Origin of the sequence: Flavobacterium sp., assembly GCF_040379285.1 — a bacterium.
Taxonomy (GTDB): domain Bacteria; phylum Bacteroidota; class Bacteroidia; order Flavobacteriales; family Flavobacteriaceae; genus Flavobacterium.
The window spans coordinates 1-114,404 of record NZ_JBEILJ010000001.1 but is presented as its reverse complement, the minus strand read 5'-3'; the positions used below and the strand labels follow the sequence as shown (position 1 = coordinate 114,404).

The window sequence follows — 114,404 nt, the reverse complement described above, 5'->3', positions numbered from 1 at the left end:
AAGTCCAATAAGCAAGAAGAAAATAGCCATCAAACCGTCGTTGATCCAATATTCTACAGTTTTTCCACCCAAGGCAGTATGCCACCAATGCAAGTAGGATTCCGACCATTGGGAATTGGCCAAGAATAGGGAGAGTATCGTGCAAAAAACAAGAACTAATCCGCCTGCTTTTTCACTTTCAAAAAAGGAAGTAAACAATCGAGTTACTTTCATGATACAAGTTGTTGAAGGGCAATTTCAAAGGCAGTAGCACTAATGTTTTGTTTATCGGATTTGCGATCATGTAAGCGTTCGATAGCTTTTTTGATGGTTTCGGAGGTGTCGAAGAAAATAGCTTCATCGGTCATTTGGACTTTTTTCTCCATAAAATAGGCAAACACGCGCGCCATACCACAGTTAGATATGAAATCAGGAATCAAACTCACCTTTTGATCGGTACATTCCATAATGGGACCGAAGAAAATCTCCTTGTCAGCAAAAGGCACATTGGCTCCACAAGTGATGACTTCCAATCCGCTCTCGATCATAGCATCGACTTGGCTTTGCGTGACGAGACGAGATGCGGCGCAAGGAGCAAAAATTTCGGCTCCCATGTTCCATATTTTTTCATTGATTTCGGTAAAAGGAATCATGTTTTCGGCCACCAATTTATTGCCGTCTTTGTTGAGGAACAAACGTTTGATTTCGTCATAGGTAAATCCGTTTTCATTCATAACGCCACCCTCACGGTCAAGGATTCCGACGACACGAACTCCCATTTCAGCAAGGTAAAATGCAGCGGACGAACCCACGTTGCCAAATCCTTGCACAATTGCTTTTTTACCTTGATAATCCCCACCATAGGTGTTGTAATAATGGCGAACGGCCTCGGCGACTCCGTATCCTGTAATCATATCGGCTACGGTGTATTTTCGCAAAACATCGGGGGAAAATTTAGGGTTTTCTATCACCTTAATCACGCCTTGACGCAATTGACCAATACGGTTGATTTTGTCAGCATCGGTGGGTTTGAAATGCCCGTTAAACACCCCTTCTTGCGGATGCCATACGCCACATTCTTCGGTCATGGGAATTACTTCGTGGATTTCATCGACGTTTAGGTCGCCCCCCGTGCCGTAATAACTTTTCAATAGTGGCGATACTGCTTTGTACCAACGTTTCAAAACGTCTTTTTTACGCGGGTCGTTGGGGTCAAAGTTGATCCCTGATTTTGCGCCTCCAATGGCAGGACCGGATACGGTAAATTTCACTTCCATGGTTTTGGCCAATGAAAGCACTTCGTTCATATCAAGCCCTTTACGCATTCGTGTTCCACCTCCGGCAGCACCGCCACGAAGGGAATTGATTACCGTCCAACCTTCCGCATCGGTTTCGCTATCTTTCCAGTTGAATACAATTTCGGGTTGTTTATTTTCAAATTTTTTCAGTAAATCTTTCATCGTAGTTTATTTGTGCCGCAAAAGTACGGATTCCTTTATAATTCATCCTTTCCAAGGGTATACTTTTCCACTGCAATGGTCTTCGAGGGCACCAGTAACACTCGAAAGCACATTGATTTCCTCCCGCAAGCGCAGTACGCCCAACAACCCAAAAATCAAGGCTTCTTTAAATTCTAAGGTTGTGTTATCGGGCACGATGAGGGTCATTTCGGGGAGGTAGGCTTGCATTCGTTGAAGTAAAAAATGATTGTAAGCGCCTCCGCCAGTGATGAGTAAACGTCCTTGGGCAATGGGTAATGCCTGGGCGGTTTGGTAGGCAATATGTTCGGTAAAGGTGCGAAGCGCGTCAATGGGCGAGGGGTTGTAACGGTGCATCAGGGGTAAGACTTTTTCGCGCACAAATTCAACCCCCAACGATTTAGGAAAGGGTTGTGTGTAGTATTCCAAGCCATTTAAAGCCTTCAATAGCTCAGGCAAAAGTGTTCCCTCGGCCGCACGTTCTCCCCCGGCATCATAGGCTATTCCAAGTTGTGCGGCATAGTGATTGAGAACGGTATTGACGGGCGAAATATCGAAGGCAATGCGGCGTTGATGGTGTTCAAAGGAGACGTTGGAGAACCCCCCGAGATTGAGGCAATAAGTGTACTCTGAAAACAGCATTCGGTCGCCGATAGGAACCAAAGGAGCGCCTTGTCCACCGCGTTCTACATCCTGCACGCGAAAATCGCACACTACCGTTTGTTGGCAATACGACGCAATTTCAGGAAGGTTGCCGATTTGTAAAGTATATCCGTTTTGCGGTTGGTGAAGAATCGTATGTCCATGAGAGCATACCGCATCAAGGGCTTGAAGGTCATGGGTTTGAATAAAAGTCGCAATCACTTCGCCGAGATAGGCAGTATACTCCTGATTAAGTTGTTGAAGTTCGGGTGGGGCATAGTGGAGGGCATCCTGCAAACGACGGTGCCAACTATTGGAATAAGGCAAGGTGGCAGAAACGCCGAACGCATAGGTCCAACGCCCGTTTTCGAACGTAAAAAAAACTTCAGCCAAGTCAATGCCGTCGAGGGATGTGCCCGACATGACGCCGAGAATATGATAGGTGTGTTTAGACATTTTTTAAAATTACGAAATCGTTTGAAGTTTCGCGTTTTATATTATACATTTGGAAACCAAAATTAAAATTTACGACTAACAAACACGAATTTATATGGATTTTAATCTTACCGAAGAGCATTTGATGATTCAGCAGGCGGCGCGTGATTTTGCTCAAAACGAATTATTGCACGGCGTGATTGAACGCGATGAACACTCCAAGTTCCCTTCCGAGCAGGTCAAAATGATGGCTGATTTGGGTTTTATGGGCATGATGGTTGACCCCAAATACGGGGGCGCTGGATTGGATAGTGTATCGTATGTGTTGGCGATGACGGAGATTGCCAAAGTCGATGCTTCAGCGGCGGTAATTATGTCGGTGAATAACTCGTTGGTCTGTGCGGGTATGGAGAAATACTGTAGCGAAGAACAAAAAATGAAATATTTGGTGCCTTTAGCCAAAGGTGAAAAGATCGGTGCTTTCTGTTTGTCGGAGCCTGAAGCAGGTTCGGATGCCACTTCGCAAAAAACGACGGCGAAAGACATGGGGGATTATTATTTGTTGAATGGAACCAAAAACTGGATTACCAACGGTTCAACCGCTTCAACCTATTTGGTTATGGCGCAAACTGATCCTGAAAAAGGACACAAAGGAATCAATGCATTAATTGTAGAAAAAGGGTGGGAAGGATTTGAAATTGGGCCCAAAGAAAAAAAGATGGGTATTCGCGGTTCGGATACGCATTCTTTAATGTTTACCGATGTTAAAGTGCCGAAAGAAAACCGTATAGGTGAAGATGGTTTTGGATTTTCTTTTGCCATGAATGTTTTGAATGGAGGCCGGATTGGTATCGCTTCGCAAGCTCTAGGTATTGCGTATGGTGCTTATGAATTGGCGTTGAAATATGCCCAAGAGCGCAAAGCTTTCGGGAAAGAAATTTTTAAACACCAAGCAATTGCTTTCAAATTGGCCGATATGTATTTGAAAACGACAGCGGCTAAATTGTTGGTGATGAAAGCAGCGGTGGAGAAAGATGAAGGAAAAGATATTGCCCACAGTGGTGCGATGGCCAAATTGTATGCTTCCGAAGTTGCGTTGGAGGTAGCCAATGAGGCAGTTCAGATTCACGGAGGGAACGGATATGTGGCTGAGTATCATGTAGAGCGTATGATGCGTGATGCGAAGATTACGCAGATTTATGAAGGAACTTCTGAGATTCAGCGTATTGTAATTTCCAGAGGACTTATTGCTTAATGTATAGATGAATAGTGAAGAAACCTCCCTTAGTGGAGGTTTTTTTGTGTGTTGAAATCCCTAACTTTGCTCCAAGGACCATGAGCTGCGGATGCGCAAAAAATAGAGTGACCAATTAGACCTAAAACCTATGAATATTATCGTTACTGGAACATCCCGAGGAATCGGTTTGCAATTAGCACTACAATGTGCAGAAGCGGGGCATCAAGTGTTGGCCTTATCGCGAAAAATCCCTCAGGAATTGATGCAACACCCCAATATTACTTGCTTCTCCCTTGATTTAATGGTAGAGGACGATTTGCAACAGGTCCGGAATTTTCTCACCCATAGTTGGAAGCAGGTAGATCGACTTGTACACAATGCGGGGAGTTTGGTCAACAAGCCCTTTGAACAATTGCGTATGGAAGATTTTGACCGGGTTTACAAGGTGAATGTCTTCGGAATAGCGATGCTCACGCAGGTTTGTCTGCCCTTCATGCCAGAGGGAAGTCATGTGGTCAGTGTGAGTTCGATGGGCGGTGTACAAGGCAGTATGAAATTCCCCGGATTGGCCGCTTACAGTTCGAGCAAAGGCGCTGTCATTACCTTATCGGAACTGCTTGCTGAGGAATACAAAGAGCGCGGTATTGCATTTAATGTTTTGGCCTTAGGAGCTGTTCAAACCGAAATGTTGGAAGAAGCATTCCCTGGGTACCAAGCCCCTGTATCTGCGGCCGAAATGGCCGATTATATCTATAATTTCACCTTAAAAGGGAATGCTTTTCATAATGGAAAAATTATTCAGGTTTCATCTTCTACTCCATGATTGAATTATGAATTATGAATTATGAATTATAACTAGTACATACATTTATTAAATATCAAATTTTTAAAAGCCATGAAGAAAAGTATAATAATAGAAAAAAGCTTTCAGTTAGCCCTGAAAGGGGTTCAATTTTATCAACAAGTATTGCTTACCAATAGAGATTTTGTAACGGAACGACAGTTTTTGAAGTCGGTTACTTCTGTTGGGGCTAATGTGCGAGAAGCCCATAATGCACAGTCGAAATTAGATTTTATTCATAAACTACATATTGCTCAAAAAGAATGTGCAGAAACGCAATATTGGTTAGAATTAATGGTAGCTACTCAACGGATATCTGAAGTTCAATTTGATTCATTAAATAAGGATTGTGAGGAAGTTTTTCGGATATTGCGAAGCATTATTTTAACAACGAGACGAAATTTGAAACTCATCTCTTAATTCATAACTTATAATTTTTCCTTTGGAAGTCCTCGCCAAATACCTCCCTGAGCATGCTGTAATGCCTTGTTTTGAGTTGATCAAAACCCATAGTGTGCATTTGAAGATTGTCCATGAGCGTCAAACGAGGCATGGTGATTATCGGAAAGCGGTCAATGGGAAGCACGAAATTACGGTGAATGCCAATTTGAATAAGTACCGTTTTTTGATCACCTTGGTTCACGAGATTGCGCATTTGGTGGCTTTTGAGCAATACGGCAGGCACATAAAACCTCATGGTGTCGAGTGGAAAATGACGTTTCAGCGGTTGATGGTACCGTTTATACGACCCGAGATTTTTCCACACTCAGTGTTGCCTTTGATAGCCCAACATTTTCGAAATCCCACGGCTTCCAGTGATACCGATGCGCGTTTGGCTTTTGCGTTAAAACAGTTTGACGAGCGTAAATCGGATATCTATTTTATCCACGAAGTGCCTAATGGTGCTTGCTTTCGCCTTAAAAACGGTCGGATTTTTCAAAAGCAAGGGTTACGGGTGAAACGGTATATTTGTTTGGAATTGGCTACGGGAAAATTGTTTTTGTTTAATGCCAATGCTGAGGTAGAATTAGTGCCAGGAGGATAAATCCTTCTATTATTTTATCTTTTTTTAATCATATTTATGCGTATCCTATGGGGATTAAATATATTTGTATCGACGGTTCGATAAGAACTGTAGACCAATTTTAGCTACATGAATTCCAATTATTACGCGATTATAATGGCAGGCGGGGTAGGTTCTCGTTTTTGGCCTGTGAGTACAACTGATTTTCCGAAGCAATTTCACGATATGTTGGGTTCAGGGGAAACCTTGATTCAAAAAACGTTCAGTCGTTTGTCGAAGAGTATTCCCGTAGAGAACATTCTGATATTGACCAATGCACGTTACAATGCCCTTGTTTTAGAACAACTACCAGAGGTAGCACCCCAGCAAATTCTATTAGAGCCCGCCATGCGCAATACAGCGCCATGTATTTTGTATGCTTCATTTAAAATCAAAAAACAAAATCCTGATGCAGTATTCGTGGTTGCGCCCAGCGATCATTGGATAGAGGATGAACAAGCGTTTACACAAAATTTACAGCAGTGTTTTGATTTTTGTGCAAAAGAAAATGCACTAATGACTTTGGGAATTCAACCCACTTTCCCCAATACGGGTTTTGGATATATTGAATACAATCAAAAAGAGACTGCCGCAGTGAAGTCAGTGGTTCAATTTCGCGAAAAACCCGATTATGAAACGGCCAAACAATTTTTGGAGCAGGGTAATTACTTGTGGAACGGTGGAATTTTTATTTGGAATGTACAAGCGATAACTGAAGCTTTTCAGCATTTTCAACCTGCCATGTATGCCTTGTTTTCAGCGGGAATGGAAGCGTACAATACCCCCAATGAATCCGATTTTATAACGGAACATTATGCGCATGCAGAAAACATTTCCATTGATTATGCCATTTTAGAACATGCCCGAAACGTCTACGTATTGCCCGCCACTTTTGACTGGAACGATTTAGGAACCTGGGGTTCGCTTCATGAAAAATTAGATAAAGATGCTCAAGATAATGCGGTGGTGAATGCAACTGTAATTTTGGAAAACGCCTCCAACAATATTATTCGCGCCGAAGGGAAAAAGCTTATTGTCATTGATGGTTTGGATGATTTTATCATTGTTGACCATCACGATGTTTTGTTGATTTATCCCAAAGGGAAGGAACAAGAAATCAAACGAATTACAGCCAAGGCTAGCGAGATTTAATTTTTTTCTTTCCTTTTAAAATCCGTTTGTTTTCTCAATTAGATTTTATTACCTTTATAAGGTTATTCTTATACTTTTAAAGTAAATAGAATTTACCTAAATTTTTATATATATGCGCAATAAGTTATTTTTTTATTTCAGCCTACTCATTCTAATGCTTTTTTCAAAGCTTGCTCAAGCGCAATTGAATGATTTTTCATTATCGGTTGTGGTTCAAAATGAAACGTGTACTGGTAATGGTACTTTACAATTTGAATTGGCCAATACAACTCCCAATGCAACTGTAATCTTTTCGGTATATGCCTTGCCTAACACTACCCAGCCTGTGGTTACTACGTCTCAATTATCAGTCACGGGACTTACTGCTGGAACGTATCAAGTGGTAGCTTTGCAAACCTTGGGGAATGCCAGCAACAGTAAGCAAGCAATGGTTACGATTACTGATGAACGTACTGTCTTGTCATATCAAATTTCGGGGCAACAAGTGAACTGTTTCAATGCTGATGTGACGATTGATGTTACGGTTGGGCAACCCATTACTTATGAAATTATTTCGGGTCCGGTGACCTATCCCCCGCAGACTTCCAATCAGTTTTTTAATTTACCGCCGGGGACCTATTTGTTTCGGGTGAATGACAATTGCAATGATGCTATTGTACGAACGTATACCGTTTTTTATGAGAATCCTCCCAATGTAGTGGTAGGAAGTTTGGTGTTGGATTGTGTATTAAACTCTTGTACTACGGGGGCGGCTACGCTAACACTTCTGACTGATGATCCCACGATTCCATTACGCTATCCATTGGAGTTGGTATTTACGGCACAGGCAACCGATCAAAATTCGTTATCCTGGACGCAAACGGTTTCTTCGGGAGGCCCTCTTTCGGTAGCTGTCCCTGTACAAATGCCTTTGTTTAATACAAACAACAGTACATATACAGTAGTGATTACCGATGCTTGTGGGATTGTCCGTTCCTTTGGACCGATCAACTATATTTCGCAGCCTATTATTTCGGTATCTAGTTTTAAAGACAATTGTTTCCGCGTTTTACAGGTCAATCCTTGTTTATTTCTTCCGCCGTATACCTTAAATTTTACCCAAGCCCCCCAAGGATTTAATGCGTCTCAGTTGAGTTCCATATATCCTGGGCCTTACAATGATACAACGGTTTCATTTGCAGCTACAACCACAAGTCCCATACCTAATGGCAATTATACGGTCGTATTAACAGACAGCTGTGACCGAACGTTAACGTATTCTTTTACGGTGAGCGACCCCCCGATGAATTACAATTTAGGGTATCAGCCTTCTTTGTGTTCTTGGGTGTTGTCATTGCCAGTTAGTGGTGATCCAGTAGTGTCGATTATCTTTACAGAGGCCCCCCCTGAATATTCTCAACAGCTTCCATTGGATGCTTCAGGCGTTATTGTCGGCGGAGTTTTTGAGGATGAATTACCTCCGGGCGATTATGAAATTACGGTGGTTGATAGTTGTGGCATAATGTCTCAAATTACATTGTCGGTGGATGCACCTCCGGTGGAAGTTCAAATAGTTCCAGCAAATCCCAACGGTTGTGAGAGTAATTTGGGTTCAATAGGAATTGCTATTCGTTTTTCTCAGTTTCAATCCATTATCATGACTAGTGCTCCGGCTAATTTTTCATTGGCATTGCCTTATGATTGCAGTAGTTTCATAGTGGCGAGTGGTATATATGCCTTAGTTCCAAATTTACCAGTAGGTACTTATACCTTTACAATTACTGATGTGTGTGGTCGTATTTATGTGCGAACCACCACAATTGTCCCCGTTTTGAATATCTTGTCTTTGGTAAAACAAGAATTAACGGGTTGTGGTTTCGGGATGAGTTCTATTGCATTGCGCTCTTTGAATGGCGATTTGTTGACTGCTCAAATAATCTCAGCTCCTTCAAGTTTCCCACATGCTTTGCCGTTTAATGTAACAGCCCAAATTGTCAATGGCCGTCTTTACTTAAATGGATTACCTGCGGGAACATATACGATTGTTACCGAAGATGTATGTGGTATTCAACTTACCGAAGAATATAATGTGGTTGGGTATCAGATTGTACAACGTGATATTTCATTAATACCCCGTTGCGGATCTTTTGATGTACGCTTGTTTTTTACAGACAATAATTTATCTAATCACGTCTTTTATTTGCAAAAATGGAATCCTTCATTAGAGCAGTGGACGCATCCAGGGACGGGTGTTCCTCAAGTAAGTGGAGCCATCCCAAATCCACTTAATGGGATTCCCCTTTTTCAAGGAATGAATTTAAATTTTGCCTATACAGGCCAATTCCGTGTGGTGGAAGTATATTATTATTTTAATAATGGGAATTCAAATCTTATAACCTGCGTAACCACATTGAAGGAAGATTCTTTTTTTGGTGATTTGAAAATCATTAATGCTTACAACGTTCCTTGTGTCGATACTCCTCGTGTGGTAATTGTTGCGCAAGGTGCAGCACCGCTTTACTATTCGATTACATCGTTTAACGGACAGCCATTTACTTTGGTGAATGGAAGTTCCAATATTTTTACAGGGTTGCCCCCTGGGGTTTACAATTTTAGAGTGCAAGACGAATGCGGGAATATTGTGAATCGATTGGTTAATCTCGGATCATTAAATCCGCCCGCCATTACAGCTAACAATTTGTGCGAAGGGCAATTTGGGCAACTAGCAGTCGATGACAATGCACTATTTACGTACCAATGGTGGAATGCCAACAATCCAAATCAGATTTTAAGCACCAGTGCAGTACTCCCCTTTAATCCATTTTTTAATGCGGTACATGCGGGAACCTATTTTGTGCGCATCACTTACGCTTTTGCCGGAATAGGGTGTCCCGATCAAGTATTGCAATACGTAATTCCGCCCACGCCGCTCCCTTTTGCAGGGGATGATGGGGTAGTAGCTTTGTGTTCGCCAACCGTAACACTCGATTTATTTACCGTCTTGTCTGGAAATTACCAACCGTATGGAATTTGGATAGACATCACTGGTAGCGGTGGACTCAATGGATCGGTTTGGTCAACGCAAGGATTGCCTTTTGGTTCGTATACTTTTGAATATCGGGTAGATGGATTGTGTAATACTTTTGATACCGCAACGGTTGTTGTACAATTCTTCGAACCCCTACCGGAACTCAATATTACTGCTGACCTTGCCTTGTGTGCGGGAAGTCAGTTGGAACTCTCAGCTCCAAACATCCCAGGGGCTTCTTACTTTTGGGTTGGGCCCAATGGATTTACCTCAACGAGTGCCAATCCGCCCCCATTTCCAGCTTCTCCCAATGCGGCAGGAACCTACGAGTTGACGGTACAACGCAATACGTGTGTAGCGACAGCGACGAAAACAGTTGAGGTCACTCCTTTGCCTGAGTTTGCTATAGTGTCTAATTGTATGAATGGGTCTGTACACCTTGAAGTTGTTCCGCAATCGCCTTCCAATTTGGATAATGCTTCCTTAGCTTGGACGGGGCCTGGCGGATTTCAAGCGAATACTTCAATGGTTGATTTAACGGGACAACCCGCGGGAACGTACACGGCAGCGGTGACGTTAAATGGCCTTTGTACCACTTCCGTTTCTTTTGAAATGCTCAATACATTTTGTGCATTTCCTAATGTAATTACACCCAACGATGATGGTGACAACGACAGTTTTAATTTAACAGGATTGGATGTCAATCGCTTTGAAGTATATAACCGTTGGGGACGGTGTGTGTTTGCAGAGCGAAATTACCTCAACAGTTGGCGTGGGCAAAATGAAAACGGCGGACTCTTGCCAGATGGGGTGTATTACTATTTGGTGTTTTTACGCAATGGAACAGAGAAACAAGGGTGGGTGTTGCTTACCTCGGGTCGTTAACTATCGTCGCGGTTTTGTGCTTTGCGAATTTTTTTAAACAAATTGGAAGAGTAAACAAAATCGGTTACCGCTTCGTTATCGGTTTTGAAAATTTCTTTTTTGGAGCCTTCCCAAGCTAAAATTCCTTCTTTGAGGAAGACAATTTTTTCTCCAATTTCCATTACCGAATTCATGTCATGGGTATTTATTACCGTAGTGATATTGTATTCAACGGTAATTTCATGAATCAAGTTGTCAATGACGATAGAGGTTTTTGGATCAAGTCCCGAATTGGGTTCGTCACAAAACAAATAGCGTGGATTATTCACAATGGCTCGGGCGATAGCCACCCGCTTTTGCATTCCCCCCGATAACTCTGAAGGTTTTTTATGGTGGGCGTTGACTAAATTCACCCGGTCGATTACAAAATCAACCCGTTCTTTAATTTCCGCAGGCGTTTTACTGGTAAACATTTTCAGCGGAAAAGCCACGTTTCCTTCTACGGTCATGCTGTCAAATAATGCGCTTCCTTGAAAAACCATCCCAATTTCGGTGCGCAGCGCCCGACGTTCATCGGCATCCATGTTGGAAAGAATACGTCCGTCAAAAGAAATAATGCCGTGATCGGGTTGATGAATGCCTAACAAGGACTTCAACAGCACTGTTTTCCCCGAGCCACTCTGTCCAATGATCAGGTTGGTTTTACCCGTTTCAAATGTAGTGGTAATCCCCTTCAACACTTTGGCACTTCCGAATGATTTCTCGATGTCTTTAACTTCAATCATGCCAAAAGTAATTGGGTTAGGATATAGTTGGTCAAAATGATCACGACGGAGGTCCACACAAAGGAAACCGTACTTGCTTTTCCTACTTCTAGGGCGCCTCCTTTCATGAAGTAGCCGTGAAAGGAAGGTATGGTAGCCAATAGGAAGGCAAACACAAAGGTTTTGATAAAGGCGTAGGTAATGTGAAACGGAATGAAATCGGTTTGAATCCCTTGAATAAATTGTGCGCTACTGGTAAATCCACCGTAAACGCCACCCATCCAGCCGCCTAAAACCCCTAAAAACATAGCGATTCCAATAACAAAAGGATAAAGTAGTAGTGCCATTATTTTTGGGAAAACCAAATAGTTTAGCGAATTCACACCCATTACCTCTAAGGCATCAATCTGTTCGGTAACCCGCATGGTTCCGATACTCGAGGTGATAAACGAACCCATTTTACCTGCCATAATGATGGAAATAAAAGTAGGGGCAAATTCGAGAATCACCGATTGACGGGTTGCAAATCCGATAAGAAATTTTGGAATCAACGGATTGGTTAGGTTCAATGCCGTTTGGATGGAGACAACACCACCCACGAAAAACGAAATAAAACAGACAATCCCTAGAGAGTCGATAATCAAATCATCGATTTCTTTAAACAACAAACCGCGCATGACCGACCATTTTGTAGGTTTTGAAAATACTTCCTTGATCATCAAGAAATATTGTCCAATTTGTGTGAGGTAGCGGAGCATCCGTTGTATTTATGATTGTCACAAAAGTACGCTTATTTTTTTGAAAGACCAAGATAGCGCGGGTGCTGGATTTTGATGTCTTTGGTAGAGAAACAGGCTCAACGAGAAACACATTTGCTCGTAATGTTATTGTGTCAAAATACAATTGTAGACAGCATTTCTATTTTTCAACGCCAAAGACCTTGCAGTTTTGATCGCATTTTTTGCCAACGATAGCGTCGTATGAAGCGGGCTTGTTCGGGGGTAACCAACATTGGCTTTTGTGTTTTTTGTGCTTTCCAGTAGCCGCGAAGATAATCCCAAAACAACAATGGCTTTTGTTTGCGTTGGGCAAGTTTTAAAGCCGCAATCGCAGTGATCCAAAATCCATAGCCTAAGGTATAAAATGCTTCTCCTTGTTTGAAACGTGCGGCTTGGTTATAACTGGCTCCCGTGGGTTTTAAGTGTTTTACATGCAAACGGTTGTCAGTGATAATTTTCCAACCGTAAAAGTGGCACAACAATTCGTCAACCGTATCCCAACCCATTTGCGGGCGTAGGCCACCGATCGCCTGAAAGGCTTCTTTGCGGTAGGCTTTCAGGGCACCACGGATATGGTCCTTGTCGGTTAAATTTTCCAGTACCCATTTCCCATTTTTTTCGATATAACAAAATCCACCGACCATTCCAACATTCGAATCGGCTTCAAAATGGGTGTTTAGTGTGGCGATATAATCGGGAGGAAAAATTAAATCGGCGTCAAATTTAGCAATCACATCATACGGAAGGGTCAGTGCTTTTTCCCCTACCTGAAACGCTTGAATGACCTTACTTCCAGGGAGGTGAATGGCTTCCGAGGATTTATGGATCAATTGAATTTGCGAATGCCTGGCGGCTAACGATTCAACAATAGCAGCCGTGTTATCGGTGGAGCCGTCATTGACCACGATAATTTGTTCGGGGAGCTTTGTCTGGGCCATGAGAGACGCCAACGTTTGTCCGATAAACGTTTCTTCATTGTAGGTAGGAATAACGACCGCAAACCGCAACATAACTGGAGATTAAGACGTTTTTCGTTCGGCGTAAACCAAATAATACCGAGGCGTAAACCAACGGAAGAATGGACGAATTCCGATTTTTTTCACTGGATGGGTAAACTTTACGCGGTCGATTATGGTGAATCCCGCTTTTTCAAGCAACCAGTCCAATTGCCAATCTTCAAACTCATGGTAATGCCGATCCCAAAGGTCGGTTTTGCTGCGATAGGCAGGTGAAAACCAAAGGCGTAACGGAATGGAGAAAAGGACTTTGTCGGCTTTTACCTGTTGCAACACCGTAAACGGATTGAGTAAGTGTTCAAAAATTTCAAACGCAGTAAATACGGAATAATTCGCCTGTTGCAAGGCCGATTGATCGATATCAATATCTTCCCCGGTGGTGTTTAGAACGGTATACCCATTTTCCTCCATGATTTTGGAAAACGGATTAGGAACACCCAAATCAAAAACGGTTTCCGTAGTTGTGATGTGTTTTTTTAAAAATTCCAGGGTGATTCGGAATCGTTTGGAGGGATAGGTTTTCTCGTACATACCAAAGGGCTTCTCGCAATAGGACGAAGCGGGACAAAATTATAAATAAATTTGGTAGTAATTGCTCATCCAAATACACATTAAAACCTACCGTTTACGAATTTAAATTAGGGATTCATGTATTAATCGTATTTCATGTGGACTAAAATAAAGACCTTTACAAAAAATAAACCATGCAGCTTTTCACAAAATACCGTTTGGAAATCACTTTGTTGGTGTTGTATGCCTCACTATTTGTCGCAGGATATTGTTTGTGGTGGACCTAAGTCAGCTGATTTTCGTAATTGTTGGGTTACATTTGGTAAATGATCGCATTGATATTCATGCCTGCACCCACAGAAGCAAAAATCACTACATCACCGGGATGCAATTCTTGATTTTCAATCTGCCCCTTTACTAACAAGTCATATAATGTGGGTACGGTCGCCACGCTACTATTCCCCAATTTGTTAATACTCATAGGCATGACACCTTCAGGGGGTGATTGTTTGTAAAGTTTGAAAAAGCGATGAATGATCGCTTCGTCCATTTTTTCATTGGCTTGATGGATTAAAACTTTTTTGACTTGCGAGATATCCACGCCACTTTTTTCTAAACAAGCCGCCATTGCTTTGGGTACATTGCTCAAGGCAAATTCATAAATCTTACGACCGTACATTTTGATATAGCGTACATCGGGATCATGGTCTTTGTTAAAGGAATTGCCAAAATATAAATAATACGCTTCATCATGGGCGAATGTAGCCGACTCATGGGCTAATATTCCACCTGGCGCATCAGTAGCTTCAATGATAGTAGCGCCTGCCCCATCGGAATAAATCATCGAATCCCGATCGTGAATATCGACTACACGGGATAAAGTTTCTGCACCAATCACCAAGCATTTTTTAGCCATACCGGCTTTGATAAAGGCATAGGCTTGAATAACGCCTTCCACCCAACCGGGGCAACCAAAGAGAATATCGTAGGCCACACATTTCGGATTCTTGATTTTTAAATCATATTTCACACGTGTAGCCAAACTGGGTAGAATATCGCTTTGTATTGCGCCTTTTTTAACGTTGCCAAAATTGTGCGCAAAAATGATGTAATCTAGGGTTTCAGGATCGATACCCGCATCGTCAATAGCCCGTTGGGCCGCAATAGTTGCAATGTCAGAGGTCAACAAATCATTGGAAGCATACCGCCGTTCTTGGATACCCGTTATTTCCAAAAATTTCGCGGCAACGACCTCGTTTGAGTAAGGAAAAGGCGTTCCATCTTCGTTGAGAAATTGGTGGCGGGCGAAATCCAAGTTGGTGACTGTTTCAGTAGGAATATAACATCCAGACCCCGTAATTTTTATTGCCATGAGCTTCAATTTTCGAACCCGAAAGTACGAAATGAAACGGAGTTCTACCCCATGATGTTACCCTTTCTTTATAAAATTATTAAATTAAAATTTTTTATACCCCTTATTAACATTTTACCTAAAATCAAGCAGTTAAATTTAACATAGACGCATTTTTTTTGTCAAAAATTGAAAAAATGGAAAGAATTTTACGCCTATTTTTTATCCTTTTTCTAGGAATCGTAAGCGGTTGGTCACAAAATGATGAATGTGCCAACGCGATCGAACTTACACCTGCCAACACCTGTAATGCGGTTTCAGGTTCGTTTAACGGTGCTACCCGTACCACACCGCAACCTACTTGCGCCACCACCGCTTCACAAGATGTATGGTACCGTTTTACCGCTACACAAGCGACGATGAGTATTACAGTTGTCCCAGCAGGCGTACTCAATGTGGCTTTTTGAAGTATTGGAGGCCAATTGCACCGGAACCTCTGTGGTTTGTATTGGACAGTTTGGAGGAGGCTCCACGGAATCTTACTTTGGAAACATTTTTACCATAGGGACTAACTATTTTGTGCGTGTATTGAATGCGAGTAGTGGGACTTCTACCGCTGGATTTACCATTTGTGTACAAGAGTTTGCACCCTCCGCTAACGACGAATGCGCCAATGCAGTAACGCTAACCCCTACTTTAACCTGTAATGCCACTTCGGGAACGTTCAGCGGATCAAGTCGTAGCACAACGGCTCCGACATGTGCCAGCTCAGCCTCCCAAGATGTGTGGTATTCGTTTGTAGCTCCATTATCGACAATGACAGTTCAATTGACAGGTGGTAATGGTGTGAATCACGGGTTCCAAGTGTATGAAGCCTCTTGCTCCGGTACGGTAATCAACTGTATGAGTCAAGCAGGAACAAGTGCTACTGAGATTGTGAACCTAACCAATTTGACGGTAGGTACAACTTATTTGATTCGCGTGTTTAATGTCAACGCCACGCTAACCACAGCGGCTAATTTTGTGGTTTGTGTGTACAATAATGCCTTGAATGTTGCTGAAGTCGCTCTTGCAGATTTGCGTTTGTATCCCAATCCGGTGCAAACCGAGTTGACATGGACCACTCCAGTAGATTTCAACTCCGTATACAATTGTCAATGCATTAGGGCAAACGGTACGACAAGGGGTATTAACGGCGGCCTCGCTTGATGTGTTCAATTTACCCCAAGGTACGTATTGGATTCGTTTAAGCGACGATACGCAATCGGTGGTGCGTCCTTTTGTGAAAAAGTAAACCGTAAAGTATAGTTATAAAAAAAGAGGGTGGCTGTTTAGGCTACCCTCTTTTTTGTTTGATTTTGATTTGCATTATCGTCGATAGATTGTGCGCCATATTCTTCATGCGTTCACAATTGAATCCTTCAAAATTTTCATTAATCGCCGCTTCAAAATGGTTCAACCAAATGTCAAAATGTTCCTTGGTCAAGGCCGAAAGGGTATCAACCTCCATGTGAATTTGGGTAAGATTGTTGAAATAACCCCCTGTGCCAAGTAAGGCTTGCGACCAAAAGCGTACTAGTATTTGTAAATGTTCTTCTAGTTTTTCATGTACGGGAATCACTTCGGTGAAAATATAACTGATTCGCGCGTCGGCAAATAATTTTTTATAAGAGGCATCTACAATTACATAAATATCCTCTTGGGTTTGTAAGTCGGTCACGGGAATTTAGTTTTAAGTAGACAAATATAGCAATCCTTAGGATTAGGTTGTTGCTCCTTTTTTTCGAAACCAAAAGGCCAGTTGGACTAGAGCTATGAGGGCGGGGACTTCAACCAAAGGTCCGATGACACCCGCAAAAGCTTCTCCACTGTGTAATCCAAATACGCCAATGGCAACCGCAATCGCCAATTCAAAATTGTTGCCCGTTGCCGTGAAAGCCACCGCTGTCGATTGGGCATAGTTGGCACCAAAGTAGCGGCCTATGATAAAACTGAGCACAAACATGATGGCAAAATACAGCACCAATGGTACCGCAATACGCACAACATCCCATGGAATTTCAAGAATGAGTTGCCCTTTTAAACTAAACATCAATACAATTGTTGCCAACAAAGCAATTAAAGTAAAGGGTGATATCAACGGAACAAAGCGTTCTTGAAACCAAGTTTCCCCTTTTTGATGGATCAAAAAATAGCGTGAGGTTATACCAAGTAAAAATGGAATTCCCAAATAAATACCGACACTTTCAGCGATGACACCTATGGATAAATCTACTTCAATCCCGGGTAATCCAAAATAGGGAGGCAAAACGCCCAAAAAGAGGTAGGCATAGACGCTGTAAAAAAGAACTTGAAAAATACTGTTCAAGGCAATGAGTCCGGCGCCGTATTCACGGTCTCCTTCGGCCAAATCATTCCAAACAACCACCATGGCGATACATCGCGCTAAGCCAATTAATATCAAGCCATTACGGTATTCTGGATAATCCGGAAGCAACAGCAACGCCAAAGCAAACATTAGGACAGGGCCAACAATCCAATTCAGAATTAAGGAAGCCGAAAGTACTTTGGTATTTCTAAAAACGGGTCTCATTTTACTGTAATTTACTTTAGCCAATGGAGGATACATCATGAGAATCAATCCAATAGCCAAAGGAATATTTTTTGTGCCATGGGATAAGTTTTGAATGTCTTCACTCACGGAGGGGTAAAAATGACCCAAACTCACCCCTAAAGCCATGGCTACAAAAATCCAAAGGGTTAGGTAACGGTCTAAAAAGGATAGTCGTTTTCTGTTGACAACTGGGGTACAATCTTGGGCACTCATTTTATAGGGGTTTGAATTTGACGCATCACATACATCATTTCAGTGGCAATTTGTCGGCAACGCTCGGCATACACTGCTGCTTGTTCTGGCGTTCCGTCGGCGTGTTTCGGATCGATATAACGAAGTGGAAAACGGGCTTTCGCTCCAAGAACAATAGGACAGCCTTCGTCGGCACTCGAACAAGTCATCAAAGCGATAAATCCAGATTGGGGATTGAATGGGTGCTCGTACCGTTTTGAAAATCCAATAATGGGGATGGTGTTTGGACCTGTGCGGAGGGCGTAAATCGGATTCTCTCCTTTCGCTAAGGTCTGGCAATGAAATCCTGCGGCTTGGAGTGTTTCGAGGATAGCAGGATAAAGCGCAGTAGCCTCGGTCCCGCCTGAATATGCTGTGAGCGGAATACCGAAATAATCAGCTGCGGCTTGTGCCCAAACCTGTGTGAGGTGGCTGCGCCGTGAATTGTGGGTACAAATGCAATTCAATACAAGAGAACGTCCTGCTGCCCATTCCTCGCGTCCTAAAGCGATTATAGGTTCAAGCAATGACAACCGCTCTGGGGTGAGACGCTCAAAATCACTCGCTTCGAGGTAGTGGCGTAAGTCGGGAAAAAGTTCGTTTTTCATCTGTCAAAAAATTAACAACAACCTCCTCCAGGAGTGCAAGAAGTCGTTACCGAAGTTTCTTTTTTTTGAGGCATCTGATTTTCTGGAATTCCGCAATGGTCTTTGGCTAAACAATCGGTGAATTTGGGTTCGAAGCGAAAAATACCCACTTCAAAGGTCAAACCATACCGACTAATGGTTGTTTCTTGGTATTCGACTTCAACCTCCAAATCTTCTTCTTGGTATAATAGTTCGGCTTTTTTCAAAATGCCCAATAGTTTCGTTGGAGTCAGTCGGTGATTCACATCTTCAGCGACCCAAACTTGCATGCTGATTGTTTTTTCGGTGCGAAAAGTGCCACCACAATCGATAAAGCGTTTGATAGTAAGGCCCGCTTCGGTTATGTGAAAATGCTCCGGTACCCGTTGTCCATTAGGCAATTGAAATTGGATGTTGGTTACTGATTGTAAATGATTTTGTAATACAGATAGTTTCATACGAATTACATGTTAAATTAACAACATTGTTTTTTGTCGTGTAGACGTGTGGCAAATTGATTGAAGTAGGATTGTAATTGTGCGATCCCTTTTTCATCAATACAATAGCAAATGGCGGTACCTTCAACCTTACCTTTGATGAGACCGGCGTTTTTCAATTCTTTCAAATGTTGGGAAATCGTCGGTTGGGACAAGGGTAATTCGTTGACTATGTCTCCACAAATACAAGAATTAACTTCACATAAATACTCCATAATGGCTATTCGTGCTGGATGTGCTAAAGCTTTTAGTTGAAGTGCTGTAGCATTTTGTGCCTCGGTGAAATGTTCGGTTTTGGTAACGCCCATTGTTTTTATATATAATTATATTGCAATATTACGATAAAAAGAAATATCTCAACTATTTTCTTACTTTTATTTTTTAAAATAAGTATGGTACACGATTCTATTATCGCTTATAATCAATAACAAGAGGCAGATTACTCGATAATTTGTGAGCAACTCAGTGCGATTATTCAATCTAAATTGTCGGAAGCTGAGTCAAAACTATGGCATGCGCATCCCGTTTGGTTTTTGGACGGCAATCCAATTGTAGGGTATAGTCAACAGAAAAGCGGTATTCGTTTGATGTTCTGGAGTGGGCAAGATTTTGAAGAACCCGTCTTGAACATTTGTGGAGAAAAATTTAAAGAGGCTTCGATTTTTTATACAGATGTTTCACAAATCGATACCGTTGCACTCGAGCGTTGGTTGCAAAAGGCTCAAGTCATTCAATGGGATTATAAAAATTTGGTGAAGCGAAAGGGAGTATTGGTACGTTTAAAATAAGGTAAATACAATGAATATTCTTCTTAACCAACGTTATTTAAAGCGTTCGTTATACCTCGGAATAGGGTATATCGCTCTCGGTTTTACTTCATTTTTTACAGAAGGGAGTTCCTACCTTGCGGGCTTATCAGGTATAGGTGTGCTTTATGTCGGGCAGTATTTTTATTCCAAAAACAAGATTTTGGTCAAACTCCACTCCGAATCCATCGAATACTTCGGTTTTTTTCATAAAAAGATCATTCCTGTAAATGAAATTCTATCGCTAAAGTATTTTGCAGGGGATTATACCATCAAAGCAAAGCATACCACCCTAGTGATTGATACGAATATAATCGACAAAACGGCCCAACTGGAAATGAAAGCCTATTTTGATGCCTTGCAATCGAGAATAAAACCATAAAAAAACCGCTCGTAAAAAGCGGTTTTTTATTCTAAAGTCTAAAGACTAACGTCTAATCTTACATATACGCCTCAATCGGTGCACATGAACAAACCAAATTACGGTCGCCATACGCATCATCTACACGACGAACGCTAGGCCAGAATTTGTTGTCATGCAAATACTCCAAGGGGAATGCTGCCGCTTCTCGCGTATACGGGAAGTTCCAGTCGTTGGCTGTTAACATAGCTAAAGTGTGTGGAGCATTTTTCAAAACATTGTTCGGTTCCTCAGCAGAAGCGGCTTCAATCTCTTTGCGAATGGCAATCATGGCATCACAAAAACGATCCAATTCGGCCAAATCTTCCGATTCGGTAGGCTCTACCATTAACGTTCCAGCAACAGGGAAGGAAACAGTAGGTGCATGGAAACCATAATCCATCAAACGTTTGGCGATATCAGTTACTTCAATGCCTTTTTGTTTGAACTCACGACAATCCAAAATCATCTCGTGAGCGGCACGTCCACATTCACCTGAATACAATACAGGGTAGTGGCTTTCCAAACGGGCCTTCATATAATTAGCATTCAAAATGGCATATTTTGTCGCATTGGTCAATCCTTCCGATCCCATCATCATGATGTAGCCATACGAGATTAAACACACCAAAGCCGATCCGAAAGGTGCCGCTGAAATAGCGGTAATCGCTTGATCACCACCGGTTGGGATAATTGGATTCGTAGGTAAAAAGGGAACCAATTTTTCATTCACACAAATAGGACCCACACCAGGACCACCACCGCCGTGAGGAATAGAGAAGGTTTTGTGTAAGTTCAAGTGGCACACATCCGCTCCAATGGTCGCTGGATTGGTTAAACCTACTTGGGCATTCATGTTGGCGCCATCCATATAGACCAAACCGCCATTTTCATGAATAATATTGGTAATTTCGATAATCGAACTCTCAAACACACCATGTGTAGAAGGATACGTCACCATCAAAGCCGACAAACGGTCTTTGTTTTCGATGGCACGAGCACGCAAATCTTCTACGTCGATATTTCCTTCGGGAGTGGTTTTGGTCACAATGATCTCCATTCCGGCCATCGCCGCAGAAGCGGGATTCGTTCCGTGCGCAGAAGACGGAATCAAACACACTGTACGGTGATGGTCGCCACGCGATAAATGGTAGGCGCGAATGGCCATCAATCCAGCGTATTCTCCTTGTGCTCCTGAATTGGGTTGTAACGTTGTTCCCGCAAAACCGGTAACTACATTCAATTGATGTTCCAGTTTTTTCAACATGATTTGATATCCTTCCGCTTGGTCGAGCGGTGCAAAGGGGTGGATGCTGTTCCATTGGGCTTGCGATAACGGAAGCATTTCAGCTGCCGCATTCAGTTTCATGGTACACGAACCCAAGGAAATCATCGAGTGGTTTAAGGATAAATCTTTGCGCTCTAATTTTTTAATATAGCGCATCAACTGACTTTCCGAGTGGTAGCTGTTGAATACCTCGTGTTGCAAGAACGTTGATTGGCGTTCGAAGGAGGTAGGAATTTGGGTTTGTGCGCTAAGTTCGGTTATCGTCACTGGAGATTTTCCAAGTGCTGTAGCAAAAACCTGGACGATTTGGTTCAAATGCGCCACGGATGTCGTTTCATTGAGTGCAATCGAAATAGTTTCACCGTCAATATAATAGAAGTTGATTTCGTGTTGTTCTGCGATTGGGCGAACTTTAGCGGCATCCGCTTTCACCACGATAGTGTCAAAGAAGGCGGTGTTGGTTTGATACACACCAAGCTGGTTTAAGGCATCGGTAAGGGTAACGGCACTCGCGTGAACTTTATGCGCAATGTATTGAAGGCCTTTAGGACCGTGAAATACGGCATACATCCCTGCCATAACCGCCAACAATACTTGAGCGGTACAAATATTGGAAGTCGCTTTTTCACGTTTAATATGTTGCTCACGCGTTTGCAAAGCCATCCGCAAAGCACGGTTGCCATTGACGTCAATGGTTACCCCAATAATACGTCCTGGCATCGAGCGTTTGTATTCTTCTTTGGTGGCAAAAAAACCAGCATGCGGTCCGCCATATCCCATAGGAATACCAAAACGCTGGGTAGTTCCCACCACAACATCAGCACCCCATTCTCCGGGAGGCGTAAGTGCAGCAAGTGACAAGATATCGGCTGCAACGGCAACTTTAATGTCCAAAGCTTTGGCTTGCGCTACAAAAGCCGTGTAGTCGTTGATTTGGCCGTATTTCCCAGGATATTGTAAAATAGCCCCAAAATACTCCGCGTCAAGTGTTGCGGTTTCGTGATTTCCTACGACCAATTCAATGCCAATAGGGGTTGAACGGGTTTGTAAAACCGATAAGGTTTGGGGAAGGATATCTTCGGAAACAAAGAATTTGTGCGCATTATTTTTCTTCTGATCGCGGGTACGCACATCAAACAAGAGCGCCATAGCTTCGGCAGCTGCTGTCCCTTCATCGAGCAGCGAAGCATTGGCGATTTCCATTCCCGAAAGTTCGATAACCATGGTTTGGAAATTCAAGATAGCCTCCAAACGACCTTGTGCAATCTCCGCTTGGTAAGGCGTATAAGCCGTATACCATCCTGGATTTTCAAAAATATTACGTTGAATTACCGCAGGGATCACGGTGGGGTGGTATCCCAATCCGATATACGATTGAAATACTTTATTTTTTTTACCTAAAGCCGTAATATGGTTCAAATACTCATGTTCGGAAAGCGCAGGTTCCAACGCTAACGGTTGCTTTAATCGAATTTCATCCGGTAAAGTTTCGTAAATCAGTTGGTCCATGTCGGCTACACCGATGGTTTGGTACATAAGGTTCAAGTCGGATTCACGTGGTCCAATGTGCCGGGATGCAAATAAATCTGTTCTCATTGCGTAGTGTGATAAAGCGTCAGTTTGTTGTATGTTGTGTGTTGTTTTTTCGATTTTAAAAATCGCTAACAAAAGTACTTATTATACCTTTATGTTAATAGCGCACAGTTGCTAATATTTTTAGAATTTTTCAACCAAAAGAGGGGTTATTAACAAGATACTTTACTTTTGAAATATGGTTTTATGGAGAACAATTATCACCTTATACTTGAACGCTTCTTTGCATGTTGCGCTCGCCGTGGGCTGTTTAACTCTATTAACATACAAGCAACTAAATCTGCCAATGGACCAAAAGTATATTGGATTAATGGTTCTTGGGACTCTTGTAGTTTATAATATATTGAAGTATATAAAAATTTGGTGTTTTCAAATTCCAAAGCTCTTATTGCATCGGTTTATTTTTGCCATAACTCTAATGGCGAGCCTCTTTTTTCTCTTGGTTTTTTTCATGTTACCAACCGAGATTTAAGAAAGCCTAGTCGTTGGTTTTGGTTTTGTAGTACTTTACCCATGGCTCCGAAAATGGGGATGGCTTAAACTATTTTGGGTTAGTGGAACCATAACCTATTTTACCGTATTGGTTCCTTCGATTTATGATGAGCAACCCATGAATTTCATGGTTTTGGAAAGCATTTCTCGCTTTGTGATTGTAAGCGCCTTAATGCTGCCGTTTGAAATCTACGATAGCGCTCTTGATCCGGCCGAATTGCGTACGTTACCGCAACGTATTGGAATACCTTGGACCAAGCGATTTGGGTATTTTTTGGGGGTAGTATTTGTGGTACTCGTTTTTCAAAATCATGACCTTCACAAGCCATGGGCGGCCATCAGTATAGCGGTGCTTACCGTAGGGGCCATTTACAAAACCCAACCCCACCAATCGAAAACGTTTACGGCCTTTTGGGTAGAAGCGCTTCCGATGGTATGGGCAGGATTGGTGTATGGGTTTGGAGGGTTAGATTAGGAAATAAGGCTTGGAAAAGTTTTAATACTGTGAACAAAAATCAGCTTTTGACTGAAGCAAACAAAATAACGAGTTGTTACAATTTCAAGTTAGTTCATGGTTATAATTTATATTCATTAACGGTAATCTGTGTTGGACTTGCCGCTTTTCTTTTCCCTCGAAAGAAGAGATATAAGTTGATAAAAAGCATGATTCCTAGATATATCGCAAAGCCTCCAATTTTTTTGCTAAGGACTTCAATAAGACCTTGGGTATCGAAAATTTCAGTATCAATGCGTAAGATGAGCAGTGCGTAGCCCAGATTTAATAAGTAGAATCCTGTTTCAAACAAAGTATTCGTAGCCTGCGCAATTTCTTCTCGATTTTTGAAGATATCCATCATGTATATCAAACTGTTTTTGAATAATGTTCGAGACACATAATAGGTTAGGAACAATGCAATAGGTAAGTACAAAGTGTACGCGATTAAGATGTGTGAAGTTTCCATAATGTGTAAAATTTAAACGGTTGTTTTTTTAAAATAAAGGGTAATTGTGATAAGATTGAGGTAATGTAACACAGTCAAAATACAGAGAATCGTCGCTGTTTTTAAAGCTATATTTTCAATGAGTTGTGTTGGATTTAAAATGGTTTCCCACTCAGAAATAGTTAGCGTAGCATAACCAATATTGACCAGATAATATCCTGTAAGTAAAATAATATTGGTCTGTAAACAAAGGGTTTCGTGATTTGGATACAAATGATTCACAAACACAATTCCGTTGCGGTACAACTGGTGACCTACGCGCAGAATGATCCATACCGTAAGGAAGAGGTAAATGAGATACCCAAGAATATTGAGGTTCATGAGTGGGTAAATTTTCGTTTGTACCAATGGATTAAAGTTTTCGGTTGATCGCTAATTAGATAGGTGAGATAACAATGATAACTTGCTATACATAAGGGTAGGAATAAAAAGATAAAACGGTTAGGATAGTAAAATTTGACAATTCCAATGTAGGCGATTACCGCTAACCAATAATAAAACAGGTTTGCAATCATTTCGTGTTTGTAAAATAAGGCATAACACAAATACACAAATCCCAAAGCCAATTGATACAATCCCAAAATGGAATAACTCATGATGGCTTCATCGCCAGTAAACAGTCCTAAAATCATAGTTATTAGCGTCAATGCGGCATTGCAGTAGTGCAAAAATCGTTTCATAATATTATAATTTTTAAAGTTTCAGAAAAAAATGAAACATATTGATAAAAAAATTACTTCATAAATTTCATTAGTAATTGGGTAAGCCAATTGTCTTTGTATTCGGTGATTTTTTCCAAGACATTGTCGGCTTTGAGTACAAAATCGTACAATTTGGTGGTTTGATCTATGAAGTGTTTTTCTTCCGATGAAGTTCCGCCTTCAATAGAGGAAACTTCTTTTAATACCTTTAAAGCGGGTTTGATTTCGCGTCGGCTGCGTTCCCGTGATATTTTGACAGCCAATTCGTCTAAGTCTTTTTCTGCAGTAAAAAACTCCCGACGTTCCCCGGGTTTGAGCTCTTTGTACACAATCCCCCAATCCATTAATGCCCTTAAATTCATGCTAGCATTGCCGCGGGAAATTTGTAATTCATCCATGATCTCCTCCATCGAAATCGCTTCGGGGGCCACCATCAATAGGGCGTGAATTTGTGCCATCGTTTTATTAATGCCCCACTGACTCCCTAAGGCGCCCCAGGTTTGGATAAATTTCGATTTGGCATCACGGTATTCCATGGTAGAAGAATCATTTTGTTAGGTCAAAGATACTATTAATTTCTAAACTTTCAAAAAAAATTGAAAGATATTTTGTAGGTATAAAAAAAGAACCGCTTTCACGACTCTTTTCTTTCTAGTAACACACAGATTCTTACTTTATTGTTTGCTAACTTTCAACGCATAGGAGGCTGTTTCAGTATAGAGTGTAATATAGAATATTCCTGTGGGTTGTGCCGATAAATCGATGGGTATGGACTCGCCAGCGGCTAGAGGAGAAAGCGAAGTTTGATATACTTTTTGCCCGAGACTGTTGTATACGTGGATCATGCGCGTATCCAACGCAAGACTTGTGTGCAGGTAAAAAATACCCGAGCTGGGGTTGGGACTCACGCGAAGCAGACTCGAGGATTCAAATGCGCTTGTATCTAAACCACAATTGGCAGGAAACGCTATCGTTGAGGTGGGAACGTTGCACCCAAATAAATAATTCTGCAAAGCGGGTAATTCAAAATCATCGACACAAATCGTAGTGAGATTCGGGAAGTTATTCCAACAGAAGGACGTCATTTCAATACTAGTATAATTAAGGGAAGACCCATTTTTAAGGTTCAAATAGGTTAAGTTGGGACTGTTCCCAATTGAAAGGCCTTCAAGTAAGGGACAGTTTTCAAGATTTATTGTATTCAAAGGAGTGTTAGATAAATTAATCCCTTTAAGATTACTATAGTATCCAATGTTTAATGAATTTATCGAATTTCCTTGTAAATTCAATGTTTCGAATTGTTGTGGTAAATTAAAAGTAGTAATCAAATGGTCACCTAATAAAAGAGACTTTAAATTAGGAAAACAATTGAGTCCTGTTAAATCAGTGTATTTTGGCCCAAAGAAGTAATTCAAGTTCATTCCTCCCACTAAGGCAGCCTCTGCCATCGAAATCTCACCATCGCCATTGGCATCAACGGGTATATAACTTGAAAAAGTTAAATTGAAACAGGTTGATAAATCGGTAAGCAATCTATTTTTTAAGTTGAGGTCGTTAAAACAAATAATGGGGGAGCAATCGCAGCTAGGGGTAGCGGTACTGGCCACTTGAGGCGCTGTCTTGGTCGCTTCGGGTTGGGATAAGCGGGGGCTGGGCGCCACCACCCGAACATTGACTTGGGTGGTGCGGCAAATACTCGGAAAGGTCAAGTCACATACCGTGTAAGTTAGGGTGTAATTGCCCAAGGGTATTCCATTAAATCCTCCGGAAGCAAGTAAATTCCCATTACTATTATCAATGCTAAAAAACGGGCTCGAAGAGGTGCTGGTGAGGGTGATAGAGCTCATCGCTAAAGGCACCGTTGGTGGCGGGTTGCTGTTACAAAACGGCCCGTTGGTGATACGGCGGTCGTTGTTGAGTACATTGTAAACTGTTCCGGCAGGGCTAGTAAGCTGCCCAGCGGTAGTAAAGGTAATGGGGTTGGTGGAGGTGCCGTCGGATGCCAGGAAAAACGTTTCGCTTGTTTCCTGAGGACTCTTATCTTCTCTATTTTGAGCCTCCAAAGAGGTACACACCGTCATGAGTAAAAGCGCTAACCAATACCGCTGACGAAAGGAGCATTGCATTATAATGTAAATCAGGCGCATAAAAGTAAAATTTTGATTTCCACAAATATACAAAGCGTTTACTCAGAAAATGAAACAAAAAAGTTAAAGCAGTCATACTTTAAAAAAAAAAGAGCCGCTTTCACGACTCTAAACTCTAAAAACTCTAAACTCATAACTCATAATTCTAAATTCATAACTACAATAGCCCAGCGCGTTTTAAGAGTGCTTCCGGTTTAGGCTCTTGCCCGCGGAACTTTTTATACAATTCCATCGGTAAGGCTGTTCCGCCTTTTGAGAGTATGTTTTCTTTAAATTGGGTTCCTACTTCTTTATTGAAAATTCCTTTTTCTTGGAAGTAAGCAAAGGCATCGGCATCCAAAACTTCGGCCCATTTGTAACTGTAATACCCCGACGAATAACCGCCTTGGAAAATGTGCGAAAAGGCCGGACTCACACAATTGGCTGCAACATCTGGGTATAAAGCAGTGTCACGTGTCGCCGCCACTTCAAAGGCTTTTACATCGTCAATAGTAGGAACTTGTGCATGATACGCCATATCCAGTAATCCAAAACTCAATTGGCGCACCGTAGCCATACCTTCCAAGAAACTCGCACTTTCTTTGATTTTATCCACATAGGGCTGCGGAATCACTTCACCCGTTTCATAATGATGAGCAAATAACGCCAACGCCTCGGGTTCGTAACACCAGTTTTCCATCACCTGACTCGGTAATTCGACAAAATCCCAATACACAGAAGTGCCCGATAAACTCGGGTAAGTGGTATTCGCCAACATGCCATGAAGCGCGTGTCCAAATTCATGGAACAACGTGGTCACTTCGTTAAACGTCAATAACGACGGTTTAGAGGGGGTAGGCGGCGTAAAGTTGCACACAATTGATACATGTGGACGATCATTGACTCCGTTTTGAATGTATTGCGGTTTGAACGAGGTCATCCAAGCCCCGGGACGTTTGCCCGCACGGGGAAAGAAATCGGCATAAAATAATGCCACAAATTCATTCGCTTCTCCACGTACTTCATAGGTTTGCACATCGGGATGGTATTTGTCAACCGTATCGATTTCATGAAAAGTGAGTCCAAACAACTTCTCCGCCACCGTAAAAGCACCTTGCAAAACCTTCTCCAATGGGAAGTAAGGTTTTAAGAGTTCGTCGTCCAAATCAAACAATTCTTGTTTTAACTTTTCCGAATAATAAGCACCGTCCCATTTTTCCAAATGATCCAATCCGTCTTTTTCTTTCGCGAAAGACGATAACTGCACAAATTCACGTTGGGCAGCCGGTTTGGCTTTGGCTAATAAATCATATAAAAACGTCTTTACCGTTTCGGGATGTTGTGCCATGCGCTCTTCCAAAACAAAATGCGCATGGGAATCGTAACCCAACAATTGGGCACGTTCATGGCGCAGTGCCACAATTTTTTTTAGAATTTCGGTATTGTTATGGGCATTGTCTTGAAAGGCTTTTTTCCCAAAGGCAAGGGCCAACTCTTTTCGCAACTCACGGTTGTCTGCGTAGGTAATCAACGGCATATAACTCGGGAAGTCCAATGTAAATACCCAACCTTCGAGTCCTTTGGATTGTGCTAAAGCGGCAGCCGCTTCTTGGGCACCTTCGGGTAAACCTGCCAAATCTTCAGCATTGGTAATGTGCTTGAAATAGCTGTTCGTTTCGGCCAATACATTTTCGCCAAAAGTTAATTTGAGTTTGGCCAAATCGGTGTCGATTTCACGCAAGCGGTTCTTTTTCTCTTCACTTAACAAAGCACCGTTCCGACTGAATCCTTTGTATTTCTTTTCCAACAACATCAATTGTTCTGGTGAAAGAGATAAAGTCTCACGTTGGTCATAGACTGTTTTTACCCGTTGGAATAAGGTTTCGTTTAAAGCAATGTCATTGCCAAAGGCCGTCAATTTTGGGGAGACTTCCTGTGCAATCTGTTGCATGGTGTCGTTGGTTTCGGCCGAATTCAAATTAAAGAAAATCGACGATAGACGGTCCAAAGCTTGCCCCGAAAACTCCAAAGCTTCAATAGTGTTTTCAAAAGTAGGTGCCTCGGGATTATTGATTATGGCATCGACTTCAGCGCGGGCTTGAGCAATCGTTCGGTCAAAAGCAGGCACATAATCGTCGAGTTGTATTTGACGAAAAGGAGCTGCGGTATAGGGTGTGTTGAATTTTTCGGTAAACATTTTTTACTAAAAATTAAGGCGTCCGAAAGGAATCCCTAACGGAGCAATAGCGTTATGATTTTGTAATTTTGATTTTGAGAATAATGGTATGGCTTAGCCTTTTAGTGTCTCTGCGGCTTTCAAAACCACTTCCTTCAATTCGTTTTTGTAATCAACAATTTTCTGAAGGATTTCCGGATGTTGACTGCCTAAAATTTGTGCGGCCAATATTCCGGCGTTTTTAGCACCATTCAAAGCTACCGTTGCCACAGGAACGCCACCCGGCATTTGTAAAATAGAAAGTACCGAATCCCACCCATCAATGGAGTTGCTGGATTTAACGGGAACGCCAATAACGGGCAGCGGACTCATAGACGCCACCATTCCGGGTAAGTGGGCTGCGCCACCGGCACCTGCTATGATGACAGTAATGCCGCGGAGGTGGGCGTTCGAACTAAAATCCACTAATTTTTCAGGTGTGCGATGTGCCGAAACAATATCAACTTCGGTCGAAATCCCGAAGGATTGTAGAATATCTATGGCTTCTTGCATAACAGGCAAGTCGCTTTTACTTCCCATGACGATGGCTACTTTCATGTTGTGATAAATTGTAAATTGTATTTGTTGTATGATCGGATACGAAGGTACAATTTATTAGTAATTGATAAAAGTTTGATGCCGCTAATCCGGAAACATTTTATTCAACAACTTCTTGATTTCCTTCAAACCGTTGCCGCCTAGGAGTTCGTTGATGAACAGTACTTCACCATTCGGATCGATTAAAATGTTGGTGGGGTAAAAGTTGATGTGAAATTGATTGATGGTTTTGCGATCGTTCGGTATGATCGTGAGTTCCAACTCTGTTCGTTTTAAAAATTCAGTGATCAATTTCTTTTCATTATATGTTACCGCAAAGAAAACGATATTTTGGTCTTTGTACTTTTCTTTCAGTTTGTTCAAATCGGGCATTTCTTCAATACAGGGTTTGCATTGGGTGAACCAAAAGTTAAGAAAAATGGCTTTCCCTTTTAAATCCTCCAACGTATAGGTTTTACCTTCCATATCGGTTAAGGACAGTTCGGTAAGTGTCGATCCGATCAATTTTCGACGGTTTTTTCAAAGTCTTTTTGCTTTTGCCGAAATTGATCGTTGCGCAATTTTACGTCTTCTTTCGATAGGTATTTTAGCACTAAAGAGGCTTTGTTTTGAAGCGTATCGGCATAAAAAAGGGTGGTAAACGGTTGGTCGTGAATCGTTTTATTCAGTGAATCCAACTTTTTCAAAGGCAACTCTTTGCCATCTGGTAAAAAGAGTTGGGTTTTGGGACGTTTTTTTTGTACAAATTCAAAGTAGGTGGTGCGATCCAACGCGATTTGTCCCGCAGGAATAAAGGTTTTTTCTTGAGCAAAAATGAACTCAACAAACAGAAAAGTAAATAGGCAAATAATTTTCTTCATAAATTTTTAAACGAAAAAGCGATGGATTTGTTGTCTGGTTATATGAAAGTCACACTGAACCCTGCCCACTGATTACCCGTATACTATTCTTCACTTCTTCTGCCACACGACGTGCCTCTGCCATATTTGCATTGACAATCGTCACGTGGCCCATTTTTCGGAACGGACGGGTTTCGCGTTTGCCATAAATATGCGGCGTTACCCCATCAATCGCCATGATTTTTTCGATGTTTTCATAGACGACTGGACCCGAATGTCCTTCTGCACCGACTAAATTCACCATGATGCCGGCGACTTTACTCTCGGTATTGCCCAAAGGTAAATTCAAAATTGCACGCAAATGGTTTTCAAATTGCGACGTATAACTCGCTTCAATGCTGTAATGTCCCGAGTTGTGTGGGCGAGGGGCGACTTCGTTGACCAAGATTTGGTCGTCCTGGGTTTGAAACATTTCCACCGCCAATAAGCCTACATGTTGAAACGCTTCCGAAACTTTTAGGGCGACTTCTTGCGCTTTTTGTGCGATATCAGCCTCAATTCGCGCAGGACAAATCACATATTCTACTTGATTGGCTTCCGGATGAAATTCCATTTCCACCACAGGATAGGTGCGAATTTCTCCCGAAACCGAACGGGCCACAATGACCGCCAATTCATTTTTAAAATCGACCATAGCTTCGGCTACACATTCTACATCGGGAAGTTCCCGTAAGTCAAAAGCAGAGCGGCAAATTTTAACCCCGTTGCCGTCATACCCTCCGGTGGCTGCTTTCCAAACAAAAGGGAAGTCGAGCGTGTCGTTGGCCAGCGCTTGACGTAAAGCGTTTAATCCCACAAATCGCTGATGCGCCGAGGTAGGGATGTGATGTTGTACATAGAAATCTTTCTGTTTTCCCTTGTTTTGAATTAGACGAAGCGTTTTAGGCGAGGGATACACGGGAAGTCCTTCCGATTCCAATTGTTCCAACGCTTCCAAATTGACGTTTTCAATTTCAATTGTCAACACATTCACCATTTTCCCAAATTTGTACACCGTATCGTATTCCAACAAACTTCCTTGGTAAAAAGCCGAACAGCCAAAACGAGAGGGAGCCTCCGCACTGGGGTCTAATACTAAGGTTTGGATGTCAAATTTACGTGTGTCCGAAAGGAGCATTTTGCCCAATTGACCTCCGCCTAAAATGCCCAATCGGAAATCAGAAGAGAAGTAATTCATAGCGTTGTGTTGTTTGTGCAAATATAGTATTTCTGAAGTTTATTAAGTCCCTTCCCCCAAGACTACTTCGTTATCGGTTTGCCAAACGATGTAGCGTTTCCTTTAGCACAAACCGCATTGCTGGCGAGGGATTTTCCCACTCGCGTGACAACAGTAGTCGAAGTTCATCATGGACCCACGGATATTTTTCCCCCAAACGAAACAACGCCCGAAGCGCATAAGCTATCGTAGCCACTTTTGCCTCCCGAAAGATAAAATCGAGACAGCCTTCAATGATTTTTTCCTCGTGAAAAGAGGGCAAAACAATCTCTTTTTGAGTCACCAAAAACAAACAAATCTTCGAAGCCGGTCGCACAGCGGGATCCAAAGTCAATTGCGACAATGTATTGCAAAATTCATCCAAATACGGAGCGAGCAAGGCTATGCGTTCTTCGGCCACCAACTCCAAAATCCACAACGCTTTGTAATGGTGTTTGTCTTTAGGGTTGCAGCCCACTGCCACAAGAAGAGCCAAAAATTCGGGCGACTCAAAAGCACGCATTTTATAAAAATCTCGTGTAGCTCGATACGCTTTGATGGAGGCGATTTGGGAGTAGTCATCGGGATTCATGACGTAAATATATCAAATTTGCAAATTTTACGAACGAGTTGATTTTTAATAGGTTTTAGTTGTTAAATTTGCAGCTTATTCCCAAGCCCAACACCTATGATTCATTTACACGATAAAACGTTTGAACCCTTTATTGCCTCGGAGGAAATTGACTTTGCCATTCAAAATATGGCCAAGCAAATGGCAGATGATTTTTTTGATGAGGTTCCTGTTTTTATCGGAGTACTCAACGGTTCTTTTATGGTGATGGGTGATTTGATGAAAGCCTATCGCGGGATGTGTGAAGTGAGTTTTCTTAAAGTGAGTTCCTACGAAGGCACAGAAAGCACCCATGACGTAAAACATTTGATTGGGTTGAATGAAAATCTTGAAGGAAGAACCGTGGTAATCGTAGAAGATATTATCGATACGGGAACCACCATTGTTGCTTTAAAACAACTATTGAAACAACAAAAAGTGAAGCATTTGAAAATTGCAACCTTGTTTTTCAAACCCGAAGCGTATCAGCAAGAGGTAAAAATCGATTACATCGGTATCCGTATTCCCAATAAATTCATCGTTGGCTATGGATTGGATTACAACGGTCTCGGACGTAATCTACCCGATGTATACCAATTGGCTCTGTAGTCAAATAATTTAACGTCCAACGACTAACTTCTAAAGTCTAAAACCTAAACTTCAATACCATAATGATTAACATTGTTCTTTTTGGGAAACCTGGCGCTGGAAAAGGAACCCAAGCCGAATTTTTGAAAGAAAAATACAACTTGACACACCTTTCTACAGGGGACATTTTTCGGTATAATATCAAAAACGAAACCGAATTGGGGCAATTGGCCAAAACCTACATGGATAAAGGCGATTTGGTACCCGATGCGGTAACCATTCAAATGTTGCAAAGCGAAGTGGGAAAAAATCCTGATTCCGCTGGGTTCTTGTTTGATGGTTTTCCTCGTACTATCGCGCAAGCCGAAGCGCTTGATGCTTTTTTAGCGTCCAAGGGCGAGTCCATTCGCGCCACCGTAGCCTTGGAAGCCGACGATGAAATTCTCGTAGCACGCTTGTTGGAACGCGGTAAAACCTCAGGCCGTCCCGACGATCAAGACGAAGAAAAAATTCGCAACCGCTACCAAGAATACAACGAAAAAACAGCGCCTCTTATGGCGTATTACCAAGCCCAAGGAAAGTTTTATGCGGTTGATGGAATAGGAAGTATCGCCGAAGTTACCGCCCGTTTAAGTGCTGTATTGGATACTTTTTAAATAGGAAACCGTTGAATGTTAGCCGTAATTCAATAATTTTTAAGATATTTGTACACCAGAAAAGAGCATTTTCGGACTTCGGGACGAAGGCTCTTTTTTTGTGACAGCCTATGGAAATACTGATTATTCTCTTTTTAATCCTACTCAACGGGGTCTTTTCGATGTCGGAAATTGCCTTGATTTCGGCGCGCAAAAACCGATTGGAAACGGCGGCTAAAAAAGGTAATTCCAATGCCAAAGCCGCGCTTGATCTCGCCAATTCTCCCAACAAATTCTTGTCCACGGTGCAAATAGGGATTACCCTAATCGGCATTCTTACAGGGATTTACTCCGGCGAGAAAGTAACCCAAGATGTACAAGATGCCATTGCTGGATTTCCAGTTATAGCACCCTACTCCGATTCCTTGGCAACCATTGTCGTGGTCGTAGTACTCACATTTTTCTCCCTAGTGTTGGGCGAATTACTGCCGAAGCGTATTGGTCTTAATTTCCCCGAAGGCATCGCCAAAGCCGTGGCCGTGCCCATGAAACTCGTGTCCAAAATCACTATGCCGTTCGTCTGGTTGTTGACTACTTCCACCGAGGCGCTTTTGAAACTGTTTCAAATCAAACCCACCGCCGACGGGAAAGTCACCGAAGAAGAAATCAAAGCCATCATCAAAGAAGGTACCGAAGTGGGGGAGGTGCAGGAAATTGAACAAGATATCGTGGAACGTGTTTTTCATATTGGTGATCGTAAAGTCAATTCCCTGATGACCCATCGCAATGATGTGGTCTACCTCACGATGGAGGATACATTTCCTGAAATCAAAGAGAAAATTCTCAACGAAATGCATTCCGTATACCCCGTTTGCGAAGACAACCTCGATGAAGTGAAAGGCATTGTATTGCTCAAGGATTTGTTTGTGGGATTGGAGCAAAAAGATTTTAAACTCACCGAAATCACGCGCGAAGCCACGTATTTGATCGAACATACATCGGCTTACAAAGCACTTGAAAATTTTAAAACCACCAAAAATCACCAAGCCCTCATTGTCGATGAACACGGAATTTTCCAAGGAATTATCACGCTCAACGACATTTTAGAAGCCTTGGTGGGCGATGCATCCGACTTTGATGAAGACGAATACCAGTTGGTGGCTGAAGCCGATGGCACCTGGACCGTCGACGGTCAATATTCACTGCATGATTTTCTCACCTATTTTGATATGGACGACCTGATTGGCGATTACGAAGTGACTACCGTCAGCGGTCTTATTACCACCGAAATGGGATATATTCCCAAACAAGGGGAACTCCTGATTTGGAATAAAATGCAGTTCACTATTTTGGAAACCGCAGGCGCCAAGGTCGAGAAGATACGCGTTGCCCCTTATGTGGCCGATTACTAGGAGCAAGCACCCCACAACCCGATCAAGCCCCTTCCCGTGATTGCCTATATCCCCGAAAATCGGGGGATGCCGGCGCTCCCGGGGCTAGAATACACGAATTGTTTTCAACAGGAACACCTAACCATGTTCCCAATCCAGCCCGAGTGCAAAACTACAGGCTGACCCAATACCAAACCCATGACAGAAGGAAATTTTGTAGACTATGTAAAGATTTATGTGAGCTCTGGCAAAGGAGGCAAAGGGTCTACGCATTTACATCGTGAAAAATTTATCGAAAAAGGCGGTCCCGACGGCGGTGACGGCGGCCGTGGAGGTCACGTGATCTTGCGCGGCAACAAAAACTTGTGGACACTTTTTCATTTGAAATTTACCAAACACGTAAAAGCTGGCCACGGCGGCGATGGCGGAAGTAGCCGAAGCACCGGGCATGACGGCGAAGATAAAATCATTGAAGTCCCCCTCGGAACGGTCGTCAAAGACCAAGAAACCGAAGAAGTCTTGTTTGAAATCACCGAACACGGGGAAGAAAAAATCGTAGCTCGAGGCGGTAAAGGAGGGTTAGGGAACTGGCACTTTCGCAGCGCCACCAACCAAACCCCACGCTATGCCCAACCCGGGATGCCCCCCGAAGAGCACGATGTGATTCTCGAATTAAAGGTCTTAGCCGATGTAGGATTGGTCGGTTTTCCCAATGCAGGAAAGTCGACGCTATTGTCGGTGCTCACTTCAGCCAAACCCAAAATAGCTGATTACCCTTTTACAACCTTGAAACCCAATCTTGGTATTGTAGCGTATCGCGATTTTCAATCGTTTGTTATGGCCGATATTCCCGGAATTATCGAGGGAGCAGCAGAAGGGAAAGGGTTAGGACACTATTTTTTACGCCATATCGAGCGTAATTCAACTCTCCTATTTCTTGTGCCCGCCGATGCCGATGATATCAAAAAAGAATACGATATTTTATTGGATGAATTGCGACGCTACAATCCCGAGCTTCTCGACAAAGAACGCTTGTTGGTGATCTCTAAAAGCGATATGCTCGATGCCGAACTCCAAGCAGAGATGAAGGTGCTATTGGATCGTGACTTTCAACAGATTCCGTATTTGTTTATTTCTTCGGTAGCACAGCAAGGCTTGCAAGAGCTGAAGGATACACTTTGGAAAATGTTAAATTCCTAAAAATAACACGGAAGAATTGTGCTTATTACTTTGATTTAAAGAAAAATAGGCTACATTTGCTAAATTTTATAAATCAATAAGGCTATACCACTAAAAATTTAAATTACACTTTATGAAATTACGATTACTTTTCGCTTTGTGTATCGCACAGTTTGGATTTGCGCAACAACGCACCTGCGGTGTCGATGCCTACATGGAAAAATTAATGGCCAATCCGGTAATGAAACAGCAACACCAAGCGTTGCAAGACCGTTTTGAGACCGAGTTACGTCGTTTAGTTACCGAACAACTAGAAGGACGTTCCAGCTTAGCTACACAAGCGGCGCCCAATGTAACTATTCGTATTCCTGTGGCAGTTCACTACCCAACGGTTGCGAATAATTCTTCAGAATCATTGAAATCATGTTTGCGCGCATTAGCTCAGACGCAGGTAAATATTTTAAATGCCGACTACAATGCGACCAATTCTGATATCTCATTGTGGAGCAGTGCTAGCTCATTTTATCCCAATACCAATGTGGGAAGTATAGATGTACAGTTTATTATTGCAACCCAAAACCACCCTGCTGTTTCAGGATTGACCAATGGAACATTGGCGGTAACTTTCGGTACAAACTTCTTGGCCTCAGGAAATATTGGTTGTACCAATGGATGTAATCAAGATTCCACATGGGCGGGTTACATGAACCTAGTAGTTAGAAATCTTAACGGTGGTATTCTAGGGTTTTCACCGCTAGGAGGATCGCCTGGTCAAGGAATGACCGTAGTGATCGATAACAATTCTTTTGGCGCAACAATGATCACTACTCCAACTACTTGTTCGGGTTATGTGCCTCAAGCTCCTTACAACAGAGGGCGGACATTAACCCACGAGTTGGGACATTTCTTCAACTTAGCACATACGTTCCAGTCCTGTGATGGATCCAACTGTTTAACCTCAGGTGACCGAGTTTGTGATACGGAGTCGACAAATACTCCAGAGTATGATTGCTTACCTGCAGGGGATGTAGCGAGTCCTTGTACTGGTAATCCTCAATTGACCATGAACTATATGGATTATGTGCAAGATGCTTGTATGTATATGTTCACCGCAGGGCAAGCTACACGCATGACCGCATGGTACAATACTATTTCTTCACAGTTCAACATGAATACGTTAGGCAATGAAGAAATTTTGAAAAATCAATTCACTTTGGCTCCCAACCCAAGCAACGGAACATTCTCCGTTCAGTTTGCCAATCCTATTGCCAATTATACCTTACTAGTATATGATGCTACAGGTCGCGTAATAGTGGATGAAGAACAAGTAAATAATAGTGAATTGGTTCGTACGATCACCTTACCCTCTGCTCAAAAAGGAGTGTATTTTGTGATGTTACGTACACAAGACGGTATCGCAACGAAGAAAGTTGTTGTAGAATAAAAATTTTCTTAAAACCATTGAAGAATTGTAAGTAAATCCGTTTATTTACAATTCTTTTTTTATTGCATAATTACAAACAAACAATCATGAAAAAACTAGTACTTACGCTGCTTTCGGCAGTGCTTCTAACCCCTTTCTCACTCAAAGCCGATGAGGGAATGTGGTTCTTAATGTTTATCGAACGGTTGAATCACCGCGATATGCAAAAAATGGGACTTCAGCTTACCGCTGAGGAAATTTACAGCATTAACAACCATAGTTTAAAAGATGCTATCGTGCAATTTAACGGAGGTTGTACCGCCGAGGTAATCTCCAAAGACGGTTTGGTATTAACCAACCACCACTGTGGATATGATGCTATTGCAGAATTGTCCTCGGCAGAGAAAAATTATTTGAAAGACGGCTACTGGGCTGCCAATAAAAAAGGAGAATTAAAACCTTCTAGTTTATTTGTGCGCTTTTTTGTTCGTATGGACGATTGTACCAAACGAATTTTAGGGGTAGTCAATGATAAAATGACCGAAGCAGAACGCGAAAAAGCAATCAACGCCGAAATCGCAAAAATTGAAAAAGAGAATAACGAAGGGGGTAAATATGTAGTTTCTGTTCGCTCGTTTTTCCAAGGCAATGAGTTCTACTATTTTGTATACCAAGATTATAAAGACGTCCGTTTGGTAGGAACTCCTCCAGAGAGTTTAGGAAAATTTGGTGGTGATACCGACAACTGGGAATGGCCTCGTCATACCGCTGACTTCTCTATGTTCCGTATCTATGGCGATGCCAATGGAAATCCAGCGGAATATTCTGAAAACAATATGCCTTTAAAACCCAAACATTATTTACCTGTAAATTTAGGGGGAGTGAAAGAAAATGATTTTGCCATGATTTTGGGTTATCCCGGTCGAACCAACCGCTGGATGCCTGCCGGAGGAATTGAGCAAAATGTGAAGTTTGCCTATCCAGCTTGGGTAGAAGGTGCCAAAACAGGAATGGATAATATGAAAAAATACATGGATCAAAGCGCTGCTTTAAATTTGATCTATGCCTCCAAATATGCTTCTACGGCCAACTATTGGAAAAACCGTCAAGGAATGATTGATGCCTTGACTAAGTTTGAAACCGCCAAGACCAAAGCTGCTCAAGAAGCTAAATTCAACAAATGGGCCAACAAAGCCGAAAACAAGGCAAAATACGGTACCGTTGTAGAAACCATCAACAAATATTATGCGTTGACCAATGAGAAGTCACGTCATGATAATTATTTACAACAATTGTTACGTACCTCCGGAATGGGAACCATTTCTCGTAGTCTTGGACGTCAATTGGAAAACTATGCCAAAGCCGATGCGGCCAAACGCAGTCAAATGTTGCCAATGTTAACCGAAATGGCGGAAGAAATGTATAAAGAAATGCATATTCCTGCCGAGCGTGATATTTTAGCCGCTCAATTGGCGTTATATGCTACCAAAGCGCTAGGGTATCCTATGGCGCCAATGGTGAAAAAGATTGGTGAGGCTAATAATAATAATTTTACGAGCTATGTCAATGCCGCTTTTGACATGTCAATTTTCGGTTCGTTAGACCGCGTAAAAGCGTTTTTACAGTTTCCTTCTGAAGGACAATTGACCAACGACCCTTTATATGTGTTGTCTTCTGATTTAATCACGCACTTTAATTCCAAATCGGATGAAATTGCCAAAGCGCAAAACGACTTTGGAGCGGCTTTCCGTTTGTTGGTAGATGGATTGCGCGAATCCAAAATTGCTACTATTAAATATCCTGATGCTAATTCAACCTTGCGTTTGACCTATGGAAAAGTTCGTTCTTTACCCGCCGACAAACGCAATGATGCTACCATTAACAATTACACCACTTTGGCTGGTCAGGTGAAAAAATACAAGAAAGGCGATGCCGAGTTTGATTTACCAGCACGCATTCTTGAAATGAACGCCAACAAGGAGTTTGGTCGTTATGCGGATAAAGATGGTTCATTACACGTGAATTTCTTGACAGATAATGACATTACAGGTGGTAATTCAGGTTCTCCTGTATTGAACGGGAAAGGTGAATTAATCGGATTGGCTTTCGACGGTAACATTGAAGCGATGGCAGGAGATGTTATTTTTGATAAAAAATTACAACGCACCATCAACGTAGACATCCGCTACGTGTTATGGGTTATCGAAAATTTTGCTGGAGCGAAACATATCGTAGATGAAATGACTTTAGTCAAATAATTTCCCATAAAATAATATGAAAACTCCGGTCAATCGCTGGAGTTTTTTTATTTTTGAGAACGAAGAAGGAGCTTATGAAACGTTGCATGCAAATTGTATTTTTATTGTTTTCATTAGGAATAATGGCGCAATCGGATTTTGAAAAAGGGGAGCAATGGTTTAAAGCCCAAAAATGGGAACAAGCCAAAGTTTGTTTTGAGAAAAGTTTGCGCGAGCAATCCAATGCACCAAAGACTATAGAATATCTTGGCGATATCGCAGGAAAGCAAGAAGATTGGGACGCTGCAATTGATCGTTATGGTACGCTAAAAAGTCGTTTTCCCAACAATGCCAACTATTGGTATAAGTATGGTGGTGCTATGGGAATGAAAGCCAAATCCGTTAATAAGTTTAAAGCCCTCGGCTTGATTGATGACGTAGAAGCTGCCTTCCTCAAAGCGGCTCAATTAGATGCTAAACATGTCGATACCCGATGGGCTTTGGTGATGTTGTATCTGGAATTACCGGGTATTCTCGGTGGCAGTGAAAATAAAGCCATTAAATATGCCAACGAATTGATGGGCATTTCCAAAGTTGACGGCTTTATGGCCAAAGGATACATTGATGAGTATTTTAAACGGTACACCAAAGCCGAAACGCATTATTTGAAAGCGCACGAAATAGGACATTCCAAAACAACGTATCAAAAACTTTATCATTTATACCAATACAAATTAAAAAACACCGAAAAGGCCCGAAAATTAAAAGAAGTATTCGAGGGGTAACGGTCCAAAACATATGCGAACACATTTTATAGCGATAGGTGGTGCAGCGATGCACAATTTGGCTTTAGCCCTTCATCAAAAAGGAGCTGAGGTGACAGGAAGCGATGATGCTATTTTTGAACCTTCTCTATCACGGTTACAAAAAAAAGGCTTACTGCCCGAAGCCATGGGCTGGTTTCCCGAAAAAATAACCTCCGATATCGATGCCGTGATTTTAGGAATGCATGCCAAAGCCGATAATCCAGAATTACTAAGGGCACAAGCGTTGGGGTTAAAAATTTACTCCTATCCCGAATTTTTGTACGAACAATCCAAACATAAAACCCGTGTGGTCATTGGAGGTTCGCATGGTAAAACGACCATAACTTCGATGATTTTGCATGTGATGCATTTTCATAATATTCAAGTGGATTATATGGTTGGTGCGCAGTTGGAAGGTTTTGATACGATGGTTCATCTCACCGAAACCAATGATTTTATCGTTTTGGAAGGCGATGAATATTTGTCTTCTCCTATCGATCGCCGTCCTAAATTTCATTTGTACCAACCCAATATTGCCTTGCTATCAGGTATCGCTTGGGATCATATCAATGTTTTTCCCACTTTTGAAAACTACGTGCATCAATTTGAAATTTTTGTAGATCAAATCACTCAAGGAGGAATTTTGATTTATAATGAAGAAGATGCCCACGTGAAGCAAGTCGCCGAAGGAACCCAAAATACCATTCGTAAAATTCCGTATCAAACAGCTAGTTATGCAGTGAAAAACGGAAAAACCTTGTTAGACACCCCCGAAGGTCCTATGCCTATTGAAGTATTTGGCGCGCATAATCTAAATAATCTTGCTGGAGCCAAATGGGTTTGCCAATGTATGGGTGTGGATGAAGCCGATTTCTACGAAGCTATTGCCACTTTCAAAGGCGCTTCCAAACGATTGGAAAAAATTGCCGAAAGCACGACCAAAGTCGCCTACAAAGATTTTGCGCATTCCCCCAGTAAAGTTGCAGCTACCACCAAAGCGGTTAAAAACCAGTATCCCGATCGCAAATTGGTGGCTTGTCTGGAATTGCATACCTACAGTAGCTTAAATGCTGCGTTTTTAAAAGAATATGAAGGTGCTTTAGATGCCGCCGACGTTGCCGTGGTGTTTTATTCTCCCGATGCGGTAAAAATTAAACAATTGGAAGAAGTCACCTACGAACAAATTGCGCATTCGTTCAAGCGAAATGATTTGATTATTTATACCAATCCCGACGAGTTTAAATCGTTTTTATTTGCCTACGATTTAGATCACACGGCCTTGTTGCTCATGAGTTCAGGGAATTATGGTGGACTCCATTTTGATGAGGTGAAAGGATTGATTGAATAAAGAAAGCTCCGATCTTAGGTCGGAGTTTTTTATTTGCCCTCATAGCGAAAATGCCCTACCATAGGGTATTTAAACAAGCATGCTTCGATAATTTGTCCTCCGCCAATGTTGTGCACGATCATAGGAATACCCTCTTTTTTGATGTGGGTAACAATTCCTATATGGGGAAGTTTTCCATTTACCAACCAAGTTACGATATCCCCTGGTAAGAAATCTAAGTGGTTGTTGCTGAGTGCTATTTTTTTGCCTTTGCGACTGAAAAACACTTCCAAGTTGGGAACACGTCGGTGATCTATGTTTTTATCCGTAGTTTTCAACCCCCATTTTTTTACATTGGGATATAGCTCAAAATGGGCCTTCATGTCCTCATGCACTTCCTTCTGCAAATCAATGTTACATTTTCGAAAAGCGCGAATCACCACATCGGTGCAAACACCAGTTTTCGGAGGTACATCGCCTCCTGGGTAACGAAGCGCCACATAATCGGGAGTGTAGACTGCCGAAGTATCGATGACTTGCAACGCGGCATTGGATACCTTTTCGCCAAAATTTTTAGGAGAAGCAATCGGTTTTACTTCAATTAAGTCGTTCGAAGAAGTACGTTGCGTTGCCTTGATTTTTTTGGGCGAATGTTGGCAGGAAAAAAATAAAAGGACGAATAGAAATATATAATTCATAAGATACTTTCGGTGAAAACGAATTGTATTTCTCTTTTATTTTGTCTTTCCAAAAAAATACCCGAATTTCGTTATTGATTTTAAAGCCAATAGTTTATGTATACTCCAATTTCCCAATGGGCTGAAGATGATCGGCCGCGAGAAAAATTTTTACTCAAAGGCAAAATGGCCTTGTCCGATGCCGAATTATTAGCTATTTTATTGGGGTCAGGTTCCCGAAACGAAAGTGCCGTTCAATTGGCGCAACGGATTCTAGCGCATTCCCAAAACAATCTGAATACGCTTGGTAAACAAACGATAACGCAACTCATGGAGTTTCGCGGTATCGGTGAGGCCAAAGCGATTACGGTAGCGGCTGCGCTCGAACTCGGAAGACGCCGAAGGATGGAGGAAGTCAAAGATAAAGTGAAAATTACGTCGAGTAAGACGGTTTTCGACATCATGCAGCCTCTCATTGGTGAGTTGGCCCACGAAGAGTTTTGGGTGTTGTATTTAAACAACTCCAATAAAATTATTCATAAAGCGGTATTGTCCAAAGGGGGAATTACCGGAACCGTTGTCGATATTCGTTTAATTTTCAAATCGGCATTGGAAAACCAAGCAACTTCGTTAATTTTGAGCCACAATCATCCATCGGGGAAATTGCAAGCTAGCGAAGCCGATCGGGCCATCACCCAACGGTTAAAAATTGCGGGCCAACATTTGGATATTTTGGTTTTGGATCATGTAATCATTACAGAAACCGGATATTTGAGTTTTGCCGATGAAGGAATTTTATAAAGGTGAAAGGAATTACCGATATTTTTTTTGATTTAGATCATACGTTATGGGATTTCGAACGGAATTCCGCTTTGGCTTTTGCGTCAGTGTTGGAGGAGTTTGACGTTGATGTTCCGCTGGCTGATTTTTTAACGCATTATGTGCCGTTAAATCGTTGGTATTGGGAACAATATCGCAAAGATTTAGTTACCCAAGCGGAATTACGATACGGACGGTTGAAAGAAACCTTTGACCGTTTGGATTATACCATTTCTGATGTATTTATACATGAAATGTCGGAGGCGTATATTCAAAACTTGCCTTTGAACAATCATTTGTATGACGGGGCATTAGATCTTTTGGAGTTTTTGAAACCGCATTATAAACTTCATATAATTACCAATGGATTTCAGGCGGTACAGGATAAAAAAATAAAAAATTCGGGGATTGAGCCTTATTTTCATACCATTACCAATTCGGAAACAGCGGGTGTTAAAAAGCCCCATCCGAAAATTTTTCAAGTAGCCTTAGCCGCTGCGCAATGTACGCCCCAACAAGCCGTGATGATAGGGGATTGTTTGGAGGCCGATGTGCAAGGGGCGCTCGATGTGGGAATGCAAGCTATTTTTTTTAATGAATTCAACGTAGTGGTCCCAGAGACCATCCCTCAAGTAACCGATTTACACGAATTAAAACCGATTTTTTCTTATGCATAAATCCGTATTCTTTCTTTGTCTCATTGGACTTTTATCGATAGTTCCCCTGCAGAGTCAGGTGATTCGAATTCCTGAAAAGTTTGATTTCATGAGTTCCCCCGACCAATACGGGATTAGTACGCTTTTGCGCTTGTATTTTGAAAAATATCAATACCAAGGGGTAATCATGACCGATGTGACCGAAAAAGCACTCTCCAAAAAAATAGCGCCCAATGAATATGGAGTGATTATCAAAAAAAAGAGTAATTTTTTTATCACCCGAATGCAAGTAGTCATCTTGGATTACGAAGGCAACGAAATTGCCGTTTCCCCCGAAGGGACGAGTCGCGAAAAAGAATTTCGTTATGCTTACATCGAGGCTATACGCGCTGCTATGGATCAATTTACAGCTTTAAAAAATCGCACTCTTTTAACGACAACTCCAACCGAAAGTAAGCCCACTACCTCCACACCAGAGCCTCAAGCCATTCTTGAGGGAAAGGCGCCGCTGCCCGAACGAAAAGTTACCGTAGAACAGTACTTGGAGGCGCGAACTCTTTCGGCGAATTCGATAGGTTTGTATAAACAGAAGGGTTTAACTCCAACTTTAGTGCTTTACAAAACAAGCTCACGGGATTGTTTTATGGTTACCCAAAACGATGCGCCCAAAGGAGTTTTACTGTACCGCAATCAACAATGGTTTTGGGAATATTATGAAGAGAATCAACTTCGTATAGTTCCGCAGTATATTGCGGGATTGTAATTAATACCCGTATTTGTCGTTCCAACGGTTTTGTAAAAATTTACGCAGTTCGTTTTCCCGCGCGTTATTCCCGGGTTCGTAAAACTTTGTTTCTTGAATGGCATCGGGCAGGTATTCTTGTTCGACAAAGTTATTGGCATAGTTGTGCGCATAAGCATAGTCTTCGCCATAGCCCAACTCTTTCATTAACTTGGTAGGGGCATTGCGCAAATGCAACGGAATGGGTAAATCGCCGGTTTGTTTCACCAAAGCTTGCGCTGCACCAATAGCCATATAACTCGCATTACTTTTGGCAGAAGTAGCCAAATAAATGGCACATTGGCTTAAAATGATTCGGCTTTCAGGATAGCCAATGGCGGTCACGGCTTGAAAGGTGTTGTTGGCCATGATTAATGCCGTGGGATTGGCGTTACCAATATCTTCACTCGCCAAAATGAGCATCCGACGGGCAATAAATTTCACATCTTCACCGCCCTCGAGCATGCGCGCCAACCAATATACGGCACCATTCGGATCACTACCCCGAATGGATTTGATGAAGGCTGAAATAATGTCGTAATGCTGTTCTCCCGTTTTATCGTACAATACCGTGTTTTGTTGCACTAACTCCAACACTTTGGCATTGGTAATTACAACTTCATCACCAGGAGTGGCATTCACGACGAGTTCAAAAATATTGAGAAGCTTCCGTCCATCACCGCCCGATAAGCGCAACAAGGCCTCGTGTTCTTCTATGGTGATTTTTCGTTGCGACAACTGCGCATCAATTTTCATCGCTCGATCCAGCAAGGCCAATAAATCCTCTTTGGTAAAAGGATTAAGAACATATACCTGACAGCGGGAAAGTAAAGCGGGAATGACTTCAAAACTCGGATTTTCGGTGGTAGCCCCAATAAGCGTCACCCAGCCTTTTTCTACGGCGCCCAACAACGAATCTTGTTGCGACTTGCTAAAGCGGTGAATCTCATCGATGAAAAGAATCGGATTTTTTGTGGTAAAAATACCGCCACTTTGTTTGGCTTTGTCAATCACTTCCCGGACGTCTTTAACCCCCGAATTAATGGCACTCAATTCATAGAACGGTCGGTCACTTTGTCGGGCAATAATTTGCGCCAACGTCGTTTTCCCTGTTCCCGGTGAACCCCAAAAAATCATGGACGGAATCACGCCACGAGTAATTTGTTGGGTTAAGGAACCTTGTGGACCTACCAAGTGCAATTGACTGATATAGTCTTCAAGTTTATGCGGGCGAACGCGTTCGGCTAAGGGTGCTTCCATATGGACCAATTTGAGTGTTAAAGGTAAAAAAAAGGACTTAAGAAGAAAATCTTTTACCAAACTCCGTGTTCTGCCATTTTAGCAGAAAACCAACTTTGGTCATATATTTGTAAAGAGTAAGTTATGAGAGACGCCCATATTTTTAAATTTACCCCTGTCGTTTGGCTGTTGCCCACCCTTTTAGTGGTGACCCTTTGGACTGTGTTTTTGGGGTTGGATTTGGCCAATATGAGTCCGAGGTTTTTGGGTATTCTTCCCCGAACGACGGAAGGATTAGTGGGTGTTATTTGCAGTCCTTTTCTTCATGCTGACTGGCAGCACCTCACAAACAACAGTTTGCCCTTGTTTGTATTGACGATGGCGTTAATTTATTTTTACCGCGATCTTTCGTTGAAAGTATTGGTCTTCGGGATTCTTTTTTCGGGGTTATTTACCTGGGCAATTGGACGACCGAATGTGCATTTGGGAGCCAGTGGACTTATTTATGTATTGGTTTCTTTTATTTTTTTTAAAGGCTTGCGCACGGGGTATTACCGATTGATGGCCTTGTCTTTTGCGGTCGTGGTGGTTTATGGCGGGATGGTGTGGTATGTGTTTCCTGAGGTCGATCCGCGGATTTCCTGGGAGGGACATTTGGGTGGATTCTTATCTGGCATGGTCATGGCTTTTGTATTTAAAACGCCCGACTATATTTCTGAATACCGATACGAATGGGAGCATCCTGATTTTGATCCTGAAACCGACCCTTTCATGCGGCGTTTTGACGAAAATGGTCAGTTTGTGAATCCGCCCAAACTAGAAGAAATCATAGTGGAATATGAAGAAGAAATGGGAACAAAAAGCATTCCCTTTCAAATCAATTATATTTACAAAAACGCCGAAGAATAAGTCCTTCGGCGTTTTTGTTTTGAACGATAAGCGGTCTATTTTAGCCCCGACCAGCCTACCGGCAGGCAGGTTGCAGCGGCATCCCCGTAACGAAGTGAAGGGATACAGCGAAAAGCGGGTGATTACTTCACGAGAAAGCAAAAGGATGATGCTCCCAATCGTTAGGAACGTTGGCGTACCACTTCGTATAAAAAGGCGCCACAGGCCACGGATACATTTAGCGAACCGATGGTTCCAAATAGCGGGAGTTTGGCTTTTTCATCTACAATTTTCAATACCGATGGGTTAATGCCACGGTCTTCGCTTCCCATGATGATGGCTACGGGTTCGGTAAAGTCGACCGCATAAAGCATATCCTCGGTTTTTTCAGTGGCGGCAACGGTTTTAATACCGCTACCTTGCAGGTAAAACACGGCGTCTTTGATATGGTCTACTTTGCAAATCGGTACATTAAAAACGGCACCAGCGGACGTTTTTACTGTATCGCCATTAACGGGTGCGGCTCCGGTTTTTGAAATAATTATGCCGTCAACGCCTGTGCATTCAGCGGTGCGGATGATGGCACCAAAGTTGCGGGCATCGCTTAGTTGGTCTAGAATCAGAAACAAGGGTTTTTTACCCGTTTCCAAAACGTTTTCAACAAGGGTTTCAAGCGATTGGAATTTGATAGGTGCAATGGTGGCCACTACACCTTGGTGGTTGAGGTGTGTCAGGCGGTTGAGTTTTTCGATAGGCACATACGTAAACGGGAGGCTGTTTGCTTTGAGCGTTTTCATCAATTCCCGCATTAAATCGCCTTGCGCTTCTTTATGCACAAAAATTTTATCAATTTCTTTACCGGCGTGAATGGCCTCAATAACGGCACGGATGCCAAAGATTTGGTTTTCTTTTTCCATGCGGCAAAGATAGGAATTCTGCCGTTGGTTTTGGGATTGCTTTTGGGGATGGTAATTTACGGTTAGAAAATGGTTTTCAAACTGATTTGCACAATCGAGTTATTCAATTTGATGGCTTGATCGTTGGTGGTTCCGTTGGCGTAGACAAAGTTGAGCAATCCGTTTTTATTGAGGAGTCCAAATCCAAAACCAATACCCAATAAATTCCCATTGATATTGGTAGTTTGGTCTTGAAAATAGCCGTAATCGAGCACGCTGTGTAGGTACAAGGTATTGCTCAAGGTGTAGCGGTATTCGCTGAGAAGTGCTGCCATAAAATTGGCTTGAAGTGTATTTTCATTGAATCCTCGTACCGAATTAATCCCTCCAAAGCGAAAAAGTTCGTTGGTTAAGTACGAGGAACTTTGCAATACAAACGTTTGGTTTCGCAGGGCAATACTGTTGCGTTTGTTCAAATAGATTTGATGGTGGAGGTTTAATTGTCCTTGAAATTGACTGTTTTTTTGTTCCAAAGCGGTTCGGGATCCCCAGCCAAGTTTTAGCGAAAGTAGGGTTTTGTCAGGAAATAAAAGCGCGTCTTCTTCGGTGTTGCGAACGGTCCAGAGCCATTGCGCTGTGAGAAATCGATTTTTAAAATCACGAAGTAAAGCGGTATTGGCATTATTGATATCGCTCGATTCCATGGCTTGATAGCCGAGGTACACCCGAGAAGCATAATTGAGGCAGTAGCCTATGTCGATATTGGTTTGTGTATTTTGAAAAGTACTGTCTTGCCGAAAAATATTGAGTTGTGCCTTTAGGGCTAGGGGTGTTTTAAAAATATAGGGTTGGTCAAACAGTATATTAAACGTACGTTGTTCTTCACCATTGCTTTTCCAATATAGATTCATCCGTTCGCCGTTGTTTAAGACATTGGTCAAACTCACATCGAGGTACCCGTTGAATACCAATTGTTGACCGTCGGAATTAGCAAATCCAAGGTAACCATCGAAGGTGTTGGCACGCACTTTTTCTAGGTAAACAAAAACCTTTGTAGAGTCGGTGGTGAATAAAATCTCGGGGTATTTGGTGGCGCGTACAAAACGAAACTGTCCTATAGTTTTGTGGAGTTTTTCAAGATTTTCTTGGTTAAATGTTTGGTTGCGAAACAAGCGCTCGAGTTCTTTTTTGTGACTGGTGGGAAACTTTTCATAGCCGTTAACTACAATCGCATTGACCTTCCTCGGTTGGCCCAACTGCACGGTAAGGGTTGCTTTTAAGGTGTCTTGCACCATATGAATGTTGGTGAGTTGAGCGGTGGCCAAAGCATAGCCGTTACGTTCCCATTTTTTTACCCACACGCCCACCCACTGGTCCCATTCTGAAAAGGGTAGCGTTACAGGTGTTTTGGGGCGAAGGGATTCGGGCAATGAGGCAATTCCAGAGCTCGCTTGAAGTTGGATCCATGGAATAAAACGACCCGCTTTCAAGGGAGCTTTAACAAGGGTGTCATTGACGGCGGTGGGCGATTCGTAGTGCGCTTCAATGTATCCCGTTTTTTGCAATTGAAGCAGCACGCGCGCCAATTCGTCTTGGAGTTTTTGTGGCGAATCGTGTTGTTTTTGATAGTTCCACTGATCGAGTAGGGTTTGGACTTTTTTTTCGGCTGTGGTAATCTCCAAATACTGTTTTTGTCCCTGGCAGAGGAAAAAGCTACAACCCAAACAAAATAACATCAGTATTCTCATCACGAGGATTTGTGGTAAAATTAACGCAAAAAAAGATGTTTCGGTATGTTTTTTTCAAAATAACGACGATAAAAAGCGCTTGAATATGTGTAAAACACAAGGCTTTATAATACAAATGGTTAGCTTGAAAAAAAATAAATAATCATGATTTTTTTTATTAAATATAATTTATACATTTGCAACCCCGTAAAATGCGGGTAAAAGTAAACATAAGTAAATTTATTATTTAAATTATGCCAACAATTCAACAATTAGTAAGAACTGGAAGAGCCAAAATCGCTAAGAAGAGTAAATCGGCTGCTTTGGATTCTTGTCCTCAACGAAGAGGGGTTTGTACGCGTGTTTACACCACTACGCCAAAAAAACCAAACTCAGCCATGCGTAAAGTTGCGCGTGTACGTTTGACCAATGGTAATGAGGTGAATGCTTACATCCCAGGAGAAGGACACAATCTACAAGAGCACTCGATAGTATTAGTGAGAGGTGGAAGGGTGAAAGATTTGCCAGGGGTACGATACCACATCGTGCGTGGTGCTTTGGATACGGCCGGAGTTAACGGACGTCTTCAAAGAAGATCAAAGTACGGAGCAAAACGCCCAAAAGACAAAAAGTAATTAAAAACTTTTAATCAGAAGAAATGAGAAAAAGACAGGCCAAAAAAAGACCGCTTTTACCGGATCCAAAATTTAACGATCAATTGGTCACCCGTTTTGTGAATAACTTAATGTGGGATGGTAAAAAATCAATTGCTTTTAACGTTTTTTATTCTGCGTTGGAAATCGTAGAAACTAAAAAGCAAGATGCAGAAAAATCTGCTTTAGAAATTTGGAAAGATGCATTAACTAACGTGATGCCTCACGTAGAAGTTCGTTCACGTCGTGTGGGTGGAGCTACGTTCCAAATCCCGATGCAAATTCGTCCCGATCGCAAGATCTCTATGGCGATGAAATGGTTAATCCTATATGCACGCAAAAGAAACGAGAAATCCATGGCGGGTAAACTAGCCTCTGAAATTTTAGCTGCTGCAAAAGAAGAAGGTGCAGCTGTGAAAAAGAGAATGGATACGCACAAAATGGCAGAAGCGAACAAAGCATTCTCTCACTTTAGATTTTAATTTTTAAGCGATGGCAAGAGATTTAAAATATACCCGAAATATCGGAATTGCAGCTCACATTGACGCTGGAAAAACGACTACGACTGAGCGTATTTTGTTCTACACTGGGAAGTCTCACAAGATTGGTGAGGTTCACGATGGAGCTGCTACCATGGACTGGATGGCACAAGAGCAAGAGCGCGGTATTACCATTACTTCGGCGGCTACCACTTGTACGTGGAATTTCCCAACCGAACAAGGTAAAAATTTACCCGAAACAAAAGGATATCACTTTAACATTATCGATACTCCCGGACACGTTGACTTTACGGTAGAAGTAAACCGTTCGTTGCGTGTATTGGATGGATTGGTTTTCTTATTCTCTGCGGTAGATGGGGTAGAGCCTCAATCAGAAACCAACTGGAGATTGGCCGACCAATACCGTGTTCCTCGCATGGGATTCGTTAACAAAATGGACCGTCAAGGATCGAACTTCTTGGCTGTTTGTCAGCAAGTACGCGACATGTTAAAATCCAATGCAGTAGCCATTACATTGCCAATTGGGGATGAAATGGACTTCAAAGGGGTAGTGGATTTGGTAAAAAACCAAGCTATTATCTGGCATGAGGAAACGCAAGGAGCTACTTTCGATATTGTTGATATTCCAGCTGAAATGGTTGACGAGGTAAAACAATACCGTTCTACCTTGATTGAAGCAGTAGCTGAATACGATGAAAACCTTTTGGATAAGTACATGGAGGATGAAAACTCTATTACCGAAGACGAAATTAACAATGCCTTACGTGCGGCTACCATTGACATGGCCATCATCCCTATGATGTGTGGATCTTCCTTTAAAAACAAAGGAGTTCAATTTATGTTGGATGCCGTTTGTAAATATTTGCCTTCACCTGTAGATAAAGACGGTATTCAAGGTATTCACCCTGATGATGCTGATCTTCCAGAAGAAGAGCAAACCAGAATTACACGTCGTCCTGATGTAACAGAACCATTCGCGGCTTTGGCGTTCAAAATTGCAACTGATCCTTATGTTGGTCGTTTGGCTTTCTTTAGAGCGTATTCAGGTCGTTTGGATGCAGGTTCTTATATTTTGAACACACGTTCAGGCAATAAAGAGCGTATTTCTCGTATCTACCAAATGCACGCTAACAAGCAAAACCCTATCGAGTTTATCGAAGCAGGTGATATTGGAGCAGCAGTTGGTTTTAAAGATATCAAAACGGGAGACACCATGTGTGATGAGAAACACCCGATCATCCTTGAATCGATGAAGTTCCCTGATCCGGTAATCGGTATCGCGATTGAGCCTAAAACTAAGGCTGACGTAGATAAAATGGGTATGGCTTTGGCGAAATTGGCTGAAGAAGATCCAACGTTTACTGTTCGTACGGACGAAGCTTCAGGTCAGACCATCATCTCAGGTATGGGAGAATTACACTTGGATATCTTGATCGACCGTATGAAACGTGAGTTCAAGGTTGAAGTAAACCAAGGTGAGCCTCAAGTAGAGTACAAAGAAGCATTCACTAAATCAGCGCAACACCGTGAGGTTTATAAGAAACAGTCCGGTGGACGTGGTAAATTCGGGGACATCGTTTTCCGTTTGGAGCCAGCCGAAGAAGGATTTGTGGGTCTTCAGTTTGTCAATGAAGTAAAAGGAGGTAACGTTCCAAAAGAATACGTTCCTGCTGTAGAGAAAGGATTCAAAGAAGCGATGAAGCAAGGGCCTTTGGCAGGCTACACTGTGGATAGCTTAAAAGTAACCTTGTTGGATGGTTCGTACCACCCTGTTGACTCGGATGCGCTATCGTTTGAAATGGCGGCTAAATTAGGATATAAAGAAGTTGCAAAAGCAGCAGCTGCAGTAATCCTTGAGCCTATCATGAAAATCGAAGTGATTACGCCTGAAGAAAATATGGGGGATATCGTAGGTGACCTTAACCGCAGACGAGGACAAGTGAACGACATGGGTGACCGTGCGGGATCTAAAGTCATCAAAGCGAATGTGCCACTATCTGAAATGTTTGGTTACGTGACTACGTTGCGTACATTGTCATCGGGTAGAGCAACTTCTACAATGGAGTTCTCACACTACGAACAAACGCCTTCTAACATCTCTGATGAGGTAATCAAAAAAGCTAAAGGTAACGCTTAATTCTTGAAAAGATGAGTCAAAAAATTAGAATAAAATTGAAATCTTACGATCATATGTTGGTGGACAAATCCGCTGAAAAAATCGTAAAAACAGTGAAAAGCACAGGTGCTGTAGTAACGGGTCCTATTCCACTTCCTACACACAAGAAAATCTTCACCGTATTGCGTTCTCCTCACGTAAACAAAAAAGCACGTGAGCAGTTCGAAGTGAGCTCATACAAACGTTTGTTAGACATTTATAGTTCTTCTTCTAAGACTATTGATGCCTTGATGAAGTTAGAGCTTCCTAGTGGTGTTGAAGTTGAAATCAAAGTGTGATAATTCACTTTTTATACCTTCTAAATGGCCGGTTTTTGCCGGCCATTTTTTTGTTTTTTTTGGGAAGTAAGCAAATAGGTGCGAAGGTCTTTTTTTTAAAGTAAAATTTTCTTTGTTCCATTTTGTTGATAACTATTTTTAAGAGTTTGCCTTCCTATTGTGCCGCTTTAAAATCAACATTGATGCGTTGGTTCCTTTTGTTTTCGGGGGCTTACAACATATTTTCACCAATTTTATTTCAGTATAATTTGTCGTTTAAAATCGGTTGATTACTTCCTGAAAAATAATTACTTAGATTATTTTGATTGATGGATTCTAATCTATATATTTGCACGCTCAAAAAAATGGCTACTTGTCATTGCTAAACAATGTTTAATTAATTAATAATTTTTATGTCTGGGTTAATTGGAAGAAAAATCGGCATGACCAGCATCTTTGACGAGAACGGGAAAAACATCCCTTGTACCGTAATTGAAGCAGGTCCATGTGTCGTTACCCAAGTCAGAACCAAAGAGGTTGACGGGTATGAAGCGTTGCAACTTGGTTTCGATGACAAAACAGAAAAGCACGCCACCAAAGCGGCCGTAGGTCACTTTAAAAAAGCGGGAACATCTGCTAAGAAAAAAGTCGTTGAATTCCAAGGTTTTGAAACGGATTACAAATTAGGTGACAACATCACTGTAGACGTTTTCAGCGAAGGCGAATTTGTCGATGTACAAGGTGTGTCAAAAGGAAAAGGTTTCCAAGGGGTTGTTAAGCGTCACGGATTTGGTGGGGTTGGACAATCTACACACGGTCAACACAACCGTTTGCGTGCACCGGGATCTGTGGGTGCTTCATCGTATCCTTCTCGTGTATTCAAAGGAATGCGTATGGCCGGAAGAATGGGAGGTCAAAATGTTAAAGTACAAAATCTTAGAGTTTTAAAAGTCGTAGCTGACAAAAACCTATTGGTGGTTAAAGGTGCGGTTCCTGGACATAAAAACTCGTATGTAATCATTCAGAAGTAATGGAAGTAAAAGTTTTAGATAGTAACGGAAAAGATACAGGCAGAAAAGTAGAACTTTCTGACGCTGTATTTGGCATCGAGCCAAACAACCATGCGGTATATCTTGATGTTAAGCAATACCTTGCTAACCAAAGACAAGGAACACACAAAGCGAAAGAACGCAATGAAGTGGCGGGTAGTACACGCAAGATTAAAAAACAAAAAGGAACAGGTACAGCGCGTGCAGGTAGTGTTAAGTCTCCTGTGTTCGTAGGTGGGGGTACAATTTTCGGGCCTCGTCCACGTAGCTACTCTTTCAAATTGAACAAAGGCTTGAAGCGTTTAGCACGTAAATCAGCTTTGTCTATGAAAGCGAAAGAGTCTAATTTGATTGTTGTGGAAGATTTCGCTTTTGAAACTCCAAGCACCAAAAAATTTCTTAGTGTATTGAATGCTTTAGGGTTAGAGAACAAAAAATCATTGTTCGTGTTGGGTGATACAAATAATAATGTATATTTGTCGTCACGCAATTTACAAGCCTCTAAGGTTGTAACTTCCTCAGAATTAAGCACTTACGGCATTTTGCATGCGAATAATTTAGTGCTAACAGAGAGTTCTGTAGCGGGAATTGTAGAAAATTTAAGTAAATAACAGAGCCATGAGTATCATCATTAAACCTATCATTACCGAAAAAGTGACCAAAGACGGGGAGCTTTTTAATCGTTTTGGTTTCGTTGTAGATAAGAAAGCCAACAAAGTACAGATTAAGAAAGCTGTAGAGGCTGCTTATGGCGTTACCGTTGTTGAAGTAAACACGATGAATGTTCGTCCTAATCGTACTACTAAATATACCAAAAGTGGTTTGATTCAAGGAAAAACAAACTCGTACAAAAAAGCCATCGTACAAGTACAGGAAGGTGAAACAATTGATTTTTATTCTAATAACTAAGTAAACAATGTCAGTTAGAAAATTAAAACCTATTACCCCTGGCCAGCGTTTTAGAGTTGTCAATGGTTTTGACGCCATTACAACTGATAAGCCGGAGCGTTCATTGATCGCACCGAAAAAAAGCTCAGGAGGTAGAAATAGTCAAGGAAAAATGACCATGCGTTATACAGGCGGTGGTCACAAGCAACGTTATCGTATTATCGATTTCAAAAAAACTAAGTTTGGTATCCCTGCAACCGTAAAGTCGATTGAGTATGATCCAAACCGAACTGCCTTTATCGCATTATTAGCGTATGCGGATGGAGAAAAAACCTACATCATTGCTCAAAATGGTTTACAAGTAGGTCAGACCATAGTGTCAGGTGAAAATGCTGCACCTGAAATCGGAAACACTTTACCATTAAGTAAAATTCCTCTTGGTACCGTAATCTCTTGTATTGAATTACGTCCAGGTCAGGGAGCTATTATTGCGCGTTCAGCGGGTACTTTTGCCCAATTAATGGCGCGTGATGGTAAATATGCTACGATCAAAATGCCTTCAGGTGAAACACGTTTGATTTTGTTGACTTGTATGGCTACGATTGGAGCTGTTTCTAACTCTGACCACCAGTTAATTGTATCTGGTAAAGCAGGTAGAAGCAGATGGTTAGGTAGAAGACCAAGAACAAGACCAGTAGCGATGAACCCTGTTGATCACCCTATGGGAGGTGGTGAAGGACGTTCTTCTGGAGGTCACCCACGTTCTAGAAAAGGTCTACCGGCTAAAGGATACAGAACACGTTCTTTAGCTAATCCAAGTAACAAGTATATTGTTGAACGCAGAAAGAAATAATTAGATAGACATGGCACGTTCATTAAAGAAAGGACCTTACGTTCACTATAAATTAGAAAAGAAAGTTTTAGAAAACGCTGAAAATGGCAATAAAAATGTGGTTAAGACTTGGTCAAGAGCCTCTATGATTACGCCTGACTTCGTTGGACAAACTATCGCAGTTCACAATGGTCGCCAATTCGTTCCCGTGTATGTTACCGAGAACATGGTAGGTCATAAATTAGGAGAATTTTCACCAACAAGATCCTTTAGAGGTCATGCTGGAGCTAAAAATAAAGGTAAAAAATAAGAAGAAATGGGAGTTCGTAAAAGAAATACAGCAGACGCAAGAAAAGAGGCGAATAAGTCTTTGGCTTTTGCTAAGTTAAATAACTGCCCTACTTCACCTAGAAAAATGCGCTTAGTAGCAGACTTGGTAAGAGGTCAGAAAGTGGAAAGAGCACTTAGTATTCTAAGATTCAGCTCAAAAGAAGCTTCACGCAAATTGGAAAAATTATTGTTATCTGCAATCAACAACTGGGAGCAGAAAAACAGTGAAGGCAATGTGGCAGAAGCAGGCTTATTTGTAAAAGAGATCAAAGTTGACGGTGGTGTAATGTTGAAAAGATTACGTCCTGCACCACAAGGTCGCGCACACAGAATCAGAAAACGTTCCAACCACGTGACTATCGTGTTAGGACAAGTAGATAACACACAAAGTAATTAATAAACAGTATGGGACAAAAGACAAATCCAATTGGAAATCGCCTTGGTATCATCAGAGGATGGGATTCAAACTGGTATGGTGGAAATGATTACGGCGACAAAATCGCTGAAGATTATAAAATCAGAAAGTATATCCATGCGCGTTTATCAAAAGCTAGTGTATCTAAAGTAATTATCGAGCGCACTCTTAAACTTGTAACCGTTACTATCACTACGGCTCGTCCTGGTATCATCATTGGTAAAGGCGGTCAAGAGGTAGACAAGTTGAAAGAGGAGTTAAAGAAAATTACTGACAAAGAGGTTCAAATCAACATCTTTGAAATTAAAAGACCCGAGTTGGATGCCTTCCTAGTAGCTTCTAGTATCGCACGTCAAATCGAAAGTCGTATTTCATACCGAAGAGCTATTAAAATGGCTATCGCGGCTGCCATGCGTATGAATGCGGAAGGAATCAAAGTTATGATTTCTGGTCGTTTGAATGGAGCTGAAATGGCACGTTCTGAAAATTTCAAAGAAGGTCGTATTCCTCTATCCACTTTCAGAGCCGATATTGATTACGCTTTGGCTGAAGCACATACTACTTACGGTAGAATGGGTATCAAAGTATGGATCATGAAAGGTGAAGTTTACGGAAAACGCGATTTATCGCCATTAGTAGGCATGGATAAAAAACAAGCTGCTGGTGGTAAAGGGGATGCACCCCGTAATGGGAAATCCGGTAAATCGGGAGGGGCCCGTAAAAGAAAGTAATTTTTTAAATTAAAGAAAAATGTTACAGCCTAAAAGAACAAAATACCGCAAGGTACAGAAAGGTAAAATGAAAGGCGTGTCACAACGTGGACATGTACTTTCCAACGGAATGTTTGGAATTAAATCGTTGGATTCAGCGTTTTTAACATCCCGTCAAATCGAGGCTGCCCGTATCGCTGCTACCCGTTACATGAAGCGTGAAGGACAGTTATGGATTAAGATCTTCCCGGATAAACCAATTACAAAGAAACCCCTTGAAGTACGTATGGGTAAAGGTAAAGGTGCCGTTGAATATTGGGCTGCCGTTGTTAAACCTGGCAGAATCATGTTTGAAGTAGGTGGAGTACCGCTATCAGTAGCCAAAGAAGCTTTGCGTTTGGCCGCTCAGAAACTTCCCGTTAAAACTAAGTTTGTCGTTGCTAGAGATTTCGAAGCATAATTAGAACACATTATGAAACAATCAGAAATTATCAATCTGTCTACAGCTGAGTTGCAAGCAAAGCTTAGTGAAATGAAAAAGTCTTACGCTGATTTACAAATGGCTCACGCCGTTTCTCCAATCCAAAATCCGCTTCAAATTCGCAGTATGCGTAGAACGGTAGCTCGATTGGCGACTGAATTAAGCAAAAGAGAGTTACAATAATTGTAATATCCGCTGAATGATGGAAAAAAGAAATTTAAGAAAAGAAAGAATTGGTGTGGTTACCAGCAACAAAATGGCAAAATCTATTGTTGTTGCTGAAACTAAAAAAGTAAAGCACCCATTATATGGTAAGTTCGTGTTAAATACTAAGAAATATGTTGCACACGACGAAAAAAATGACTGTAACATTGGCGATACCGTACGTATCATGGAGACACGTCCGTTGAGTAAAACCAAATGTTGGAGATTAGTTGAAATCATTGAAAGAGCGAAGTAATCATGGTACAACAGGAAAGTAGATTAAAAGTTGCGGACAATACAGGTGCTAAAGAAGTACTTACCATCCGCGTATTAGGAGGAACGAAACGTCGTTATGCCTCTGTTGGAGATAAAATTGTAGTTTCTATCAAAGATGCCACACCAAACGGAAACGTTAAAAAAGGTGCGGTTTCCACTGCAGTTGTTGTACGTACCAAAAAAGAAGTACGTCGTGCAGATGGTTCTTACATCCGTTTTGATGATAACGCATGTGTATTGTTGAATGCGGCAGGTGAGATGCGCGGCACACGTGTTTTTGGTCCGGTTGCTCGAGAGCTTCGTGAGAAGCAATTCATGAAAATTGTATCATTGGCACCTGAAGTGCTTTAATTCGATCAAGAGATGACAAAGATTAAGATTAAATCAGGCGACGTTGTTAAAGTCATTGCTGGTGACCACAAAGGGGCAGAAGGCAAGGTAGTTCGCGTAATCCGTGAGGATAACAAAGCGATCGTAGAAGGAGTCAATATGGTTTCTAAACACACCAAGCCAAGCGCTCAAAATCCTCAAGGGGGTATTGTAAAGAAAGAAGCTCCTATCCATATTTCTAACTTAGCTTTAGTGGATCCTAAATCTAAAGAAGCTACGAAAGTTGGATTCAAGTCTGAAGGAGATAAGAAAGTAAGATTTTCAAAAAAATCTAATCAAGTATTGTAGTTATGGCATATATTCCAAGACTAAAACAAGAATATAAGAGTCGAGTTATCACTGCTCTTAAAGAAGAATTCGGTTACAAAAATGTAATGCAAGTGCCTAAACTTGAGAAAATTGTAATTAGCCGAGGTGTAGGTGCTGCGGTATCGGATAAAAAATTAGTGGATTACGCGGTTGATGAGTTAACTAAAATCACAGGTCAAAAAGCATTAGCTACCATTTCTAAGAAAGACGTAGCTTCCTTTAAATTACGTAAAGGAATGCCTATTGGGGCTAAAGTGACTTTACGTGGTGAGCGTATGTATGAATTTTTGGATCGTTTGATTACTTCAGCGTTACCTCGTGTACGTGATTTCAGCGGAATTAAAGCCAATGGCTTTGATGGACGTGGAAATTACAACTTAGGGGTTACTGAGCAAATCATTTTCCCAGAAATCGACATCGATAAAGTGAACAAAATTGCCGGTATGGACATTACTTTTGTAACGACTGCCAAAACCGACAAAGAAGCAAAATCATTACTAGCTGAATTAGGTTTACCTTTTAAAAAGAATTAAGTTATGGCTAAAGAATCAATGAAAGCCCGTGAGGTGAAACGCCAAAAAACGGTAGCGAAATATGCTGAAAAGCGCAAAGCGTTATTAGAAGCTGGAGATTATGAAGGGTTACAAAAATTACCTAAAAACGCTTCTCCTGTTCGTTTACACAACCGTTGCAAATTAACGGGTCGTCCTCGCGGATATATGCGTCAATTCGGTATTTCACGTGTTACTTTCCGAGAAATGGCCAACCAAGGCTTAATTCCAGGAGTGAAAAAAGCGAGCTGGTAAGTAACTAAAAGTTTAATTGGTTAAAGGTTCGCTGAGCATAGTGTTCAGCGAAAACCATAACCGCAAATTCATACATATGTATACAGATCCAATTGCCGATTTTCTTACGAGAGTTAGAAATGCAGCAAAAGCCAATCACAAAGTGGTTGAGATTCCTGCTTCTAATATGAAGAAAGAAATCACCAAAATTTTATTTGATCAAGGGTATATCTTAAGCTACAAGTTTGAAGATAATACCGTTCAGGGTACCATTAAAATCGCTCTTAAGTATGATAAGGATACTAAAGAGTCGGTGATTAGAGATATCCAAAGAATTAGTAAACCAGGTTTACGTAAATATGCAGGTGCTACAAAATTACCCCGAATCTTGAATGGTTTGGGTATTGCTATTGTGTCAACTTCCAAAGGATTGATGACCGGTAAGCAAGCGCGCCAGTTGAATGTGGGTGGTGAAGTTATTTGTTACGTATACTAATAAAAAGGGAAACGATGTCAAGAATAGGTAAAAGCCCAATTACGATCCCAGCGGGAGTAGAGGTAACTCTAGGCGAAGGTGTGATTACAGTAAAAGGAAAATTAGGTCAACTTACACAGGAGTTCTCAGACGTAACTGTAAAAGTTGAAGGTGATCAAATCACAGTTGAACGATCATCTGATTATAAAGATCAACGCGCAAAACACGGTTTATATCGCTCTTTAATCAATAACATGATTTCTGGAGTTTCAACTGGTTTTACGAATGAATTAGAACTAGTAGGGGTAGGATATCGTGCTTCTAATGCAGGTCAGAAATTAGATCTTGCTTTAGGATATTCGCACAATATCGTTTTAGAAATTGCACCAGAAGTTACGGTGGAAACGATTTCTGAAAAAGGGAAAAACCCTATTGTAAAACTTACCTCTTACGACAAACAGCTTTTAGGTCAAGTAACGGCGAAAATTCGCGGTTTCCGTAAGCCTGAGCCATACAAAGGAAAAGGTATCAAGTTTGTAGGTGAAGTATTAAGAAGAAAAGCAGGTAAATCAGCTTAAAAATAAAGGTTATGTCATTATCAAAATCGGAAAGAAGACAAAGAATTCAGTTCAGAATCCGTAAGATTGTCAAGGGTACTGCTACCCAACCCAGACTTTCGGTATTCAGAAGTAATAAAGAAATCTATGCCCAGCTCATAGACGATGTGAATGGTGTTACTTTATTAGCTGCTTCATCGCGCGAAAAAGGAGTAGATTTCAAAGGTACAAACGTGGAAATTGCCGAGCAAGTTGGAAAACTTTTGGGTGAAAAAGCGTTAAAAGTAGGTGTTGAAACTATCGCATTCGATCGTGGTGGTTATTTATACCATGGACGTGTTAAATCATTAGCAGATGGCGCTAGAGCCGCTGGACTTAAATTCTAATCGTTATGTACAAGTACAAAAATATCGAACTAGTAAAACCCAGCGGACTTGAGTTGAAAGACCGTTTGGTGAGTGTAAATCGTGTTACAAAAGTAACCAAGGGAGGTAGAGCATTTGGTTTCTCCGCTATCGTCGTTGTTGGTGACGAGCATGGTGTAGTAGGACACGGTCTTGGAAAATCCAAAGACGTTTCTGAAGCCATTGCTAAAGCTGTAGAAGATGCTAAGAAAAACTTAGTGCGAATCCCTCTTAGTGGTCACTCTGTACCTCACGAACAAAAAGGAAAATACGGAGGAGCTCGCGTTTATTTAATGCCTGCTTCACACGGTACCGGAGTTATTGCTGGTGGTGCTGTACGTGCCGTTTTGGAATCGGTAGGTGTTCACGATGTATTGTCAAAATCGCAAGGATCCTCAAACCCTCACAATGTGGTAAAAGCTACTTTTGATGCATTACTTCAAATGCGTAGTGCAGCTACTGTTGCCAAACAAAGAGGAGTGTCTTTGGATAAAGTTTTTAAAGGATAATTCGCTTAAAGTATGGCAAAGTTAGTAGTAAAACAAGTTAGAAGTCAAATCAACTGTCCTCAATCTCAAAAAAGAGGTTTGGTTGCTTTAGGTCTTCGTAGAATAGGACAAGTTGTGGAACATGAATCAAACCCAGCTATCCTTGGAATGATAAATAAAGTTAAACACTTAGTTTCCGTTGAGGAAGTTAAATAACAAGATACGTTATGAATTTAAGTAACTTACAACCAGCAGCGGGTTCTACGCACAACCAAAATAAAAGAGTAGGTCGTGGAGAAGGTTCCGGAAAAGGAGGTACTTCAACGCGCGGTCATAAAGGAGCTAAGTCTCGTTCTGGTTACTCCAAAAAGATTGGTTTTGAAGGAGGTCAGATGCCACTTCAACGTCGTGTACCAAAGTTTGGTTTTAAAAATATCAACCGAGTAGAGTATCAAGGTGTAAACTTAGACACGCTTCAGGCTTTAGTTGATAATGGTTTGGTTACCGATACTGTAGATTTTACCGTTTTGGTTGAAAACCGTTTGGCAACTAAAAACGAATTGGTAAAAATTCTAGGTCGCGGCGAGTTAAAGGCTAAATTGAAAGTAACTGCTCACAAATTTACAGCTACGGCTAAAGCAGCAATCGAAGCTGCTGGTGGTGAGGCTGTAACTTTATAATACGTTAACTTTATGAAGAAGTTTATTGAATCCATTAAGAGTGTTTGGAAAATAGAAGAGTTGAAAAACCGTATCGTTTTCACCCTAGGCTTGCTTTTGGTGTACCGATTTGGGGCTCACGTTACACTTCCAGGTATTGATGCTAATCAGTTGGCCAACCTAGCGGGTCAAACCGATCAAGGGTTGGGTTCTATTTTGGACATGTTTACTGGAGGTGCCTTCTCTAAAGCATCTGTTTTTGCTTTAGGTATCATGCCTTACATCTCTGCATCAATTGTTGTTCAATTAATGGGGATTGCAATTCCGTATCTTCAAAAGTTACAGAAGGATGGCGAAAGCGGTCGTAAAAAGTTAAATCAAATTACCCGTTGGTTAACCATAGGGATTACCTTATTGCAAGGGCCAGGGTATATTTATAACCTTTACCAAACCATTCCTTCCAGTGCCTTTTTACTTGGATTTGATTCATTTGCATTCTTATTCTCATCAGTATTAATCTTAACGACAGGGACAATTTTTGCCATGTGGTTGGGTGAAAAAATTACCGATAAAGGAATAGGAAACGGAATCTCATTGTTAATTATGGTCGGAATTTTAGCGCGTTTGCCACAAGCTTTGATTCAAGAATTTTCCTCTCGTGTAACGAATAATAATGGAGGGCCGATGTTGTTGGTTTTCGAAATTATCATTTGGTTATTGGTGATTATCGCTTGTGTCTTATTGGTTATGGCAGTTCGTAAAATTCCGGTGCAATATGCACGCCGAACGACTGCAGGTGATTTTGAACAAGATGCCAACGGAGGAAATCGTCAATGGATTCCATTGAAATTGAATGCCTCTGGGGTAATGCCAATCATTTTTGCTCAAGCAATTATGTTTATTCCTGGTGTTGTGGCTGGTTTATCAAAATCCGATGTTTCCCAATCCATTGCGGGTACTTTCAGTAATATCTTTGGATTATGGTATAATGTTGTTTTTGCTTTGCTAATCATCATTTTCACTTATTTCTACACCGCAATTACAGTCCCAACCAATAAAATGGCCGACGATTTGAAACGTAGTGGAGGTTTTATTCCTGGCGTGAAACCCGGTGTTGAAACTTCCGATTACTTAGACCGTATTATGTCTTTGATCACGTTTCCTGGCTCGTTATTCCTAGCGTTGATTGCTGTATTCCCTGCGATTGTAGTGAGTATGGATGTGCAACAGTCTTGGGCCATGTTTTACGGCGGAACTTCGTTGATCATTATGGTAGGTGTTGCCATCGATACAATTCAACAGATCAATACGTATCTATTGAATCAACACTATGACAGTTTGATGAAAAGTGGTAAAAATAGAAAAGCAGTAGCTTAATTTTTATGGCAAAACAATCAGCAATAGAACAAGACGGATCCATCATTGAAGCATTATCCAATGCGATGTTCCGAGTAGAGTTAGAAAACGGGCATGTTGTAATTGCTCATATTTCCGGAAAAATGCGTATGCATTATATCAAGTTGTTGCCTGGCGACAAAGTGAAATTGGAAATGAGTCCTTATGATTTATCCAAAGCAAGAATCACTTACAGATACTAAAGTTATTAAAAAATGAAAGTAAGAGCATCAGTTAAAAAAAGAAGCGCAGAATGTATCATTGTGCGTCGTAAAGGAAGATTGTACGTTATTAATAAAAAGAATCCTAGATTTAAACAAAGACAAGGATAATTATGGCAAGAATAGCAGGGGTAGATATACCTAAAAATAAAAGAGGGGTAATTGCTTTGACCTATATCTTCGGAATTGGGAAAAGCAGAGCTAGCGAAATTTTAGCAAAAGCTAATGTTAGCGAAGACAAAAAAGTTCAAGATTGGAATGATACCGAAATCGGAGCAATCCGTGATGCGGTTTCCTACTACAAAATTGAAGGGGAATTACGTTCAGAAACTTCCTTAAACATCAAACGTTTAATGGATATTGGTTGTTACCGTGGAATCCGTCACAGATCAGGACTTCCATTACGCGGTCAACGTACTAAAAACAATTCTCGAACTAGAAAAGGCAAGCGCAAAACTGTTGCTAACAAGAAGAAAGCAACTAAATAATAAGTAGTATGGCTAAAGCAAATACAAAAAAACGCAAAGTAATTGTTGAATCATCTGGTGAAGCTCATATTAACGCTACTTTCAACAATATCATCATTTCGTTAACCAACAAAAAAGGAGAAGTAATTTCTTGGTCTTCTGCCGGTAAAATGGGATTCCGTGGTTCTAAAAAGAACACGCCTTATGCTGCGCAAATGGCTGCTGAAGATTGTTCAAAAGTTGCCTTAGAAGCAGGTTTAAAGAAAGTGAAGGTATATGTAAAAGGGCCAGGTAACGGTAGAGAATCTGCTATCCGTTCTATCCACAATGGAGGAATAGAAGTTACTGAAATCATTGATGTTACACCAATGCCACACAACGGTTGTCGTCCACCGAAAAGACGTCGCGTATAATTTTAAAGTATAACTCGGATAGAACACAGATTATTGGAGGATTTGACCTGAATTCATAATCTCTATCCCAAATAAAAAAGTAAAATGGCAAGATATACTGGTCCAAAAACTAAAATCGCTCGTAAATTTGGCGAAGCGATTTTCGGAGACGACAAAGCCTTCGAAAAAAGAAATTACCCTCCAGGACAACATGGTTTGGCTAAAAAGAGAGGTAAAAAATCAGAATATGCAGTACAATTGATGGAAAAGCAAAAAGCGAAGTACACGTACGGTATTTTGGAAAAACAATTCCGTAACTTATATGAAAAAGCATCTGCTGCTTCAGGAGTAACGGGTGAAATCCTTTTACAATTGTGCGAAGCGCGTTTAGACAACGTCGTCTACCGTATGGGTGTCGCTTCTTCGCGTCGTGCTGCACGTCAAATCGTTTCTCACCGTCACATTACCGTTAATGGTGAAGTGGTAAACATCCCTTCATACCACTTAAAACCTGGCGATAAAATTGCGGTTCGTGAGAAATCAAAATCCTTAGAAGCAATCGAACGTTCATTAGCTAACTCCTCAGCTGTTTACGAGTGGATTACTTGGAACAACGATACAAAAGAAGGAACTTTTGTTTCTGTTCCTGCCAGAATTCAAATTCCTGAGAATATCAAAGAACAATTGATCGTAGAGTTGTACAACAAATAATAACTGACACCTGTCGAAATTATGGCATTATTTAATTTTCAAAAACCAGACAAAGTAATCATGATCGATTCTAACGATTTTGAAGGTAAATTTGAATTCAGACCTTTAGAACCGGGATATGGATTGACTGTGGGTAACGCACTGCGTCGCGTGTTGCTATCCGCTTTAGAAGGTTACGCAATTACTTCTGTAAGAATCGAGGGTGTTGAGCATGAGTTTTCAACGATCTCTGGTGTTGTGGAAGATGTAACTGAAATCGTTTTGAATTTGAAGCAAGTTCGTTTCAAACGTCAAATCGAAGACATCGATAATGAGTCGGTAACAGTTTCCTTGACTGGAAAAGATCAAATTACTGCGGGTGATTTTCAAAAATTCATCTCCGGTTTTCAGGTTTTAAATCCAGAATTGGTCATCTGCAACCTTGATTCTAAAGTTAATTTCAATATTGAATTAACCATCGAAAAAGGTCGTGGATATGTTCCCGCCGAAGAAAATAAAAAACAAAATGCTCCATTCGGTACGATCTATATTGACTCTATTTTTACCCCAGTAGTCAATGTGAAATATGCCATCGAAAACTTCCGTGTGGAACAAAAAACCGACTACGAAAAGTTAGTTTTCGAAATCAAAACCGACGGTTCAATCAATCCGAAAGATGCTTTAACAGAAGCAGCTAAAGTTTTGATTCACCATTTTATGCTTTTCTCTGACGAGCGTATTACGTTGGAAGCTGACGAAATCGCACAAACCGATACGTATGATGAAGAATCACTTCACATGCGTCAGTTGTTAAAAACAAAATTGGTCGATATGGACTTGTCTGTTCGCGCCCTTAACTGTTTGAAAGCAGCTGAAGTGGAAACCCTTGGCGATTTGGTTTCGTTTAACAAACATGATTTGATGAAATTCCGCAACTTCGGTAAAAAATCGTTGACCGAATTGGATGAGTTGGTAGCCAACAAAAACCTAACGTTCGGAATGGATTTATCAAAATATAAATTAGATAAAGACTAGTGCTTTATTGCGTAAAAAGATTTTAAAATGAGACACGGAAAAAAAGTAAATCACTTAAGTAGACAAAGCGGACACAGAAAGTCTATGTTGGCGAATATGGCTTGTTCTTTAATTGAGCACAAACGCATAAACACGACTGTTGCGAAAGCGAAAGCACTAAAAGTATTCGTTGAACCTTTGATCACTAAATCAAAAGAAGATTCTACCCACAATCGTCGTATCGTTTTCTCCTATTTGAGAAATAAATATGCCGTTACAGAATTGTTCCGAGATGTAGCTGCCAAAGTAGGTGATCGTCCTGGAGGGTATACTCGTATTATCAAATTGGGGAACCGTTTAGGAGATAACGCTGATATGGCGATGATCGAGTTGGTAGACTTCAACGAATTGTACAACGGAGGTAAAAAAGAGGAGAAAAAAGCAAAAAGCCGTCGAGGTGGTAAAGCTAAAAAAGCTGAAACTTCTGCTCCTGCTGCCGAAACTGCTCCTGAAGCTCCTCAAGCAAGTACTGAAGAAACCGCTGAAAATGCAGAATAATTCATTTTTTTAATTGATTATAATAAAGGATGAACCTTCGGGTTTATCCTTTTTTTTTGTTTAAAAAGTTTGATAAAAGAATTTTTACATCCCAAGGTGAAATCCTAATTTTGCCCTCAACAACACAACACTATGAAATATACCACGCGCCCTCAAGCCCTTTTGCTTCTTGCAGACGGAACACTTTTTTACGGAAAATCCATTGGAATTTCGGGAACTACTTTTGGAGAAGTTTGCTTCAATACCGGAATGACAGGATATCAAGAAGTTTTTACCGACCCTTCCTATTTCGGACAAATTATGGTGACAACCAATGCGCACATCGGAAATTATGGGGTAAATGCTTCGGAAGTCGAATCCGATCAAATTATGATATCGGGCTTGGTGTGTAAAAATTTTAGTTTCACCCATTCACGGCCCGATTCGGAAAGTGATTTGTTTACCTATTTTGAAAAACAAAATGTCGTCGCTATTTCCGATGTTGATACCCGAGCTTTGGTTAGTTATATTCGTGACCATGGCGCCCAAAATGCTGTAATTTGCTCCGATGGAACTCCCATCAACGAACTCAAACGCCAATTGGCTTTAGTACCTGATATGAAAGGACTAGAGTTGGCCTCCAAAGTTTCTGCAACAAAACCATATACTTTTGGCAATACGGATGCAACCTATCATATAGCCGCTTTAGATTTGGGAATAAAACGCAATATCCTTCGAAACTTAGCACAAAGAGATTGTTGTATCCATGTATTTCCATATAATACCCCTTTTGAAACTTTAGCGTCCATAGAGCCAGACGGTTACTTTTTGTCCAACGGTCCTGGTGATCCCGATCCCCTAGTACAAGTACAAGAAACCGCGCGACAAATGATTGGCTCCAATAAACCCGTGTTTGGGATATGCTTAGGTCATCAAATTCTAGCTTTGGCCAATGGTGTACCAACCTATAAAATGTTTAATGGACATCGGGGAATTAATCATCCCGTGATGAATATATTGACAGGGAAAGGGGAGATAACTTCACAAAATCACGGTTTTGCAGTCGATCGCGAAGTCTTAGAAAACCATCCTGATTTGCAAATAACTCATTACCATCTCAATGATCAAACCGTTGCAGGGATGCGAATGAAGTCGAAACCTTGTTTTTCCGTGCAATACCACCCCGAAGCAAGTCCAGGGCCACACGATGCCTCCTATTTGTTTGATCAATTTATAGAAGCGATTCAGCAAACAAAATCAGTTACCGCTTAATCGTTATTGGTGAATTTTTCGTAAAGATCTTCAAATTCAATATTGTTTTTTAAGAACTGACTGTTTGTAACATACCAGCGGTTTACTAACTCACTTTTTTTGACTTGTATCGCATATAGCGTGTCAAAAAAAGTGTTTTTTATTTCGTTAAATCGGCGAACTTCAGCATTGTAATCTTCCACTTTAATAGTAGAGTTGTTTTCAAGAAAATTCTTTTTAATTATTTGAAAATCTTCATAAACCGTCACATATTGCTGAAATAAGGGAAGTATCGTTTCGTTTTGACTCTTTATAAAATAAATAAATTCAACATTTGCTTCTATTAAACTCTGATCCTCGTAATCGTTTTTATATAAGTCTGTTTTGAGCAACGACTCTTGCAACACCCCACTCATAAAGGTCATGCTTTCTTGTACTTGGTCAACGGAACGGAATTTTAATAACGCCATTAATTTGTCATCCAATACGTTAATCTTGTAAAAAATAAGATTTTGATACGCATTGTATTCAAATACATTGCGTTTATTGAAACTGCGAATAAGGACACGATGCTTTAATCCAAAAGCTTTCTTGGCCGTTTCATACGCTAAGATGTCTTTATAATAATTCGCAATTTGGTGTTCTTTGTAGGCAAAATTTTTGAAGATATCGGCATAATCCAAACCACTTTGCACAGTGTAATCGTTTAATTTGAGCGATTTGTTTTTTAACAACTCAATGGTTTTTGTGTTCATTTGAATAAATGCATCCCGTAAAGCCACATCACCATCGATTCCAATGTCATTCCGCAGAAGATTTTCATTGATATCTTCCAGTTTGTTGTAAATCCGCTCCATCGTTGCACTAATTCTTGAGTCCGGTGTAAAATCAATAATGGATTTTGAATATTCCATCAAGGATTCCTTAACAAACAATTCGTTTTTTCCAAAATCATTAATGTAGGCTTTGGCATTGCGGTAATGTTGTCCCATCAGCAGTGAGGAACAAAAACAAAGAAGCAACATCGATAGGAGGCGTAGGGTTTTCATGTTTTACTTGATTTTAGTTAAAAAACAGTATAAAAATACAAACTGTGAATCAGTTGTGCAATTTTTTATTCGATAAAAATAAAAAAAAAAACGACAAATTGCATTAAATGTATAAAATGTAAGAAAATACATTTTAAAATATTCTCAAACTACTGTTTCCTCATCCGAGCTATTTTTTTCAGATTCGCAATCGATTGAGTTTATAAGTTTTTGAGGAATTCAAACTTTGGTTTCCCATGATTCTTTAATTTTGTAAAAAGAACATTGCATAACTATTAAATACCTATTAGCATGAGTATTATCATTAAAGTACATGCGCGTCAAATTTTAGACTCTCGTGGAAATCCTACAATTGAAGTGGATGTCGTAACCGAAAATGGTGTTTTAGGTCGCGCTGCCGTTCCTAGCGGTGCTTCAACTGGCGAACATGAAGCGGTTGAGTTACGTGACGGCGGTAAAAATTACCTAGGAAAAGGCGTTTTAAAGGCCGTTGAAAATGTCAACACCAAAATTGCACCTGAACTCGTTGGGACTTCTGTTTTTGAGCAAAATAGTATCGATAAAACCATGATCGCTTTGGATGGAACGGCCAACAAATCTAATTTAGGAGCCAATGCTATTTTAGGGGTTTCACTAGCGGTAGCTAAAGCAGCTGCCAACGAATTGGGCTTGCCTCTGTACCGTTATGTGGGTGGCGTTTCTGCACACACCTTACCTCTTCCGATGATGAATATCATCAACGGAGGGTCGCATTCAGATGCCCCTATTGCTTTCCAAGAGTTTATGATTATGCCAGTAAAAGCAAAGTCATTTACGCATGCGATGCAAATGGGTACCGAAATTTTCCATCATTTGAAAAAAGTATTACACGATCGTCATCTCTCTACTGCTGTGGGTGATGAAGGTGGATTTGCTCCTAACTTAGCTGGAGGTACTGAAGATGCTTTGGATTCGATAAAATTAGCGGTTGAAAATGCAGGGTATACGTTTGGTGAAGACATCAAAATCGCTTTAGACTGTGCCGCTTCTGAATTTTATGTAAACGGAAAATACGATTATACCAAATTTGAAGGCGCCAACGGAAAAGTGCGTACTTCTGAAGAACAAGCCGATTATTTAGCTTCCTTGGCTTCCAAATATCCTATCATATCTATTGAAGATGGGATGTATGAAGACGATTGGGACGGATGGAAAATGTTGACCGAGAAAATTGGCGATAAAGTTCAATTGGTCGGCGATGATTTGTTTGTAACCAATGTTGAACGTTTAGCTACCGGTATCGAAAAAGGGATTGCCAATTCAATTTTGGTGAAGGTAAACCAAATCGGAACATTATCGGAAACCATTGCAGCAGTAACCATGGCACATAATGCAGGTTATACCTCTGTAATGTCACATCGTTCGGGAGAAACCGAAGATACTACGATTGCCGATTTAGCCGTAGCACTCAACTGCGGACAAATCAAAACGGGTTCGGCTTCTCGTTCCGATCGTATGGCCAAATACAATCAATTGTTACGCATCGAGGAGGAATTGGCAGAAACTGCGTATTTCCCGGGTGAAAAAGCCTTTAAACAACGATAAGTTAGTTTTGATTTCATAAACGAGCCCTATCACAATTGTTGATGGGGCTTTTTTTATGCAAATTCTCGTCTTGTCCCCGCAATTGCTCATTGATGTGAAGTGCATGTGAAGATTTGTTTATCTTTGATTTCTTACATAAAAAGTCATGCGTAACGGATTTATTGTCGGTTTTTTATTTCTTTTTTTCTGGGTTGGTGCACAACCCCAGAGTGCCGATAGTTTGCAACAAGTATTGCGCAAAGAAAACAATCCTGTCGAGCGGTTGCGTCTATTGAATGCCTTGTCCGATGCCTACAAACCCGCAGCTCCAGAGTCCATGCGAATCTATGCGTTGCAAGCTCAAAAGCTAGCAGTACAATTGGGCGATCATGTGCAAGAAGGCTATGCCTTAATTAGTTTGGGGAACGCCGATGTGTTGCAGTCCAAATACAAAAGAGCGCTGCGCTATTTTCAACAGGCAAAATCTATTTTTGAAACTGAGAATCAAACGTTACCCTCCGTTAAAATTGGTATGGCCAAAGCGCTCGGGAGTCTGGGAATTATCTTCTCGGAGCAAAGTAATTATACCAAAGCGCTTGAGTTTTATTTAAAAGCGGTAACTATCTATGAGCAGTTAAACGAACCCGAACGATGTGCGCGTTTGTACAATAATATTGGTGTACTTTATCAGTCGCAACAAGCTTATGGCAAAGCACTGAACTATTTTGCAAAAACCGAAAAGTTGCTGAAAGATACTAATGATCCTGTTTTGGGGGTGACGTATACCAATATTGGCAATGCATTGGTAGGTCAGAAACAGTATACAAGTGCCTCTTCGTATTACCAAAAAGCCCGACTTATTTTAGAGAAAAATCAAGACGCCCGCGGTTTGGGGGAATTGTATAATAATCTTGGATTGCTCTACCAAAAGAAAGGTCAAAAAGCTGCAGCAATCGAAGCGTGGCAATCGGCAGAGCAAACGTTTACTGCATTTGGTGAATCTTTTGGCTTGGGCGATACCTACTTTTATCTGGCTCAATTTTGGCAAACGGAAAGGCAAACCGATAAAGCCCGTTTTTATGCGCAAAAAACCTTAGCCTTGGCACGTCAAAATGAAGTGTTGGAGCAACAAATGTTGGTCGAGAAATTGTTGAGTGAAGTAGCCGAAAAAGAAGGCGACCTCACCGGGGCATTTCTTCATTATAAATTGTATACTTCGCTCAAAGATAGTATTCAAAATGCGGCTTCCATCCGGAAAGGCGTCGAAGCCGAGCTAAATTTTGAATTTGATAAACGCAATTTGTTGCAAAAAGAAGCTTTGTTAAAGAAAGACTTACTAATACAAGAAACCGCAAAGCGAAATCGCCTGCAATTGGTGTATTCAGTTTTAATTGCCGTGTTGTTATTTGGATTGGGTTTTTTGTGGTACAATCGTTTGCAAATCAAGAAAACATTGACACTCCAAAAAGAGCTGGCCGAATACGAACAGAAAGCCTTGCATCTGCAAATGAATCCCCATTTTGTATTCAACTGTTTAGGGTCGATTTCTAGTTTTATCGTCAATAACGGAAAAGAATCTGCTGTAAAATATTTGGCTAAATTTTCAAAATTAATGCGTTTGACGCTCGAGTTTTCAAAAGAATCCTTAATTTCGGTAGATAAAGAAATTGATGCGCTTCAAAATTATTTGGAGTTGGAGCAATTGCGTTTCAATTCGATCTTTGAGTTTACCATTGAAAAGTCGGATGAAATTGAAGATGACATGGGGATACCCCCCTTGCTCATCCAGCCTTTTGTGGAAAATGCATTGATTCACGGAATTGTACCGAAGAAAAAAGCAGGGTTGATTTCCATCCGCTTTGATTTGGACGCCGAACAGTTGCGATGTACCATTGCCGATAACGGAATTGGGATTACAGCATCACAAAAAATAAAAGCCCAGTCGGTATCGGTGCATAAATCGATGGCTATCGAAATTATTCGAATGCGATTGGAAAAAATAGCCTCCACGACAGGGAAGACTGCGGGAGTTGAAATAAAAGAATTGTCCTCGCAAGGGACGGTATCGGGTACCGAAGTAATTTTGAGTATCCCAATTCAATTTATAGCACAATAGTATGAAAATAACCGCCCTTTTAATCGACGACGATCCAAACCTTCGCAGTGGTATGCGCGGTTTGTTGTCTATGGTTGCTCCCGAAGTAGAGATTGTGGCCGAAGCCGACGATGTAGCTTCTGGAGTCGCTGCGATTGAAAAGTGGCAACCCCAAGTTATTTTTTTAGATATCCAACTCAATGACGGGACGGGATTTGATGTGCTTGAATATTTTACAAAAAACAATACAGTATTACGAACTCAAGTAGTATTTATAACAGCCCACGAGCAATATGCTGTAAAAGCTTTTCGGTTGAGTGCCCTTGATTATCTGCTCAAACCGGTTGATCCGGATGAGTTGAAATCGGTGGTCGAAAAGTTGAAAAAATCCCAAAATGAGACTACAGGAATCTCGCATGTAGAATTATTATTAGAAAATATCAAGCGGCAAACGAATAATTTTAAACGCATTGCCCTCACAAATTCTGATGGCATCCATTTGTTTGAAATTACCGACATAATTCGTTGTGAAAGTGAAGATAACTATACCACTTTTTACATACGAAACAACAAGCCAGTCTTGGTTTCACGCACTTTAAAAGAATTTGAAGAATTATTGCGGGATCATGGTTTTGTTCGAATACATCAATCGCATTTGATTAATTTGACCTTCTTGAAGTGTTATGTCAAGAAAAATGGCGGGTATGTAATTATGGCAGATCAAACCCATTTACCCATTTCACAACGAAACAAAGAACGCTTGCAAGAATTGATAACCAAAACATTATAACTGCGCAGGATATGAAGAAAATTTTATTCTTCTGGTTAAGCATAGGTACACTTACCCTCGGAGCACAAACGGTTGTGATTCCCGACGCTGTATTGAGGAATAAATTGGTAAGTACTTCCTGTGCTGATTTTAATGGTGATGGCATTTATGATGGCGATGTCGATGCCAACAATGATGGTGAAATTCAAGTGAGTGAAGCCCAAGTTGTATTGCGTTTAAAACTGAACAATACGAGTTTACCCAATCCCAATGCATTTACGGATGCCACGGGATTGAATGTCTTTACAGCTTGTCGTGAATTGAATGTAGCGTTCAATCAACTGACCAATTTTGATGCTGTTATGCCAGCACTTGAAATATTAAAAATAAACAACAATGCGCTGAATTCCCTAACACTTAATGGACTAGGTTTTTTAAATGATTTAGATTGTTCACAAAACAATTTGAATATCTTGGATTTACAACCCGTTGCATTGCTAGAATCCCTCCAAGCTGATTTTAATCCGCTGGGGACTGTTAATTTGGAATTTACTCCCAATCTTTCCTTTTTATCGTTGCAAAGTTGTAGTCTTTCGGCCCTTAATTTATCATCGACGCCAGCCTTATTGTTTTTAAAATTATCAGATAATTCTTTTACGCCAAATCTCAATGCATTGGTGAATTTGAAAACCCTTATTGTTCGAAATATGGGGTTGCAAAATTTAAATCTATCATCAAATATCAATTTGTTGAGTGTTGATCTCAGTCAAAACAGCTTTTCTACCTTTGTGTTTCCACTAGTGTTGACTTTAAATTCGGTTACCATTTCCAACTGTGCCAATTTATCTTCGCTCAACCTGAATAATTTAAAAGGGCTTACATTTTTGGAATGTAATAACAATCCCTCTTTACAGTTTGTTTTTGTCAAAAATGGACAGATTACCTATCAGCAACTTACGTTGTCGAATTTGCCTAGTTTACAATATATTTGTGCCGATGCAACTGCCTTTGATGACTTTCAGATAGCCTTGGGCGCTTCCACTGTTCCCGTCAACGATTTTTGTACGATACCACCGGGGGGGAATTACAACACCCTACGTGGTACGGCTCGATGGGATGCGGGGCAAAATGGATGTGATACAAATGATTTTCCTGTTCGTTATTTAAAACTTAAAGTTGAAGGAGGACCCAATTACGCGACGTTTAGTGCTAACGATGGTTCGTATGCATTATTTCCTCATACAGGAGTGAGTTACACACTTTCTCCTTGGGTTGAAAATACAGTCAATACCACGGCCATTCAATCCCAACAAACAATAACTTTTTCCCAAGTGAATGGGCAAGAGCAAGTTGTTGATGTGTGTTTGGTACCCAACGGAGAGTATCACGATGTAGAAGTGGCTGTTGCACCGCTGTATTTATTTCAGCCAGGGACTACCAATACGTTAGTAGTGGTCCTTCGTAATAAAGGCAATCAAATATCTCATGGAACATTTTCCTTGAGTTATGATGCTACACGCTGCACTTATCTCAATGCCACAGTGACCCCGAATCAGAGTGGGGGAGGACTTGTAACGTGGAGTTACACGGGGTTACAGCCTTGGGCGACTCAAACGGTTTATGTACAATTGGCCATAAATACGGAAACCGATGCGATTCCTGTATTAGTAGGCGACACCTTACCTTTTCAAACGACGGTCAGTCCCAACGATACTGATCAACAACCTGTAGATGATACATTTGTCATTGAACAGCCTGTCATTGACTCTTTTGAACCCAACTCTTTAATATGTTTACAAGGTCCTCAGTTGCCAACAGCAGCTATTGGTTCGTATTTGCATTACATGATTAATTTTGAAAATACAGGAGCGACTCAAGCGGCGCAAGTGGTAGTTCGTTTAGAAGTAAATGGGGCGGAATTTGATGTTGATTCTTGGCAAATTCTCGATACTTCAGCACCTACAGTGGTTCGTCAAAAGGATGCATTAATTGATATCTTTTTCCCGAATTTACAAATTGATACAGGCGGCCATGGCAATGTGTTAATGCGAATTCGATCAAAGGATTCTTTGGGCAATGGAGACGATGTGAATAGCCGTGCTGATATTTTCTTTGACTACAAGCTTCCATTAAATACAGGCATTACACAAACGGTTTATCAAGATTTGAATCTGCCTGAAAACCTTGATAGTGTGGGGATAACGATAGCACCTAATCCCGTAGGCGATTTGTTAAACATTTATGCATCGGCATCGATTCAAAAAATTGAAGTATACGACAGCCAAGGACGTTTGTTGCAAATTCGATATACCCAAGGATTACAAGAATCGCTGGATTTTCAACAAAAAGCTTCGGGTGTATATTGGATAAAAGTGGAAACAGAAAATGGCACTGCTTTAAAAAAACTGATCAAGAACTAATCCATTTACTGCTGTTTTTCAAGTTTTTCGGTGTGAATGTTTGCTGGTTTATTGTCTTACGTCCAGTTATATTAATCTCGCAAAATTTATTATTTATTTAACGAAAACGTTGGATTTTTTCCTTTTTAGTTCGTGGTTAATTCCCTAATTTTGTTAAATTATTATTTATCAGATTTAATTTCCTTTTTATATTATGTCAAAAACAGCGATATTTGAAATTGATGGCAAAAAGTACGAGTTTCCCATGATCGTCGGAAGCGAAAATGAAGCCGCCATTGACATTGAAAAGTTACGTGCTTTAACGGGGGCTATTACGTTGGACCCAGGGTACAAAAATTCAGGTTCATGTGAGAGTAAAATCACTTTTCTCGATGGGGAAGAAGGAATTCTTCGTTACCGAGGTTATGCCATTGAAGAGTTGGCCGAAAAGGCAAGTTTTTTAGAGGTGTCCTATTTGTTGATTTTCGGTGAGCTTCCAACGCGTGCTCAACTCAATCAATTTGAAGACGATATTCGTAAATATACTTTGGTCAATGAGGAAATGAAAAACATCATCGATGGGTTCCCAAAAACAGCACATCCTATGGGCGTTTTGGCTTCCTTGACCAGTGCGTTAACGGCTTTCAATCCCAAGTCGGTTGATCCCCATGATGACAAGGAAATGTATATCGCTGTATGTAAAACCATGGCGAAGTTTATCGTGATTGCCACGTGGACCTATCGTAAATCAATGGGCTTCCCGTTGAATTATTACGACAACACGAAAGGCTACGTAGAGAATTTCATGCGATTAATGTTTGAATTGCCTACGGGTCCTTATCAATCCGATAAAGTCATCGTAGAAGCTTTAGATAAATTATTCATTTTGCATGCCGACCACGAGCAAAACTGTTCCACTTCAACGGTTCGAATCGTAGGTTCTTCACATGCTGGTTTATTTGCTTCGATTTCTGCAGGAGTTTCTGCTTTATGGGGTCCTTTACATGGAGGAGCCAACCAAGCGGTTTTGGAAATGTTGGAACAAATTAATAATGACGGTGGCGATGTAGCGAAGTATGTTTTGAAAGCCAAAGATAAAGACGATCCTTTCCGATTAATGGGCTTTGGACACCGCGTTTACAAAAATTTTGACCCTCGTGCAAAAATTATCAAAAAAGCGGCAGATGAAGTATTGGCAAAACTAGGAGTCGATGATCCACTATTGGATATCGCAAAACAGTTGGAGCAAGTAGCCTTGGAAGATGATTATTTCAAATCACGTAATTTATATCCCAATGTAGATTTCTATTCGGGCATTATTTACCGCGCTCTTGGGATACCTACGGAAATGTTTACCGTTATGTTCGCCATTGGACGTTTACCCGGATGGATTGCCCAATGGAAAGAAATGCGTATCAATAAAGAACCTATCGGAAGACCACGCCAAGTTTACACTGGGTATGCTTTGCGCCCCTTTGTTCCGGTCGATCAGCGATAATACAATACAAAGGCTCTTGGTGTAGAATACCATGCTGGTAATTTTGTTTAATTACTCCAAGGTTATGAAGGCGAATTTACCCAGATTCAAATCACCACCATCAAAGGAAAAAGTTTGATGGCACAAACGATTACGGCATCCCAACGCCATCGTTTGGATGTGCAAGCCTATCCGAATGGCATCTATATGGAGAGTATTGTACTTGCCGATGGAATCGTAATTGCGGAGAAATTGGTGAAAAATTAAAACTTGTACACAATAGTAGAAAAGCTTCGTCAATCGGCGGAGCTTTTTTATATTTGTAGAAAGCCAACAACAAACTTTATGCTACCATTACATATCACCAACGAGACTTCGCGGTTACGTGCAGTAGTGTTGGGTACCGCGGTGAGTAACGGACCCACGCCGACGGCCGAAGAAGCTTATGATCCGAAGTCGCTCGAACACATTTTGGCGGGAACTTATCCGGTAGAAGTCGATATGGTTCGCGAAATGGAAGCTTTTCATGACGTGTTAAAAAAATACGATGTACAGGTTTTTCGTCCTGAAATTATCGAGAATTACAATCAAATTTTTTCGCGAGACATCGGATTTGTCATCGAAGATACGTTTATCAAAGCTAATATTCTTCCCGATCGGGAACGGGAATTGGATGCGATTCAGTACGTTATTGATCAAATCAATCCCGCGAAAGTGCAACGTCCCCCTGAGGAAGTTCATATCGAAGGCGGTGACGTGATGCCTTGGAACGACTATATTTTTATTGGCACCTACAAAGGCTCGGATTATAAAGATTACATTACGGCTCGAACCAATATGGAAGGGGTGGCTTATATCCAAAGTTTGTTTCCAAATAAGATTGTCAAAGAATTTGATTTGGTCAAATCCAAATTGGAAGCCCGCGACAATGCCTTGCATTTGGATTGTTGTTTTCAACCGGTGGGAAAAGACAAAGGCATCATTTACAAGAGTGGTTTTCGGGAAGAAGCCGATTATGTTTTTCTCTTGAATTTGTTTGGAAAAGAAAATCTATTCCACATTACCCGCGATGAAATGTACCATATGAATTCGAATGTGTTTTCGATTGCCGAAGACGTTGTGGTTTCTGAGCGCAATTTCACTCGATTAAACACTTGGTTGCGCAGCAAGGGCTTTGCGGTAGAAGAGATTCCCTATGCCGAAATTGCCAAGCAAGAAGGGTTGTTGCGGTGTTCGACGCTCCCATTAATTCGGGATTGATGTTCGGAGCACTGCCGCGTGAGGGATAGGAGCAAGGTGCCGTGCACCGCGGATAGCCCGGCCCGGAGGGCACGCACAAAAAGATATGAGTTATGAATTATGAATTGGAGAAACCTTTAGACTAGAGATATGAATCAAACGACGAATGCTATTTTAATGATCCGTCCGTTGGCGTTTCGAATGAACGAACAGACCGCGGTCAACAATTATTATCAAAAGGTTTTGGATGGCTTGTCGCCCGAAACAGTCAATGCGAAAGCGCAGCAGGAGTTTGATGCCTTTGTGCAAAAACTGCGCGTTGCGGGAGTTGATGTTACCGTGGTTGACGATACGTTGGAGCCCAATACACCCGACAGTATTTTCCCGAACAACTGGATTTCGTTTCACGAAACGGGCGATGTGGTGTTGTACCCCATGTTTGCCGAAAATCGACGGGCTGAACGCCGGGAAGATATTTTGGATTTGCTAGAAGACAAAAGTTTTGTAGTCAATGACATTATGGATTACACGTCGGCGGAAGCAGACAATATTTTTTTGGAAGGTACGGGCAGTTTGTTGCTCGATCGGCAAAATGGCAAAGCGTATTGTGCCTTGTCGCCACGTGCGGATGAGGAGTTGATGATCGAGTTTTGTGAGGATTTTGAGTACACGCCGGTTATTTTTGAAGCGTTTCAAACGGTGGGCGGTGAGCGAAAACTTATCTACCACACCAATGTGATGATGTGTATTGGCGATACGTTTGCGGTGATTTGCGCCGACTGTATTGACGATAAAAAAGAGCGCAAAATGGTATTGGACTCCTTGCGTAGCGATGAGAAAGACCTCATTTTGATTACCGAAGATCAGGTCAACAATTTTGCTGGGAATATGTTGGAAGTAAAAGGATCGGAAGGGAAACGCTATTTGGTGATGAGTTCGTCGGCATACCATGCGCTAACCAAAAAGCAAATTGCTCAAATCGAACAGCATGTCACTATTTTGCATTCGAGTTTAGATACCATTGAAGCCTGCGGGGGTGGAAGTGCCCGTTGCATGATGGCGGAGGTATTTTTGCCTAAGAAATAATTGTGCTATTTGACGATAAAAAAATCCCAAGGACGTTTTTGTGCTTGGGGTTTTTTATTACAATTTGATAAATTCGTATCCGCCTTTGGTGGCGCCCCATACTTGTTTACCGTCTTTGTCAAATCCTTGGTCCCAAGAGATAATGGTGTTTTGGGTAACCGTTACTTTGGAGTTGGCCCAACGCGCCCCGCGGAGTTCACTGGGACAGGTTTTATCCCCCGTAGCGCCTTCGAACGTATTTTTTCGGGTGCGTTTCAAAACTACTTCGCAGCCGTCTTTGAGTTCGATATCCGCTTCAGTGAGTTGATCGTATGCTTCGGGAGTCTCCCATTTGCCAATCCATTTTTTTTCGTCTTTGAGCGTGTAAATCGTACTGATGAATTGCTCGCCTTGTTGCGTTAACTTGTAAATGCGTACTCGATAGGGTTGGTCTTGTTTATTGAATAGGGCCTGCTCGACAAAAAGGTAATGGCCTTTGGATTTCCATATGGGGGTCATTCGCAAGGAGATATTGAAATAGTCTTTATCTAGGCTGGCTTGTTTTTCAGAGCTATAGTGGCCTTGCATGATCGCGACTAATTCCTTCATTGCTGAACTATTGGTATTCTTTGGCGTTTGTGCGGATTTGCATCCCAGTAAGCATAGGGAAATACAAAGGGAAAAAAAAACGTATCGCATATGTAAATTGTCTAGATTTTTAAAATACTGGTTAGGGCATTAATGATGTATTGGATACCAATTGCAATGGTTAAGAATCCCACTATACGAGAAATCGCTACAATCCCAGAGGCACCTAGGTATTTGGCCAAATAATGTGCACTTCGAAGAATGAGGAAAATCAGTACTGCTACCGCAAAAATGGCTAGTGTTGAGAAAATAATTTCTTGCGTACTGTTGTGTTCTTGATAATAGGCTATAAGAAGGGAAATGGAACCGGGTCCCGCCAACATGGGCATGGCAAGAGGGGTGAGGGCGATGTTGTCGCGTTGTTGTGCTTCCTCTTCGGCTTTTTTATCCAAACCTTTATTTCGACTGAATTTTCCGTTCAGGAGTCCAAACCCTGAACTGGCAATGATGATACCGCCAGCGATGCGCAATGCGGGAATCGTAATACCAAAAAAAGTGAGTACGTATTGCCCGATAAAGTAAGAGATGACCAATATTAGACACACATTAATTGCGGTCCAAAGGGAAACTTTTGAGCGTTCGGCTTTGGTATAATCTTGGGTAAGCGCCACAAAAATAGGCACGGTTCCAATGGGATTTAACACCGAAAATAAAGCCGCTAAAAGAAAGATAAAATCGTTCATATTGCAAAGGTAGGGGATTGGGGGTTTCGTTGTATTTTTGTGGGGTAAAATAATCGTTACCTATGAAAACCTTAGTTTTGGGAGCCTCCAACAACTCCGATCGATACAGTTACCAAGCGTTAGTACGTTTGCAAAAACACCAGCATGAAGTGGTCGCTATTGGTCGTAAAGCAGCTGTGGTCGAGGGTATTCATATTCAAGAAGGGTTGCCTGAAATAGAGGGTGTTGATACCGTTACGTTGTACATGAATCCCACACACCAACAAGCCTACTACGAGTATATCATCGGGTTACATCCACGACGGGTTATTTTCAATCCGGGAACCGAAAATCCAGCTTTTTATGCCCTTTTGACTTCGCATGGCATTCACATCGAAGTAGCCTGTACGTTGGTTTTACTAGCTACACATCAATACTAGAATCGGGTTTGTCCTACAGCAGGTTTACTGATAAAAAGTAAGCCTACAAACGTCAGTAAACCATTGACAATGATGAGTTCGTTGTCAAACTGGTACGCGCCAAAAAGATCTTTAGCATACGTTGTCATTCCCCAGCACATTAATGGCGCGAGTACACAAACGAAAGGCACCCATCGATCGTTAACGGTTTTCGTTTTCATAAATAACCCAAAGCCATAGAGTCCCAAAAGCGGTCCGTAAGTATAACTGGCCACTTTAAAAATCATTTTGACCACCGATTCGTCGTTGAGTATATTGAACAGGACAATCACCAAAAACATCAGGAATGAAAAGCCGAGATGTACTTGGTGTCGAATACGAACTTGTTTTTCAGGGGAATGTTGATTTTCGGCCTTATCCATGTGAAAGAAATCAACACAAAAAGAAGTCGTTAATGCGGTTAACGCACTGTCGGTTGTGGCAAAAGTTGCGGCCGTTAAGCCCAATAAAAAAACTACAGCCGGCACAACCGTTAAATGATTAAACGCTATTTCTGGAAACAATAAATCGGTGCGCGCAACACCATCAACAATCGGTACTGCAATCCCATTTTTCTCAGCATACAAATACAATAAAGCGCCTACGCTCAAAAAGAAAATATTAATCAGTATAAAAATACAGGTAAAGGTGAGCATGTTTTTTTGGGCTTCACCAATGTTGGTACAGCTGAGGTTTTTCTGCATCAAGTCCTGATCCAAACCCACCATAGCAATAGTGACAAAGATGCCACCGAGGAGTTGTTTCCAAAAGAAATGGCCTTTTTGGTAATCTTCAAAAAAAAAGATTTGCGAATAACTGCTGTTTTTTACCGCTTCAAAGGCTTGGGTGGGACTGTAATTGAGGCTGCTGCATATGAAGTAGATGGTAAGGAACACTGAAGTGACCAAGAAAAAAGTTTGCAATGTATCGGTGATGATGATGGTTTTGAGTCCCCCGCGATACGTGTAGGCAAAAATCAAACCCAACGAGATCAAAACAGTGGCGGCAAAAGGCACGTGGAAGGCATCAAACACATAGCGTTGCAATACCAAAACCACCAAATACAGTCGAAACGCCGATCCGATGGTACGGCTAATTAAAAAAATACTGGCCGCTGTTTTGTAACTGACCGCCCCCAAACGCTGTTCGATATAGCTATAAATAGAGGTAAGATTCATGCGGTAATACAACGGAAGAAGAACGGTAGCAATAATTAAAAATCCGATCGCATTCCCGAGTATAAATTGAAAGTACTTGAATTGAGTATCATAATCTTTTATGCCATTTTCTTCAATAAAATGACCAACCTCTCCGGGTACGGAAATAAACGTCACCCCGGAGAGTGCTGTACCGATCATACCGAAGGCCACGAGGTACCATTTGGAGTTTTTATTGGCTTTAAAAAAAGTGTCGTTATCGCTGCTTTTTTTTCCTATGCGAAAGGCGATAAACAATAACAATCCAAAATACACGAGGATGATGGAGAGAATGAGGGTTGGGCTCATGCTGTAATATTTAAAAAGCGAAAAATACAAAAATATTGATGCCTTTTTTAAATTATGTACTTTTGTGGTATGGAATTTTCATCAAAGTTATTGGAGCAAGCGGTCAATGAAATGGCGCAATTGCCTGGTATTGGTAGGCGTACGGCTTTACGATTGGTGTTACATTTGTTGCGACAGCCCCAGGAGCAAACCCGCTTTTTGACCGAGGCTTTGACACAAATGCGGGAGCAGATGAAGTTTTGTGCGAGTTGCCATACCCTCTCGGATGTTGAGGTTTGTTCGATTTGCAGTAACCCTGCCCGTAATCACCGCGTTATATGTGTTGTAGAAGATGTACGTGATGTTATGGCGATTGAAAACACTCAGCAATTCAAAGGGATTTATCATGTGTTGGGAGGCAAAATTTCGCCCATCGACGGGATCGGCCCGAGTCAGTTGCATATTGCTTCCTTGGTTGAAAAAGTGAAGACAACAACTGTTGATGAAGTGATTTTTGCCTTAAGTTCTACGATGGAGGGTGATACCACCAATTTTTACATCTACAAACAAATTCAAGATAAGGCTGTAAAAACTTCTACGATCGCCCGTGGAATAGCGGTAGGTGATGAATTGGAATATGCCGATGAAGTGACGCTGGGGCGCAGTATTTTACACCGTATTCCTTTTGAAAATTCCCTAAAAAAATAATTAGAGATTTCCCCATCGAGTCTTTTGATTTTACGATTGAAAAACTATCTTTGTTGGCTAAAACAAAGTAGATGAAAACCAAAATACTGTCGTTTTCCATAGTATTGTTATTTCTTGTCACCGCTTGTGTTCCATCGCAGGACTTAATATATCTTCAAGATAAAAAAACTACTAAACTCTCTGAACAATTGGTTACCCCAAGTAACAAGCCTTATCGTTTGCAAGTCAATGACGTAGTTTCGGTGCAAATCAAAGCTTTAGTTGACGAGCGCTTGCTGGAGATTTTCAATACTAATCCACAAAATCAGGCAGTTCAAACGGTAGAAACACTATACTTTAATGGTTACACCGTCGATGATCATGGAAATATTCGTATTCCAATTTTGGGGGAAGTTAATGTATTGGGTTTCACCGTAGAAGAAACGCGCACCAAGATTGAAGCCCAATTGTTAGCCGATTATTTCAAAAAGGAAGCGCAATTATTTGTAAATGTTAAGCTTGCAGGATTTCGTTACACAGTTAATGGTGAGGTCAATAATCCCGGTTCAAAGGTGTTGTACCAAGATCGTGTTAACGTGTTGGAAGCCTTGGCCAATTCAGGTGATATTACCTTGATGGGTGATCGAAAAGAGGTGAAAGTTATTCGTCAGTTTCCTCATGGATTGGAGACGTTCAACATTGATTTGACCGATGCTGCTGCGGTATATTCTCCTGCATTTTATTTGCAACCCAACGATTACATCTACATCAAACCATTGAAACAAAAATCATGGGGATTTGGAGGTACGGGTCGCGATACCTTGACCATTATGATTACTGCGTCTTCATTGTTGTTAACACTCACGCTGTTATTACGCAATTAAATGATGTTCCATGCTTGATATCAAAGATTTTTCCTTTTTTGAAAAACAAAATAGCTTCGATTTCAAAGCTTTCCTGATTAAAACAGGGAGTTATTGGAAGTGGTTTGTATTTGGATTGGGTTTTGCCTTGTTTGTGGCGCATCAAATCAATATCCGTAAACAGAAAATCTATGCTCTAGAAGCCACGTTGGCAGTGAAGGAACAAGAGAATCCATTGTTTATGAGCAATACCAATTTGATTTTCAATTGGGGCGGTACTTCCGACCAGGTACAGCGTATTGCGAGTACTTTGAAATCCCGTTCCCATAACGAACTGGTGGTTGACAAACTAGGATTTTATATTGATTATCTTCAAGAAGATAAATATTATCAAAAAGACGTCTACGGTTCGGCTCCTTTTGAAGTGAAGTTGGATAAAACCAAAAACCAACTTTTAGGGATTCCTGTTGAGATTCATTTTGTGTCGCTAACTGAATATGAAATCAATATTTCGGTAAAGGCCAATTCGGTTCCGGTTATTAATTACAATACTAATATCATTGATACGCAAGCTGTTCGCTCGGGCGATTTTCGTAAACGTTGCAAAGTGGGACAACCATTGCGATTGCCTTTTCTAAATTGGACATTGGATATAAAAGGAATGCCTGGAAATTACCAGGGACAGAAATTTATCATACGGATGAATTCGTTTGATAATGTCGTCAGTATGTATCGAAATGTTCGTGTAGTTATTGATGAAAAAGCGGGATCAATTATCCGTATTTCGCTTCAAGGAACCAACAAAGCACGCATTGTGGATTACTTGAATGAAAGTGTTCAAATGTTGAAAAAGAAACAACTGGAAAGTAAAAACTTGTTTGCCGAGAACACCATTAAGTACATTGATACTACCTTGGCTTTGATGGAGGATAATTTGAAAGCAGCCAACAATGATTTAAAAGATTTTAGCAAAGGGCGTAATGTTGTAGAGATTGAAAAACGCGGCGAAACCTACCAATCTCAAATTCAGAATTTAGACTTGATTAAAGACGGGATTGACCGCAAAACAAACTATTACAATGTATTGAATAATTATTTGCGCAACAGCAATGATTACTCCAAGTTGCCTGCTCCCTCTGTTGCGGGTATTGACGATCCTAATATTATTAAAAATGTAGCACAACTCATCGATTTATCAGTCCGACGTTCGGAGATGACGTACTCCGTTAAAAGTGCTTTAATGTTCAATAACATTGACAATGAGATTTCAGCGGTAAAGCGGGTTTTGTTGGAGAATATTGTAGCCGCCAAATCTGCAATTCAGTTCGAGGTAGCTCAGGTGAATCGTAAAATTCGTGATTCGGAAAACAAAATAGAAAGTCTTCCCGAGGACAGTCAAGATTATTTGCGAATCACTCGTAAGTTCAATTTAAGCAATAGTGTCATCGATGCCTATTTGCAAAAACGTAATGAAGCGCAAATTGTAAAAGCAGCCAATTTATCGGATGTAGAGTTTATCGATCCCGCCAAAGACATTGGAGTTGGATTAATCGGACCGCGGACTGGAGTAAACTATGTGATTGCCATTTTTGCGGGTCTATTGATTCCATTGTTGGTGGTTTTTATGATTTTCTTTATCAATAATTCCATTCAGAATGCTGAAGATATTAATGCGTTAACAAATATTCCGTTGATTGGAGTGATTGGGGTCAAATACACAATTTCGAATTTAGCGGTTTTTGAAAAGCCCAAATCGGCGCTTTCAGAATCTTTCAGGGCGCTGCGTTCTTCGCTCCAATTTTTGTATAAAAAGCAGAAAAAGGAGGGAAGTAAGACCTTAATGTTGACATCTTCGGTATCTGGCGAAGGGAAGACATTTTGCTCTATCAATATCGCGACTGTATTTGCAATCAGTGAAAAGAAAACAGTTGTCGTTGGATTGGATTTGCGTAAGCCTAAGATTTTTGATGATTTTAATTTAAAAAATAAAATTGGAGTCGTTAATTATTTGATTGGTCAAAATTCACTAGATGAAATCATTCAAAAAACCAAGATTCCTTATTTGGATGTAATTACTTCAGGACCAATACCGCCTAATCCCTCGGAGTTGATTATGGGAGAGACCATGCGGGAGTTCATGGAAGAATTGAAGAACCGTTACGATTATGTGATTTTGGATACACCTCCCGTGGGATTGGTCACCGATGCCATAGAATTGTCACCTTTTGCCGATGTGACTTTGTATATTATACGTCAAAATTTCACAAAAAAAGAAATGATCCAACTCATCAATACTCGTGTCCAACGCGATGAATTGTCAAATGTGAGTATTGTATTGAATGGTTTTGAAAACAAGGCACGTTACGGTACAGGGTATGGCTATGGCTATGGTTACGGCTATGGCTATGGGAATTATGCCAATGGCTATCACGAAGATGATCGTCCCAAAAACGTGATTGAAAAAATTAAAGAGAAGCTATTTAAGCGTAAAAAATAATTTGTCAATTCTATGCAAACCCTTGTCATTACCGGTGCGGCCGGATTTATCGGTTCCAACTTAACCGCTCACTTTTTGGAGCAAGGTTTTCACGTGGTGGGTTTGGATAACTTTGCTACGGGGCATCGAAGCAATATAGAGCCGTTTCTTTCGCACTCAAACTTCACATTTCACGAGGGAGATATTCGGGATTTAGAAACGTGTCATCGTGCAGTCAAAGGGGCTACTTTTGTATTACATCAAGCTGCTCTGGGTTCGGTTCCCCGCTCTATCATCGAACCGATAACTTCCAATGAAGTTAATGTCTCTGGTTTTTTAAATATGTTGGTGGCGTCTCGCGATGCAGGGGTAAAACGCTTTGTTTATGCGGCAAGTTCGTCGACCTACGGCGATTCGTCTTCTTTACCGAAAGTGGAAGATGTGATTGGAAAACCCTTGTCACCCTATGCCATAACCAAATATGTCAATGAATTGTATGCGTCGATTTTTTCCTCTACCTATGGGTTAGAAACTATCGGGTTGCGCTATTTCAATGTATTTGGACGACGACAAGATCCTGATGGAGCCTATGCGGCGGTAATTCCTAAATTTGTAAAGCTATTGATACAAAAAGAATCCCCGGTGATCAATGGTGACGGGACTTATTCCCGTGATTTTACTTATATTGATAATGTAATTCAAATGAATGCCTTGGCATTGTCGGCGACGAAACCCGAAGCACTGAATACCGTATATAACACCGCGGTTGGGGAACAAATTTCGCTCAATGAAATGGTTCATTTACTTAAAAAATATTTATCTCGTTACGATGCTTCCATTGCTGAAGTACCTATCGTATACGGACCCCAGCGCGTAGGCGATATACCGCATTCTAAAGCCTGTATTGCTAAAGCGCAAGAGTTATTAGGCTATAAACCCCAATATAACTTTGCGTCAGGTTTGAAAGAAGCTTTGGCTTGGTATTGGTATAATTTAAAATAAATACAAATGAAAATATCTCATATTTGTTGTATTGGTGCAGGTTATGTAGGTGGCCCAACGATGGCTGTCATTGCTAATAAATGTCCTCAAATCAAAGTGACGGTTGTCGATTTAAATGCCGAACGCATTGCCCGTTGGAACGATGATAATGTTGAAAATATTCCTGTGTACGAACCCGGATTAAGTTCTATTATTGCAGCATCACGGGGAAAGAATTTGTTTTTCTCTACCGAAGTCGATAAAGCCATTAATGAAGCGCAAATGATCTTTATTTCGGTCAATACGCCTACTAAAACCTATGGAACGGGTAAAGGAATGGCCGCCGATTTGAAGCATATCGAATTGTGTGCCCGACAAATTGCACACGTAGCGACTACGGATAAAATTGTGGTAGAAAAATCAACCTTGCCAGTTCGAACTGCTGAAGCTTTGAAAAGCATTTTGGACAATACCGGAAATGGGGTTCAGTATCAAATTCTTTCCAATCCGGAGTTTTTGGCTGAGGGGACGGCCGTTCAGGATTTATTGTCTCCCGATCGCGTATTGATAGGAGGAGGAACCGATGAAGCGGGTCAGAAAGCCATCCAAGCGTTGGTCGATATTTATGCCAATTGGGTTCCCAAAGAGCGAATTTTAACCACTAACGTATGGTCGTCGGAATTGTCAAAACTGACCGCAAATGCCTTCTTAGCTCAGCGCGTTTCGTCTATTAATGCTATTTCAGAATTGTGTGAGAAAACTGGGGCCAATGTCAACGAAGTAGCCTGTGCTATCGGAATGGACAGCCGAATTGGATCGAAGTTTTTGAAAGCCTCGGTTGGTTTTGGAGGCTCGTGTTTTCAAAAAGATATTTTGAATTTAGTCTACATTGCCAAATCCTATGGATTGCAAGAAGTCGCCGATTATTGGGAGCAAGTAATTCAATTGAATGACCATCAGAAAAATCGTTTTGCACGCAATATCGTAAGTACGTTATACAATACCATTTCTGGAAAAAAGATTGCCTTTTTGGGATGGGCTTTTAAAAAAGATACCAACGATACGCGAGAGTCAGCTGCCATTTATGTAGCGGATACTTTGATGCAAGAACAAGCACAAATAGCGGTATATGATCCCAAAGTAGAATACCCTCAAGTGCTCTCGGATTTGAATTATTTGGATACACGTGATGCGACTTCCAATGCAACATTAGTTACTTCATTTGCTGATCCTTATTCAGCATGTCATAAAGCGCACGCGATTGCGATTATGACCGAATGGGATGAATTTAAAGCCTATGATTGGCAAAAAATTTATGATTCTATGTTAAAACCCGCCTTCATTTTTGACGGGCGAAATATATTAGATGCCGAAGCGATGCGCGCGATCGGTTTCCATTACCAAGGAATAGGTTCGTGATACACATACTATGGATATAAAAATAGCAGTTATCGGATTGGGGTATGTCGGATTGCCTTTGGCACGTTTGTTTGCCACAAAGTATCCCGTTGTAGGGTTTGATATTAATCAGCAACGGGTTTCCGAATTGAATACGGGACACGATAGTACGTTAGAGGTGTCCTCCGACTTGCTTCAGCAGGTATTAGTTTCGAAGCATACTGAAGCCCACGGGTTGTTGTGTGCTTACGATTTGGAGGCCATTCGCGATTGTAATTACTACATTGTTACGGTTCCAACCCCTGTCGATAAAAACAACCGTCCCGATTTAACTCCCTTGTATAAGTCGAGTGAAACGGTCGGTAAAGTACTGAAAAAAGGGGATATCGTAGTCTACGAATCGACCGTATATCCTGGATTAACAGAAGAAGAATGCGTGCCCGTTTTGGAGCGGGTTAGTGGTTTGAAATTTAATGTAGATTTCTATGCGGGCTACTCTCCAGAACGTATTAATCCAGGTGATAAGGAACATACCGTTGAAAAAATCTTAAAAATCACTTCAGGTTCAACGCCCGAAATTGGACAAAAAGTGGATGCTTTGTACCGCTCTGTCATCACAGCAGGTACCCATTTAGCGCCTTGTATCAAAGTGGCTGAGGCAGCCAAAGTGATTGAGAATGCACAGCGCGATATCAATATTGCTTTTGTCAATGAGTTGGCTAAGATTTTTAATTTGCTCGACATCGATACGCATGCGGTTTTGGCTGCTGCGGGAACAAAATGGAACTTTTTGCCCTTTAAACCGGGGTTAGTTGGTGGACATTGTATCGGAGTTGATCCTTACTATTTGGCGCAAAAAGCACAAGAGACTGGGTATCATCCGGAAATCATTTTAGCGGGTCGTCGTTTGAATGATAGCATGGGGGAATATGTTGCATCGCGTATCATTAAATTGATGATTAAAAAAGGGATTTCGGTCGATCATTCGTCGCTTTTACTCTTGGGAATTACGTTTAAAGAAAACTGTCCTGATGTGCGCAATACGAAGATCGTGGATGTGGTCAATGCCTTAACCGATTACGGAATCCAAGTGACCATTTATGACCCTTGGGCCAATCCCGAGGAAGTAAAGCATGAGTATGGCTTGGCGACAACCAATACACTACCCCAAACTACCTTTGATGCGGTGGTGTTGGGTGTAGCACACCGTGAGTTTTTAGAACTGGATTTAGCAGGATTACGAAATCCTAAGTCAATTGTTTATGATGTTAAAGGCGTTCTCCCCTATACGGTGGACGGAAAATTATAACGAATGAAAAAAATATTAATTACTGGAGGCGCTGGGTTTATTGGTTCACATGTGGTTCGTCGCATGGTGACCCGCTACCCTAATTATCATATTGTTAATTTAGATGCCCTCACCTATGCAGGGAACTTAGAGAATATCGCCGATGTAGAAAAACTTCTCAATTATACCTTTGTCAAAGGCGACATCACTGATGCGCATTTTATTGATTCACTCTTTAAAACGCATGCTTTTGATGGTGTAATTCATTTGGCTGCTGAGTCACATGTCGATCGCTCGATTACCGATCCATTGGCTTTTGTACGTACGAATGTATTAGGAACCATGAATTTGTTGAATGCGGCCAAAACCGCTTGGCAAGGGCAGTTTGAAGGCAAACGATTTTACCATATCTCTACCGATGAAGTCTATGGAACTTTGGGCGCTACGGGATTATTTACTGAAGAAACCCCATACGATCCGAATTCGCCTTATTCCGCTTCCAAAGCCAGTTCCGATCATTTTGTGCGCGCTTATGGAGAAACCTATGGATTGCCTTATGTGTTAACCAATTGTTCCAACAATTACGGTCCCAATCATTTTCCCGAGAAATTGATTCCACTGTGCATCCATAATATTATTCAAGAAAAACCCCTGCCCATTTATGGCGATGGAAAATATACCCGCGATTGGTTGTATGTCATCGATCATGCGATTGCCATTGATTTGGTTTTCCATGAAGGGAAAAATCATGAAACCTATAATATCGGTGGGTTTAATGAATGGCAGAATATCGACTTAGTGCGTTTGTTGTGTCAAATAATGGACCGTAAATTAGGACGTGAAGTTGGGACTTCTGAGGGGCTTATTACCTTTGTGAAAGACCGTCCAGGACATGATTTGCGTTATGCCATTGATGCTCGAAAAATTAACCGCGAATTAGGGTGGTCACCTTCTGTTACATTTGAAGAAGGCTTGGAGCAAACCGTCGATTGGTATTTGCAAAACGCCCAATGGTTGCAGAATGTTACCTCAGGCGCCTACCGCGAATATTACGAAAAACAATATCAATAATTCAAACGAGTCATGCGTATATTGGTCACCGGAGCAGCGGGATTTATCGGATTTCATTTTTGTAAACTCTTACTCCAAAAAGGGTACATCGTTGTGGGAATGGATAATTTGAATCCGTATTATCCGGTTTCCTTAAAAAAAGATCGCTTGGCAGTTTTGGGTATAACGTCAAAAGAATTTAAAACAGGGGTCCCCGAAGAGAGTGCTACTTATGGCGACCGGTTTCAATTCGTTTTACTTGATTTGGAAGACCGAATCGGAATGGATGCTTTGTTTGGTCAATTTTCCTTTGACATCGTTTGTAATCTTGCGGCACAAGCGGGCGTTCGCTACAGTTTGGAACAGCCTTTTACGTATATAGATAGTAATGTCACAGGTTTTTTGAACGTTTTGGAATGCTGTCGTCATCATCAGGTAAAGAAGTTGATATATGCGAGTAGTTCAAGTGTCTACGGGCTCAATGAACATATCCCTTTTTCTGTAAACGATACCGTTGATCATCCTATTAGTTTATATGCAGCCACTAAGAAATCCAATGAGTTAATGGCACATACCTACAGCCATTTGTTTGGAATAACTACCGTGGGCTTGCGTTTCTTTACGGTCTATGGCCCATGGGGTCGACCCGATATGGCGTTGTCTTTGTTTACGGATGCCATTTTCAATCAAAAACCAATTGATGTTTTTAATCATGGCGAATTATCCCGTGATTTTACCTACGTCGATGATATTACCCAAGGTATGGAGGCCATCGTTGCAGCTTTAGCGTCTGGTGCCTACACGAAACCCTATGGGTTGTATAATATTGGGAATAGTAAACCGGTTAGGTTATTGGATTTTATTGAAGCCATCGAACACCACACAGGGATTACTGCTCAAAAAAATTGGCTTCCTATGCAACCTGGTGACGTTGCACGAACATGGGCCGATGTCTCCGAATTACAACGCGATTTTCATTATCAACCCCAAACCGACTTGGATAAGGGGGTAAAGGCTTTTGTCGATTGGTATAAGGCGTATTATGGGGTAGGAGTTTAGTTACTGACGACTGCTGACTTTTGACTGCAAAAACTTCTTTTATTTGAATCCTTACTTTTTGTCTTTACAAAAAAACTAACAAAAAGGTAAAGACTGAATATACAACTGGACTAAAATTAGATTTACATCTTAAATTATAACTAATGTATCCTAACTAGACAGCCATACTTTGAAACTTCCTAACTTTTCAATAGCTACAAAAATAGGTTCACTCTCAAAATTTGGTTTAAGATTTAACCTGATTCGCATCTTGGATACATAGTGCATCGTATTGATGGATTCATGGGACACCAAAAATTTCTTGTTTATCCGAAAGAAAAACTGAGGATTAACTTCATCTTCAATCTTTTTCAAACTAAACTCAATTGGTAACTTCCTACCGTCTTTTAAACACAAAAAGGTCCACTTATCTTCAGAAAAAAAATAGGCAATATCATCAATGTTAATTGATAGGAGTTGGTTAGAATACTTAACTAAAAAACGATTTCTATATCTTGATTCCCTTTTTTTCAAAATCTCACTGTAATTAGGCAAGACTGTTATTCTTTGAAACTTATCCAAACTTCGTTTTAAATTTGAAATTGTTATGGGCTTCAATAAATAATCAATACTATTTACTTCAAAGGCTTTAATAGCATATTCTGAATAAGCAGTAACAAAAATCACTGGGCTAGTCACATTGACTTCTTCAAATATGTTAAAACAATAATCATCTGAAAGATTAATATCTAGAAAAATTAAATCTGGCTTGTTATCTCTTAAATAAGAGATAGCATCTTTTACTGAACTTAATATGGTATCAACAATTATTTCATGTTCAAGAGACAATAACATAGAACTTAACCGCTCCGCAATTAGGTACTCATCTTCTATTATAACCACTTTAAGCATCTGAGGGATCAATTAGAGAAAGTTCAACTTTAAACAAATTATTCTCAATTTTAAATGTAGGTAGTTTTTGTCCGAGAAGTCTAAACTGTTTTTCAATGCTTTTTAATCCTATACCCAATGATTCAGTTTCCATAATTGCTTTTGGACTGTAGTTGTTCTCTATTACGAGCAAATCACCTATTGAATATATGGATATATATAATGGATTTGATTTATCAAAAACTGTATGCTTTAATGAATTCTCAACCAATACTTCTAAGGTTAAAGGAGGAATCAAAAATGGTAGTTTTGAGGCGTCAATTTTAATGTCAAAATGCAAACTCCCTTCATGTCGAATTTTTTGAAGTTTTATGTAAGATTCTAATAGCTTTAGCTCATCGGTTAATTTCACCAAAAGCTCCTCAGAAGTTGTTAAATTATATCGAAAAACATTGGAAAGCTCTTCAACAAATCGAATAGCCTTTTCAGAATCTTTATCAATTAAACTAACTATGTTAGAGAAGCAATTAAAAATAAAATGTGGATTCAATTGATTTTTTAAAGAAATATACTTATCATTCAAACTATCCAGCTCAACTTCATACAGTTTAATTCTCAATTCATTTTTTTGCTGTTCCGAAACCAAATAGGCTTCAATTGAAAACACAAAAAAAACAAATACTCCCACTATTCCAAAAAATGCGAAAAAAAGGGTGTCGAAAAACTGAGAATTTTTATCATCATTAAATAATTGAAGTGATATAAATTTCAAAATGGGACTAAACAAAAGCACAATAACAATTCCTGTGCTGTAAAGGAATAATTTCCGATTTAGTTCATTTTTACTTAAATAAAAAGGTGTTTTCACGATCCTTCGGTAAATATAAAACACTCCCAAAGTAAAACCAAAACTCATAGGAAAAATAAGTATTACTTCAGTTAAAGCAAGAGGCAATGAAGCCTCTTGCAAGTCTTCTAAAAAATTTAGAAAACAAAAAATGAAACATAAAAAAAAATACAGTAATAGCCTAATTTTCATCGAATAATATGTTATTGTATAAGTATAGCCGATTCAGCAATATCAACAGCATAAAAATAACCTAAAATTCTATTCTTTGGATTCGTGATGTTAACAATATTACTTTTTATGGAAGCTGGAGGAGGGTTACCTATAAAAGATATACCTTGATTACCTGTTTGAGTGAATAACTCAAATAAAAATTGATAGTACTTTTTAGAAATACCTAATTGTTGTGCTTTAGCAAGATCACCAACTACGAATGAAACTTCTTCATTAGGATTAATTCCCACTCTTTGCTGTCCATCAAAAAATTTATCAGACACAATTAATGTCTGAGCGTTTCCTGGGTCAGGTACAATAGTAAAAATATTATTCTTAAATACACGAAAATAATAATAATTCTCAACACCTACAGGATCTGTAGTGTCAAATTTTAAAAAATATCCTTCATCCGTAAACAAGGTTTCCTCTTCAAACTCATAATAAAAATTATCAAAGGGAGGTACCTCTGATAAGGTATCTGAGCCTGTATACGTTTCATTATTCCATACTATAGTGATAGTATACGTTTTACCAATTTGCGGCAATAAACTATTCGTTTCGTAAAAACCATTCTGTGTATGTATTAAATTCCATGTTGTTGTTCCATCAGTTATTGTAACCGTGGCATCTGAGACAAATGGGTTGCTAGAATTGGTTAAAAAAGGAAGCGTTTTAGTCAATCTTATTTTTTGAGTAGAATTGCCTGAGTTTCGCTCTATTCCACCTTCAATAACCAATCTCTCAACAGAGTTTAATGAAATATCACTTGTAACATCCTCTTCACAAGAAGTAAGCCCTATTAAAAGAAAAACCATTATAACAAACTGTTGGATTAACTTGTTCATATTCTTTAAATTTTCCATTTTTCGATATTTAAAATTCATTAATAAATATTTCTCGTTATCATTCTAAAATTTAAACTCATAAGTAACACTCGGTACTATCCCAAAAAAAGATAAGCGAGTGGCTTCTGTATTTCCGGTAGCTGTCTCCACTCCATTTACTTCACTAACCTCTCTAAAGAAAATTGAAGCGGCGTTTTGACGATTGTATAAATTTGCAATACTAAAAATCCACTTTCCTGTTCTATTACTATCTTTTTTTGGATTTAAAGTCGCTGAAATATCTAAACGATGATAAACTGGTAATCGGTTGGCATTTCGATTGCTATAATCAGCAACTACAAGTCCATTCTGTTCATATCTACCTGTAGGATAGGTCACTGGTCTACCTGTACTAAATGTGAAAACACCTCCAAAATCCCAACGAGTATTCGTTTTTAAAAGACCAACTAGATTCAATCGATGCAACTGATCTGCATTGTTAGCATAAAATTCACCATTATTTATTCCGTTAATTCTATTCTCACTTCGTGATATGGTGTAACTTAACCAACCTGTCAAATTTCCCTTATTCTTATTCAATAAAAACTCAATACCATAAGCCCTACCCTCACCTTGAATAATTTGTGTTTCAACATCCTCTCTAAAAAGTAAGTCCGCACCATCTTTAAAATCTGTCACATTCGATAACTTTTTGTAATAGGCCTCCACTGAAAAATCAAATTTATCTTCTTTAATTTTTGAAAAATAACCAACAGCGACTTGATCAGCAAACTGAGGGCGAATATAGGGGCCACTAGGTGTCCAAACATCTAGAGGAGTTGGGGAAGTGGTATTCGTTACTAAGTGAATATATTGATACATTCGATTGTAACTTGCTTTAAGCGAGTTTTGATCACTCAACAAATAACGAAGGGAAAACCTTGGTTCTAAAGCATTGAATTGTTTTATTATGCTTCCCGAACCATAGTTTTTTTCACCAATAACTTCATTTTCTTCATAAACACCATAAATTGGATCATAAGTTAACGGACTTCCTGTGGCATACAAGCGTATATTCTCGTTACCCATTCGCATAAAATTTGAAAAACGAAAACCTGTTTGAATGTTCAGTTTTTCTGTTAAGTCAAACTCTGCATCAATGTAAAGTCCATTTTCTAATGCTGAGTTATTTTGAAATTTTTGAGCGATTATACTTGACCCATTTAAAGATGAAATCTCACCAGGATTAAACTTATAGGATGTAAAATCAATTCCACCTTTGATTGTTGCTTTTGAACTAGCATACCATGTTAACTTTGGTTTAAAATTAAAGTTTGTGATATTTGAGTTCCATTGAAACTCTGAACCTGACCGCAAATTATCTAAGGAGTAATCATAGTTTGAAAAAATAAATGAAGATTGAAAAAATAAATTTTCATTAATCGAATTTGTCCATCGTAAGGTTCCTACAATATTACCCCAAGAGGTACCCAAAAATTTAGGCAATTCAAATCGATCTCTACCAAAATACCCAGAAAGAAAAAGTTTATTCTTCTTATCCAAATCGTAATTTGCTTTTAAATTTAAATCGTAAAAGAAAAGTACATTATCTTTAAATTCATCATCTAAAAACGTAAAGGCATCAACGTATGAACGTCTTCCAGCAAACATATAAGACCCTCTCCCATTTCCTAATGAATCTTTTTTTATTGGCCCTTCAACCAATACCCGGCTTAAAATTAAACCTATACCAGCCTCACCATTAAACTTCTTTTTATTTCCTTCTTTCTGTCTTACATCCAAAACCGAAGATAATCGTCCACCAAAACTCGAAGGAATACCACCTTTATACAACTTTACATCTTTGATAGCATCTGAATTAAACACAGAAAAAAAACCAAATAAATGAGAGGCATTATATATTGTTGCGTCATCAAGTAAAATTAAATTCTGGTCAGCATTCCCACCTCTAACATTAAACCCCGACGATGCTTCATTAGTGCTGGAGACACCAGGCAAAAGCTGTATTGATTTAATAACATCTGGCTCACCTAAAATTGCGGGTAGTTTTTTAATTGTTGAAGCCTTTAATGTATTCACACTCATTTCAACATTTCTAACTTTATTTTCCCCTTTTGGCTTATTTACAACTACCTCCTCTAAAATCAATGAGTTTTCCTCTAACTTAAAATCAATAATGGTATTTGATTTTATCACTATCTCCTGTTCAATAGTTTTATATCCAATAAAACTTACATACAAAGTATGCTTTCCCTCTTCTAAAGATAGGGAATAATACCCATATTCATTAGTAGTATTACCAGCCTTAGTGCTCGAATAAATACTAACACCTAATAACTTCTCTCCTGTCTTCTTATCCTCTACATACCCTGAAACTGTGACCTTTTTTTGCCCATAACTAAAAAAGGAAAGTAATAAAAAAAACATCAATACATTTTTTCTCATAGTAATTAAATTTAGATTTTACACAAAATTATACTTGGCTTTAAAAAAGTAAATATAATTTCTGATGAACCTTGAAAATGACTGATGAACTACTGATTTTAACGAATAAAACAATTAATTAGAGGCTATTTAAAGGCAGTTATAATTTTGAAGAATAATTTTTAAGTCATAGAAAAATTAACCAAACCAAACTTATCTTCAGCGTATTGCTTAGTTAAATGACTAATTTTAGTTGCATAAAAAAGGAGGTCAATTTAAAATTAGCTCTTAAAAATATATGCTAGCAAAGATGAAGAGTCGACGAGTAACCTCACAACACAATTGTGTCAGTACCAACCCCCCAAAAATTTAAACCACTAGTTAATTTCACGGCAGTAATTTCTCAATCAATAAATGCACAAGTGTAGTCATGCTCCGAGATTTCACTCTCTAATCAAGCCTCTAAAATCATCTTTAAAAAAGGTATAAAAAAAGCTTCTGAACCAGTCAAGGGCTTGCCTTGCTTCAACTTTTCAATCGCCTGGCATGAGAATGACTTAAAATCAAAATTTTTATCCTTTATGTATCAAATTTAAAAAGATCTAAACTCTCAATTTTTAAATTTGACACAGTTTATATAATACTCTCCCAAAATCCGACAACCAATAACCAATCCCCCCTTTGTGGGCTAGGGGCTGGCCGACAATCAACTTCTATAACGGAAACTCCTTATGCTGAAACAACTCGGTTACATCTTCTTGACCTACTTGTAAGTTCCATACATACAATCCCAAAGCTTCTGCAGCGTCGGTGTTGTCCTTTTTGTCGTCGATAAATAAAGTGCGTTTGGGCGACAGGTCGTATTTGTTCAGGATGTGAGTAAATATTTCGGGTTCGGGTTTGCGCATACGCATTTCGTAAGAGAAGAACACCTTTTCAAAACAATTGTAAAAATCGGTGTAAAACGACATGCCCACTTTATGTTCAAACCGACTGATGTGAATTTCATCGGTATTGGTCAACAAAAACAACCGGTATTTTTTTGAAATCATTTGTAAAAATTCCAAACGTTCCAAAGGAAATTCCCCAATAATGGTATTCCAAGCCTCTCGAATTTCCAACAAGGTGGCTTTGGGGATATAGCGCTGAAAGGATTCCAAAAACTGCTGTTCGGTAATTTTCCCTTTTTCAAACAAATCATTTTGTGCAATTAAATCGTCATTCGGGCCATCTAACCCCAGTTTTTTAAATGCTTCAATCTGTGCTTCTTTCTCCAAATTGATGAAGATATCGCCAAAGTCAAAAATGATTGCGTTGATCATAATGGTAATACCAAGTTAGGTTGTTGTTCTCTATTTTTTCACTCCAAACGCGAAGGGCTTCAAATCGTGGTGCAGGAATCCCTTGTCCCCATTGTTCCGCACTTTCAAAGACCCGAGCTTCATCCCATAACCCCGAATCAATAAACAGTTGCAAGGTTTTTGCCCCTCCTTCGATAATCATCGATTGCAGTCCTTTTTGGTGTAAAATTCGTGCAATTTGTTTCGGGAGTGAACTATCAAATATACAATTTTGATAATCAACTCGGTCGTCTGATAAACTTTTTTTAGCCTCCGTGATCACCAATGTAGGTTGTGTTCCATCCAAAACGCGATAAGCCTGGTCGATTTTTCCCTCGCGATCCAAAACGATACGAACGGGAGCATTTCCATACCAATCACGGGTGTTCAACTGCGGATTATCGTCCAATACCGTTTTGGTTCCTACCAAAATTGCCTGCTCTTCACTCCGCCATTGATGCACTTTTTGTCGGGCATAGGCATTGGAAATCCAAACAGGTTTTTGGGCCTCTTTTTCCAAAGGAGCTATAAAACCGTCGGCCGTTTGAGCCCACTTTAATACAATATAAGGGCGCTGTTTGTTGTGAAAGGTAAAAAAACGACGATTCAGCCATTGGCATTCGCGTTCCAGCACCCCTACCACCACAGTTCGCCCTGCTTCACGGAGTTTTTGAATGCCCTTACCCGCTACCGCCGCAAAAGGATCAACAGTTCCCACCACCACATTTGGAATCCCTTTTTCCAAAATAAAGTCACTACATGGAGGCGTTTTTCCAAAGTGACTGCACGGTTCCAAACTCACATATATTGTAGCTTCTTTAAGGAGTTTAGGATTTTTAACCGACCGCACCGCCATGACTTCGGCATGAGGTTCACCTGCTCTGCGATGCCAACCTTCGCCAATAATCCTGTCGTTGTGCACAATCACGCTGCCTACCATCGGATTCGGATAGGTTGTCCCGAAGCCATTTTCTGCCAATTGCAAGCATCGCTGCATGTATTTTTCATGTATCTTCACCCCACAAAAATACGATTACTCCGCAAATGAAATCCATATCGATACGTAAAATCCAACCCCGTGATAATGTGGCCATTGCCCAAGTGATTCGAACCGTTTTTGAACAGGAAGGCTACCCACGCACCGGAACAGCCTACGGCGATCCACAGTTGGATTTCCTATACGAAACGTATCAAGCACCCAAGTCCCAGTACTTCGTTGTCGAATTTGAAGGCCGTATCCAGGGCGGGGGCGGAATAGCCTCACTCGATAAAGGGGATACATCAACCTGCGAATTGCAAAAAATGTATTTTCTGCCCGATGTTCGCGGTAAAGGCGTGGGCCAACAATTGATTCAACAATGTCTAACAGCGGCAGTTCAACTCGGCTACCACCACAGTTATTTAGAAACGCTACCCCAAATGAAAGTCGCTCAACATGTGTACCAAAAAATGGGATTTACCTATTTGGATGCCCCTATGGGAAGCACTGGACATACCAGCTGTCCCGTGTGGATGATAAAATCGCTATAATTATGGAACTACGACAACTGAAAGCGCAATTTGAACAGCAACTGAGTACCTTGTATGATCCCGAGGAAGCGCGTCGTTTTTTTGAATTGCTACTCGAAGCTTTTGAGCACAAAAAGCGTATCGATTTGGTGCTTACCCCCGATATAATTACCCAACAACCCGAGCGTTGGCACGCGGCACTCGAAGCCCTACAACGGTTTGTACCCATACAATATGTTATCGGAAGCACCTATTTTTATGATTTACCCTTCGAACTAACCCCCGCCACCTTAATTCCACGCCCGGAAACAGAAGAGTTAGTGGCTTGGATACTCCACGATTTTCCCAATACCAAAGGGGCCATACTCGATATTGGGACAGGAAGTGGTTGTATTCCCATATCGATTGCCAAAAATTGCCCCCAAGCTTCCGTCACAGCGATCGATATTGCTGCAGATGCCTTGGCCGTTGCCCAACGAAATGCCCAACGAAATGCAGTAAACGTACAATTTATACAAGAAAATGCTTTAGACACTACCGCGATGGATGTTCGCTTCACCCATCAATTTTTTGATTGCATCGTCTCCAATCCTCCTTATGTGCGGCAATTGGAGAAACACGAAATTCAACCGAATGTCTTGGAACACGAACCCCATTTGGCCTTGTTTGTCGATGATGAAGATGCGCTATTATTTTACCGCCATATCGGACAGTTTGCGCTCAACCATTTGAAAAAAGGAGGGAAGTTATATTTTGAAATAAATCAATACTTGGGCGCCGAAACCCAGCAACTTATGGAGCAACTCGGATTTTCATCGGTAACTTTGCGTAAAGATTTGTTTGGAAATAATCGGATGCTGCGGTGTGAACGCTAGTTATTCGTAACGAAGCGCCTCCACAGGGTCAAGTTTGGACGCTTTCAATGCAGGATACAATCCCGAAACAATCGCTACAATAAAACTGGTTATAAAGGCGGCAATCATAGCCATCCAAGGAATCGTAAATGCAAATTCAAAGAAGGAAGCAAAAAGATACCCAATTCCTATCCCCAAGAGCATCCCTACTAATCCACCCAACTGCCCAATGACAAGGGTTTCCATGAAAAATTGCCACGCAATCGTACTTCGTTTGGCCCCCAGCGATTTCCGAACGCCAATTTCACGTGTACGCTCTGTGACCGAAACAATCATAATGTTCATTAAGGCGATTGACGACCCCAAAATGGTCACCAAACCAATCACAAAAGCTGAGATATTCAAAGTTCCCGTGGTCTCTGCAATGCGTTGCACCAAATCATCACTGCGTGAAATGCCAAAATTATTGTCCTCCACAGGATTCAAATGACGAACGCGACGCATCGTTAAACGCGCATGATCTATGGACGCATCCAAAATTTCTTGACGCATCACCATTGTACTAAGGGTATAATTGATATTGGGCGCCGAAAATAACGATCGCGCGATCTGTATCGGGATCATTACCCGTTGGTCTTGATTGTTGCCAAACGTCGACCCTTTTTCTTTGAGTATCCCAATAACGCGAAATTTAGCCCCGCGAATCGTAATGATTTTATCAATCGGATTGGTCACGTCTTTCAGCAACCCCTCTTTTACAAAATCGTTACCCAACAAACAAACATACGCATTGTTGGAAATGTCAAAAACATTGAAATTCCGACCCTGAATCACTTCCGAACCCGTGTTGGGAACATAAAATTCATCCACTCCCAAAACCGAAATGGCAGGCTCGGTTTTTTCGTTTTCATACTTGACCTCCGCCTTGGCTGTCGCTGTAAAATAAATGGACGTTTGGGTTGCCGGATAGTCGTATTTCTCTTTAAAAGCTTTGGCATCGGGATAGGAGATAATCGGATTTATTTTCTCGATTTCACCGCCGCCCCGTCGCCGCGAGGTAAATTCGTATTGGTTGATATTAAACGTATTCGATCCCATGGCGGCAAATTTCGAATTCAACGTATTGTCCAAAGCGGCCACCACCGTCAAAATGCCCACCAAAGCCATAATTCCCAAGGCAATGATCAAAATCGTCAGCACGGTGCGCAACAATTGCGAGCGAATAGCCCCCAATGCAATTTTTATATTTTCGCGAAAAACTCCATTCATGGTATTGCATAAGTAGACCCGACTGCTATTTTGTTACAATTAGGATGTAGATTTTTTGTGCGTTGGCCGGGCTTTTGGCAGTCGCTGCCCTCGTCACCTCGGGCGAGCTCCAACAATGCCGCAATCCCTAACGCATCGGTGCCACGATACAACGCCCCAAAAATGTTGAAACAGTCCTTGGTTTACGTTTGTGAAATGTCCGATATTTGCAACGGTTTCAATGAAAATACACTACCCTTATGGCACAAAAACCTGGACTTCCCACGGGAACACGCGATCTTTCATCCAATGAAGTGACCAAACGCAATTACATTATGAATGTCATGCGACGTCATTTTGAATGTTTTGGATACCAACCTATTGAAACACCTTCGTTTGAAAACGCATCAACCCTCATGGGTAAATACGGCGATGAAGGCGATCGCTTGATTTTTAAAATCCTGAATAGCGGGAATTATTTCTACGATAAAAATCGAATTCAACTCCCCGACTCGTTAGAAGCATTACTCACCAACTCGGCCGAAACCATTTCGCTCGAGCAACGGGTAGAACTTAATCGGTTTACCGCCAAAATTTCTGATAAAGCCTTGCGTTACGACTTAACCGTGCCTTTTGCGCGCTATGTAGTCATGCACCAAAACGAATTGGCTTTACCCTTCAAACGCTACCAAATGCAACCGGTATGGCGTGCCGATAAACCACAAAAAGGACGTTTTCGCGAGTTTTACCAATGCGATGCCGATGTGGTAGGATCGACCTCCTTGTGGCAAGAAGTAGAGTTGTTGCAACTGTATGATGCGGTATTTCACGACTTGGGCTTGCATGGCGTAACCTTAAAACTCAACAACCGGAAAGTATTGTCGGGCATTGCCGAAGTAATTGGCGCTTCCGATAAATTGATTGATTTTACGGTGGCTTTAGATAAACTAGACAAAATAGGAGAGACGGGTGTAAAAGACGAGATGTTGGCCAAAGGTATTCCCGCCGCTGCGCTCGAAAAAGTGCAACCGCTGTTCTCGTTTTCAGGTTCGTTTTCGGAGAAATTGACCCAATTAGAAACGCTATTACACGCTTCTGAAATTGGATTAAAAGGAGTAGAAGAGCTACGTTTTATTAGCGAACAAGTCAAAAAGTTAGGATTACAGCAAGCGACTTTAGAATTGGATGTAACCTTGGCGCGTGGCTTGAACTATTATACGGGTGCCATTGTTGAGGTGGCCGCTCCCAAAGGAGTTCAAATGGGTTCCATCGGTGGTGGTGGCCGTTACGACGATTTGACAGGAATTTTCGGATTGAAAAATGTAAGCGGCGTTGGAATTTCTTTCGGGTTAGACCGCATCTATTTGGTCTTAGAGGAATTGAATCTTTTTCCTGAAACGTTGCGTACTGCTCCCCACTTTTTGTTTTTGAATCTAGGAAACAACGAAGCTGAAGTGGCGATGCAAGCGATTACCGCTTTGCGCCGACAGGGAATTAGTGCCGAACTCTTTCCTGATGCAGCGAAGTGGGATAAGCAATTTAAGTATGCTGAAAAGCGCGGCGTTCCTTATGTCATTCGTTCGATTGAAAATGCGGTGTATTCCGTTAAAAATATTGCTACAGGAGAAGTGCTAGCCTGTTCTTGGGATCAACTTACAGCATTATAATCCTTCACGAGTAAATAAAAAATCACGTTGTTATCACGTGATTTTTTTATGGATTAAAAATGGAAAAGCCACACTAGTCAGGTGTGGCTTTTCGCGTCGTCAAATCAAAAATTGTTTAAACCCTAATTAAAAACAATCTTTTTCGAGGTGGTTCCTTGGTCTGAAACGGCTTTGGCAATGTACGTTCCTGCGCTAATTCCGCGTACAGGAATTTGGATTTGGGTTTGATCTTGCCCCGTCACCTTGTAAGCCATTACTTCTTGTCCCAGCATATTATAAAGGACCACTGTATGTATCGTAGCGTCTGCTACATAATTTTTAATTGTCAATTGCGTATTGTTGTTGGTATAAACCATATGCACTCCATTTTGTAGGGCATGGTCATCGGTATTTAAAGCTGTCGTGTTTTTGAAGGCCAATACAAAGCGATTATCGGTATTTCCTTGGGGCACCTCTACAACAAAAGGTTGGTCGGTGATGTCATGGAAAACCCCGTCTTGTTGGTCTAAAATATAATAACGTTGTGTAGTAGGTAAATTTTCAACTTCATCAATGTTGAATTTGATTTCACCCGTTACATAAGCCTTAACTCCAATAGGATACATCGTATTGATGTCAAAATAATCCACTCCTTGAATCACCATTCGTTTGCTATTGGCTACAAAGTACACATCGTTGTTTTGGTTGTCAATGGTTTCAGCGTCATAACCATAATCATAATCATGAGAGGCCAAATCTTCCATAAATCCTAATAAGATGTTACGGTGGTAATTGTCTTTGGAAGTCATTCCCAAACGCAAGCGTGCATATTGATCGGTGACTACCGGGTCTTCTTCATTATTTCCAACATAGTTTTGTGTTGCATTTCCATGGCGGAACAACGTATTGGACTCGAAATGATCTTCTCTAATGAAGGTGCGGTGACTATTTTGGAAGGTAATATTTCCACCTGTAGCTGACCCTACCACAAAGAAACCTTGTCCCACAGGAATAAATCGTCTCGGTATTTTTGAACTCGTACCAATTCCGTTAAGCCCCGCAGGAGCTAATGGACCCACACCACCTGTTAAGTTACGAACGGAATACCCTCCTTGATATCCCGTTAAGTTATGGGTATTATTGCTACATGCGTGTTCCCAAAAGTAAAGTGTTCCTGTTGTACTACCACTATTCGTGCCGATGAACAAGTTAGCATCTATAGCCGAAGGATACGGATTTCCGGTTAGATTTAAATTACTTGCAGCAATAGGAATTGTTATGGTTCCATTATTCGGTTTTCCTACAAAAGTCAGGTTTTGATTGGTACTTGCGGCACCACTTCCCTTCAAAGTAAATCCCTCTCCAGTATTCAACGATCCGTTGGCACCTACCGATTGCCAGTTGGCATAGCTGTTGGTTAAGTTTTGAAATTTGAAAATCCAGTAGTTACTTAGGGTAATTGGTGCTGTTGGTGAGCCATTTAAGCCATTGGTCCATATAATATTTTGTGGTGTAGCGGTGGTTCCGTCTTTAAATACACTATTTACAGTGAAAGTTCCATTGTTGACAGTGGTATTGGTAGGGCTCACTGGAGAACTCCAATAATTGTAATTGAAAAGGTTGCTTGACCCTTGTTGATTGCGTTCAATAGCACCGCCACTAGTAACATCTAGTTCACTTGCATTGGTTTGAATTAATTGCGAGCGCCCTTCTAAATCCAATACGCCATCAATTTTTAAATACCAAGCATTTTGTATACGCGTATCGTTGTTCATGGTCACACGTACACCGGGATTGATGACTATTCCAAGATCAGTACAGTTGGTTGTCTCTGTGATATTGTGTCGTACATCCACAATATTCCAATCATAATTGAGTACATCATTACCATTAATATCGCGCGAAGGGTCATTGACAGCTGACGCTAAACTTCCAGAACGAACGGTCACATAGGGCATAGGAGCTTCTTGTGGTGCAATAGCTTTTACATTGAACAAGCGCAAACCCGATCCTGAGTCTATGGTTGGTGTTGTAAAGTTATCGGCAATATCTCCACGGTAGGCATCCATTCGATAATTACGTAACAAAGTAGCATAGTTAAGTGCCCCCACATTTAGGGGTACAAATGTACCGCGCACTTGTGAACTGTTGTTGATAATTTCCTGGTTGATGATGCGTTGGAATTGAGCAGGGGATAAGCTGGTGTTAAATACCCTTACTTCGTCCATTTTTCCAAAGAAAAACATATTGCTTGCGCCTGGATTTCTACCTAAGGTCAAATTACTGGAATCGGCATTGATCGACCCCGATACACTGTAGGTTTGAGGGTCGCCATTCACAAAAATGGTTAAGGTGCCACCGCCCAATGTAATACCTATGTGATACCAACGACTTGTGTCTAAATTTGCAACATTAGTATACGCATAAGTATTTCCGTTAATGACCACTTGTAGTTGTCGGGTAGCGTTAACTCTAATATTACAGTTGTTTTGACCAACAATCACCCCGGTGCCGGAAAAAGCTGGATTTAAAGATATCCAAGCCATTAAGGTTAGGGTAGACAAACCACCTAAAGCAGGAGTGTCTTGTGCATAATCATTTCTTCCGTCAAAAGAAAGATAGAGTTTTTGATCTAGATTTCTTGGCGATCCCCAAAGACTGGTATTACTGTCAAAGCTATCCAATAAACCATCGGTATCCGCGTCAGCTGATCCATCAATTCGTCCATCATTGTTTGTGTCTAAAGAAGTATAAAGTCCGCTTCTAATATCAAAGGTACCGTCAGCATTGGAATCCAATTGTAAATAGTCGCCAACACCATTACTATCCGTGTCTTGGGCATAGGCTTTGGCACTGACGCCAAATCCGGTTAGATTATCATGGAGATCCATGATTCCATCCCCGTCGGCATCAGTGTAATCCCCGCTTCCATTGCCATCGATATCACCATCTCCAAAAAGGATACCCGCTTCATCGGTATCAAATAATGAATCATTATCACTATCTAAATCAATGTAATTTGGAACGGAATCCCCATCGGTATTTAGTACAACATAGGTACCGCCTGAAATCAAGGCTTCAATATAATCGTTGTATCCGTTGTTATTAGTATCGGCCCAGCGCGTAGAACTTGTTTTGTCAAAAGTACCGAACTGGTTACTTAGGTTTCGGAAACCATTTTCTTCAATATCGGGAATCCCATCATTGTCAGAATCTAAGTCATTTACATCGGCAACTCCATCGCCATCGGTATCAACACAACTTTGGTTAATGGCAATTTGAATATCATCAATAAAGTTACCTACCGATTGATCGCCAGAGGCTGTTGGTCCGGCTTGAAAGGTTAGCACAATCTGAACCATGCCTGAAGGAATAATGTAAGTTCCCGAGTAGGTCGCCCATGAGGTGTTTCCAGAAACCATCGTCGCGATGGGAGTCGAGGCTAAAGCATTGGCTAACGAAGAACCAAATTTAACGAAAGCCGTATCGGTTCCGCTTCGACCACGGTGACGAATAGACCAGTTAATCGTTCCTCCAGCGCCATTCAAACAAAAAGTTTGGTAAAGTACGCCGGGTACATTTGCATTTAATTCGGCAAATTGATTTCCTGCTGCAGCGGGAACACCGTTAAATCCAGTGCTCCATATTTCGATTACATTTTCAGCGCTAGTTTGCCAGCCTGTTACATTAGCCGTAGGTATAAATGAATATGAGTTGGCAGCTATGACAGGCGTCTCAAAACTCCCATTTTGAAAAGGATCCGTGTTGCAGGTTCTGCATTCATCATTATCGCGAATGCCATCATTGTCGTCATCCAAATCTAATCCTACATCTACAAGATCACCATCTGCATCGTTGATTCCATTTCCTTGAATGCTATAACTGAATGTAAGAAAATTAGGGTCGTTTGTGTTAAAAGTTATGATTGCGTTGCGAACTCCAAAGGCACTGGGGTTGAACGTAACTGTGAATGTAGTACTACTCCCGCTGTTGACTAATGCGTTTGGCGATGCAGTCACAGAAAAATCACTAGCATTTGCTCCAGTGATTGTTAAACTTGAAATGGTTAATCCAGCTTGACTTGCAGTGTTTTGTAGGGTATAGGTTCGGGTTGTAGTTCCAATAGTAATGTCGGCACTGCCAAAAAAAGTATGATCGGCTATGGCTGGGGTATTATCACCATTGGTAATTGTATTTCCATTTCCGCTTACAACTAAAGTTGGAACCGCATAAGTAATGCGAATTTGTCCATTACCGCCATTGCCTCCTCGATGCGAATCACTATCATTACTTCCACCACCGCCACCGCCGGGGACTTCACCATCGCTACCATTGTTGTCTGTTGAACCCGCTCCTCCGGCACCACCACTGTTAGCGCCATTTCCACCATTTCCCCCACCACTACCTGAACCTGCTGCACCATGATTACCGTTAGAAGTGGCTTGGTTACCCAAACTACTCGAAGCTAATCCACGGTTGGATGGAGTACTCGTAGTATTATTATTTCCTCTATTTCCTCCATTTCCAAGGGTTCCAGAAGTATTATTTGTAGGGGCTGTGTTCGCTCCTGTAGCGTTGAACCAAGAATTTTGACCATTCCCTGCAGTCAAAGTAGAATTTGCAGGTGCACCCAAGCCGCCACCTCCTACAAAATAGAAATAGGTAGCATTCGGAGTTACGGTGTGAACCCCACGGGCATAGGCACCTCCGCCACCACCTGTTCCTCCATTGGTGCTTGTGGAGTTACTATTTCCACCACCACCTCCGGCACCCCAAGTTTCAATAGTCACCGAAGTAACCCCAGCTGGTACGGTAAAAGTCCCGCTACCTGTACTATTTATAACGTCTGTTCTTGTTTGAGCAATCACAAGTGTTGTCACCAGTAAAGCTAGTAAAAGGCTAAACCTTTTAAACGTCAGGAATAAAATTGTTTTCATGACAGTAGGTTTTTTTATCTTTTAATTTTCATTTGATTTGGAAATACAAATATAGAAATGGTTTTGTAAAAAATCGATAAAATGCAAAATAAATCGATAAAAAGCATTTAAAATAAAAAAAGGCAATAAAAATCTTACAAATAATGACTTTTTTAAATTCACTTTAAGTATGAAATGGAGGGGAAGAAATCAAACTTTGCCAAATTTTTGGGCTAAAAAAAGCCTGTTCATTTAACAAGTTGCGAGGACAGGAGTTGAACCCTTGATTTCAGGGTTGTTCAAATATTTTTATCTTTTTTAATCCCAATAAAATATAGGATTTTGAAGAACTCATTCTTAAAAAACTATCATTTCCTCACTTGAATGTTGTTCCAATTAAAAACGAAAGTGATGAATAAGTGTTTATACTGATATCAAGTAGTTTAGTTCGTTTAACATCAGGAGAACTCACCTATATCACAAAGCGTATTGATAGGGCAGCTGATGGAACAAAAATCCATATGATCGATATGTTTCAAATTACAGAAGCATTTGATATGTATAAAAGTTCGATGGAAAAAGTAGGGAAAGTACTTCAAAACTATCCCGAAAATCCGATTTTAGATAAATTGTTTCTATTTGAATTAACCTTATTCTGTTACTTAACTGGTAATAATGTTAAGCATCTAAAAAACTTTTCAATGATTTCTTCACCTTCGGGCTGGATATTGGCACCAGCTTATGACTTATTAAATGTTGCAATTGTAAATCCTAATGATAAAGAAGAATTATTTACACTACAAATCTAATCGAAAATCTCAATGGAAAAATTAGAAAATACACCAAAAACAAATTATCATTCCCCTCAGACGAGGCTGTTTTAAAATCCGTATATTTAGCACTGAGAGAAGCAACCAAAAAATGGTCAATGCCAATACAAAATTGGGGATTAATCCTCAACCAGTTCTTAACAATTTTTGAAAAAAGGGTTCAACTTTAATTAAAAAGTCAAACCCCGTTATTTATAACTTACACACTTATTGGGATAGTGTCGTTTTAGAATAAATTATCGAATTACTAGAAAACGTTGATGTGTGTTTCCATTGATTGAAATGATATAAAATCCTTCTGCAAAGTCACTTGTGTTAATTGATAAATTATTAGGTTCTATTACACCTGATTGTACAAGTTGCCCAAATGAGTTAAATATTTCATATTTAGTTGAATAATTATAAGAGGCCATTTTTAAATTCAACTCATTTTGACAAGGATTTGGATACAACACAATTAAGTTTGCTTCATTGTTTTCTGTTATTCCTAAGGTTTGGTTTGCATCATAAATAATCCCGTTATCAAATGGTTCAGATAAGGACATATGACCACCACTAAAAATAAATTTCCCTGTGTTTCCCAATTTTGAAATTTCCATTCCGCCCCTTGTGGATGGCATATTAACAATCGTTGCGAATGTATTGTTATTTATATTGTACAAATAAGCTTCATCCGTTACTCCAAATGATGAATCAGGTAAAATTCTGTTTCCACCTGCAATCAAAATAGTTGAATTAAATTCAACCATTGAAAATTGTGAGCTAGCAACAGGCCCTGTATTTAAAAGGCTTACAGCGTCAATAGTTGGATTGTATACATCTAGTTTATTTGAAAATTCAAATAGTGGGATACTGAATCCTCCATAAATATATACTTTGCCGTTTACTAATACTGCTCGATGTGCACTAACAGGAATACTCAACGTAGAGGATAATGTTCTCCAACCATTTTGCGCGTTATAAACATACACTTTATCTCTAGCTTGATTCCCATCAAAACCTCCCGTAATTAATACTTCTCCATTTGAAAGTAAGGTAGATGTATGGTTGATTATGCCGTTTGGTAAATTACCAGCGATGGAGAATGTGTTGGTATTCGTATTATATAGATAATTTGTTGTTTGATATTCCAAAGTATCAAAGGAAGTCGTTGAAATTCCTCCCGTTAATAGCACAGTAGAATCATTCAAAAGTGTAGATTTCATTTGTTCTCTCCCTAAAGAGTTTGGTAGATCAGAAAGTATAATCCATGAATCAGTAGCAATATCGTATTGATACACTTTATTACACTGAGGAGTTGAACCATTTTGAGAACCACCAAACAAGAGGATTTTACCATTGTTTAATTTAACACATGTGCTATTACCTAAACCTAAAGTATTTGGAATACTCGCTTTTGAAGACCATAAATTTAATGCAGGATCATACTCATAAACACTATTAATGTTAGAGCCACTTGCAACTATTCCACCAAAAATCAGAACTTTATCACCTGTAGATTGTGCCGTACAATGTCCATAACGGGCATCTTGAAATGAAGAAGTAGTTTGAAAAACTTGCGCAAAGGAATTAAACAAACAAAGTGTAAGTGCCAAGCAAAGGATTGCTTTCAAAATTTTATTTTTCATGTTTTTAATTTTTAAGACGTTTTAACAACAAAAATATGTAAAAAAAAAATTAAGTATTGTAATAATTAGACAACTTTTTTTGAAGCTGTAGGATATTTCTTGTAACTTTCATCCCCTGTAAAGTTTGGGCTGCATTTAAACGAGATCAGCTTCTTATCTAATGAAAATTATCAATTCATTAATGTAATAATAATACTACAAAATAAAAATTCATTTTAATTTTATACATTTACCACTTACAACACCTTATTTTAGGTGTGTTTTTTTAATTAATTATTTGGAATGATCACAGGAGAATTAAAATCACAAGTAGATAAAATATGGGAGTCCTTCTGGACAGGTGGAGTTTCTAATCCACTTACAGTAATAGAGCAATTTACCTACTTACTATTCATACGTAGACTGGATGAAACACAGTTGTTGGAAGAGAAGAAAGCAGCATTCATTAAGAAACCAGTTGCCAATATCATCTTTACACCAGAGCAACAAGAATTGCGTTGGAACTCTTTCAAGAACAGAGAACCACAAGCTATGTTTGACTTATTTACCAAACCAACTGTAGGTGGTGTATCTGTATTTGACCATATGAAACAAGTGGGTGCTGAAAATGGTGTATTTGCACAATACATGACTGGCGCTACTTTTATGATACCTACCCCAAGATTGTTGGATCAAGTAGTGCAGTTGATTGACAAAATCAAGATGGAAGATAGAGATACCAAAGGAGATACCTATGAGTATTTACTCTCTAAAATTGCTACTGCAGGAACCAATGGTCAGTTTAGAACACCAAGACACATTATCAGAATGATGGTTGACATGGTTCAACCTACAAAGGAAGATACTATTTGTGATCCTTCTGCAGGTACAGCAGGATTCTTAGTTTCAGCGGGTGAATACATCCACCAAAATCATCCGGATTGGTTTCATGACAAAGCATTCAGAGAACACTACAACAGCAATATGTTTACAGGTATTGAATTTGATAATACCATGTTACGTATTGGTGCTATGAACTTGCAGTTGCATGGTATTGAAAGTCCAAACTTGATAGGTAAAGATGCGTTGAGTGAAAGCAATGGTGATGTAAGAGACAGATTTTCATTGATACTTGCTAATCCTCCTTTTAAAGGAAGTTTAGATTATGATGGTGTGGAAACTTCTATCCTGAAAACTGTAAAATCAAAGAAAACTGAATTGCTGTTTTTAGGTTTGATGTTGCGTATGATGAAAACAGGTGGAAGATGTGCTGTAATTGTTCCTGATGGGGTGTTATTTGGATCTTCTAATGCACACAAACAGATTAGACAAGAGATTATAAAAAACCACAAGTTGGATGCAGTGATTTCTATGCCAAGTGGTGTATTCAAACCGTATGCAGGAGTAAGTACAGCAGTATTGTTTTTTCCGTAACAGAACCATTACAAACCGGAGTAAAAGCAGTTGATGCAATGATTCCAGTTGGTAGAGGTCAACG

General features: G+C 40.6%; 120 protein-coding genes and 2 pseudogenes (1 of these 122 running past the window's edge). 80 read left to right on the top strand and 42 right to left on the bottom strand.

Going from position 1 to position 114,404, the window contains the following annotated elements:
* The 3 genes in view from nhaA to ABWO12_RS00600 are tightly spaced (at most 42 nt apart) and all read right to left on the bottom strand, a layout consistent with a single transcriptional unit that may run on beyond the window.
* Positions 1-213: the beginning of a Na+/H+ antiporter NhaA gene (nhaA, locus tag ABWO12_RS00610; protein WP_353086288.1), read on the bottom strand. Its footprint begins 942 nt before the window's first position; the window shows 213 of its 1,155 coding nt (coding positions 1-213); the start codon lies at positions 211-213; the stop codon falls past the left edge of the window.
* Positions 210-1,439, bottom strand: coding sequence for a Glu/Leu/Phe/Val dehydrogenase dimerization domain-containing protein (locus ABWO12_RS00605; protein WP_353086286.1), 1,230 nt, complete (start codon positions 1,437-1,439; stop codon positions 210-212). Before ABWO12_RS00605 ends, nhaA begins: the two co-directional genes overlap by 4 nt.
* Positions 1,440-1,481: 42 nt before the next feature.
* Entirely contained in the window at positions 1,482-2,555 is a 1,074-nt protein-coding gene (locus ABWO12_RS00600) for an anhydro-N-acetylmuramic acid kinase (RefSeq protein WP_353086284.1), read from the bottom strand.
* A gap of 94 nt (positions 2,556-2,649) precedes the next feature.
* Between ABWO12_RS00600 and ABWO12_RS00595 the strand changes: the two genes are divergently transcribed.
* The 6 genes from ABWO12_RS00595 to ABWO12_RS00570 all read left to right on the top strand — a co-directional run bounded on the left by ABWO12_RS00595 (position 2,650) and on the right by ABWO12_RS00570 (position 10,719).
* Positions 2,650-3,789 (top strand): acyl-CoA dehydrogenase family protein, encoded by a 1,140-nt coding sequence (locus tag ABWO12_RS00595; RefSeq protein ID WP_353086282.1) that lies wholly within the window; start codon positions 2,650-2,652, stop codon positions 3,787-3,789.
* 130 nt (positions 3,790-3,919) lie between these two features.
* Positions 3,920-4,594 (top strand): SDR family NAD(P)-dependent oxidoreductase, encoded by a 675-nt coding sequence (locus ABWO12_RS00590; protein WP_353086281.1) that lies wholly within the window; start codon positions 3,920-3,922, stop codon positions 4,592-4,594.
* A 72-nt stretch (positions 4,595-4,666) separates the two neighbouring features.
* Positions 4,667-5,032 carry a four helix bundle protein gene (locus ABWO12_RS00585; protein ID WP_353086279.1) on the top strand — a complete coding sequence of 122 codons (366 nt, stop codon included), beginning with the start codon at positions 4,667-4,669 and terminating at the stop codon, positions 5,030-5,032.
* A 61-nt stretch (positions 5,033-5,093) separates the two neighbouring features.
* Positions 5,094-5,657 (top strand): SprT-like domain-containing protein, encoded by a 564-nt coding sequence (locus ABWO12_RS00580; RefSeq protein WP_353086309.1) that lies wholly within the window; start codon positions 5,094-5,096, stop codon positions 5,655-5,657.
* 108 nt (positions 5,658-5,765) lie between these two features.
* Positions 5,766-6,827, top strand: a complete 1,062-nt coding sequence (locus tag ABWO12_RS00575; RefSeq protein ID WP_353086278.1) for a mannose-1-phosphate guanylyltransferase — start codon at positions 5,766-5,768, stop codon at positions 6,825-6,827.
* 112 nt (positions 6,828-6,939) lie between these two features.
* Positions 6,940-10,719, top strand: coding sequence for a T9SS type B sorting domain-containing protein (locus tag ABWO12_RS00570; RefSeq protein ID WP_353086276.1), 3,780 nt, complete (start codon positions 6,940-6,942; stop codon positions 10,717-10,719).
* Here the strand turns inward: ABWO12_RS00570 and ABWO12_RS00565 are convergent.
* The 5 genes from ABWO12_RS00565 to ABWO12_RS00545 form a co-directional block, all read right to left on the bottom strand.
* Positions 10,716-11,483: an ABC transporter ATP-binding protein gene (locus ABWO12_RS00565; protein ID WP_353086274.1), complete on the bottom strand. Its 768-nt coding sequence runs from the start codon at positions 11,481-11,483 to the stop codon at positions 10,716-10,718. The genes ABWO12_RS00570 and ABWO12_RS00565 overlap by 4 nt on opposite strands.
* Positions 11,480-12,220 (bottom strand): MlaE family ABC transporter permease, encoded by a 741-nt coding sequence (locus ABWO12_RS00560; protein WP_353086272.1) that lies wholly within the window; start codon positions 12,218-12,220, stop codon positions 11,480-11,482. The genes ABWO12_RS00565 and ABWO12_RS00560 overlap by 4 nt, the downstream gene beginning before the upstream one ends.
* A 167-nt stretch (positions 12,221-12,387) precedes the next feature.
* Positions 12,388-13,248: a glycosyltransferase family 2 protein gene (locus ABWO12_RS00555; protein WP_353086308.1), complete on the bottom strand. Its 861-nt coding sequence runs from the start codon at positions 13,246-13,248 to the stop codon at positions 12,388-12,390.
* Between the two features lie 12 nt (positions 13,249-13,260).
* A complete protein-coding gene (locus ABWO12_RS00550; RefSeq protein ID WP_353086270.1) occupies positions 13,261-13,788 on the bottom strand; it encodes a class I SAM-dependent methyltransferase in 528 nt (175 codons plus the stop codon).
* 292 nt (positions 13,789-14,080) lie between these two features.
* Positions 14,081-15,139, bottom strand: coding sequence for a 3-oxoacyl-ACP synthase III family protein (locus tag ABWO12_RS00545; RefSeq protein WP_353086269.1), 1,059 nt, complete (start codon positions 15,137-15,139; stop codon positions 14,081-14,083).
* A gap of 176 nt (positions 15,140-15,315) precedes the next feature.
* Between ABWO12_RS00545 and ABWO12_RS00540 the strand changes: the two genes are divergently transcribed.
* Genes ABWO12_RS00540 through ABWO12_RS00530 form a run of 3 tightly spaced genes read left to right on the top strand, consistent with a single transcriptional unit; the run spans position 15,316 to position 16,412 of the window.
* Positions 15,316-15,585, top strand: a complete 270-nt coding sequence (locus tag ABWO12_RS00540) for a hypothetical protein (RefSeq protein WP_353086267.1) — start codon at positions 15,316-15,318, stop codon at positions 15,583-15,585.
* Positions 15,572-16,327, top strand: coding sequence for a hypothetical protein (locus ABWO12_RS00535; protein ID WP_353086265.1), 756 nt, complete (start codon positions 15,572-15,574; stop codon positions 16,325-16,327). The genes ABWO12_RS00540 and ABWO12_RS00535 overlap by 14 nt, the downstream gene beginning before the upstream one ends.
* Positions 16,251-16,412: a T9SS type A sorting domain-containing protein gene (locus tag ABWO12_RS00530; RefSeq protein ID WP_353086306.1), complete on the top strand. Its 162-nt coding sequence runs from the start codon at positions 16,251-16,253 to the stop codon at positions 16,410-16,412. The genes ABWO12_RS00535 and ABWO12_RS00530 overlap by 77 nt, the downstream gene beginning before the upstream one ends.
* 42 nt (positions 16,413-16,454) lie before the next feature.
* Here the strand turns inward: ABWO12_RS00530 and ABWO12_RS00525 are convergent, their stop codons facing one another.
* Genes ABWO12_RS00525 through ABWO12_RS00505 form a run of 5 tightly spaced genes read right to left on the bottom strand, consistent with a single transcriptional unit; the run spans position 16,455 to position 19,394 of the window.
* Positions 16,455-16,838: a group III truncated hemoglobin gene (locus ABWO12_RS00525; protein ID WP_353086263.1), complete on the bottom strand. Its 384-nt coding sequence runs from the start codon at positions 16,836-16,838 to the stop codon at positions 16,455-16,457.
* Between the two features lie 42 nt (positions 16,839-16,880).
* Positions 16,881-17,945, bottom strand: a complete 1,065-nt coding sequence (gene arsB, locus ABWO12_RS00520) for an ACR3 family arsenite efflux transporter (RefSeq protein WP_353086262.1) — start codon at positions 17,943-17,945, stop codon at positions 16,881-16,883.
* Positions 17,942-18,571 carry a low molecular weight phosphatase family protein gene (locus ABWO12_RS00515; RefSeq protein WP_353086260.1) on the bottom strand — a complete coding sequence of 210 codons (630 nt, stop codon included), beginning with the start codon at positions 18,569-18,571 and terminating at the stop codon, positions 17,942-17,944. The genes arsB and ABWO12_RS00515 overlap by 4 nt, the downstream gene beginning before the upstream one ends.
* Positions 18,572-18,582: 11 nt before the next feature.
* The gene (locus ABWO12_RS00510; protein ID WP_353086258.1) at positions 18,583-19,047 is read right to left on the bottom strand and encodes a DUF6428 family protein; all 465 of its coding nucleotides are present in this window, start codon (positions 19,045-19,047) and stop codon (positions 18,583-18,585) included.
* Positions 19,048-19,064: 17 nt separating this feature from the next.
* Positions 19,065-19,394 carry an ArsR/SmtB family transcription factor gene (locus ABWO12_RS00505; RefSeq protein WP_353086256.1) on the bottom strand — a complete coding sequence of 110 codons (330 nt, stop codon included), beginning with the start codon at positions 19,392-19,394 and terminating at the stop codon, positions 19,065-19,067.
* A 138-nt stretch (positions 19,395-19,532) separates the two neighbouring features.
* On the opposite strand from ABWO12_RS00505, the gene ABWO12_RS00500 reads away from it, so the two are divergent.
* Both ABWO12_RS00500 and ABWO12_RS00495 read left to right on the top strand, forming a co-directional pair.
* Positions 19,533-19,874, top strand: coding sequence for a DUF1801 domain-containing protein (locus ABWO12_RS00500; RefSeq protein WP_353086304.1), 342 nt, complete (start codon positions 19,533-19,535; stop codon positions 19,872-19,874).
* A 10-nt stretch (positions 19,875-19,884) separates the two neighbouring features.
* The gene (locus ABWO12_RS00495) at positions 19,885-20,274 is read left to right on the top strand and encodes a hypothetical protein (protein ID WP_353086255.1); all 390 of its coding nucleotides are present in this window, start codon (positions 19,885-19,887) and stop codon (positions 20,272-20,274) included.
* Positions 20,275-20,332: 58 nt separating this feature from the next.
* On the opposite strand, the gene gcvP is transcribed toward ABWO12_RS00495, so the two are convergent.
* A complete protein-coding gene (gcvP, locus tag ABWO12_RS00490) occupies positions 20,333-23,176 on the bottom strand; it encodes an aminomethyl-transferring glycine dehydrogenase (RefSeq protein WP_353086253.1) in 2,844 nt (947 codons plus the stop codon).
* Positions 23,177-23,753: 577 nt separating this feature from the next.
* Between gcvP and ABWO12_RS00485 the strand changes: the two genes are divergently transcribed.
* Complete coding sequence (locus ABWO12_RS00485; RefSeq protein ID WP_353086252.1) at positions 23,754-24,140, top strand: hypothetical protein; 387 nt, start codon at positions 23,754-23,756, stop codon at positions 24,138-24,140.
* 100 nt (positions 24,141-24,240) lie between these two features.
* On the opposite strand, the gene ABWO12_RS00480 is transcribed toward ABWO12_RS00485, so the two are convergent.
* The 11 genes from ABWO12_RS00480 to ABWO12_RS00430 form a co-directional block, all read right to left on the bottom strand.
* A complete protein-coding gene (locus ABWO12_RS00480; RefSeq protein WP_353086250.1) occupies positions 24,241-24,627 on the bottom strand; it encodes a hypothetical protein in 387 nt (128 codons plus the stop codon).
* A gap of 12 nt (positions 24,628-24,639) precedes the next feature.
* A complete protein-coding gene (locus tag ABWO12_RS00475) occupies positions 24,640-24,987 on the bottom strand; it encodes a hypothetical protein (RefSeq protein WP_353086248.1) in 348 nt (115 codons plus the stop codon).
* Positions 24,984-25,346: a hypothetical protein gene (locus ABWO12_RS00470; RefSeq protein WP_353086246.1), complete on the bottom strand. Its 363-nt coding sequence runs from the start codon at positions 25,344-25,346 to the stop codon at positions 24,984-24,986. Before ABWO12_RS00470 ends, ABWO12_RS00475 begins: the two co-directional genes overlap by 4 nt.
* Positions 25,347-25,399: 53 nt before the next feature.
* Positions 25,400-25,903, bottom strand: a complete 504-nt coding sequence (locus ABWO12_RS00465) for a GbsR/MarR family transcriptional regulator (protein ID WP_353086244.1) — start codon at positions 25,901-25,903, stop codon at positions 25,400-25,402.
* 138 nt (positions 25,904-26,041) lie between these two features.
* Positions 26,042-27,514 (bottom strand): T9SS type A sorting domain-containing protein, encoded by a 1,473-nt coding sequence (locus ABWO12_RS00460; protein ID WP_353086242.1) that lies wholly within the window; start codon positions 27,512-27,514, stop codon positions 26,042-26,044.
* A gap of 157 nt (positions 27,515-27,671) precedes the next feature.
* Positions 27,672-29,690, bottom strand: a complete 2,019-nt coding sequence (locus ABWO12_RS00455; RefSeq protein ID WP_353086240.1) for a M3 family metallopeptidase — start codon at positions 29,688-29,690, stop codon at positions 27,672-27,674.
* Positions 29,691-29,783: 93 nt separating this feature from the next.
* Entirely contained in the window at positions 29,784-30,266 is a 483-nt protein-coding gene (gene purE, locus ABWO12_RS00450) for a 5-(carboxyamino)imidazole ribonucleotide mutase (protein WP_353086238.1), read from the bottom strand.
* Between the two features lie 84 nt (positions 30,267-30,350).
* Positions 30,351-30,770: a TlpA family protein disulfide reductase gene (locus tag ABWO12_RS00445; protein ID WP_353086236.1), complete on the bottom strand. Its 420-nt coding sequence runs from the start codon at positions 30,768-30,770 to the stop codon at positions 30,351-30,353.
* The gene (locus ABWO12_RS00440) at positions 30,767-31,126 is read right to left on the bottom strand and encodes a hypothetical protein (RefSeq protein WP_353086234.1); all 360 of its coding nucleotides are present in this window, start codon (positions 31,124-31,126) and stop codon (positions 30,767-30,769) included. The genes ABWO12_RS00445 and ABWO12_RS00440 overlap by 4 nt, the downstream gene beginning before the upstream one ends.
* Before the next feature lie 49 nt (positions 31,127-31,175).
* Positions 31,176-32,342, bottom strand: a complete 1,167-nt coding sequence (locus ABWO12_RS00435) for a 5-(carboxyamino)imidazole ribonucleotide synthase (protein WP_353086232.1) — start codon at positions 32,340-32,342, stop codon at positions 31,176-31,178.
* A gap of 70 nt (positions 32,343-32,412) precedes the next feature.
* Positions 32,413-32,952 carry a HEAT-like fold family protein gene (locus ABWO12_RS00430; protein ID WP_353086230.1) on the bottom strand — a complete coding sequence of 180 codons (540 nt, stop codon included), beginning with the start codon at positions 32,950-32,952 and terminating at the stop codon, positions 32,413-32,415.
* 96 nt (positions 32,953-33,048) lie between these two features.
* On the opposite strand from ABWO12_RS00430, the gene hpt reads away from it, so the two are divergent.
* From hpt to ABWO12_RS00390, 8 genes are all read left to right on the top strand, one after another.
* On the top strand, positions 33,049-33,579 hold the full coding sequence (gene hpt, locus ABWO12_RS00425; protein WP_353086228.1) for a hypoxanthine phosphoribosyltransferase: 531 nt from the start codon (positions 33,049-33,051) through the stop codon (positions 33,577-33,579).
* 62 nt (positions 33,580-33,641) lie between these two features.
* Positions 33,642-34,214: an adenylate kinase gene (locus ABWO12_RS00420; RefSeq protein WP_353086226.1), complete on the top strand. Its 573-nt coding sequence runs from the start codon at positions 33,642-33,644 to the stop codon at positions 34,212-34,214.
* Positions 34,215-34,324: 110 nt separating this feature from the next.
* Entirely contained in the window at positions 34,325-35,605 is a 1,281-nt protein-coding gene (locus ABWO12_RS00415; protein WP_353086224.1) for a hemolysin family protein, read from the top strand.
* 177 nt (positions 35,606-35,782) lie between these two features.
* Entirely contained in the window at positions 35,783-36,784 is a 1,002-nt protein-coding gene (gene obgE, locus ABWO12_RS00410; protein ID WP_287781755.1) for a GTPase ObgE, read from the top strand.
* A 112-nt stretch (positions 36,785-36,896) separates the two neighbouring features.
* Entirely contained in the window at positions 36,897-38,207 is a 1,311-nt protein-coding gene (locus tag ABWO12_RS00405; protein WP_353086222.1) for a zinc-dependent metalloprotease, read from the top strand.
* 86 nt (positions 38,208-38,293) lie between these two features.
* Positions 38,294-40,444, top strand: coding sequence for a S46 family peptidase (locus tag ABWO12_RS00400; protein WP_353086221.1), 2,151 nt, complete (start codon positions 38,294-38,296; stop codon positions 40,442-40,444).
* 74 nt (positions 40,445-40,518) lie between these two features.
* The gene (locus tag ABWO12_RS00395; protein WP_353086220.1) at positions 40,519-41,208 is read left to right on the top strand and encodes a tetratricopeptide repeat protein; all 690 of its coding nucleotides are present in this window, start codon (positions 40,519-40,521) and stop codon (positions 41,206-41,208) included.
* 13 nt (positions 41,209-41,221) lie between these two features.
* Positions 41,222-42,577: a UDP-N-acetylmuramate--L-alanine ligase gene (locus tag ABWO12_RS00390; protein WP_353086218.1), complete on the top strand. Its 1,356-nt coding sequence runs from the start codon at positions 41,222-41,224 to the stop codon at positions 42,575-42,577.
* A 29-nt stretch (positions 42,578-42,606) separates the two neighbouring features.
* Here ABWO12_RS00390 and ABWO12_RS00385 read toward each other — a convergent pair whose 3' ends face one another.
* Complete coding sequence (locus ABWO12_RS00385; RefSeq protein ID WP_353086216.1) at positions 42,607-43,254, bottom strand: DUF1287 domain-containing protein; 648 nt, start codon at positions 43,252-43,254, stop codon at positions 42,607-42,609.
* A 96-nt stretch (positions 43,255-43,350) separates the two neighbouring features.
* Here ABWO12_RS00385 and radC point away from each other — a divergent pair, with 96 nt between their 5' ends.
* Genes radC through ABWO12_RS00370 form a run of 3 tightly spaced genes read left to right on the top strand, consistent with a single transcriptional unit; the run spans position 43,351 to position 45,471 of the window.
* Positions 43,351-44,034, top strand: a complete 684-nt coding sequence (gene radC / locus ABWO12_RS00380) for a RadC family protein (protein WP_353086214.1) — start codon at positions 43,351-43,353, stop codon at positions 44,032-44,034.
* 2 nt (positions 44,035-44,036) lie between these two features.
* Entirely contained in the window at positions 44,037-44,729 is a 693-nt protein-coding gene (locus tag ABWO12_RS00375; RefSeq protein ID WP_353086212.1) for a YjjG family noncanonical pyrimidine nucleotidase, read from the top strand.
* Positions 44,722-45,471 (top strand): hypothetical protein, encoded by a 750-nt coding sequence (locus tag ABWO12_RS00370; RefSeq protein WP_353086210.1) that lies wholly within the window; start codon positions 44,722-44,724, stop codon positions 45,469-45,471. Before ABWO12_RS00375 ends, ABWO12_RS00370 begins: the two co-directional genes overlap by 8 nt.
* Here ABWO12_RS00370 and ABWO12_RS00365 read toward each other — a convergent pair whose 3' ends face one another.
* Complete coding sequence (locus ABWO12_RS00365) at positions 45,472-46,749, bottom strand: replication-associated recombination protein A (protein WP_353086209.1); 1,278 nt, start codon at positions 46,747-46,749, stop codon at positions 45,472-45,474.
* A gap of 123 nt (positions 46,750-46,872) precedes the next feature.
* Between ABWO12_RS00365 and ABWO12_RS00360 the strand changes: the two genes are divergently transcribed.
* Positions 46,873-47,637 (top strand): rhomboid family intramembrane serine protease, encoded by a 765-nt coding sequence (locus ABWO12_RS00360; RefSeq protein WP_353086207.1) that lies wholly within the window; start codon positions 46,873-46,875, stop codon positions 47,635-47,637.
* 161 nt (positions 47,638-47,798) lie between these two features.
* Here the strand turns inward: ABWO12_RS00360 and rlmB are convergent, their stop codons facing one another.
* Together rlmB and ABWO12_RS00350 are read right to left on the bottom strand one after the other, a co-directional pair.
* The gene (rlmB, locus tag ABWO12_RS00355) at positions 47,799-48,533 is read right to left on the bottom strand and encodes a 23S rRNA (guanosine(2251)-2'-O)-methyltransferase RlmB (protein WP_353086205.1); all 735 of its coding nucleotides are present in this window, start codon (positions 48,531-48,533) and stop codon (positions 47,799-47,801) included.
* A gap of 62 nt (positions 48,534-48,595) precedes the next feature.
* Positions 48,596-50,260 (bottom strand): BamA/TamA family outer membrane protein, encoded by a 1,665-nt coding sequence (locus tag ABWO12_RS00350; protein WP_353086203.1) that lies wholly within the window; start codon positions 50,258-50,260, stop codon positions 48,596-48,598.
* A 233-nt stretch (positions 50,261-50,493) separates the two neighbouring features.
* Between ABWO12_RS00350 and rpsL the strand changes: the two genes are divergently transcribed.
* The 33 genes from rpsL (at position 50,494) to carA (ending at position 69,065) form a co-directional block, all read left to right on the top strand.
* Positions 50,494-50,874, top strand: a complete 381-nt coding sequence (gene rpsL / locus ABWO12_RS00345) for a 30S ribosomal protein S12 (RefSeq protein WP_073361330.1) — start codon at positions 50,494-50,496, stop codon at positions 50,872-50,874.
* A gap of 23 nt (positions 50,875-50,897) precedes the next feature.
* Positions 50,898-51,374 (top strand): 30S ribosomal protein S7, encoded by a 477-nt coding sequence (gene rpsG / locus ABWO12_RS00340; RefSeq protein ID WP_073361328.1) that lies wholly within the window; start codon positions 50,898-50,900, stop codon positions 51,372-51,374.
* 10 nt (positions 51,375-51,384) lie between these two features.
* Positions 51,385-53,529 carry an elongation factor G gene (fusA, locus tag ABWO12_RS00335; protein WP_353086200.1) on the top strand — a complete coding sequence of 715 codons (2,145 nt, stop codon included), beginning with the start codon at positions 51,385-51,387 and terminating at the stop codon, positions 53,527-53,529.
* Between the two features lie 11 nt (positions 53,530-53,540).
* A complete protein-coding gene (rpsJ, locus tag ABWO12_RS00330) occupies positions 53,541-53,846 on the top strand; it encodes a 30S ribosomal protein S10 (RefSeq protein WP_026710316.1) in 306 nt (101 codons plus the stop codon).
* A gap of 392 nt (positions 53,847-54,238) precedes the next feature.
* On the top strand, positions 54,239-54,856 hold the full coding sequence (gene rplC, locus ABWO12_RS00325; RefSeq protein ID WP_353086198.1) for a 50S ribosomal protein L3: 618 nt from the start codon (positions 54,239-54,241) through the stop codon (positions 54,854-54,856).
* Complete coding sequence (gene rplD / locus ABWO12_RS00320) at positions 54,856-55,485, top strand: 50S ribosomal protein L4 (RefSeq protein ID WP_353086197.1); 630 nt, start codon at positions 54,856-54,858, stop codon at positions 55,483-55,485. The genes rplC and rplD overlap by 1 nt, the downstream gene beginning before the upstream one ends.
* Positions 55,486-55,492: 7 nt before the next feature.
* On the top strand, positions 55,493-55,783 hold the full coding sequence (gene rplW / locus ABWO12_RS00315) for a 50S ribosomal protein L23 (RefSeq protein ID WP_353086195.1): 291 nt from the start codon (positions 55,493-55,495) through the stop codon (positions 55,781-55,783).
* A gap of 7 nt (positions 55,784-55,790) precedes the next feature.
* Positions 55,791-56,615, top strand: coding sequence for a 50S ribosomal protein L2 (rplB, locus tag ABWO12_RS00310; protein WP_353086193.1), 825 nt, complete (start codon positions 55,791-55,793; stop codon positions 56,613-56,615).
* Between the two features lie 10 nt (positions 56,616-56,625).
* Complete coding sequence (rpsS, locus tag ABWO12_RS00305) at positions 56,626-56,904, top strand: 30S ribosomal protein S19 (RefSeq protein ID WP_073361315.1); 279 nt, start codon at positions 56,626-56,628, stop codon at positions 56,902-56,904.
* A 6-nt stretch (positions 56,905-56,910) separates the two neighbouring features.
* A complete protein-coding gene (rplV, locus tag ABWO12_RS00300) occupies positions 56,911-57,321 on the top strand; it encodes a 50S ribosomal protein L22 (RefSeq protein WP_073361313.1) in 411 nt (136 codons plus the stop codon).
* 8 nt (positions 57,322-57,329) lie between these two features.
* Positions 57,330-58,070, top strand: coding sequence for a 30S ribosomal protein S3 (gene rpsC, locus ABWO12_RS00295; RefSeq protein WP_073361311.1), 741 nt, complete (start codon positions 57,330-57,332; stop codon positions 58,068-58,070).
* Between the two features lie 19 nt (positions 58,071-58,089).
* Positions 58,090-58,509 (top strand): 50S ribosomal protein L16, encoded by a 420-nt coding sequence (rplP, locus tag ABWO12_RS00290; protein ID WP_073361309.1) that lies wholly within the window; start codon positions 58,090-58,092, stop codon positions 58,507-58,509.
* 12 nt (positions 58,510-58,521) lie between these two features.
* Positions 58,522-58,713: a 50S ribosomal protein L29 gene (rpmC, locus tag ABWO12_RS00285; RefSeq protein ID WP_073361307.1), complete on the top strand. Its 192-nt coding sequence runs from the start codon at positions 58,522-58,524 to the stop codon at positions 58,711-58,713.
* 19 nt (positions 58,714-58,732) lie between these two features.
* Positions 58,733-58,990: a 30S ribosomal protein S17 gene (rpsQ, locus tag ABWO12_RS00280; protein ID WP_353086302.1), complete on the top strand. Its 258-nt coding sequence runs from the start codon at positions 58,733-58,735 to the stop codon at positions 58,988-58,990.
* 2 nt (positions 58,991-58,992) lie between these two features.
* On the top strand, positions 58,993-59,361 hold the full coding sequence (rplN, locus tag ABWO12_RS00275) for a 50S ribosomal protein L14 (protein ID WP_007803649.1): 369 nt from the start codon (positions 58,993-58,995) through the stop codon (positions 59,359-59,361).
* A gap of 12 nt (positions 59,362-59,373) precedes the next feature.
* The gene (gene rplX / locus ABWO12_RS00270; protein WP_287781869.1) at positions 59,374-59,688 is read left to right on the top strand and encodes a 50S ribosomal protein L24; all 315 of its coding nucleotides are present in this window, start codon (positions 59,374-59,376) and stop codon (positions 59,686-59,688) included.
* Between the two features lie 2 nt (positions 59,689-59,690).
* A complete protein-coding gene (gene rplE / locus ABWO12_RS00265) occupies positions 59,691-60,242 on the top strand; it encodes a 50S ribosomal protein L5 (RefSeq protein ID WP_073361303.1) in 552 nt (183 codons plus the stop codon).
* A 3-nt stretch (positions 60,243-60,245) separates the two neighbouring features.
* A complete protein-coding gene (gene rpsN, locus ABWO12_RS00260; protein ID WP_073361301.1) occupies positions 60,246-60,515 on the top strand; it encodes a 30S ribosomal protein S14 in 270 nt (89 codons plus the stop codon).
* A 76-nt stretch (positions 60,516-60,591) separates the two neighbouring features.
* Complete coding sequence (rpsH, locus tag ABWO12_RS00255) at positions 60,592-60,990, top strand: 30S ribosomal protein S8 (RefSeq protein WP_353086185.1); 399 nt, start codon at positions 60,592-60,594, stop codon at positions 60,988-60,990.
* Between the two features lie 14 nt (positions 60,991-61,004).
* The gene (gene rplF / locus ABWO12_RS00250; RefSeq protein ID WP_353086183.1) at positions 61,005-61,547 is read left to right on the top strand and encodes a 50S ribosomal protein L6; all 543 of its coding nucleotides are present in this window, start codon (positions 61,005-61,007) and stop codon (positions 61,545-61,547) included.
* A gap of 11 nt (positions 61,548-61,558) precedes the next feature.
* Positions 61,559-61,912, top strand: a complete 354-nt coding sequence (rplR, locus tag ABWO12_RS00245; protein WP_353086181.1) for a 50S ribosomal protein L18 — start codon at positions 61,559-61,561, stop codon at positions 61,910-61,912.
* A gap of 5 nt (positions 61,913-61,917) precedes the next feature.
* Positions 61,918-62,439 (top strand): 30S ribosomal protein S5, encoded by a 522-nt coding sequence (gene rpsE, locus ABWO12_RS00240; protein WP_073361293.1) that lies wholly within the window; start codon positions 61,918-61,920, stop codon positions 62,437-62,439.
* Between the two features lie 12 nt (positions 62,440-62,451).
* The gene (gene rpmD / locus ABWO12_RS00235) at positions 62,452-62,634 is read left to right on the top strand and encodes a 50S ribosomal protein L30 (RefSeq protein WP_073361291.1); all 183 of its coding nucleotides are present in this window, start codon (positions 62,452-62,454) and stop codon (positions 62,632-62,634) included.
* Positions 62,635-62,645: 11 nt separating this feature from the next.
* Positions 62,646-63,098, top strand: a complete 453-nt coding sequence (gene rplO, locus ABWO12_RS00230) for a 50S ribosomal protein L15 (protein WP_073361289.1) — start codon at positions 62,646-62,648, stop codon at positions 63,096-63,098.
* 12 nt (positions 63,099-63,110) lie between these two features.
* On the top strand, positions 63,111-64,454 hold the full coding sequence (gene secY, locus ABWO12_RS00225) for a preprotein translocase subunit SecY (protein ID WP_353086179.1): 1,344 nt from the start codon (positions 63,111-63,113) through the stop codon (positions 64,452-64,454).
* Positions 64,455-64,459: 5 nt separating this feature from the next.
* The gene (gene infA, locus ABWO12_RS00220; protein WP_026714631.1) at positions 64,460-64,675 is read left to right on the top strand and encodes a translation initiation factor IF-1; all 216 of its coding nucleotides are present in this window, start codon (positions 64,460-64,462) and stop codon (positions 64,673-64,675) included.
* Positions 64,676-64,687: 12 nt separating this feature from the next.
* On the top strand, positions 64,688-64,804 hold the full coding sequence (gene ykgO, locus ABWO12_RS00215) for a type B 50S ribosomal protein L36 (RefSeq protein WP_002987490.1): 117 nt from the start codon (positions 64,688-64,690) through the stop codon (positions 64,802-64,804).
* Positions 64,805-64,806: 2 nt separating this feature from the next.
* Complete coding sequence (gene rpsM / locus ABWO12_RS00210; protein WP_073361283.1) at positions 64,807-65,181, top strand: 30S ribosomal protein S13; 375 nt, start codon at positions 64,807-64,809, stop codon at positions 65,179-65,181.
* An 8-nt stretch (positions 65,182-65,189) separates the two neighbouring features.
* Positions 65,190-65,573 carry a 30S ribosomal protein S11 gene (gene rpsK, locus ABWO12_RS00205; protein ID WP_073361281.1) on the top strand — a complete coding sequence of 128 codons (384 nt, stop codon included), beginning with the start codon at positions 65,190-65,192 and terminating at the stop codon, positions 65,571-65,573.
* An 84-nt stretch (positions 65,574-65,657) separates the two neighbouring features.
* Entirely contained in the window at positions 65,658-66,263 is a 606-nt protein-coding gene (rpsD, locus tag ABWO12_RS00200) for a 30S ribosomal protein S4 (RefSeq protein ID WP_353086176.1), read from the top strand.
* Between the two features lie 21 nt (positions 66,264-66,284).
* Positions 66,285-67,277 carry a DNA-directed RNA polymerase subunit alpha gene (locus tag ABWO12_RS00195; RefSeq protein ID WP_353086174.1) on the top strand — a complete coding sequence of 331 codons (993 nt, stop codon included), beginning with the start codon at positions 66,285-66,287 and terminating at the stop codon, positions 67,275-67,277.
* A 27-nt stretch (positions 67,278-67,304) separates the two neighbouring features.
* The gene (gene rplQ / locus ABWO12_RS00190) at positions 67,305-67,814 is read left to right on the top strand and encodes a 50S ribosomal protein L17 (RefSeq protein WP_353086172.1); all 510 of its coding nucleotides are present in this window, start codon (positions 67,305-67,307) and stop codon (positions 67,812-67,814) included.
* A 132-nt stretch (positions 67,815-67,946) separates the two neighbouring features.
* Positions 67,947-69,065, top strand: a complete 1,119-nt coding sequence (carA, locus tag ABWO12_RS00185) for a glutamine-hydrolyzing carbamoyl-phosphate synthase small subunit (RefSeq protein WP_353086170.1) — start codon at positions 67,947-67,949, stop codon at positions 69,063-69,065.
* Here carA and ABWO12_RS00180 read toward each other — a convergent pair.
* Positions 69,062-70,093 (bottom strand): hypothetical protein, encoded by a 1,032-nt coding sequence (locus ABWO12_RS00180; RefSeq protein ID WP_353086169.1) that lies wholly within the window; start codon positions 70,091-70,093, stop codon positions 69,062-69,064. The genes carA and ABWO12_RS00180 overlap by 4 nt on opposite strands.
* A 291-nt stretch (positions 70,094-70,384) precedes the next feature.
* Between ABWO12_RS00180 and eno the strand changes: the two genes are divergently transcribed.
* The 8 genes and pseudogenes from eno to ctlX all read left to right on the top strand — a co-directional run bounded on the left by eno (position 70,385) and on the right by ctlX (position 80,721).
* Positions 70,385-71,677 (top strand): phosphopyruvate hydratase, encoded by a 1,293-nt coding sequence (gene eno, locus ABWO12_RS00175; RefSeq protein WP_353086167.1) that lies wholly within the window; start codon positions 70,385-70,387, stop codon positions 71,675-71,677.
* Positions 71,678-71,822: 145 nt separating this feature from the next.
* The gene (locus ABWO12_RS00170; RefSeq protein ID WP_353086165.1) at positions 71,823-73,772 is read left to right on the top strand and encodes a tetratricopeptide repeat-containing sensor histidine kinase; all 1,950 of its coding nucleotides are present in this window, start codon (positions 71,823-71,825) and stop codon (positions 73,770-73,772) included.
* A 1-nt stretch (position 73,773) separates the two neighbouring features.
* A complete protein-coding gene (locus ABWO12_RS00165) occupies positions 73,774-74,541 on the top strand; it encodes a LytR/AlgR family response regulator transcription factor (RefSeq protein ID WP_353086163.1) in 768 nt (255 codons plus the stop codon).
* A gap of 11 nt (positions 74,542-74,552) precedes the next feature.
* On the top strand, positions 74,553-76,940 hold the full coding sequence (locus tag ABWO12_RS00160; RefSeq protein WP_353086161.1) for a DUF7619 domain-containing protein: 2,388 nt from the start codon (positions 74,553-74,555) through the stop codon (positions 76,938-76,940).
* 193 nt (positions 76,941-77,133) lie between these two features.
* Positions 77,134-78,417 carry a citrate synthase gene (locus ABWO12_RS00155; RefSeq protein WP_353086160.1) on the top strand — a complete coding sequence of 428 codons (1,284 nt, stop codon included), beginning with the start codon at positions 77,134-77,136 and terminating at the stop codon, positions 78,415-78,417.
* A gap of 81 nt (positions 78,418-78,498) precedes the next feature.
* A pseudogene (locus tag ABWO12_RS00150) lies at positions 78,499-78,663 on the top strand (T9SS type A sorting domain-containing protein); the annotation flags it as partial.
* Between the two features lie 78 nt (positions 78,664-78,741).
* A complete protein-coding gene (locus ABWO12_RS00145) occupies positions 78,742-79,656 on the top strand; it encodes a dimethylarginine dimethylaminohydrolase family protein (RefSeq protein ID WP_353086158.1) in 915 nt (304 codons plus the stop codon).
* A gap of 129 nt (positions 79,657-79,785) precedes the next feature.
* A complete protein-coding gene (gene ctlX / locus ABWO12_RS00140) occupies positions 79,786-80,721 on the top strand; it encodes a citrulline utilization hydrolase CtlX (RefSeq protein ID WP_353086156.1) in 936 nt (311 codons plus the stop codon).
* A 57-nt stretch (positions 80,722-80,778) separates the two neighbouring features.
* On the opposite strand, the gene ABWO12_RS00135 is transcribed toward ctlX, so the two are convergent.
* Both ABWO12_RS00135 and ABWO12_RS00130 read right to left on the bottom strand, forming a co-directional pair.
* Positions 80,779-81,309: a chromophore lyase CpcT/CpeT gene (locus tag ABWO12_RS00135; RefSeq protein ID WP_353086155.1), complete on the bottom strand. Its 531-nt coding sequence runs from the start codon at positions 81,307-81,309 to the stop codon at positions 80,779-80,781.
* A 101-nt stretch (positions 81,310-81,410) separates the two neighbouring features.
* Complete coding sequence (locus ABWO12_RS00130; RefSeq protein WP_353086153.1) at positions 81,411-82,031, bottom strand: MarC family NAAT transporter; 621 nt, start codon at positions 82,029-82,031, stop codon at positions 81,411-81,413.
* A 62-nt stretch (positions 82,032-82,093) separates the two neighbouring features.
* On the opposite strand from ABWO12_RS00130, the gene ABWO12_RS00125 reads away from it, so the two are divergent.
* Entirely contained in the window at positions 82,094-82,450 is a 357-nt protein-coding gene (locus ABWO12_RS00125; RefSeq protein ID WP_353086151.1) for a CoA-binding protein, read from the top strand.
* Here the strand turns inward: ABWO12_RS00125 and ABWO12_RS00120 are convergent.
* Entirely contained in the window at positions 82,447-83,973 is a 1,527-nt protein-coding gene (locus tag ABWO12_RS00120; RefSeq protein WP_353086149.1) for a sodium:solute symporter, read from the bottom strand. The two genes, ABWO12_RS00125 and ABWO12_RS00120, sit on opposite strands and share 4 nt — an antisense overlap.
* Before the next feature lie 69 nt (positions 83,974-84,042).
* Here ABWO12_RS00120 and recR point away from each other — a divergent pair, with 69 nt between their 5' ends.
* The 8 genes from recR to ABWO12_RS00080 all read left to right on the top strand — a co-directional run bounded on the left by recR (position 84,043) and on the right by ABWO12_RS00080 (position 93,754).
* On the top strand, positions 84,043-84,660 hold the full coding sequence (gene recR, locus ABWO12_RS00115; RefSeq protein WP_353086148.1) for a recombination mediator RecR: 618 nt from the start codon (positions 84,043-84,045) through the stop codon (positions 84,658-84,660).
* Between the two features lie 71 nt (positions 84,661-84,731).
* Positions 84,732-85,523: a polysaccharide biosynthesis/export family protein gene (locus tag ABWO12_RS00110; protein WP_353086146.1), complete on the top strand. Its 792-nt coding sequence runs from the start codon at positions 84,732-84,734 to the stop codon at positions 85,521-85,523.
* A 10-nt stretch (positions 85,524-85,533) separates the two neighbouring features.
* Positions 85,534-87,999, top strand: coding sequence for a polysaccharide biosynthesis tyrosine autokinase (locus ABWO12_RS00105; RefSeq protein ID WP_353086144.1), 2,466 nt, complete (start codon positions 85,534-85,536; stop codon positions 87,997-87,999).
* A 12-nt stretch (positions 88,000-88,011) separates the two neighbouring features.
* Positions 88,012-88,980, top strand: a complete 969-nt coding sequence (locus tag ABWO12_RS00100) for an NAD-dependent epimerase/dehydratase family protein (RefSeq protein ID WP_353086142.1) — start codon at positions 88,012-88,014, stop codon at positions 88,978-88,980.
* A 6-nt stretch (positions 88,981-88,986) separates the two neighbouring features.
* Positions 88,987-90,378, top strand: coding sequence for a nucleotide sugar dehydrogenase (locus ABWO12_RS00095; RefSeq protein WP_353086141.1), 1,392 nt, complete (start codon positions 88,987-88,989; stop codon positions 90,376-90,378).
* Between the two features lie 10 nt (positions 90,379-90,388).
* A complete protein-coding gene (locus tag ABWO12_RS00090; RefSeq protein ID WP_353086139.1) occupies positions 90,389-91,666 on the top strand; it encodes a nucleotide sugar dehydrogenase in 1,278 nt (425 codons plus the stop codon).
* Between the two features lie 3 nt (positions 91,667-91,669).
* A complete protein-coding gene (gene rfbB / locus ABWO12_RS00085) occupies positions 91,670-92,716 on the top strand; it encodes a dTDP-glucose 4,6-dehydratase (RefSeq protein ID WP_353086137.1) in 1,047 nt (348 codons plus the stop codon).
* A gap of 12 nt (positions 92,717-92,728) precedes the next feature.
* On the top strand, positions 92,729-93,754 hold the full coding sequence (locus tag ABWO12_RS00080; protein WP_353086135.1) for an NAD-dependent epimerase: 1,026 nt from the start codon (positions 92,729-92,731) through the stop codon (positions 93,752-93,754).
* A 150-nt stretch (positions 93,755-93,904) separates the two neighbouring features.
* On the opposite strand, the gene ABWO12_RS00075 is transcribed toward ABWO12_RS00080, so the two are convergent.
* From ABWO12_RS00075 to ribD, 6 genes are all read right to left on the bottom strand, one after another.
* Positions 93,905-94,645: a LytR/AlgR family response regulator transcription factor gene (locus tag ABWO12_RS00075; RefSeq protein WP_353086133.1), complete on the bottom strand. Its 741-nt coding sequence runs from the start codon at positions 94,643-94,645 to the stop codon at positions 93,905-93,907.
* Positions 94,638-95,663, bottom strand: coding sequence for a sensor histidine kinase (locus ABWO12_RS00070; RefSeq protein WP_353086131.1), 1,026 nt, complete (start codon positions 95,661-95,663; stop codon positions 94,638-94,640). The genes ABWO12_RS00075 and ABWO12_RS00070 overlap by 8 nt, the downstream gene beginning before the upstream one ends.
* Before the next feature lie 11 nt (positions 95,664-95,674).
* A complete protein-coding gene (locus ABWO12_RS00065) occupies positions 95,675-96,550 on the bottom strand; it encodes a DUF4249 domain-containing protein (protein WP_353086130.1) in 876 nt (291 codons plus the stop codon).
* 45 nt (positions 96,551-96,595) lie between these two features.
* Positions 96,596-98,977 carry a TonB-dependent receptor gene (locus tag ABWO12_RS00060; RefSeq protein ID WP_353086128.1) on the bottom strand — a complete coding sequence of 794 codons (2,382 nt, stop codon included), beginning with the start codon at positions 98,975-98,977 and terminating at the stop codon, positions 96,596-96,598.
* Between the two features lie 692 nt (positions 98,978-99,669).
* Positions 99,670-100,278 (bottom strand): HAD family hydrolase, encoded by a 609-nt coding sequence (locus ABWO12_RS00055; protein ID WP_353086126.1) that lies wholly within the window; start codon positions 100,276-100,278, stop codon positions 99,670-99,672.
* Entirely contained in the window at positions 100,256-101,293 is a 1,038-nt protein-coding gene (ribD, locus tag ABWO12_RS00050) for a bifunctional diaminohydroxyphosphoribosylaminopyrimidine deaminase/5-amino-6-(5-phosphoribosylamino)uracil reductase RibD (RefSeq protein ID WP_502902901.1), read from the bottom strand. The genes ABWO12_RS00055 and ribD overlap by 23 nt, the downstream gene beginning before the upstream one ends.
* A gap of 47 nt (positions 101,294-101,340) precedes the next feature.
* On the opposite strand from ribD, the gene ABWO12_RS00045 reads away from it, so the two are divergent.
* Complete coding sequence (locus ABWO12_RS00045) at positions 101,341-101,826, top strand: GNAT family N-acetyltransferase (protein WP_353086122.1); 486 nt, start codon at positions 101,341-101,343, stop codon at positions 101,824-101,826.
* Positions 101,827-101,828: 2 nt separating this feature from the next.
* Positions 101,829-102,680, top strand: coding sequence for a peptide chain release factor N(5)-glutamine methyltransferase (prmC, locus tag ABWO12_RS00040; protein WP_353086120.1), 852 nt, complete (start codon positions 101,829-101,831; stop codon positions 102,678-102,680).
* Here prmC and ABWO12_RS00035 read toward each other — a convergent pair whose 3' ends face one another.
* A complete protein-coding gene (locus ABWO12_RS00035; RefSeq protein WP_353086118.1) occupies positions 102,681-103,928 on the bottom strand; it encodes an ABC transporter permease in 1,248 nt (415 codons plus the stop codon). It abuts the gene before it with no gap.
* Positions 103,929-104,167: 239 nt separating this feature from the next.
* Between ABWO12_RS00035 and hisS the strand changes: the two genes are divergently transcribed.
* Positions 104,168-105,574: a histidine--tRNA ligase gene (gene hisS, locus ABWO12_RS00030; protein ID WP_353086116.1), complete on the top strand. Its 1,407-nt coding sequence runs from the start codon at positions 104,168-104,170 to the stop codon at positions 105,572-105,574.
* A 122-nt stretch (positions 105,575-105,696) separates the two neighbouring features.
* On the opposite strand, the gene ABWO12_RS00025 is transcribed toward hisS, so the two are convergent.
* Positions 105,697-110,490, bottom strand: a complete 4,794-nt coding sequence (locus tag ABWO12_RS00025; protein WP_353086114.1) for a RemA C-terminal-like gliding motility protein — start codon at positions 110,488-110,490, stop codon at positions 105,697-105,699.
* A 398-nt stretch (positions 110,491-110,888) separates the two neighbouring features.
* Between ABWO12_RS00025 and ABWO12_RS00020 the strand changes: the two genes are divergently transcribed.
* Together ABWO12_RS00020 and ABWO12_RS00015 are read left to right on the top strand one after the other, a co-directional pair.
* Complete coding sequence (locus ABWO12_RS00020; RefSeq protein ID WP_353086112.1) at positions 110,889-111,278, top strand: HipA domain-containing protein; 390 nt, start codon at positions 110,889-110,891, stop codon at positions 111,276-111,278.
* A pseudogene (locus ABWO12_RS00015) lies at positions 111,251-111,469 on the top strand (transposase); the annotation flags it as partial. The gene ABWO12_RS00020 and the pseudogene ABWO12_RS00015, both read left to right, overlap by 28 nt.
* A 66-nt stretch (positions 111,470-111,535) precedes the next feature.
* Here the strand turns inward: ABWO12_RS00015 and ABWO12_RS00010 are convergent.
* Complete coding sequence (locus tag ABWO12_RS00010; RefSeq protein WP_353086110.1) at positions 111,536-112,927, bottom strand: Kelch repeat-containing protein; 1,392 nt, start codon at positions 112,925-112,927, stop codon at positions 111,536-111,538.
* Positions 112,928-113,209: 282 nt separating this feature from the next.
* Here ABWO12_RS00010 and ABWO12_RS00005 point away from each other — a divergent pair, with 282 nt between their 5' ends.
* Entirely contained in the window at positions 113,210-114,340 is a 1,131-nt protein-coding gene (locus ABWO12_RS00005; protein WP_353086108.1) for a type I restriction-modification system subunit M, read from the top strand.
* Positions 114,341-114,404 lie beyond the last annotated feature (64 nt).

Excerpts from the sequence above, each read along its gene's own strand:
- rplR (WP_353086181.1), top strand. The coding sequence starts at position 61,559 with ATGTCATTATCAAAATCGGAAAGAAGACAAAGAATTCAGTTCAGAATC.
- rplB (WP_353086193.1), top strand. The coding sequence starts at position 55,791 with ATGTCAGTTAGAAAATTAAAACCTATTACCCCTGGCCAGCGTTTTAGA.
- ABWO12_RS00125 (WP_353086151.1), top strand. The coding sequence starts at position 82,094 with ATGAAAACCTTAGTTTTGGGAGCCTCCAACAACTCCGATCGATACAGT.
- rpmC (WP_073361307.1), top strand. The coding sequence starts at position 58,522 with ATGAAACAATCAGAAATTATCAATCTGTCTACAGCTGAGTTGCAAGCA.
- ABWO12_RS00080 (WP_353086135.1), top strand. The coding sequence starts at position 92,729 with ATGCGTATATTGGTCACCGGAGCAGCGGGATTTATCGGATTTCATTTT.
- ABWO12_RS00365 (WP_353086209.1), bottom strand. The coding sequence starts at position 46,749 with ATGGAAGCACCCTTAGCCGAACGCGTTCGCCCGCATAAACTTGAAGAC.
- ABWO12_RS00155 (WP_353086160.1), top strand. The coding sequence starts at position 77,134 with ATGTCAAAAACAGCGATATTTGAAATTGATGGCAAAAAGTACGAGTTT.
- ABWO12_RS00130 (WP_353086153.1), bottom strand. The coding sequence starts at position 82,031 with ATGAACGATTTTATCTTTCTTTTAGCGGCTTTATTTTCGGTGTTAAAT.
- ABWO12_RS00585 (WP_353086279.1), top strand. The coding sequence starts at position 4,667 with ATGAAGAAAAGTATAATAATAGAAAAAAGCTTTCAGTTAGCCCTGAAA.
- ABWO12_RS00075 (WP_353086133.1), bottom strand. The coding sequence starts at position 94,645 with ATGCTTAAAGTGGTTATAATAGAAGATGAGTACCTAATTGCGGAGCGG.
- ABWO12_RS00440 (WP_353086234.1), bottom strand. The coding sequence starts at position 31,126 with ATGAAGAAAATTATTTGCCTATTTACTTTTCTGTTTGTTGAGTTCATT.
- ABWO12_RS00540 (WP_353086267.1), top strand. The coding sequence starts at position 15,316 with ATGGAAAGAATTTTACGCCTATTTTTTATCCTTTTTCTAGGAATCGTA.
- ABWO12_RS00565 (WP_353086274.1), bottom strand. The coding sequence starts at position 11,483 with ATGATTGAAGTTAAAGACATCGAGAAATCATTCGGAAGTGCCAAAGTG.
- ABWO12_RS00495 (WP_353086255.1), top strand. The coding sequence starts at position 19,885 with ATGAATATTCTTCTTAACCAACGTTATTTAAAGCGTTCGTTATACCTC.
- rplD (WP_353086197.1), top strand. The coding sequence starts at position 54,856 with ATGGAAGTAAAAGTTTTAGATAGTAACGGAAAAGATACAGGCAGAAAA.
- obgE (WP_287781755.1), top strand. The coding sequence starts at position 35,783 with ATGACAGAAGGAAATTTTGTAGACTATGTAAAGATTTATGTGAGCTCT.
- ABWO12_RS00195 (WP_353086174.1), top strand. The coding sequence starts at position 66,285 with ATGGCATTATTTAATTTTCAAAAACCAGACAAAGTAATCATGATCGAT.
- ABWO12_RS00025 (WP_353086114.1), bottom strand. The coding sequence starts at position 110,490 with ATGAAAACAATTTTATTCCTGACGTTTAAAAGGTTTAGCCTTTTACTA.
- ABWO12_RS00145 (WP_353086158.1), top strand. The coding sequence starts at position 78,742 with ATGCTACCATTACATATCACCAACGAGACTTCGCGGTTACGTGCAGTA.
- ABWO12_RS00385 (WP_353086216.1), bottom strand. The coding sequence starts at position 43,254 with ATGAATTATATATTTCTATTCGTCCTTTTATTTTTTTCCTGCCAACAT.
- rplE (WP_073361303.1), top strand. The coding sequence starts at position 59,691 with ATGGCATATATTCCAAGACTAAAACAAGAATATAAGAGTCGAGTTATC.
- rpsE (WP_073361293.1), top strand. The coding sequence starts at position 61,918 with ATGTACAAGTACAAAAATATCGAACTAGTAAAACCCAGCGGACTTGAG.
- rplP (WP_073361309.1), top strand. The coding sequence starts at position 58,090 with ATGTTACAGCCTAAAAGAACAAAATACCGCAAGGTACAGAAAGGTAAA.
- radC (WP_353086214.1), top strand. The coding sequence starts at position 43,351 with ATGTATACTCCAATTTCCCAATGGGCTGAAGATGATCGGCCGCGAGAA.
- ABWO12_RS00570 (WP_353086276.1), top strand. The coding sequence starts at position 6,940 with ATGCGCAATAAGTTATTTTTTTATTTCAGCCTACTCATTCTAATGCTT.
- ABWO12_RS00070 (WP_353086131.1), bottom strand. The coding sequence starts at position 95,663 with ATGAAAATTAGGCTATTACTGTATTTTTTTTTATGTTTCATTTTTTGT.
- ABWO12_RS00590 (WP_353086281.1), top strand. The coding sequence starts at position 3,920 with ATGAATATTATCGTTACTGGAACATCCCGAGGAATCGGTTTGCAATTA.
- ABWO12_RS00605 (WP_353086286.1), bottom strand. The coding sequence starts at position 1,439 with ATGAAAGATTTACTGAAAAAATTTGAAAATAAACAACCCGAAATTGTA.
- ABWO12_RS00005 (WP_353086108.1), top strand. The coding sequence starts at position 113,210 with ATGATCACAGGAGAATTAAAATCACAAGTAGATAAAATATGGGAGTCC.
- ABWO12_RS00560 (WP_353086272.1), bottom strand. The coding sequence starts at position 12,220 with ATGCTCCGCTACCTCACACAAATTGGACAATATTTCTTGATGATCAAG.
- rpsS (WP_073361315.1), top strand. The coding sequence starts at position 56,626 with ATGGCACGTTCATTAAAGAAAGGACCTTACGTTCACTATAAATTAGAA.
- ABWO12_RS00515 (WP_353086260.1), bottom strand. The coding sequence starts at position 18,571 with ATGAAAAACGAACTTTTTCCCGACTTACGCCACTACCTCGAAGCGAGT.
- rpsJ (WP_026710316.1), top strand. The coding sequence starts at position 53,541 with ATGAGTCAAAAAATTAGAATAAAATTGAAATCTTACGATCATATGTTG.
- rpsM (WP_073361283.1), top strand. The coding sequence starts at position 64,807 with ATGGCAAGAATAGCAGGGGTAGATATACCTAAAAATAAAAGAGGGGTA.
- ABWO12_RS00105 (WP_353086144.1), top strand. The coding sequence starts at position 85,534 with ATGCTTGATATCAAAGATTTTTCCTTTTTTGAAAAACAAAATAGCTTC.
- rpsN (WP_073361301.1), top strand. The coding sequence starts at position 60,246 with ATGGCTAAAGAATCAATGAAAGCCCGTGAGGTGAAACGCCAAAAAACG.
- rlmB (WP_353086205.1), bottom strand. The coding sequence starts at position 48,533 with ATGGAAAAAGAAAACCAAATCTTTGGCATCCGTGCCGTTATTGAGGCC.
- ABWO12_RS00350 (WP_353086203.1), bottom strand. The coding sequence starts at position 50,260 with ATGAGAATACTGATGTTATTTTGTTTGGGTTGTAGCTTTTTCCTCTGC.
- rpsL (WP_073361330.1), top strand. The coding sequence starts at position 50,494 with ATGCCAACAATTCAACAATTAGTAAGAACTGGAAGAGCCAAAATCGCT.
- ABWO12_RS00095 (WP_353086141.1), top strand. The coding sequence starts at position 88,987 with ATGAAAATATCTCATATTTGTTGTATTGGTGCAGGTTATGTAGGTGGC.
- ABWO12_RS00595 (WP_353086282.1), top strand. The coding sequence starts at position 2,650 with ATGGATTTTAATCTTACCGAAGAGCATTTGATGATTCAGCAGGCGGCG.
- ABWO12_RS00100 (WP_353086142.1), top strand. The coding sequence starts at position 88,012 with ATGCAAACCCTTGTCATTACCGGTGCGGCCGGATTTATCGGTTCCAAC.
- prmC (WP_353086120.1), top strand. The coding sequence starts at position 101,829 with ATGGAACTACGACAACTGAAAGCGCAATTTGAACAGCAACTGAGTACC.
- rpsC (WP_073361311.1), top strand. The coding sequence starts at position 57,330 with ATGGGACAAAAGACAAATCCAATTGGAAATCGCCTTGGTATCATCAGA.
- gcvP (WP_353086253.1), bottom strand. The coding sequence starts at position 23,176 with ATGAGAACAGATTTATTTGCATCCCGGCACATTGGACCACGTGAATCC.
- ABWO12_RS00110 (WP_353086146.1), top strand. The coding sequence starts at position 84,732 with ATGAAAACCAAAATACTGTCGTTTTCCATAGTATTGTTATTTCTTGTC.
- rpsK (WP_073361281.1), top strand. The coding sequence starts at position 65,190 with ATGGCTAAAGCAAATACAAAAAAACGCAAAGTAATTGTTGAATCATCT.
- ABWO12_RS00060 (WP_353086128.1), bottom strand. The coding sequence starts at position 98,977 with ATGAGAAAAAATGTATTGATGTTTTTTTTATTACTTTCCTTTTTTAGT.
- rpsD (WP_353086176.1), top strand. The coding sequence starts at position 65,658 with ATGGCAAGATATACTGGTCCAAAAACTAAAATCGCTCGTAAATTTGGC.
- ABWO12_RS00135 (WP_353086155.1), bottom strand. The coding sequence starts at position 81,309 with ATGAAGGAATTAGTCGCGATCATGCAAGGCCACTATAGCTCTGAAAAA.
- ABWO12_RS00575 (WP_353086278.1), top strand. The coding sequence starts at position 5,766 with ATGAATTCCAATTATTACGCGATTATAATGGCAGGCGGGGTAGGTTCT.
- ABWO12_RS00420 (WP_353086226.1), top strand. The coding sequence starts at position 33,642 with ATGATTAACATTGTTCTTTTTGGGAAACCTGGCGCTGGAAAAGGAACC.
- rfbB (WP_353086137.1), top strand. The coding sequence starts at position 91,670 with ATGAAAAAAATATTAATTACTGGAGGCGCTGGGTTTATTGGTTCACAT.
- rpsG (WP_073361328.1), top strand. The coding sequence starts at position 50,898 with ATGAGAAAAAGACAGGCCAAAAAAAGACCGCTTTTACCGGATCCAAAA.
- rplX (WP_287781869.1), top strand. The coding sequence starts at position 59,374 with ATGACAAAGATTAAGATTAAATCAGGCGACGTTGTTAAAGTCATTGCT.
- ABWO12_RS00435 (WP_353086232.1), bottom strand. The coding sequence starts at position 32,342 with ATGAATTACTTCTCTTCTGATTTCCGATTGGGCATTTTAGGCGGAGGT.
- ABWO12_RS00170 (WP_353086165.1), top strand. The coding sequence starts at position 71,823 with ATGCGTAACGGATTTATTGTCGGTTTTTTATTTCTTTTTTTCTGGGTT.
- ABWO12_RS00465 (WP_353086244.1), bottom strand. The coding sequence starts at position 25,903 with ATGGAATACCGTGATGCCAAATCGAAATTTATCCAAACCTGGGGCGCC.
- hisS (WP_353086116.1), top strand. The coding sequence starts at position 104,168 with ATGGCACAAAAACCTGGACTTCCCACGGGAACACGCGATCTTTCATCC.
- ABWO12_RS00370 (WP_353086210.1), top strand. The coding sequence starts at position 44,722 with ATGCATAAATCCGTATTCTTTCTTTGTCTCATTGGACTTTTATCGATA.
- ABWO12_RS00165 (WP_353086163.1), top strand. The coding sequence starts at position 73,774 with ATGAAAATAACCGCCCTTTTAATCGACGACGATCCAAACCTTCGCAGT.
- purE (WP_353086238.1), bottom strand. The coding sequence starts at position 30,266 with ATGAAAGTAGCCATCGTCATGGGAAGTAAAAGCGACTTGCCTGTTATG.
- ABWO12_RS00035 (WP_353086118.1), bottom strand. The coding sequence starts at position 103,928 with ATGAATGGAGTTTTTCGCGAAAATATAAAAATTGCATTGGGGGCTATT.
- ABWO12_RS00430 (WP_353086230.1), bottom strand. The coding sequence starts at position 32,952 with ATGAATCCCGATGACTACTCCCAAATCGCCTCCATCAAAGCGTATCGA.
- ABWO12_RS00580 (WP_353086309.1), top strand. The coding sequence starts at position 5,094 with ATGCCTTGTTTTGAGTTGATCAAAACCCATAGTGTGCATTTGAAGATT.
- carA (WP_353086170.1), top strand. The coding sequence starts at position 67,947 with ATGAAATATACCACGCGCCCTCAAGCCCTTTTGCTTCTTGCAGACGGA.
- ABWO12_RS00510 (WP_353086258.1), bottom strand. The coding sequence starts at position 19,047 with ATGAAACTATCTGTATTACAAAATCATTTACAATCAGTAACCAACATC.
- ABWO12_RS00415 (WP_353086224.1), top strand. The coding sequence starts at position 34,325 with ATGGAAATACTGATTATTCTCTTTTTAATCCTACTCAACGGGGTCTTT.
- ABWO12_RS00480 (WP_353086250.1), bottom strand. The coding sequence starts at position 24,627 with ATGGAAACTTCACACATCTTAATCGCGTACACTTTGTACTTACCTATT.
- ykgO (WP_002987490.1), top strand. The coding sequence starts at position 64,688 with ATGAAAGTAAGAGCATCAGTTAAAAAAAGAAGCGCAGAATGTATCATT.
- eno (WP_353086167.1), top strand. The coding sequence starts at position 70,385 with ATGAGTATTATCATTAAAGTACATGCGCGTCAAATTTTAGACTCTCGT.
- ABWO12_RS00470 (WP_353086246.1), bottom strand. The coding sequence starts at position 25,346 with ATGAAACGATTTTTGCACTACTGCAATGCCGCATTGACGCTAATAACT.
- ABWO12_RS00400 (WP_353086221.1), top strand. The coding sequence starts at position 38,294 with ATGAAAAAACTAGTACTTACGCTGCTTTCGGCAGTGCTTCTAACCCCT.
- ABWO12_RS00535 (WP_353086265.1), top strand. The coding sequence starts at position 15,572 with ATGTGGCTTTTTGAAGTATTGGAGGCCAATTGCACCGGAACCTCTGTG.
- ABWO12_RS00455 (WP_353086240.1), bottom strand. The coding sequence starts at position 29,690 with ATGTTTACCGAAAAATTCAACACACCCTATACCGCAGCTCCTTTTCGT.
- rplW (WP_353086195.1), top strand. The coding sequence starts at position 55,493 with ATGAGTATCATCATTAAACCTATCATTACCGAAAAAGTGACCAAAGAC.
- rplQ (WP_353086172.1), top strand. The coding sequence starts at position 67,305 with ATGAGACACGGAAAAAAAGTAAATCACTTAAGTAGACAAAGCGGACAC.
- recR (WP_353086148.1), top strand. The coding sequence starts at position 84,043 with ATGGAATTTTCATCAAAGTTATTGGAGCAAGCGGTCAATGAAATGGCG.
- rpsH (WP_353086185.1), top strand. The coding sequence starts at position 60,592 with ATGTATACAGATCCAATTGCCGATTTTCTTACGAGAGTTAGAAATGCA.
- ABWO12_RS00160 (WP_353086161.1), top strand. The coding sequence starts at position 74,553 with ATGAAGAAAATTTTATTCTTCTGGTTAAGCATAGGTACACTTACCCTC.
- ABWO12_RS00505 (WP_353086256.1), bottom strand. The coding sequence starts at position 19,394 with ATGGGCGTTACCAAAACCGAACATTTCACCGAGGCACAAAATGCTACA.
- hpt (WP_353086228.1), top strand. The coding sequence starts at position 33,049 with ATGATTCATTTACACGATAAAACGTTTGAACCCTTTATTGCCTCGGAG.
- ABWO12_RS00090 (WP_353086139.1), top strand. The coding sequence starts at position 90,389 with ATGGATATAAAAATAGCAGTTATCGGATTGGGGTATGTCGGATTGCCT.
- ABWO12_RS00055 (WP_353086126.1), bottom strand. The coding sequence starts at position 100,278 with ATGATCAACGCAATCATTTTTGACTTTGGCGATATCTTCATCAATTTG.
- ABWO12_RS00010 (WP_353086110.1), bottom strand. The coding sequence starts at position 112,927 with ATGAAAAATAAAATTTTGAAAGCAATCCTTTGCTTGGCACTTACACTT.
- rpsQ (WP_353086302.1), top strand. The coding sequence starts at position 58,733 with ATGGAAAAAAGAAATTTAAGAAAAGAAAGAATTGGTGTGGTTACCAGC.
- ribD (WP_502902901.1), bottom strand. The coding sequence starts at position 101,293 with ATGCAGCGATGCTTGCAATTGGCAGAAAATGGCTTCGGGACAACCTAT.
- rplN (WP_007803649.1), top strand. The coding sequence starts at position 58,993 with ATGGTACAACAGGAAAGTAGATTAAAAGTTGCGGACAATACAGGTGCT.
- ABWO12_RS00360 (WP_353086207.1), top strand. The coding sequence starts at position 46,873 with ATGAGAGACGCCCATATTTTTAAATTTACCCCTGTCGTTTGGCTGTTG.
- ABWO12_RS00550 (WP_353086270.1), bottom strand. The coding sequence starts at position 13,788 with ATGTACGAGAAAACCTATCCCTCCAAACGATTCCGAATCACCCTGGAA.
- infA (WP_026714631.1), top strand. The coding sequence starts at position 64,460 with ATGGCAAAACAATCAGCAATAGAACAAGACGGATCCATCATTGAAGCA.
- rplC (WP_353086198.1), top strand. The coding sequence starts at position 54,239 with ATGTCTGGGTTAATTGGAAGAAAAATCGGCATGACCAGCATCTTTGAC.
- ABWO12_RS00460 (WP_353086242.1), bottom strand. The coding sequence starts at position 27,514 with ATGCGCCTGATTTACATTATAATGCAATGCTCCTTTCGTCAGCGGTAT.
- rplF (WP_353086183.1), top strand. The coding sequence starts at position 61,005 with ATGTCAAGAATAGGTAAAAGCCCAATTACGATCCCAGCGGGAGTAGAG.
- ABWO12_RS00045 (WP_353086122.1), top strand. The coding sequence starts at position 101,341 with ATGAAATCCATATCGATACGTAAAATCCAACCCCGTGATAATGTGGCC.
- ABWO12_RS00600 (WP_353086284.1), bottom strand. The coding sequence starts at position 2,555 with ATGTCTAAACACACCTATCATATTCTCGGCGTCATGTCGGGCACATCC.
- ABWO12_RS00065 (WP_353086130.1), bottom strand. The coding sequence starts at position 96,550 with ATGGAAAATTTAAAGAATATGAACAAGTTAATCCAACAGTTTGTTATA.
- rplV (WP_073361313.1), top strand. The coding sequence starts at position 56,911 with ATGGGAGTTCGTAAAAGAAATACAGCAGACGCAAGAAAAGAGGCGAAT.
- arsB (WP_353086262.1), bottom strand. The coding sequence starts at position 17,945 with ATGAGTGCCCAAGATTGTACCCCAGTTGTCAACAGAAAACGACTATCC.
- ABWO12_RS00390 (WP_353086218.1), top strand. The coding sequence starts at position 41,222 with ATGCGAACACATTTTATAGCGATAGGTGGTGCAGCGATGCACAATTTG.
- ABWO12_RS00475 (WP_353086248.1), bottom strand. The coding sequence starts at position 24,987 with ATGAACCTCAATATTCTTGGGTATCTCATTTACCTCTTCCTTACGGTA.
- ABWO12_RS00180 (WP_353086169.1), bottom strand. The coding sequence starts at position 70,093 with ATGAAAACCCTACGCCTCCTATCGATGTTGCTTCTTTGTTTTTGTTCC.
- ABWO12_RS00545 (WP_353086269.1), bottom strand. The coding sequence starts at position 15,139 with ATGGCAATAAAAATTACGGGGTCTGGATGTTATATTCCTACTGAAACA.
- rplO (WP_073361289.1), top strand. The coding sequence starts at position 62,646 with ATGAATTTAAGTAACTTACAACCAGCAGCGGGTTCTACGCACAACCAA.
- ABWO12_RS00395 (WP_353086220.1), top strand. The coding sequence starts at position 40,519 with ATGAAACGTTGCATGCAAATTGTATTTTTATTGTTTTCATTAGGAATA.
- fusA (WP_353086200.1), top strand. The coding sequence starts at position 51,385 with ATGGCAAGAGATTTAAAATATACCCGAAATATCGGAATTGCAGCTCAC.
- rpmD (WP_073361291.1), top strand. The coding sequence starts at position 62,452 with ATGGCAAAGTTAGTAGTAAAACAAGTTAGAAGTCAAATCAACTGTCCT.
- ABWO12_RS00120 (WP_353086149.1), bottom strand. The coding sequence starts at position 83,973 with ATGAGCCCAACCCTCATTCTCTCCATCATCCTCGTGTATTTTGGATTG.
- secY (WP_353086179.1), top strand. The coding sequence starts at position 63,111 with ATGAAGAAGTTTATTGAATCCATTAAGAGTGTTTGGAAAATAGAAGAG.
- ABWO12_RS00405 (WP_353086222.1), top strand. The coding sequence starts at position 36,897 with ATGAAATTACGATTACTTTTCGCTTTGTGTATCGCACAGTTTGGATTT.
- ctlX (WP_353086156.1), top strand. The coding sequence starts at position 79,786 with ATGAATCAAACGACGAATGCTATTTTAATGATCCGTCCGTTGGCGTTT.